Below are 96,352 nucleotides of genomic sequence, written 5' to 3'. Positions count from 1 at the left end.
TGAACACGAAAGTGTTCAAAATTAATTAGCAAAAGGTGTTCAATTTTACTTGACGGTTACAAGAAATTGCATTGACGGTCCCCTTGGGTAATCCCAGGGGGTATTTTCTTAACTGAAAGCTCTCTTCCTTCATTACAAAATTACCGATGTGTTAAACGACTGCCTTGGCCCAAGTCGCGAATGCTTGAATTGTGATTTCGCTTTCGTATCCCCTGGCACCGGACTTTCCTTCCGTGCACAAAAAGCGTACTAGAGTCTCTTCGCGACCTGTGTAGATGTAATGCCCTTGGTGAATCTTCAGCACCTTCCGAACCGTCCGATATTTGCTGCCTTCCGGATGGCCGTTCGACTATGTTTTTCCTACTTCGATCGCAGATTTTTTCATCCCTATTTCCTCCTAAACTATTAATAGCCGTTGAACTCACCCATTTGATCAAGCTGCCACTGCTGCATGGTCTTGATCTCGATCTGATAGTCCTCGAAAATCGTGTATGTCCCGTCGATCCAATCACCGATCCGAAGCGTATCAGTTATGAACTGCTCCATCATTTCGAGTTGGTCATTGCTTAGCATTCGTGTAGCAGATTGGTTTAAATCGGCCAAGATTTCTACTATTGCCTCTTCTACTTTGATGAATGTCGGTCCAGTACCCGCAGGAATGTGTGGCGTAAACGTCTTTACCTTTGTGCAATCCAGCATGTTATTTCCTCCTTAACTACTGTGTTAAAATGAAATTTGTTATCCTTAGATAAAAAAGGTTGTGCCACATTATGAAACTTTCCTACCAAATAAAAGAGGCGGTATTGGATAACGGAATAAAATGTCTACGCATAGAGCTTCCAGCTGGTTTTGAATCCCTCTCCGATCTTCTTTCCTCTGACATAAGTACATCTTCTGCGCATTGGTATCTGGATATTATAGATAAAGTTATCTCAGGTTTATCGAACTTTGAACAATGGAGAGGTAATGCTTGTCGCTTAGAAATTTACAGTGATACGACACATGTGATAAATTATCTGTTTGAGAATTTAGAAGATAATCATTTATATAGTTTTAAATGCAGCATTTCTACGATGTTTCTGAAAAAACTTATCCAAGAATGGGTAAAGGAACTTGAAATATTCGAATCAAAAAACAAGTAGCTAGACTTCCTACACATTGGCTAATAAATTCGAACAAAAAGGTGATTGAATGGCATTAACGCATGAGTTTTTTCTGATTAGAAAAGAGCATATGAATCAATATTCGCCCCCCTACGAAGCAATGGTTGAGATCCACGATGATGTAATTAATTACATCTATGATTCTTTAAAATGGTTGCCAGCATTTAACCCATCAACAAAGGAATCCCATACAGGTCTTAACTATCACGGTGAAACAATTATTCAAGGCGATGGTGCTATTTTATTAAAGAACATTTGCCTTTCATGGGCCGAATTGTTCTCGCTTGCTCCCCAGTCTTTTATACTTACAGGTCCGTTCACCTGGATAAATGGTGAGAACATTGAGACTGGGAAGTATGAGATGATACATTGTTATAGAGAGGAATTGACGTCTCTTTTTAAGGAATTAGCTATTCTTGCTGATAGGACATCAACAAACGGGTACTGTATTTTGCACCATGGCATTTAGCATATTGAGCATTTTGTTAAACAGTATTTGTTCAAATCGATTCTTTTGTTAAGCTCAGTTCGTTTATAACAGAGCCACCAAAAATTATAGCTTTAGTTAGCAGACAGTTACAGATAGAATGGCGTATGTTATATGTACCCGTTGTAAAACACGCTTTCTTATCTGTCGATGGAACGCCGTATGCGCTGCAAGGCGCCTGTACGGTGTAGGCTCGAACGAAATCTCACAAAAATAGAAGGGAATAAGTCGAGAATAGCATTGATGAAACGCCAGCAATTGGGACAATCACTCTTTTGAATGCGAGCATTTTACTGATTAGCTTCAATGAAGAGTTATCAGATGATACTTTAACGATCAATAATATCAATCAGCTAGTCACCCAAATTAACAATCAAAATGGAGCGAATCTCAGAAATCCTGCGATTAATCAAAGTATTGAATGGGATACTAGCAACCCCGAAAACCCTGTTCTTAAAATTCTCATGGGTTATAATCCTGAAACATGGCATACTGGATTTACCTATCAAGTCAAATTTGTTTCAGGGGCTGTAAAAGATAGGAATGGAAATATTACTTATGAAACGCCATTTAGTAGCACATTTTAGACAGCCATCAACTGCCCTCGGTATAATCCGGGGGTATTTTTTTAGAACTGAGATTGCCGTTTTACTCACCTTATATAATAAATCGTGTGTTTTGCAAAATTTGTATCTTTTGCTAAAATACCAATCATACAATCCGTCCCGGAGGGCTTATGAACACTGAAGAATTGAAGCAGTTTATTAAAACGCACCGAGTCATTGAACAAACCATTGATGGATTTTGGAATTACATTAACAATTGGAAAACTGATAACCCTGATTCATTTTTAAACGCCTTTAATGGAATATATCCTACCTCTTTAGAAGTCAGTGTGAAAAAGATATCACTTACCATCAACTTCCTTTTTGAGGATGAATACGTTCAGTCTTATGCCAGTATCCATCACAATAGCACTGAGGTAGCTGTATATCACTATCTGATTTCATTCAATGGAGAGTGCATTGATGACGTTCTAAGTTGGGAAGTCTTAGATTAGCTTTTTGCTTTTCAAAATTACCGTTTCGTAAATTCCATCACTTATCCGTCCATTTCATCTTGAAACATCCTCCATTGATAAGCATATATTTATAAAAGAAATGGAGGGATTAAAATGGATTTCTTCTTATGGACTTCACTCGCAACAGCTGTCGCCATCTCTCTTGGCTTTTTCAACTCTAACTGTAAGAAAAAACATAAATAATGGTTATTTAATAACTATTTTGATAAGCTCAACCGATGGACTCCAACCATGCCCTAGTCCCCCTCTCGAAGGTCATTGATCGTGTTAACCGAGTCATGGGAAAAACAAACATAGTTACAATTACGCTGGTCGACTGCCTGCTTCGTTGAAGCTCCTTTTCGTCTGAACAGTGTTATTAAAAACTTCATACCGTGCCCCTCCTCATCACTCTACACATTTTGATAAGTGACCCCCATCTTCTTCCAATCGTATTATTATTGATGATCATGTTAGGGGGATTTATTAATGGTCAATATGCTGATTCGCATTATTTTGGTAGTAACAGGAATTCTAATAGTCAGTCCATTTATAGAAAGTCGTATAATTACTTATGGACTTGGGATTGCCATAGCCGTGTTTATTTTTCAACCACTTGTTTCCAAGATCATCAAAAGAGATTTATCAAAGTGAGCATCTTGTTAAATCGACACTTGCCTCTGATCTCGCCGTGTCCTGATTCCCTTGTCGGTAGCCTTTTACTTTGGATTGCTCATGCTCCAACATGGCAGTCTGGCACCTATTGTAATGTTCGTAGTCCTCTATCAGACCACCCGACCAGGATCCTTGTGGTGTACTTCCAGCTCCTAGCTCCGTTAGTTACCGTCTCTCGGATTGCCTCTACAATGATTTCGCTTGATTCATCGAAATGCTTCCGTCCACAAAAAGAAAAACCCCTCGCACCAAGTGGCACAAGGGGTAAACGCTTATTAGTAAGTGCTCATGTACTGCTCGCGCTCCCAATCATGGACGCGTGTGCGGAACATATCCCACTCAATTTCTTTTGCTTCGATGAAGTGAATCAGAGCGTGTTCACCCAGAGCTTCGCAAATCACCGAGTCTCCCTTGAGGCATTCAATTGCTTCCTTCAAGGTAGCTGGCAAGCTGGAAATTCCGTTTTCTTCACGTTCTTCTTCGTTCATTACATAGATGTTGCGATCTATCGCAGGTGGTGCTGCCAATTTGTTTTTGATTCCGTCCAAACCTGCCTTCAGCATAACTGCCAAAGCGAGGTATGGGTTTGTAGCCGGGTCTGGGCTACGGACTTCAATACGCGTGCTTACACCGCGAGATGAAGGAATACGAATCAATGGAGAACGGTTTTTAGCAGACCAAGCTACGTAGCAAGGTGCTTCGTAACCAGGAACCAGACGCTTGTACGAGTTTACCAATGGATTCGTGATGGCAGTGAATCCACGAGCATGCAGCAAAATACCAGCCAGGTAGTGTTTCGCAGTCTCACTCAAGCCGAGTTCATCAGATTCGTCAAAGAATACATTTTGGTTACCACGGAAGAGAGATTGGTTTGCGTGCATTCCGGAGCCAGCAACACCATACAGTGGTTTTGGCATGAATGTCGCGTGCAAACCATGTTTATGAGCAATTGTTTTTACAACCAGCTTGAAAGTCAAGATCTGGTCAGCAGCATGCAAAGCATTAGCGTATTTGAAATCGATCTCGTGTTGACCTGGAGCTACCTCATGGTGGGAAGCTTCGATTTCAAAGCCCATTTTCTCCAGTGTCAAAACGATATCGCGACGGCAGTTTTCACCGAGGTCGAGTGGTGCGAAGTCGAAGTATCCACCTTGGTCATTCAGATCCAGAGTAGGTTCGCCTTTTTCATCGAGTTTGAACAGGAAGAATTCAGGCTCTGGACCTACGTTAAACGCTGTATAGCCCATTTCTTCTGCTTCTTTCAACGCACGCTTCAAAATATAACGAGGATCTCCCTCGAATGGTGTGCCGTCTGGATTGTAGATATCACAGATCAGGCGCGCAACTTTGCCATGCTCATTACCCCAAGGGAAGACAACCCACGTATCCAGATCCGGCACCAAATACATATCGGATTCCTCGATGCGCACGAAACCTTCAATAGAAGAACCGTCGAACATCATCTTGTTGTCGAGTGCTTTAGGCAGTTGGGAAGAAGGGATCTCAACGTTCTTAATGACACCGAGCAAATCGGTAAACTGAAGGCGGATGTACCTTACGTCCTCTTCTTGTGCCAAACGCATAATGTCTTCTCTTGTAAACTTGCTCAAATTTCTCTCCTCCTGTCTCTATAACGGCTTTATATCAGTGGAAAAAGCGGGAAAGCTCTCCACGTATCAATGCACCCTCGCCATGACGAGTAGCATTGCGATACATGATTTGTTGCCTTAGGAGCTGATGTAGGTCCTTATCAGACATCTCTTTTCGTTTGGTCTCAGACGTGGTTGTAATCTCTGTCTGTACCGGCGTAGGGTCGTTCAATTGCAGTACTTGTTTGATGCCCGCAATATTCAGTCCCTTTTCAATCAGTGCTTTAATCTCCAGCAAACGATCTACATCATTGAAGGAAAATAGCCTCTGCTTCCCTTCGGTGCGGGCTGGTTGAATGAGGTCGTTTTGTTCGTAGTAGCGTATCTGCCTCGCAGTTAGATCCGTCAATTTCATGACGATCCCAATGGGAAAGAGGGCCATATTACGGCGAGTATCATCACCCATGACTCGTCCCTCCTCTATCGTGTTCCTCATACTTTATTCTATTCAAAACACGAAACCCTGTCAACGGATGTTATAAAATATCACATGGAAATGTACCTTAAAACAAAAAACAGTGACTATCCCTCCTTCTACCTAGGATAATCACTGTTTATTTTGCTACGTTTAGGACTCATTAGGCAGCTGCAGTAATCCCTTTTCCAGCATGCCATTTAAAGCCGTGATGATTCCTACTTTTACATGCGAGTAGGTCAAACCACCTTGGACAAAGCCCAAGTATGGGGGACGGATAGGACCATCTGCAGAAAACTCGATACTTGCCCCTTGAATGAACGTTCCAGCAGCCATGATGACAGGGTCAGCATATCCTGGCATTTCGCTTGGGTACGGGGTTACGTGCGAGTCCACTGGTGCAGATTTTTGAATCCCTTGGCAAAAGGCAATCAGTCGCTCAGCCGAGCCAAATTCAACGGATTGAATTAAATCAGTCCGTGGCTCATGCCAGAGCGGATTTGTGCGGAACCCAAAACGCTCCAACAATGCTGAAGAGAACACTGCCCCTTTTAGAGCTTCGCCTACGACATGCGGAGCAAGGAAAAAGCCCTGATACATTTCCAGTAAAGAGTATAGCGAAGCTCCGCCCTCTGCACCAATCCCTGGAGCTGCCATCCGATAGGATGCCAGCTGAACCAAATCTTGTCGGCCCACGATATATCCACCGGTTTTGACCAGACCGCCTCCCGGGTTTTTGATCAACGAGCCAGCCATGATGTCAGCACCAACATGCAGCGGTTCGTACTCCTCAGTAAACTCGCCGTAGCAGTTATCGACAAACACGATTACTTCCGGCTTCATTTCTTTGACCAACCGAATCATTTCCTGGATTTTTTGAATGGTAAAGGATGGCCGATCCGCATAGCCGCGTGAACGCTGAATTCCGATTACCTTCGTTTTATCTGTAATGGCCTCCGCAACCGCTACAAAATCAATTTCGCCTTCTGCTGTAAGCGGCACGTAGCTGTACCCGATGCCATAATCCTTGAGTGATCCCTGTCCTTCACCACGTACACCCACAACTTCTTCCAATGTATCGTATGGTTTGCCTGTAATGTAGAGCAAATCGTCACCAGGACGCAGAATGCCAAACAAAGAAATAGCAATCGCATGGGTTCCGGAAATAATGTGTGGACGAACTAATGCAGCCTCTCCACCAAAGACATCTGCATAGATGGATTCCAGTGTGGAACGGCCGGAATCGTCATAGCCATACCCCGTAGACGGAGAAAAATGAAACTCATTGACTTCATGCTTTTGAAAGGAACGAAGCACTTTCAATTGATTCGTGTCCACCATCGCTGCAATCTGTCTATGTCGTTCTAAAATCGTTGCTTCCACTTCCATTACAAGTGGACGAAGCTTTTCACCATGAGAAAAAAAGGAAAACATCAGCTATCTTACCAACTCTCTTCAACAGTCTCTGGTTTATCCAGGAGGAAAGGAGCAATTCGTCCATAGATCGGATGATCCCGATTCACACGAACAGTGACTCGGTAGGATTCTTCCTCTTCATTAAATTGTTGATCCATCTCTACTCCTTCGCGATGTAGAAGCGACAAGATATCCCCTCGCTCTACAGGGACTCTCAGCGTCATTTCGTTAAAGGAAGCCAGAGCAAAAGACTCGATACGCTCCAGCAGCTTCTTCTGGTCTTCATGACGAAGGGCAGAAATTAAAATGGACTCGTCTGCCCGCGGCAAGTACGTGCCCTCAGGAAGCACATCCGCTTTGTTAAAAATGACGAGCTGCGGAATTTCCTCCGCCTTCAACTCACGTAAAATCTTTTCCACGACTTCCATGTGAACCTGCAAGTCAGGGTGGTGGCTATCAACGACATGTAGAATCAAGTCCGCTTCCTTTACGCCTTCCAATGTCGAACGAAAAGCTGCAACCAGACTTGTAGGCAAGTCTTGAATGAAGCCCACCGTATCCGTTAACAGCACTTCCAGACCACTTGGCAGAGAAAGCTGGCGTGTTGTAGGATCGAGGGTCGCAAACAATTTATCCTCCTGCAAGGTGTTTGCACCCGTTAGCTGATTTAAAATTGTTGATTTGCCAGCATTCGTATAGCCTACCAACGCAACCTGGAATACATTGTTTTTCTTCCGACGCTCGCGATGAAGCTGTCTCGTTCTCACTGTATCATTCAGTTGTTGCTTCAGCTCGCTGATTCTCTTGCGGATATGGCGACGATCGCTCTCCAGCTTTGATTCCCCTGGACCGCGCGTCCCAATCCCACCACCGAGACGGGAGAGCTGTTTACCTTGTCCAGCGAGTCGTGGCAGTAAATAGTTATACTGAGCGAGCTCAACCTGGATTTTCCCTTCGCGCGATTGCGCGCGCCCAGCGAAAATATCCAAAATGAGCTGCGTTCTGTCGATTACTTTGCAATCAAAAACCTTATCCAGATTGCGCGTCTGACTTGGGGATAGCTCGTCGTTAAAGATGATGACGTCCACGTCCAGTTCTTCTGCACGCTCTGCAATTTCATCGATTTTTCCTGTTCCTAAATACCACGCAGAGTCGACTCTGTCCCTGTTCTGTGTAATCACATCAAGAACCTCTACGCCGGCTGTAGCTGCCAATTCGTGCAGTTCTTCCATAGACAGACGTGTTCGCTCTTCATCCCGGTTATCTAAAAAACAACCGACCAATATCGCTGTTTCTGTCGTTTTGATCAGATCGTTCACCGATTCACGCCCTTTCTTTCCTTATCATACCACATTTTCCCCTTTTCGATATCGCTTCACTGTCTGTCAGACAATTCCGGCTTACATCCCTATTTGAGTATGGTACTCTTCCTTGAATACCCTTTTTTGCAAAAAAAGCAACCATGTCATTACGACAGGCTGCTTCCTTTCCTCCACGTATCCATCATCTCTTTGATAATGACATGTTTATACTTCCCGTTTCCGAGTCGCATAACCTCAAACGTAATATCCTCTACCTTGTATCTATATCTGCCACGTCCATCCACTCTACACATGCCTTCAGCGAGCTGCGAAATATAGTCGATGTCTTGAGAAGTACAAACTTCATGCCAGCTATACATCATGCCATCCATCAGAGGCTTATACTTAAATAATCTGTACATCGTGACCTCTACTCCTTATCGCCTGTTCTAAATCAACCATTCCTTTTTCCCTATATGTTCTATAGTAACACTCACCCTTGATAGAAAAGTCTCATTTTTGTCTCAATTTACACAAACGAAAAAGCCCTACTGGTCAGGGCCTTTGAAATATCAATGCCATTACGATTGGCGCAGTTCTTTATCAATGACGACTTGGACCTGTCCAACATTTTGCTCAATAAACCTCATCAGGTCAGGGATTCCACCTCCACTACCTTCCCCATGCTTCGTTGGTACCCCCAAATAAAATAGACGTTGTGTAGCACTATTATCGTCTTCCGGAATGATATTCTCCAGTGTCATCATTTCTTGTCCATCTCTTTGAATCAAGGAGATCTTGATGCCCTTCGCTTCTTGCTCAAACGATGCTCCAAGAAGCTCTTGTATTTTGGTTCGCAAGTAATTTGCTACCGCAGGATTCAGAGAAGAGCTTGTATTCCCTTGGCAAGGAGCTTCTTCCTGCACAGCTGCTTCTCTCTGAGCTTTCCCTTTGTCAGCTGTAGACTCTATTTTAAGGGCTTCTTTATGAATACATAGTACATATTTACATACCAATATAGCCATGATGAGAAAGAATAAGAGCATCAAAAAATTAACATTTCTCATCGTTCCTATCAAGTCAATATGAAACTTAATTTGTACAACACCAATGATCATGAAAATTAGTTCTATGATTGCTACTGCCCAAATAAGTATGAAATAAAATTGCGTAAGAGATTTCGGTATGAATTTCAATCTGTTCACTCATCTTTCTTCGCACCATTCAAACGTTACATGCAAGTGATTTCGAATGGCTATCATGCGATTAATAGAAAAACGAACTTACGAATGCCATTCCCACAATGAAGCCTAGGAACATACCCCTCCCCTCTATCATCCTGTACGTCCATCATAGCACCCCAAAGTTTTCCTTTCTTTACAAATTGAACATTTTTGATTTTTCTTGACAAACCTATATTTTTATGAATTAAAAACAAAAAGTAACATGCAGTGATACGTAGCATGTTACTTTTTTAATCGTTTTACATGATTTAGTTTTGAAATGTGGACACGCGCGACATCCGCAAACTTTGACTGCTTGGTCGGCGCTTCCTCAAAGTACACTTTTTGTGCTTTTTCATCAAACGATACGACTTTGTTCATATTCACGATGTTTCCCACATCTAACTTCTCAAAACCGTACGGCTTCAAGACTTTTTTCCAATCCTCGAGAGTGGTTAACATGTAATAAACATCGTCCTCCGTATGAATCTCAATTTTGTTTTTTGAATGAGAAAGGTATGTGATTTCTTGAGGTAAATCTACCCAGTAAATTCCATCTTCCTCAAATCCCTTACGGAATAGTGGAATTTTCATGGTTCCTCCACAATACAACCTAAAGTTTAATTTTTGTAGAGCTCCTCTGGAGCATCTGGTTGATGTGAAAGACCTGCTGAAAATGGAGTTACAATGATCGTTGCTAGTGCTGCCAGCGTCATGGACGAATAGTATGCCAATCTCGCTTTGTTAAAAGGCTTCTTCACGCTTATCACCTCCTTTCCATAGTAAAGGGAGCAGGCTCAGGGCCTGAACCAGAAATGTCAGTGTGATTTCCGGTAAGGCAATCCAATAATTCATCGTGATAATGAGAAGGGAAATTAGTTTTAGTAGTGGATAATGCTTTCTCGAAAATATGCGAGACTGATTTTTTCCTTTGGGGGCTAGAACCAACATAAGAATGAGCGAGACGGCAAGCAAAACATCACTTGCCAAATCCGTCAAGGGGATAAAGGGAATCACTACTGCTCCGATTATACTTACCCCCGTGCATATTTCTGCGGACTTAAAGTGAAAGCCTCCGGAAAATGCCCTCAAGGTCATAAAAGAAATCAGTACAATGATCGTTTTAACCGCTGTCCCGAATATGGCTGCAATGAAAATAGACAAGAATATTGCTGATCCTGTACCAATGATGGCAATCAAGGAGTATTGCATGACCGCAATGCTTGCTGTTTGCGTTGGATTCGCTCCTTTGATCGATTTCGCAATATGCAGGGCCATTTTCTCAATCATACTCTGCCTCATCCTTTTTCGTTGCGAGATAGAAGAGTGTAGCCAATATACAAGCTAATACAAAAAATGAAATGGTAAATGTCGTGTTGCCCCACATGTTGCCAATGAACAAAATGCTTCCGAATGCAATAAAAGCGATCAATGAGGCGATCAACAACTGCTGATTTTCCTTTTTCCCATATTCAATATCTTTTTCTCCATCTGGGACAAACGCCCATCCTCGATTTAAATATCGGATAATCACTATGAAGACTGTACACATACAAACCGTAACAAGCTGCAAGACATAACCCATATACGCTAGTCCAGTACCATCCGCTTCTTGTAATTGATCCAAGCGAATGAGACCAAGTGAGTTCATCAGAATAAAGGTGAGGACATTAATCGCTAAAAATGCACAATAAGAAATCACTGCCATCACAATCGAATAGAACCATTGTATATTCCATAAATATCGTAAACTAGCGACCATGGTAATGATTTGCACGATAATCGCAAATTCATTCAGCTGAAGCGTGTACCGGATAAAATGCGATACGAGACTAAGAAAAATACACAAAAATGCAATCTTCCCCAAATGAATCAGAATTTTCTGTCGAAAGAGAATAAGCATCATGATAAAGATCGATATGTACTCGAACGAGGAAAAAAGAAAAAATAGAAACAGTTTCATATGTGCTCTCCTGGTAGATGTTATTTATACAGCAATTGTAACATGTAAAAGAGCTTATTCAATCTTGAAATTTCATTAATTCGGGAACATAAGCACACTACTAAAGACCCGTACGCCATTACCCTCCATCCACACTTTCACCTGAACTCCATCGACTTCACTTCGAAAAGTTGGCAGGTTTTTATTATTGGGTGAGTCTACTTTTGTATGATGGTCAAGGCAGGTGACGCATGTGAAGCAAACAGGGATGAACTCCGCAGCCGATGTAAACAATAACCAGTCATTTGGCTGGTTATTTTGAAATCGATATGTAGTTTTAAACCATCTAATGTGGTAGATTTCACTTTTCCATTTATAGATTTAACCATGATAATTTTACCTAGTAAGCAAATAAAACTGCAATTTCATTCTATGTCATGATAATAAATCAAAAAGGCTGCCGAGAATCTCGACAACCTCCTGAACTGGGATATTATTTAAAACCCTCAACGAAAATTTAGAAATATAACTGTTTCGCCTCTTTCCCCTCTAACTTCTACGGGGTTTGATACGGCTAAGACATTATTGTTTTGATCCACAGCATAAGCATGTATTCTATATAGTTTTCCAACTCTTAAGCTATAAATTTTTGAGCTAGTAGAGTACGAAGTACCAGACGCATCCTCATATCCATCCGTGACATTGTAACGAACCCACTTATATCTATCTGCTCCTGAAACATAACCAAATCGCACCTCAATATCTTGAAACTCTTCATCATTAGAAGTTGTTGATGAATTGCTAAGTGATTTAGATTGAGTAGTTTGTCCCTCTTGTGCAAATGTAGGTGTTGCTGTAGTTAACAATGCCAGTGTTGCTAAAGCAGTAACAAACTTCTTCATTATAACCACTCCTCTATTTTCTTTGTGACCAATGCAAAGTTAGCACGATTGGACAATTCCAATATATACCAATTGATCATTTATGTAAATATCTGTATATATTACATTTTTATTACAATTCTTATTCCGAAATATTAATTTTAGTAATATACTGTAACAAATAGAAAAGGCTGCTTTCGGCAGCCCATTTACTTCTATATCCACCATCACCTTACCATCCCTTATTACTTTCGTGACTCGTTAATTTAATATGAAAATCGCAGTAAGTATAACAATAAAGATTACTGAAGCTACTTTAGCGTATAAAATAGCACCTTTAGATAATTCCGGTTCTTCTTTATACATCCACCTTTTGCCCCACAATATACTTTCCTTTGGGTCAAAATATGTCCATATTAATATTATCACCCCATTTGTTCTTTCGGAGACACTCGCAATTACTTTAATATTGCAATTGTACAACATGGTTATAAAAATTGTATTAGACTGACTCCTCTAAATCAAAAAGCTGGTTTCACTTTTTTTCTTATATCTACTGGATATTGATTATTTCTAGAAAGCTCACTCCACACAAATAAAACGCTCTCTTTTTCGGTTGTTTGTCCAATAATCCTCAAAGAAGTGTGTAACTGATACCAATCTAAATCATTATAAATTGTAAAACACTGCTACATTTTGTAAAATATTCTCATAATTTTCTAGACTTTTCATTATTTTANTTTCATTATTTTATTAATAATTTAAAGAAAATTTTGTAAAGTGAGGATATTGAATGAAATTGAAAACACGTTTAGTTGCTGGTCTCATGGTTGTAATGTCTCTAGCTGTAAGCTCTGTAGTCTCTGCTTCTACTCCATTGACGGGCGCAAGTGCCTTTTTTGCTGGAGGTGGTTTCAAGAACTTGTCAGTTGTAAATAACCTGAAATATTATGTAGATCCTTTGGCTAAAAGCACGTTTGGTTCAGACATTAATAAAGCTATTACAGCTTACTCTAACATACCGCAAGTGAATTTTAACTACACAGAGGTTAGTTGGATTGATGAAAAGCCCAATCTAATGATATATAGATCTGATAATAATCCTCAACTTGGTGGTCTTGCACTAACACTAATGTTTTTGTTAAATGGCAACCAAACATATAGCCACTCGCAACTAGACGAAGTTGCAACAAACTCCAAGCAGGAAAATACAAAAGACTGCTTCGTAGTTGATGAGTATGGAGATGAACTTAGACTAAATGACATCCGATATCTCCAAAATCCTAAAGCAGATAATAAAGGATTAGAAAAAGGAAAGAAAATTGGAGAGGTCATGTTTAAGGTCAACGGTAATGTTTGTCTTAGGTACAATATTAAGAATGGTGATGCAACTTGGGTTGAAATTGGCACTCCGATATATCAAGTACAAGGATACGCTGAAACATATCGTCTATATGCTGATGGAAGAATTTATGAGGCAATTGACAGTCCAAACGCAAAAAAGTTAGGTGATATTTTTGACGTAGCTGGAAAAGTGAAAAAGGTCACCTTGGAGTATTACAAGGATAATGCCAATACAAGTAATTATGACATATATTCCGCTGATTTTTCTGAGCAGGACAGTAAGCTATTCGCTGACAATTTTTTAATGTTAGAATATGTAAAGAAGAACGAGATTGCAGAAAGAAACGAATATGTGATACGGTTTCTTCTTCAAGACAACACAAGCTTCCACGTTCTTTATTGGCCTGAGCAAAATGTATTCTTTCGCAGCAATGGGAATGAAGCAATTAAAAACCTAGTTAAGAAGTATGTACCAAAGATGCAAAAGGTTCCCCTCCCTACTGGTCAATAGTGAACTTGTGTCAATAATAACTAGCAATTTACTTAACAAAAACCCTGATTAACTTGCTTAATTTGCAAATTGATCAGGGTTTTTGTTTAATAGACTTCTTTCTCATTGCAATTTTTGATGGGAAACGTTTGTTAGAGTCTGTAAAATATTCTGTGTAAATTCTCAACCTCTAAACTACAATTAGTCTTAGAAAGGTTGGGAGATTTTTATGATGTCAAAAGAGCAGATCAAGGAGAAAAACATGAAGTCTGTGGACGACGTTCAGTCAGCTTTGAAGGATTCGTTTGCTGAAACCATCCAAGAAATGCTAGAAGCTGAGATGGAGTCCTCACTTTGATATGCCAAGCATGACATGAAAAACAAGCGAACAATCAATAGCCGCAACGGTTATAGCAAAAAAACGGTTCGCTCCGAGTATGGCGAAGTCAATATTCAAATTCCTCGTGATCGTGAGGGAGAATTTGAGCCTGCCATCGTAAAGAAGCACCAGTCCAATGTAACAGGGATCGAAGATCAAATCCTCGCGCTGTATGCAAAAGGCGTATCCACACGTGATATTCAAGATCATCTACAGCAGCTCTATGGCATCGAAGTCTCACCAACACTCATTTCTAATGTCGCGAACAAAATCGTTCCACTGATTAAAGAGTGGCAAAATCGCCCCTTGCAATCGGTATATGCCGTTGTTTTCTTAGACGCTATTCACTTTAAAGTAAAACAGGACGGGGCTATCGTCAACAAGGCTGCCTATATGGTCATTGGCATTGACCTTGATATCTGGGTTGGCGAGAATGAATCGGCTAAATTCTGGCTACATGTACTCAATGAACTGAAAAACCGTGGAGTCCAGGATATTCTCATTACTAGCGTCGATAACCTCCGAGGCTTTACGGAGGCCATTTCAGCATGTTATCCAAAGACAGAGATTCAGAAGTGTGTCATCCATCAAATACGTAACTCTATTAAATATGTTTCCTATAAGGATTTAAAGAGAGTGACAACTGAATTAAAGCCTATTTACAAGGCTCCAACGGAGCAAGCTGCACGGGAAGAACTCGAGCAGTTTGAGCAAACTTGGGGGAGTAAATATCCCTTAATGGTACGCTCCTGGCATTCCAACTGGGAGGAGATTGCGGCCTTCTTTAAATATCCTCCGGAGATTCGAAAGCTGATCTATACAACTAATGTTATTGAAAGTTACCATCGTCAACTTCGAAAAGTAACGAAGGGAAAAGCTATATTTCCGACAGACGATGCCCTTCTAAAGATGTTATATCTCGTAACCATGGATGTCTTACGAAAATGGACGGGAAGGGTCCACAATTGGGGACAGATTCTCATGCAGCTATCTGTTTTCTTTGAGGATCGCGTACGGCCACACATCCGTTAACAAGTAAAGAAAGGCTTCATTCCCGAAGGAATTGTCTTTTTCTACACCCACGTGTCAAGGGTTCGCTTCGCCTTACGCCCTTGACCCTGTGGGCTTCGAAAAAGATGTCCTAATTAGGGGATGAAACCTTTTCATAAATCGGTTGATTGAGTTTACACAAAAATCTTGACAGACCCAAATTCTGCGAGTTGAACTAATCGTTTCGTCATCTCACCGCCTACAGATCCATTCTGACGTGCTGAATCAAATTAGTAGAGTAAATCTATCAATTGGTCTTTAAAATACTCCTATATACCTTTACGACCTATTATAGTGCAAAATCCTCTGCCTTAAGATGTATTAAGTCTTCTCTAGATAATTCATTACTTCTCAACAGACGAACTGCCTGCACTCTAATTGCCTTTTCAATACAATTTCTAATGTGTCTTGCATTGCTAAAATTCATTTGAAATGGATTGTTTACGATTGTCATAAGGCTGCGCCTAATCTTATCAGATGCTTCTACGGTTAACTCGAAATCTTTATTCTTTGTCATTATATGTGCAATTTGTAATAACTCATCAACATTATAGTCGCTAAAATCAATGTGGATTGGAAAACGAGAAGGAAGGCCGGGATTTAATTCTAAGAAGTTTTCCATCTCTTCGTTATATCCAGCTATTATGCATATGAAATCATTGTTTAAATCCTCAAGGGATTTTGTGAGACAGTCGACAGCCTCCTTACCGAAGTCTTTTTCCCCACCGCGAGCTAGTGAGTAAGCTTCATCAATGAACAAAATCCCGCCCATTGCCTTTTTGACCAGCTCGCGCGTTTTTTGTGCCGTGTGGCCGATAAATTCACCAACTAAATCTGCTCGTTCAACCTCGATTAAATGACCTTTTGTCAATATTCCCATCTCTCGAAAGATCTTCCCAAATAGCCTTGCCACCGTTGTTTTTCCTGTGCCTGGATTCCCCTTAAAAACCATATGAAAAACCTGTTTCTCAAGATGGAGACCATGTTTTTCACGTTCCTTGTTGATTTGATGAAGGGCATATATTTCATAGATGGTTTTCTTCGCTTCAGTTAATCCAACTAGTCCTTCGAGCTCATTAAACAGAATGGACAACTCTGAATGGACAATTGAATTGATACTCGCGGACAACGGCTCATTCGTTTTTTTGGGTGGATCTCGTTTAAAAACAACTTGAATGCGGTTTGGGTTACTTGCTGAAATACTCTCCGACTGTTGTTTCATCAAAGTATCACCCGTTTCTCACTCGTGAATGAGTTTTCTTAGACGCTACATTTCTATTCCTCATTTTTTGGAGGAATGATCCCATACTGATTACGCTTAATTGGCTCAAAACCATTCTCTCTAAAAATACGCCTCACATACTGTGGAGTATGCCCAAGTTTTTTGTGCAAATCTTTTATTGTTACACCTTGATTAAAATGAAGATATACAAAATCGGGAAATCCCTGTCTCTCCGTAATTTGTATATCTCCTCTTTAGAGTAAATTCTTATGTTGTTTTGATCGAATAAATTTCTAATAACCCACCAATCAACTCCAGTTGCCTGACCCATTTCAAAAAACGACATGAGTTTGTTCTGATACAAATCCAAAAACTCATCAAGACGATCTTCATACTGTTTCGACCTGCGTTCAAAGTCTTCTCCACCCCATTGTGATTCAGGAAGCATTGATTCATGAATAAAAAGATATTCCTTTGCTAAATCCCTTGAAGATCTGGGCAACGATTTCGTCTGCATTATCGCAGGATACAATGATGAAATGGACTCGTTTCTAGAACTGAATCCCGGAAGTGCCCTCCCGCTTCCCTGTGCACATCACGTTCACGAACAGTATTGAGAAAGCCATCCGCGTGCAAGCCGTTAGACTGCTGAGAATAACCAACCCAGGAAGATTTAGTCATGTTAAGACACGAAGACTTTGTACTTTAACAGAAAATGTGAACACAAAAAATCCCTCTCCATGGAGGGATTTTTGCATTTTCATCATTAACTTCCGCTTATTTTTTCAAAACGAATGAACTCATCCAGCAGCTCATAATAACTAGCCCAAGCAAACTCCCCGATAGAAATGGAACAATATGTACGAGGGGCTGGGTAAGCAGAAGCGACCCTTTGTTAATTAAGGAGTAAAGAGCGGCAACCAAAGAGCGAATGCAGCCTATACCGATCCAAAAGAACCATTTTATCTTTGTAGCCACAACTGGCTTTGTAAAAGACATCGATAGGAGACGCCCTTCTCTCCACAGCACATAGCCAATGGCAATGAACCCAAGACTTGTGCTGCCGTGTTGCAACAGCTTGAACACCGGAATGGCTATCGTCCCAATCGAGAGGGGCAGCTGTAGGAACCAAAGATGTTCTACAAAGTACGCACCCTGATGTGTAAAGGCATCCCAAACGATGTGGCTCAAGCTGCCGACAAGCCCTGAGTAACCAAAAACAATCACTGACTTCCATGACCGCAAGCTCCATCCCCCGGGGCATGCCACAGACAGTCCCTTCCCGATCCATTCTGGCGAGCAAGCTATCAACGACCTTTTCACGACGGCATGATAAAGCAGCGTCAACAACAAAACAAGGGGAACATCAAACCAAATCAATCCCCACAACGTATGGCTATATGCGCTGTAGGGCTGCATTCGGAAAAAATATTCAAAATCAGGTGCCATACTGCCAAAAACCAGTGCTGTGAAAGAAAACCACTTGCTCTTGCGCAAGGGAAGCACAATGGCAGGATGGGCAAATGTAAAGGGCATGCATTCACTCTCTTTTCATCTTTTTGCTTCAGACGTACCCTTCCGTTAAAAGGATACATCCATTGCCCGCAGTTTAAGAAATTCCCTTTCCTCAAGCAACCAAAAAGCTGACAGTGAAAAGGTTCTCCCTCACCCTTTCTTTGTCGGCTATACGTAATGGTATTCGCTAGTTCGGCAACAAAACAGCGATGACCTGCTTGCCGCTTACCTGAATACCTTTATCCTGCTTGGAACAATGGGACAAATCCCGTACAAGCTGTTCTACCAATTGCTTTGCTTCCTTACTTTCCTTTTTTTCCAACCGGACGATCAGCTGAACACAATCTCCTGAGGAAAGTATACGCTCTGCTTGTCGTTTTTTGGTATCATAATCATGATCCTCAATGAACGCACTAAGACGGATCTCTTTGACCTTCACACCTTTTTCTACTTTTTTATTCTTCGCGCTCTCTTTATTGACTTGCTGTTTATAATCAGAGCTACCCACCAATTGACACAAAGGAGGACTGCTAAGAAGCGAAATACAAACCAAATCAACCCGAAGCTCCTTTGCCATCTGCAATGCCTTCTTGGTCGGTACGATGCCTAGGTCTTCACCTTGGATACCCGTCAGCTGAACCTCTTCAGCTTTTATTTTTTCATTCATTATCATGGTAGCGATCACCTGGAACCTTTCATCCGAATCGTTCTTGTTAGATCCTCCTTTCTTCAACATAACCATGTGAATATCCTTCCGCGTCACACAATAGAGTACAATCCGAGTATTGACACTTTAGTGAGAATCATTTACATTTACGCTTAGTTAGCCAGCTAACAAACCGGAGGTAGAACTGTGGATTTTGATTACTCTCAAGCTTTGACACATGCGATGGGTCACGTCATGAAGCTTCATCGCGCTAATGTTGAATTTCTAATTCAAGAATACGATGTCTATCCTGGTCAGCCAATTCTACTCATGCGACTGGCTAATACTGATGGATTAATTCAAAAAGAGCTTGCCCGTCGTATCTCGGTAAAACCTGCGACGCTTACCGTAATGCTCAATCGCATGGAAAAGTCCGGTCTCGTCATTCGAAAGCCTGATGAGAGGGATCAGCGAATTTCTCGGGTATTTTTGACTGACAAAGGCCGTATTGCAAGTCAAGCAGTAAAAGAAGCGCTACGCATACTGGAAATTCAATGCTATGAAGGCTTCACCTCCGAGGAGAAACAGATTCTTGCCGGGATGCTTGAACGGATGCATACTAACATGCAGAACTTTTATTTGGAGAACAATCCGCAGCCTCCTGAAACTAAGAAATAGTCATTTTTTCTGCGTGATCGAAAGAATGTAAAGAAAGGATGGATTCAACACTTGAGTAATCTTGCCAGAGAATTAGATTCCACGTCGCTTACGGGGAATAAATCGAGAAGGCTCTGGATGGCGGTTATTTTGGGTTCGCTCTCTGCTTTTGGACCGCTCTCCCTTGATATGTACTTACCCGCTCTTCCAATGCTGGAGGGTGACCTGCAAACGACTACCTCAATGGCTCAGCTGAGTCTTACTGCCTGTCTAATCGGCTTATCAGTCGGACAATTGTTCGCAGGGCCACTCAGCGATGTTCGGGGTCGGCGCACGCCTCTTCTCATCGGCCTTATTTTGTACGCTATTTCCTCCTTTTTGTGTGCAGTCGCACCATCCATTTGGACGTTTGTTCTGCTTCGCTTTGTTCAAGGGATGGCTGGCTCAGCAGGAATCGTCATTGCCCGTGCAACCGTCAGGGACCTGTACTCAGGAACAGAGCTAACCAAGTTCTTTGCGCTTTTGATGCTGATTAACGGAATAGCGCCGATCGCAGCGCCAATTGCGGGAGGACAGCTTTTGCAAGTGACAACCTGGCATGGTGTGTTTGTCGTTCTGGGATTAATCGGTGTTATCATGTTTTTTACCGTCTTGCTTGGTCTTCCCGAGACTCTACCAACAGATCGGCGTTCCAAGGCAGGTATCGGCAACACACTTGCTACCTTCTCCAATTTGTTTAAAGACCGTGTGTTTATGGGCTATGCCCTCTCTCAAGGTCTCGTAACAGCTGCCATGTTCGCTTATATATCCGGTTCTCCATTTGTGTTTCAGCAAATTTTTGGCGTATCTCCACAGGGCTTCAGCTTAATTTTTGCCACCAATGGGGTCGGAATTATTCTGGCCAGCCAGATAACAGGCAAGCTGGCTGGGAAAGTAAAAGAAACGACTCTGTTTGTCTGCGGAATCTCCATCGCAGCGATCGGGGGCATTACGCTTCTTTCCATGATTCTTTTAGACGCTGGTCTTGTTGCTGTCCTGATCCCTCTCTTTTTTGTTGTATCGAGTGTCGGTATCGTCGGTGCGACTGGTTTTTCATTGGCGATGCAAAATCAAAGCAAGGCAGCGGGAAGCGCTTCTGCCCTGCAAGGCTTGCTCTCCTTCATCAGCGGAGGAATTGTTGCCCCACTCGTTGGTATTGCGGGTAATCAAACCGCTGTCCCTATGGGGATTATCATTACCGTAGCTACACTTGGATCTATCCTCTGCTATACATTTATGATTCGTGCGAAAAAGTCGATTTCATAAACCAGCTACCTTTTGTACGATTTGGGATAAGGACTTGCTCCTTATCCTTTTTCTTATCTTTCGTTAAAAAGAAAAAAGCCAGGATCACGAGTATCCTGGCTGGGTGCAGTGCACGTGCTACTGTTGGTTGTTTTCCTGTGACATCAAAGACACCGGACGTTGCGGAGTGAATGTAGAGATCGCGTGCTTGTATACTAACTGTTGCTTACCTTCGCTATCAATCACGATAGTGAAATTATCGAACGCTTTAATATACCCGCGCAATTGAAATCCGTTCACCAGATAAATGGTAACCGCGATATTTTCTTTCCGCAAATGGTTCAAGAACGTATCTTGAATATTGATCGTCTGTTTCATGTACACTACCCCCTAAAAGGACTTGTATGTTATATATTCGGCAATTGTTGAAACTTTCCTGCCAATATCTGCTTGATAGTTTGCACGTTATTCGGCTGATCTGCCGGATCTGTCATGTCAAACCATTGAATTTCGGGCATACGACGGAACCATGACAGCTGTCGTTTTGCAAAATTCCTTGTTCGCTTTTGGATATCATTGATCGCCTTCTCAAGCGTGATCTCCCCGTACAGGTAGGGAATCAGCTCCTTGTATCCCAGGCCTTGCATGGAGACGAGTGAAGGATCATATCCACGGTCCAGCAAGCCCCTTACTTCCTCAATCAATCCTGCCTCTATCATCAGTTCAACACGGTGATTGATCCGCTCGTACAGTTTGGCACGGTCCATGGTTAGACCGATAATGACCACCTCGTACGGGGAGTGCTGCGCTCGCAGTTGAAAGTCGGACATTTTATATCCGCTGCTCTCATAAATTTCGATCGCACGAATCACCCGTTTTACGTCGTTCGGATGAAGCCTTTCAGCTGTGATGGGATCGACGTCGGCTAGCCGGGCATGAAGCGCTTCTGCTCCTTCCGTATCTGCCATACGCTGTAGCCGTTCCCGCAGCTCTGGATCTTGTGAGGTCGATGAAAATTGGAAACGATGAGTTACCGATTCTATGTAGAGACCCGTTCCACCTACAATGAACGGAAGACGTGCACGCTGGTTCATATCCGTAATGAGGCGGGCAGCACTCTCCTGGAAAATAGCAACCGAGTACTCCTCATCTGGATCTTTGATATCAATGAGATGATGCGGCACCGTAGCCAGCTCGCTGGGACTCGCTTTTGCTGTCCCAATGTCCATTCCTCGGTAGACCTGCATAGAATCTCCGGAAATGATCTCACCCTCGAACTCACTTGCCAGCTCCAGGCTAAGATTGGTTTTACCAACGGCTGTTGGTCCAACGATGACGACAAGCTTTTCTCTCTTGTGCAAGGTCACTCCCCTCCACCTATCTCTTTGTAGCTGTACACGACCTGTTGGCCACCGGAGCGATATGGGATAAAACCAAAGCGCTCATACATCCTGCCAGTTTTTCCTTCTTTACATACCACGCGTTTTCTGGCAACTCGCAAAGCCTCCGATACAGCCTCGTCATGAAGTGGCTGTTGATTGGCAAACTCGCGGACTCCAGCGATTCCTGATGAGCTTTGCACCGTCATTTCAAACATGGGATCAAAATAAACGACATCAATGGAATGGTCAGGAAGTCTTTTCAGCTCCTCCAGATGGTTTGTGCACCGCACCTCAACGCGACGCATGGCTTCCACCAGAGCAGCGGAGTCAGATGACCAATGCTGCATTCCATCCTCTACCAGAACAGCAAGCACACGCTCAGATTCGATACCAACAACTTTTCCCTCAGTTCCAGTCGCGTGAGAAAAGACGATGGCGTCAGCCCCCAAACCCAATGTCGCATCCAAAACGGTGTCTCCTGGTTGAATTTGGCAAACAGCAAGCATAGTATCAGTATCGCCGCGCATAAGTCGCTTTATACGAAAGGCTGATGTATTCGGATGAAAAAAGAACGGCTTTTTTCCCGGCACTTCCAACCGTGCTCCCTGCGCAGAAACAACTAATACTTCCTGGTCATTTTGTCGCCTTCGTAGCTGACTCAGGGAAAGATCGCCGCGTTTTACTACCTGCAGTCCAAAGGTGTTCGCCAAATTTTCTGCATGGCGCAAGGTTTCTTGAGCAGGCTCAAGTCCTGTGGTAACAATCACGTATCTTACCCTTTCTTGCGTCTTCGTCCGTTTTGGACGGAAACTCTTTTATTGTAAGCAGGATTATTTTGGCGGTCAAATAGAATCTGCACCAAACTGTTTTCCTTCCACCTTTCCTACTATACCATGTTTTTATTCCCCCGCGTCGGGCGCAAGCATGATTTTCCATTGACGCCTTTTGTCCTATGTCAAAAAGACCCTCAAACGTTAAGGGTCTTTTTGCTCAGGTGGCCTCAAACCACGCTCATCTCGGCAATGGCTGTCCATTTCTCACGCTTTACGTCATATCTTTCACCTTAATCATTTTTGGCATGAACCGAAAAAATGAACGTTTCCCGGTTGTTGATGCGCGTTTCTTTTTCCAGTGACATTCCGATCCGTTTGGCTACCTGAATCGATGGTAGATTCGGTTTGTAAATCATAGAGATAAGTCTATTTCGTCCCATCGCCGTGAAACCATGCTGTTTGGCTGCCAAAGCGGCTTCTGTCGCAAGCCCTCTGCCCCAATAGGCTCGGACAAACAAATATCCGATCTCCATTTCAGGCTGCTCATCTACAAGCTGAGGAACGATTCCACACTGTCCAACGAATTCCCCGGTATCTTTCCATTCACAGATCCATAGTCCTACCCCATGCTCCTCATAATTGCGAGCATTCCATTGAATCCAGTTTTTTGCTTGCTCTCTGGTTTTCGTCGAGGTGTAGTATTGCATAGCGACTCTATCGGAAAAAATCTGCATAAGATTGTCTTCATCATCTTCCGTCATCTGCCTAAGCGTTAAACGTTCCGTCTCCATGATGAACACTCCTTTGTACCTCCTTAGCATTGTCCGATTACATCCCCCTTGAGAATGGCCAAGCATTGATCGAGCCAATGTTATGTGCCATATTGCCAACAGACCTCTCTATGGATTCGCATTTGTTTCTCCTCCAATTGTAAAATACGTGGCAAGTGTTAACTCCCTCCCTTTGAGGTAAAAGCTTTTGATAATTCGGTATTCCCCATTTGTCATGGGATAATCAAGCATTTTCAGATTCATTTCTTCATCACGTATATGATTCGGCTCTACAATGATCCCGATATCTACAAATGCCGTATTGGGCTGAAACGGAACCGCATACCAAGTGCCCTGCTCACGCTTTTCTACCTGATAGGCTAATCCATATAGTAACTGAACTGATCCATGATTTTTTACTTCAATACTCACCTTTTCTGTTCCAGCAGCATAATTCTTTTTTGGCATAGACATTTCGACCTGTAAATCTTGCTCCGTTCCTTTACTCGGAAGTTCTCCATAAGTAGACGGATTGGTTAACGCTGGTGGCTCTGGATTGGAGCAGCCCATTGTCAAAATAGTTGCTAACAGCATTGTTACAAGCATTTTTTCCATTTTCATTTGCTTCCCCCCTTTTAATGAGACGGAAGCTTTTGTAAACTGTTTCATTACGTGATTCGGGGATGGAGAATCGTGAAGAATCCAATAAAGTACATTCACAATAAAATTTACGCCAAGATTAGAAGAATGTATAAGTAAGATAAACAGAGACTGCTATTCAAAGCACTGAAAGCCTCTGAACGTGCGCTACTCTCTCGTATCGTATTCGCGCTTTCCATACTTGCACAGAGATCGTACAAATCGCGTCTGTCCGTATTACGCGAAAAAAGCAGGCTTTATGAATATGTAGACCGCTAATCCAGAATAAAGTGCTGAGCGTTAGAGATAGCATCAAGGCCAAAGCCTATGATGCTTCCACTGTCCTTCGCTCCAATCATATAGAATTCGCGTATGCTTCCTGTTCGTATCCCCTTGCCAGAACTCAGCCTCCTTCACGTTCATTGCATACAGCCTCCAATTGAGGATTGCTATATCTGGATTGTGGCTGATCCTCTCCCTCTGCTCAGCGAGTGAATTCTCCAATTCTTCCTCGCTTCCAAGATCTCGACTCTGGTTTCCGGTTAACGCCACGACTCGGGCTTCCACCGATCGTTCACGGAAATCGGCAGCCCCGGCCTCATCACCCATATCCTCCACTGTACCCCGCAAACGGATCTGCCTGCCAAGAGCAGGCCAGTAAAAGGTTAACGCCGTTTTCGGGTTACGTTTCAGTTGCTGACCTTTCCGACTCTCAAAACTGGAAGCGAAGTAAAATGTATCGTCGACTACATTTTTCAAGATCAATACACGCGCATCCGGGTAACCGTCAGCATCGACTGTAGAAAGTGTCATCGCATGAGGCTCTTTCACACCCTTCTCAATCGCCACGTTCAGCCATTGCAAGAACAATTCTCCCGGGTTTTCTGGCAGCAGGTTTAGATCGAATAATGGGAAAGGACCGGACAATGATTGTAAGCTTTTTAACAGTTGCTTCGCGTTGTCCATATTGATCATCCTCCCGTCTGTTTACATTTATACGCGTGTTCAGCTACATGAAAAGCTCTATTAAAACTGTCTGTTATCTATCCTTTATAACAACTTTGGGTCCAGCGGCGCACCATCCCAAAAATCATAATCCTAACATAGGAAGATGTTTTCGTGTATGGTATGTGAGCGTTGCCAAAATACATTGCTTTAATTCATCTACAACTAAAACGTCATCTTCATCGAACACAATCGCTCGGTTGCCTTCAAATTTGAAGCTATCCTGGTATATTTCCCTGAATGTCTCGACAAGCTTTGTGTTGCAGTTAAAATACAGGGCATACCGATTCGGTGCTGCATTTTTCCAACCGATTCGAATGGTGCTCCCTTTTTTCGTGACGTAACTAGGCTCGCCCCATTTTAATGTCTCTTCCACGGAATCAACTCCATCTGTTTCCGCTGCAGTATCCAAAATGAGTTTACGGAGAAAAAACAGCTTCTCCTGAATATGTAGTGGATACTGTTCGAATACAGCTGCTACCTTTGTGTTTTCAATCTCTCCCACTTGGATCATCCTAACTGTTAATGTGATGAAAGATAAAAGATGATTGAGACATTATAAACCTTCACATAGTGTCAACCTCAAGTATTATTGTCATAGTTAAAATCTAGAATAGGCCGAAATATAGACAGGACGCTTTCTTGTAATCGAGAGCGCCCTTTTAGTACCCGTTACCCGAATTGCCTGTTGTTCACCTGATGATGTACTTGAAACGATACTTTTGTTCCAATGCCTGGAGTACTCTCGAAATGAAGTCCTGTTCCGAAGTGCCGTTTTAACCGTTGATCCGTATTGATTAAACCTACTCCGGATCGACTGTCTGCTTTCCTCTCCAATATTCGTTGCAATTGAATATCATCCATTCCGATACCGTCATCTTCAACAGATATCTTTGCATAAGTATCAAAACAGGTAATCCGAATACATATTTTGCCCCCGCTTGGACGCTTCATAATCCCGTGCCTGATTGCATTTTCAACTAATGGCTGGATGGTAAGAAAGGGGATTTTTAAGTCCTTGCAATCATCGAGCTCCCAATCAACCTGTAGTCTTTCCTCATACCGAACCTTTTCAATGTATAGATAAGAGCGTACGAGGTTTAGCTCATCTTCAATCGGAACAAAATTATCCATATTTTGGAATTCAAACTTGTTCCGCAAATAATTGCTAAACTCATTTAGCAAAGTGCGCATCTTATTCAAATCAATATCACTCAAGGCAATAACGGCATGGAGGGCATTGAATAAAAAGTGTGGCTGGATTTGCGCTTGAAGCCATGCTGCTTCTAATTTTAATTGTTCCCGAACACTTTGCCTGATTGTGGTTAGCGCATCAATTCGCGATCTGATTTCGATCGCTTCCACTGGCTTGGTGACATAATCGTTTGCCCCTGCTAAAAAGCCGCTTTGGATATCTTTAGGCTGGCTTCTCGCGGTAAGGAGCAAAACAGGGAGCTCCGTGAGTGTAAATCGTTTACGAATCAAACGTGTCAGCTCATACCCGGACATCTGCGGCATCATAATATCAGAAATGACGAGATCCCATTCCTTTGTATCAAGTAGTGCCAACGCATCTTTGCCACTTGTAACCATTGCTACCTCATATTCATCAGGTGGAAGAATTGCTTCAAGCACTTGCAGGTTGACTGGGTCATCATCAACCATTAGAATACGTGGACGATACCGAATCCTATCGAAAAAGATAGTTTGTCTCTTGTCCGGTGGAACCTGCTTGTCAATAAAATCGTTCTGAATGGGCACAAATGGCAAGACAACCGGTTCGAATGGTTTCGAGGATTCATTTTCTTTCTCCGCTTTCAAATCAGCCAGCTGCAGCGAAAACGTAAACTGAGAGCCCTCTCCTAAGGCAGAGGTTACTTCCAGCATACCTCCATGTAGCTCAACGAGTTGTTTGCTTATGCTTAATCCTAGTCCAAAGCCACCTTCGATCATGTTCTCACTAGCGCTTGCTTGCTCATAAGGGCGGAATAGGCGCAGAAGCATCTCCTCGTTCATTCCGATGCCGGTATCGGTAATTACAATATAAGCTCTTCCATCCTTTGCAAATGCTTGGATCGAGATTTCACCTTCATTTATGTATTTCACTGCATTGTGAAGAAGATTGAAAACGATTTGCACAACCCGATTTTCATCTGCCATCACGGGTGGGAAATCTTCTGGAATGCGATTTACAATTTTTACTGGCTTTACTTCCACGTAAAATCGCAGCAAATCAAGTACTCCTGTCACGATTGGCTGTATGAAAATGACCTTTTGCTGTAAACGTGGATTCCCTTCCCGCAAGCTCATCACATCAATCAAATCATTCAAGATGAGTGACAGCCGACGTCCGACAGATAACACCGTTTCTAGCTCTTTGATGCTTCTTTCCTGCAGCAAATGCCGTTCCCTTTTTAATACGGATTGCGACATGTTCAGAATGCCATGAAGCGGATTTTTGAATTCATGGGAAGTATTCGCCAAGAATTGATCCTTATGATCATTCATTCGTTGCAAGGTAGCAGCAAGGTCCTTTGTGTTCACATGCATGCTAAAGTAATCATGAAACCATAAGGACGCAAAACAGCCCATCGCGATAATCAGATCAAATGGATAGTAGACAAGACTCAAACCATAATCACGCCAGATTAAATACCAAATTAAATGGTGAACCAGCGCAAGAATCGAAAAAAGCAGTAAAAGATGACTCTTTATATCCTTCATTACTTTTTTAAAAATAGCTATGATCGTAATCGATGTTGCGATTGTAACCAGTAGAGAATAGAGTGGGAAAAGCATGATGATCTGGGCGGGGGCTAAAAACAGAGTAATGCCCGCAGTCCCCAAATGCAAAGCAGAAAAATAGCGATGAATCCTCCTCCAATAAGGAAGCCCACGATGCTCCGTACACTCTAGCAAAGCATAAAACCCAATAACAAGAGCAACATTCGCTAGCCGATAGTCCCAATAATAGCCGATGTAAAATATTTGATGGAACAGCTTCTCATCATTACTCAATACATTCGTAAGTGTTACACATAGTGTTAGCAATGAGAAAAAGAGCAGCTTTTTTTCCCGATTTCCTAGTAAAAACAAGATAAGCGCATAGACCGAATGCATAAAAAATATGATCGCGGCCAGAAGCTGCATGGAAGAAGAAACTTTCATTTCCTTTGCAATGGCGTCTTCTAAACCGAATTTGATTGAGCGAACAATACCGCTGCTTCGACTATCCTCGTAATTGGAAGCCTGAATCACCAGTTCAATCACGCCGTTCTCGTCTGCTGTAAAGGTTGTAGAGTAAGGCAGATTTTTCGCCGTATACTCATCCTTCGTTTCCGCAACACTCCCGGATTTCGCCAGCAATCGGCCATTTACGTATACCTCTGAAGCTGTGCGCACACTGGGTACGCGAATACTATAATTCAGCTCTTTCGCCGGATTCACATACAGACGCACACGATAAGAACCAAAACCATAAGAGGTTGGCTTTTCAGCCCGCAAAGCTTCATTCCATCCACCAGGAACCTGAATAAGCTTTGGATGCTTTTCGCCTAATACTTTTTTATGTCTACCATCCATCAACCACTGTTGAGGATAAAACTCCCATTCTCCATCGAGTAAAAGTACGTCACTCTCTCCTGCATTCCAATCACGCAAATCAAGTTGACCACCCTTGATGTCCATGCGTTTTTGATCACTAAAAAACTCCATCCACAGAAGTCGCGAGCTGGATAAAATGACTAATAGTAACCCAAGTAGCAATAGAATATGGCTCTTTTTCATTTCGTTATTTGGCGAAATATTTTGCCAAGTACTGCTCCTTTCTCACTCATTTTTTGTGAATATTTCATCATTTCTAGTTCTTACACACCCAAGAGCACAGCCATCAGTTGATCTCATTACCTGAATGTCTAGGAAGATGATTGAAATCAGAAATAAAGGAGTGGACAAAGTGTAACCTTCGCCCAATCCTTTTCATCTTCCTGCATGATCTATTCTAACCCATGTTATGCCAAGCCAGCGCTTTTTTTTCAAGCTCTTGTACAAACGCATCTTTTCCATCCATGTACGATTCAATGTCTCTTGGGTACTGTCTGGCGAGGCTTTCCTTTACATTTCCGTAAAGAGCTGCTTCATCTGGATGCGCTCGGAGGTAATCTCTTACCGCCAAATGACGAGTAATATCTTTTTTGTTATCCTCCTGAAATACATGCACTTGATGCGTGCGATGATCCCCGCCTTTTCGGAAGTATCGTCTTCCTTTCATGCCAAGCTCGCCCATGCATTCATAGCCAAGACTCTTCATTTGCTCATTAAACGAATCAATTTTGCTGATCTCTTTTACTACTGGCATGATATCAATAATTGGTTTTGCTTTCAAACCTGGGACAGCAGTGCTACCGATGTGATAAATATGAACGAGCTCGTTCCCCAAAATTTCTTTTATTTTGTGAGACTCCTCTTCAAACTCTTGCTCCCAATCATCCTGGTACGCTGTCACTACAACATGCATCTTATTGACCTCCTCAAAAGAATTTTCTTTTCCGGACAGTTCAAGCCATTGGATCATCATATAAAAATGAGGATAGCAATGTCAAGGAGAAACATGTGAAAAAGCCCTCCCCCGTATCCCGGTAGAAGGGCTTCGATCAAAAGTCAAATGATACTTGTGACGTGCTTTTAAAGAGGTTGGCTCATAGATCTAATTCACTAAAGAATAGATGGCACTGATTTTTGCAGGCTCGGAGCGATTTCCAAAACGATCAACAGCGTAGACCGTTATATGAATTTCGTCTCCTTCTTTTACATCAAGTAGATCGAGAATCTTTCCAACACCCCGGACCAGATTATTTCCTCTGTAGTTACTTTCATACGTTTTCTTCACGCCATTATTTTCTGGCGTAGCTTCTGAACCATTATTAAAATATACTTCAAAATGATCCAAATCATCATCACTGGTTTGGTCGTTCCAGGAATACGTCATCGTATTCATACCTGGATTATCAACGAACGTAAGACCCGTCGGTTTACCAGGTCCTGCTTTATCCCAAACGATCATCGTGCTGTCATTTCCTTTTGGATTGGAAACATGATCAGCATCGTCGACTGCGACTACAGTAAAATAGACGTGATCTCCATCATCTGGTGTGAGATCACCATTTATTAACGACGACAGGTCAATATCACGTTTTCCTGCTGAAGCCACTATCTGATACTTATCACTGAATTGATTTGTTCCGGGTGCTACATTGAGACCCACAAACACAATGTAATGATCTACCCCTTCCGTGGCAGCATCATCGTCTACGAGAGTGATTGCAGCAACGGTTGTACTGTCCTCTTTTTGTTTTCCTGTCAACGGCGCGCTAAGTCCATTCGGAGGTGTTGAATCGCTATTCTCGTCTTATCCCTTATCGGCTTATAACGAGCCTACACCGTACATGCGACTTTCATCGCATACGGCGTTCCATCAGCAGAAGGAACATTCAAGCAATTGCTACTTACAATGGGCAGATAGATTGTATCATCCAACGATCAACAAAGAATAAACAAGCGCTGCAAGCTCATATGACGACCTGAATGAAAACAAAAAACGAAAAGACCCGTATCTGCAATACGCCGAAACGGGTTCTTTAATCCATACGGTGGATTGTATGTAGTTCTCGAAGATTTGCTTCCTGAACCAGTTCGGAGACGGTAACAAATCGGTACCCTCTCTTTTTTAGAATGGGAAGAATTCGTTTTAAAGCCCGTACTGTCTGTTTCCGATTGCCACCGTGATCATGAAACAAAACAATATTGCCTCTGCGTGCTCCATTGACAACCTTACTGACGATTTTTCCTACGCCCGGACGTTTCCAATCCTGGGTGTCCAGATGAAATGACCACAATACATAGGAATAACCGGCTTCTTTGACCACACTCACTACTGTTGGATCAATGTACCCGCTAGGTGGTCGAAACAATTTGGGCGGCTTCTGTCCCGTTGCTGAAATAATAGCCTCCTCTGTACCAGCTATCTCCTGTAAGATTTGTTCCTTTGTCATTTTCCATATTTTACCATGATTTGTTGTGTGATTTCCAAGCTCATGCCCTTCCCGCACCTGCCGTCTCACCAGTTCCGGAAATTTCTTCACCTGATTCCCATTGACAAAGAAGGTGGATTTGGCGCCATACTGTTTCAATACGTCGAGAATCTGTGGTGTATATAATTGATTTGGACCATCGTCAAAAGTCAGTGCAATCATTTTTTCCTTCGTGTGAACATCCCAAACGACCCCTAGAGCTTCATAATAGGTCCGGCTAAACTTTGATTTGGCAGTAGCTCCTTGCGTCAAAGTAACCATGAGAATGGAAGTGACAACGAAAGAAATTTGTAGGAAAAGTCTTTTCATGGCGCCTCCATTGTCATTTTTGATCATGCTCTCACATACGGCCCCACCAGATTTTCGGTCATATGATAATGGTGGGGTGCATTTAAATCTACTTCCTCCCTATGCGCTTAACGTATAGGTTTCTCAATAAAACCTAATTTATCCTGTGAAAATAATACACCTTAGTGTCATCGCGATGCTTGAAGCGCTTGTTATGGTACAATATGGATACACAGGCACTTATTCATCCTTTTCTTTGTGCTCTGGCGTAACTCGATTCGCGTTAAAAATCAATGAGGTGATACAAATGAAAGCAGTCCTCCTCATGCTGACGCTTTTACTCACAAGTTTTGCTTCTGTCCAACCTGACCAATCCAAACGCATTTTTGTTTCTGAAGGTGATAGCATGGTTCCTGCCTTAAACAACGAAGATCGCTTTTTCGTTGATAAAACTTACTATGACTCTCACCCTATCCAGCGTGGAGATATCGTTATTTTCCAAGCAGAAAAAAATCGGCAATTCGTGAAAAGGGTGATTGGGTTGCCAGGAGAGTCACTTGAGTATAGAAATGATATCCTCTACATAGATAGTAAAGTGACCGATGAACCATACTTGGCATCCGTTAAAAATGAAGCTCAAGAACAAAATCTCATGCTAACGGAAGATTTCGGACCAATAACGATTCCTGAAGATGCAATATTCGTATTAGGTGATAATCGTTTAAATAGTCTAGATAGCAGAATGATGGGTCCCATTCCATTCAATCAAATAATAGGCAAAATGACGATCAAGCTGCCCTCAAAATAAATCGGCTTTTTACTTCCACGCTCCGTACAAAGAGCGTGGATTTTTTGCTTTCGGCCCCCTTTTTATCACTCGTTTGTCGTAACCAATATCTAACGTAGCCGTACTTACTATCGGCATTGTTTAACAGGAAAGGGGATCTCAAATTGAAGCATTTCATAAAGTTAAATGTGATCAGCATACTCTATGCTCTTATGATATTTGTTCCTCTCGAACTTATGGTTAATGTTTATCGAATCAGTAGAATAACAGGTATAGATATTGGTGCCGTAACTATAGGAAGCGGTATAGCGACGATCGTTGGATTTATACTGGGCACAACACTTTTCTTTTTTCTGACAAACAAGTGGTTGAACGGGAGAAAAATGAATTACTGGACGATTATCCTCTGGGTTCCGTATTTTGTTCTCTTTGGATATTTATTTGCCTCTTACTTCCCAATAACCTATGGAGGGGATGACCCTAATCCAGCTACAGGTCTTGTTGCAATAGGTGCATTGCTTTCTTTTCCTTTTTATATCCTGATTATCAATCTGATCGGTTCCGTCAATTATGATAAAACCATTTAATAATCGGAACATAAATAGGGTGCCCTGAAAGCTGGGCTTCCTTTTATTTTGTCATGCGCAAATTACTAACTTTAGTTAGTAGCTGAATATATCTGCACCTTTCATACTATAAATTGCCCATTGTAAATGTTTACTTCTTCATCTGTTGGTGGAACGCCGTGTGCGATGAAAGTCGCTCGCACGGTGTAGGCTCGTTATAAACCAAAAGGGATAAGACGAGAATAGCCAAGGGAAAACGCTTGATTTTGACAGAATAGTTGATACCCGCATTAGCTTCGAGGATCCTGAGTATTACGACAAGATTACGAGTGTTAAATTGTATTCAGTCGTAGGAACTGTAAAAAATGAACTGAAGATCTTACATGAAGAATGGCCTGGTGGATACGATTACTATGATCCTGGAGTTGGAATGGAGAAAATACTGGCCTTTTCTCCGAACTTGTTCCCCCAATCCAAAATCTATCAAGTAGTTATCAAAGCAGATGGATATGTCGATGTGGTTCTTACGATTGAAGGACCTGTGCCGGGATAATACTGGTTCAAATTTTTACCATATCAGGAAACAGGAAACTCAAAAAGGCTGCCGTAAATGGCAGTCTCTTTTTTGGGGGTAGGATTGAAAAATTTTTTAAACAACACTAGTTCACTGACAGTTCTTGTCAGCTGATCACTATCACAATAAAAGAAAGAGTCATTCGCTTTCCAATAACAGCAATAAACTTACTAATAAAATAGTGAGGAGGAGTCAATTATGGGCATTACCACGACATTTCGTGGACTCAGCACGATTAGCTTCTGGGCTTCTGATCTGGCGGTAGCAAAACAGTGGTACACCGAACTTTTTGGAGTCGAGCCATACTTTGAACGCCCAGGATATTTTGAATTTCGTCTTGGTGACTTTCAGCATGAGCTGGGTGTCATTGATAGCCGATACGCACCCAATCGCCTCGCAACAAGCCCATCCGGCGCTATCGTGTACTGGCACGTTGATGATGTGACAGCGATTTTCGATAAGCTACTGACTATGGGAGCAACGAAATACGAGGAACCTATAGAACGCGGTCCGGGTTTTATCACTGCTTCCGTAGTTGATCCTTTTGGGAACATCCGCGGAATTATGTACAATGCGCACTTTTTGGAGGTTGTAGAATCAACCAAAAAACCATGAAGTGTTTCATTAAGCCTAAACACATAAATACGTGGGGTAGTTGAAAAAAGAAAAGTTATTCAACTAAACTACTGAAGAGAAGAATAAGTAATGAACCGAACATGGAATCAGAGGGATGATTGAATGACAATTAACATTGCACTATTAAGAGGTATCAACGTAGGTGGACACAATAAAATCAAGATGGCAGAATTAAAAAGTATGTTTCAATCGATGGGCTTCGAACGAGTACAAACATACATTCAAAGTGGGAATGTAGTGTTTACATCCACAGAAGATGCAGAATCACTGCGTAAACGAATAGAACACGAAATTGAGAAGGTTTTTTCTATTTCGGTCACCGTGGTAATAAGAACATCCGAAGAGCTAGAACAAATTATTGAAAACTGTCCATTTTCTGAGGAAGTACGAAAAGAAGCACAAGCATCGAAACAGGTAGAGACTTTTTACGTATCCATGCTGCTCCAATCACCTTCACAAGAAAGAATCGAACTGCTTAAAGAATTTGCGTCTGAAATGGATGAATATCATGTTCAAGATCGTGAAGTCTATTTATTGCTCCGTGAAGGGGTCCGTAATTCTAAGCTAGCGAATAATCTTTTTAAGTTGAATGTACCTTCTACTGTGCGTAATTGGAAAACGATAAACAAACTCTATACTTTAGTAAAATCTATGGAAGCATGAGCAAAGCAAGCGCCCCAAAAACGTATTCAACATTTGGGGCGCTCAAGTATTTAGATAATGTTAAACACTTACAGCCATATTACTGTCGATGTGCAATAGCTGCTCCTTTACACAATAAAGGCTGTCTACTTACATAACCCTTTTAAACATCTTCTCCAGATCATACCCGGAAAAATGAATCACGATCGGCCTGCCGTGCGGGCAAGTAAACGGACTGCTACTTACCCGAAGCTGATTCAACAGGCTTTCCATCTCTGCATGTGTCAAAAAACGGTTTGCTTTAATCGAGGCTTTGCAGGACATCATGATCGCCGCTTTTTCTCGCATTTGGACTACGTTCGCTTGGCTGCCCTCTCCAGCCTCCAGTACAAATTGGATCAATTCTTCAATGACCTCCAGCTCTGCCCCTTCTGGAAACCAATGTGGGTGCGCCCGCACGATAAAAGTCCGCCCCCCGAATGCTTCTATCTCCAAGCCAAAGGATTGCAGCTGAGGCAGTCTCTTTTCCAGCTTGGCTGCTTCTGCTGTCGTATACTCCACTGTATGAGGAAAGAGCATCATCTGGCTGGTCACATCTTCACTTTCCAGCTTCTTCATGAAAAACTCGTAGAAAATTCTCTCCTGCGCGGCGTGCTGATCGATCAGGTACATCCCGTCATCATTTTGAGCAACGATATACGTACCATGTACTTGTCCAACGGGATACATCACTGGGACGGCAGATTCATCCTCTTGTGCCTGAGGAGTATCTGCAGGCAAGTTATAAACCTCCTCCGCAGCAGATTCAGGTACAGCTACCTGAACTGTATCTTGCACAACCTGATTCTCGGTCTCTGCTACATGCGATTCTTGCGAACTGACCAGTTCCTCTACCTGTTGCCTATGCACGTTCTGCGTCGTTACCGCTTGCAAGCTGTCACTTTCGTACCAGACTGTAGCCTCCATGACCGCTGATTTTTCAACGGCTTGCTCCATTTCCAACTGAGTAGTTGTGACTTCCGGCTCTTTTCGCGAATACTCCTGCTTTGTCATCCATTCCAGCAAACGCGGACTCGCTCCGATTCCCGAAGAAATCGCAGGAGAAGCTGTAGGCGTCGGCAGCTGAAGATCAAATTGCGGCTGGACGATCTGGTTTACGACCTTTGCCTTGGAGGCACTCGCCATAGGGCGAACGATGCCCAGTCCTTCTCGTAACGTCTCTTTTACCGATTGCTCAATCGCACTACAAAGCTCATCCTCTTTACTGAATTTAGCCTCCAGCTTCGCAGGATGAACGTTTACATCCACAAGTGTGGGGTCCATTTCAATCTGCAGAGCTACAATCGGATAACGTCCGATCGGCAAAAGAGTATGGTAGCCTCTCATGATCGCATTATTCAACGAATAGCTGCGGACATATCTCCCGTTCACAAGCGTCGAGAGGTAGGACCGGTTTGCACGCGTTACTTCCGTTTTGGACAAAAAACCGCTCCAGCGAAAATCAAGGGTTTCACCTGCTATCGGCAAGAGGAGCTTGGCTACCTGGACCCCATAAATCGCTGCCATGACATGGAGCAGCTTGCCGTCACCTGATGTTTGCAGCAGCGACTTCCCATTATGAGTCAAAGTAAACGAAATTGATGGATGGGTAAGGGCAAGTCTGTTCACGTAATCCGAAATATGCCCTACTTCTGTGGCAATGGACTTCATGTATTTCAAACGTGCTGGAGTATTGAAGAACAGGCTGCGAACACAAATCTCTGTTCCCCTTACTGCAGCGACATCCTGTGCTTCGCCTAACATGCCGCCTTCAATTGAAATCCGTGTCCCGATTTGACTGCTTGATTGACTGCTCGTCAACTCCATGCGGGAAACGGCGGCTATACTTGGGAGAGCCTCGCCGCGAAAGCCAAGGGTACGAATCCGAAACAGGTCACGGGCATTTTTGATCTTGCTCGTCGCATGACGTTCGAAAGCCAGGGAGCAATCTTCTCTGTCCATCCCTTGTCCGTTATCCACGATGCGAATCAGTTCGAGTCCGCCTTCCTCGACATGAATCTCGATTGCCGTAGCAGAGGCATCAATCGCATTTTCCACCAACTCTTTCACTACCGATGCTGGTCTTTCTACCACTTCACCTGCGGCAATCATATTGGAGAGATGCTCATCCAGCAATTGAATTTTTCCCATAAGCTCCTCCTTTCCGGGCGAGTGCTAGTTCTTTTTCAGCTGCTGCTTCCATGCGAACAGCTTCATCATTGCATCCATCGGCGTTGTCGAATTCAGATCCAACTCCCGCAGATCAGCCAGAATCGCTTCTTCCTCTTCGGACAATAAGGAAACAGGCTCTTCGCGTACAGCAGCCACTGGTGCTGCCCATAGTGCTTCTAGTGACATTTGCGTATCCGTCGACATAGCTGTCCCAGCCTCCAAGCCAGACAAAATACTGCGCGCCCTGTCGATGACCCAAACTGGCATTTCCGCCAACTCAGCTACATGAATACCATAGCTTTTGTCCGCTCTGCCTTCTTCGATTTTGTGCAAAAATAACAGCTTGCCATCCCGTTCCTCGCAGCGAGCATTGACGTTCACCACACCACTCAGTGTGTCTGTAAGCCCAGTAAGCTCATGATAATGGGTGGAAAACAAAGTTTTTGCCCCGATTTTTTGGCAAATGTATTCAATAACAGCTTGTGCGAGAGCCATTCCATCGTACGTTGAGGTACCTCTTCCGATCTCATCGAGCAATATCAGGCTGCGCTCCGTCGCTTTTTGCAGGGCGTGCCTTGTTTCCAGCATCTCCACCATAAAGGTACTGTGTCCACCAACCAAATCATCTGCAGCGCCAATTCGCGTGAAAATTTGATCGACCAGCGAAAGCTTGGCTTCTTTTGCAGGAACAAAACAACCGATTTGCGCCATCACCGTGATCAGGGCAATTTGTCTCATATAGGTACTCTTACCAGCCATATTTGGCCCTGTAATGAGCAGTACGAGTCGGTTTGAATGATCCATCTGCACGTCGTTGGCTACATACTTCTCCCGATCAAGAACTGCTTCGACAACCGGATGTCTTCCCTCGGTAATGACATATTCACCTGCATTCGTGAATTGCGGACGAATAAAGCCACGTTCATCGCTAACAGTAGCAAAGGCTTGGAGAACGTCTACAGACGCAATCCGTTCTGCCAGACTTTGCAGACGTGGAATATGCAAAGCAATTTCGCTGCGTACAGCAACAAAAAGCTGATACTCCAGCTCTGTCATTTTTTCTTCGGCTTCCAAAATCAGTGCTTCCCGCTCTTTTAGCTCAGGTGTGATATAGCGCTCTGCATTGGTAAGTGTCTGTTTGCGCTCGTATCGTCCAGCAGGTACATTGGCGATATTGGCTTTGGACACCTCGATGTAATAGCCAAACACTTTATTAAATCCTACTTTTAGCGAGCGAATCCCCGAAGCCTCCCGCTCTCCTTGCTCAAGCTGGGCAATCCACGTCTTGCCATCTCTGCTAGCAGAATGAAGCTTGTCCAAATACTCATCGTAACCACTGCGAATCATCCCGCCTTCGCGGACAGAAATGGGAGGATCGTCTACGAGTGCAGTATGGAGCAAACTGACAAGGTCCGTACATTCATCCATTCCTTGAGCAATATCAGCCAAAACACGCGATTCGGTTTGTGTCAAAAGCCGTTTGAGCTCGGGTACTGCTTCTAATGAATGGCGAAGCTGGATCAAATCACGCGCATTTGCATTTCCATAGGAGATTCGTCCAGCGAGTCGCTCAAGATCATAGACACGGTCCAGACTTTCCCGAATATCTGCACGTAGCAGCAGATCGCTTTTCAACGCTTCCACCGCTTCCAAACGGGCATCCAGTTCTTCCTGTCTGAGCAGCGGACGTTCAATCCATCTTCGTAATAACCGTCCTCCCATTGCCGTCTGTGTACGATCCAGAAGCCATAGGAGCGATCCCTTTTTGGCCTTGTCGCGTATTGTCTCGGTCAACTCGAGGTTACGTCTGGAAAAACCGTCCATTTGCAAATATTGATTAGCCTCATACCTCTTTAGCAAACGCATGTGCGACAAGCTTCGTTTTTGCGTGGTTCCTATGTAGAACAAGAGTCCATTGACTGCTGCACGCATGGCAAGATCCAGGTCTTTTGCCTGTTCGCCGTATTGCTCATCGACAGCAAAAGCGTTCATATGGTTCCGATCCACAACTGTGAAAGGGAGTGCAGTCTTTGGCAAAGCGGAAAAACCGACGAACACCAATTCTTTCGGGCGATATTGAAGCGCCTCATCCAGGACACTATCTCCCTCGCCGATGACGGAAGTAATATACAGCTCACCTGTACTCATATCGCAGGCAGCGATCCCTGTCCGACCGTCCAGACTGGCAAGTGCAGCCATATAGTTATTTTCCTTGTCTGTAAGCCACTTGCCCTCCATCATGGTTCCTGGTGTAATGACGCGGGTTACTTCACGACGAACGACACCCTTGGCTTCCTTCGGGTCTTCCACCTGCTCGCAGACCGCTACTTTATGCCCTTTTTTCAACAACTCCGCAATGTATCCATCTGCCGCGTGGTGAGGAACTCCACACATCGGAATTTTCTCATCGCCTCCGCCACCGCGGCCAGTTAATGTAATTTCCAGCTCACGGGACGCCAGGATTGCGTCATCAAAAAACAATTCATAAAAATCGCCTAACCGAAAAAATAAGAAAGTATCCGGATAATCTTTTTTGATAGCCAGATACTGTTGAATCATTGGGGTATATTGCTCCATATTTTTCTTCTCCTAGACTAGAAATCTCGACGCTATTATACCATGATTGCTGCTATTGTTGAATGTCTATCAGACATTACGAGAGGCTCAGCCCAAGCTCCATGCCTTGCGCAAATCCTCGTCGGAAGCCCAACTATCACCTTTGAGTAAAATGGAAAAATAGCGATCCAGATGGATGCGAGACAGAACATAGCCTGGCAAGCCTCTTAGCTCCTCCCAAATCTGCTCGACATAGGGAACCAGTGCCGCTTTGTCACCACGATAGTATGCTTTGATCATCGACAGCTGTAAATGCGGAGCTGCACGCAATTGCGAATGACCTGTTGCAATAAGTCTGGCCAAGTGCAGTACTCCCCTTGCGATATCAGGATGCACGAGCCAACTTGGGAGCGTGCGATACTCAAATCCGTACGATTTTTCCCGAAAATCCCCTAGGAAGCCATATCGTTGTCTGCGTGTAACACAGCCGGAATCTTCGATGAGCACAAGCGGAAGAGCCAAATAAGCATCCAGCTTGCGCCGAAGGGAAAATGTCGCCGTCATCCCACTGAAATGAATATGTCCTCCGATCGGATATCCTGAAAATGGCATGCCTCCAGCTAACCACTCCAGCTTGCTGTTTCCAAGCTTTTTGTAGGCCAATTGAAGCGCCTCCTGAATATGAAAGAACAATTCGTCCGGGTCCTCCGAAGGATCAGGCCGGAGTTCTGCAATTGGGTGCTGGTGCATAGCCAGCTCTTCACGATATCTTGTCGTATCGCAACCGACCTTACCTCCAACCTTTAAAAAATCGGAGGCAAGCGCCATCTCACCAGTTTGCTTGCGCAGTGCAAATTCGGGGTCAGCCCCCAATTTCTCTAATTCTTGTGGATGCTGACGGATCCGCGCTTCCCACCAATCTTTTGCCGCTTGCATAAAACGGTCCTTGTCCTGTTGCGGCCATTCCGGCTCGACTTGAACCACCTTTTGGCGATGGGGTGAAGCAGCCATGATCGTTACCTCTCCAGCATCGATTCCGGCAGCATACAGACTGCGCGCAGCCAAGCCCTTCACTACCTGAACCTCTGGCTCAATAACAGACAGAGCTACCTGTTGATACTCAGGCTCCTCCAAGCGATGAAGAAGCCATTGTGGACTCTCCATACTTCTTTCCATATGCAAGACATGCTCCTGATACAGAGAGACTTTGTATGTCCGCCATCCTGGCTGGGCACTTTTCCCTGTGGTCACGGGTATCCCACTTTGTCTGAGCAGCCATCTACCGATCTCTGGCCGCTGTAAAAGAATTTGGGCCTCTTTCGCATTCGCCGTCATGGCTTCTGCCGTTCTCGCTCCTGACTGCAAGATAAGCCGCTTCCCTTTTACGCGCGCAAACATGGCTATCACGCTCCCTCTCTCTTCCTTTCCATATTCTATGTTTGCGCCCAAAAAAGAGTGAGGCGAGATAGCCCGCCCCACCTGCTTCGTTGATGATTCCATGCGAAAGGCAAAAGAAAAAGAGGAGATGGAAGTCTCCTCTTTAGTCAAGCTCGTCGAGCATTGTGGCTGAATCAAAGTCATCAAATTCGTCACTGTTATCTTCAAAGTCGCCTAACATATGAAGATCCTTTTCTTCGCAACTATTGCAGACAACAACGCATACTTTGGTTTCCCCAATGATTTCTACCGCAAATTCGCTTTCAACCTTGACTGTGATTGTGCCGCCTCCACTCAACTCGGCTTTGACGCACTTCGGCTGCTCCACGGCGCGAGCGACAATTTCAAGATCGCCTCTGCAGTTTCTGTCGAAGAACGTTAGCGGAACGAGTACGGAGAACTTGACAGTTTCCCGCTTGACTTCGGTTTGCGTGTTATTTGCAAACGAGAACCACAGGTTGACGTCATACGTACCAGATACTTCAACCGCGTCTCCGACTTTCTCTGCCTGGAAGTTCGTGTTTATAATCCAGCATCCGAGGATCGTCGAAGGAGTTTGCGACGGTATGATGGTGTGGGTGGTAGTAGAGAATTTATGGCCTTTACCGCAGACAGCTTTCGCGATGAGTTCCCGGCACTGTAGATCTTTGTCTGTACCCGACATTTCGTTACCTCCTCCATACAACGTTTCTGTACATTTGTATGCAGGGCATTCGGCTAGGGTGCAAACACCCACCTTATTTTGGGAAACTTGTTTGGGAGCTCATCGCGTCAGCTTTTTGTCACACTCTTCTATTGTATAGGCGTTTTTTAGGAGCAGCAGCCCCCATGATTTTTCTTCTCGGGTCCGCCACCGGTTTCACCTGTCAGCGGATTTCCACCTGTATCCAGAATGATTCGTTCTGACACCGTATTTGTAATTACATTCGTAACCATTTGCAAAAGATCGTTAACATCTACTTGAGATTGCTTGAATTCGTTTACGATCGGAATAGAATCCAGCTCTTCGTGGAGTTGATTATATTCGCCTTCCACCTTTTGTACCAGTTCAGTCTTGTTGATGGATTCAAACATGACCATTTGCTTCTGTTTTTGCTTCAGCTTATCAATTAAATCTTGGACGCGTTCGTTGTGCTTGATTTGCAGCTCAGCACGCTTGAAGAAATCTACTTCATTCGTGCGCGAGATCATCGCAGCCAATTCGCGTGCCTTTTCGAGAATTTCTTTTTGTGTGTACAGGTTTGTTTGTTCCATCTCAATTACACCTCAACTTTGGTAACAATTTCTCCGTGGAGTGTCCACGTTTTTGCATCATTAATTTTTACATGAACGTACTGTCCAATCAAAGACTTATCGCCAGTAAAATGGACCAGCTTGTTTGTGCGCGTACGCCCAGCAAGCACATCCGGATTGTTCTTCGATTCGCCTTCCACGAGTACCTCCAGCACTTGATCCTGAAGCTTTTTATTTTGCTCCAGGCTGATGCGTCCCAGCACCTCATTCAAACGATACAAGCGCTGTTTTTTCACTTCCATCGGTACGTTGTCCTCCATGACTGCTGCAGGTGTACCTTCGCGAGGAGAGTAAATGAAGGTGTAGGCAAAATCGTAGCGCACTTCCTCCACCATCGAAATCGTCTCTTCAAACTGTTCGTCCGTTTCGCCCGGGAAGCCAACAATAATATCGGAGGATAAGGAGGCATTCGGAATTGCCGCTTTAATTTTACGCACGAGCTCCAGGTAATGTTCACGCGTGTATTTGCGTGCCATACGCTTGAGTACCTCTGTAGATCCCGATTGTACAGGAAGATGAATTTGTTCTACCAGATTACCGCCATGAGCCAGAACCTCGATCAGATGATCGTCAAAGTCTCTTGGGTGGCTAGTCGTAAAGCGGATACGCGGAATGTCGATTTTGCGAATTTCATCCAGAAGATCACCAAAGCCATACTGAATATCTTCGAAATCTTTTCCATACGCATTGACATTTTGTCCGAGCAGCATAATTTCCTTAAACCCTTGGCGAGCAAGATCGCGCACCTCGGCAATCACATCTTCCGGACGTCGGCTGCGTTCTTTCCCACGCGTATAGGGCACGATACAGTACGTACAGAACTTGTCACAGCCATACATAATATTAACCCAGCCCTTTGTGTTTCCTTCACGCAATTTGGGCATATTTTCGACGATATCGCCTTCTTTGGACCATACCTCAATCACCATTTCCTTGCTGAACATCGCATCGCGCAGCAATTCAGGCAAGCGGTGAATGTTGTGTGTTCCAAAAATCAGGTCAACCTGTGTGTAGCTTTTGAGGATTTTATTAACGACCTTCTCCTCCTGCGACATACAGCCGCAAACGCCAAGGATCAGGTTTGGATTATTGTTTTTGAGGCGCTTCATATGTCCAAGCTCACCAAAAACCTTGTCTTCAGCGTTTTCACGGATCGCACAGGTATTAAACAAAATGACATCTGCATCCTCAACCTCATCGGTGGACGTATAGCCCATTTGCTGCAAAATGCCGGAGATTGTTTCAGAATCATGTTCATTCATCTGACAGCCGTACGTGCGAACATGATAACGCTTCCCTTTTCCGATGCCTTGCATATCCTCGGGAATCACGAAATCATAATGAACCTGGATTTCTTCCTTCCCGCGTTTTTTCGCATCCTTCAAGGAAGGCGGTTGAAAGTATTTTGCAAAGTCTGCCGTTGTTTTCGGAGACTTAGCGGATTTTAAGTCCGGAGTCGCCTCTTTTGTTTCCTTCATCATGTATCACCTCAGTAGAATTATCATCATTCATTACCAATAAATAATTATATCATTTTGGGTCATACAAAAGCTAATGCATAATGAGGCAAAATATGTACGGATGAACAAACAAAAGAGCACTGTAAGAAAGTGCCCTTTTCCAGTAACGAAAGCTATTTCACAAACGAGAAGCTGATCACCGTTTGAAATACAATATGCAAAATTGATGCGTCTTCCGTCTGAAGTGAGATCACTCCGGTTGTTACTCCTGTCAGCTTTCCTTTTATTTCACCGCCAATCGTTCGGACCTCGATAGCAGATCCGATGCCTTGTGACAGGAGTTGATACAAAGGCGTCCCAGGTAGTGGAATGTGGCTGTTAGGGGAAATGCTGGCCACTGTTATTCCCCCCTCATGAATCCAATTTATCCATCACAATGCCTATGGCAATTCTTCAATATAAAGAATATTTGCCATGGGGACTTTAAACGGTGCCAGATACAGATAGTCATTTCCTACACGATTAAGAGTCCCTGTAATGACATATCCGCCGACACCGATGTTCAAAGTAGTCCCGACTTGCAGATTGTAAATCAAATCACCTGACAAGGTTGACGATGCCATCCTGTTCCCTCCCTGCTGCTGTCATGAACCTTGCTTACACCGTTTCAATATTCGTTATTTTTTCCAAAGGAATTGTCATCGTTGAACCGACCAAGGTTGAAAATGTAACAATGCTCGTCCCTACACTGGCTACTGTTCCGGCTGTTCCCGTAGGCTGGCCTGCTGTCATAATAACGATGGTCGAATTCGCTACCAGATAAGAGGTGAGCAGGTTCCGAATCTCTGCGTAATCCATCCCTCCCCCACCTCCTCCTGTGTTTGCATACAATCCGATATCATCAATCAATACGGGCGAGCTGCGCTGTTGTGGTATTTTATGAACAAAAAGTACTATCAGGCTGATTCAGCGTCCGCATGCTCAGTGCAAAGCCTAAACTCACCGTGTTTTGAGCAGCATCTAGAAATAGGAGAAAAATAGACATCATAGGGGAGCGTAATTCGCCTGCTTTTGCGAGCGAAATAACAAACTGATAGGAAGAATTTGAATCGACAGGCACGATTTGCTGGATATAAGAATTGGCCATGCCCCCCTCTAGCTGGGCACTAAAAAAACCTGTCTGGACATATCGGCAGTTAATTGTTGCATTGAAGCTTTGCCAGGCTGCAAGCGTTCCTGTCTCAAAACCGGGATTAGCAATCAGATTCATTGGCTCCTGATTTCACCTCCTACAGTTCATGACAAGCAAATATACGATACAATATGCCAGACATATGCAGCTCGTCTGTACGTTTGCAGTTGGCTGTTTCACTATTTTCCGTTCAAAAATCCCTATCCTTCTGTTGTTTTACTTGACAAAATGGGCGAGCAAATCTGGAATGTGATCAATGATTCCGTCAGTCTCCGCAGGTACCGGCCAATATTCGTCTCGTTTCCAGATTCCTTTCATCCCGATCGCACGAGCTGCTTGCACATCGTTTACCGGGTGATCCCCTACATAGATCGCTTCTTCTGCCTTTACCTGGAGCAAGCTGAGCGCTTTTTCAAAAATTTCCTTTGCAGGCTTGGCCATTCCTTCCTGTTCGGAAATCAGTATCGTCTGAAAATAGGCTTCAATGCCAATCGCTCGCAAGTTTTTTAGCTGAAACTGCGTACGCCCATTCGTGATCATCCCGAGTGCTATCCCATTGCTGCGTAATTGCTGTAAGGTATCGACGACGCCGGTAAATGCTTGACAGTCCAAATGAAAATTCTCGACATAATCGTCCAGTAATGTTTCCGCATCGATATCGTTCACCTGAAAATGTTCGAGAAGCTGCTGGTACACGACATCCTTCCAAACATAGCCACGCTGGTCCAAATGGATGAACTGTTCCTTGTAAGAGTCAAAGGGGATATGTCCGAGATGTTCGTAAAAGCGTTCATGCTGCCTTTTTAAAAAGGCGGGTATGGAGCCGCTGCGGTCCAGCAAAGTGCCGTCCAAGTCAAAAATACAAGCCTTTCGCATCGTTTTTCTCTTCCTTTCTGCAACCCTGTCATGAGTACTTCTTCCTTAAAGTCGCTCTCAAATCCTGCATTCCGCCCATCTTCCTCCGACTTTTCTCCTATTTTTTACAAAATGAACTTGTCCCTTGCAACATTCCAATCCCACCCAGCGTCAAAATATCTGCGAGACACAAAAACACGAGCAAATATGAGGAGGTTAACATGAAAAGAGCACTAACCCTTTTTCTATCGGTGTTAATGTTCCTGACTGTAATCCCGTTCGCAAGTGCCGCTTCTCCTTCGTTCTCAGACGTTCCACGTAATCACTGGGCGTATAAAGAGATCACAGAAATGGCCGAAAAAGGGATTATCAAAGGATACGACAACAAAACTTTCCGTCCAAACAATGAAGTGACACGCGCAGAATTTGCCAAGATCATGATTGCTGCAGCTGACGTAGATATTGACAAAAAATCTGTCAGCCAAACGTTTAAAGATGTACCAAAGTCTCACTGGGCATTCTACTATGTGGAATACGCCAAGCCTTACTTGACTGGCTATAAGTCGGGTTCAACCTACACTTACAAGCCTGACAACTCTGCTGTACGTGAAGATATCGCTGTCGCTTTGGTCCGACTGCTCGGATATGATAACAAATACAAAGCGGATATGAATCAATTGAAGAAATTCCGTGATTCGGACAATATTTCTCCAGCATTGCGTTCCTATATCGCAATTGCTATCCAGACGGATTTGATGAAAGGAAATAACAACTACTTCCGACCACAAGATCCGATTACTCGTGCTGAAGCAGCATCGCTGCTCTATCGTGCTCTGATCAACCGGGATGGCGATGAAACGAAAGTGGTTTTCCCGAATCCGGAGCAACCAAAGCCACAACCAATCAGCATTAGCGATTCGTTCTCCGAAACCAACCTGAAAAATTGGGATACGAAAAATGCAGATGGAAATTGGGGAGTTATCAACAAACAAGTCACTGCGGTTTCCACGGATGAGGATTTGAATCATTTCTTCCTGCCACTGATTTGGAAAGAATCCGCTAACCCTGAGAACTACGAACTGTCTGTTGATGTGAACGTAGAGGGTACAAATGGTCAAGGCGGTCTTTTCTTTAATGGTAAGGATGGCAAAGCAAATGTCGTTTACATCAACAAAGATCGTGTTTACCTCGGCAAGGTAAATGATGTAGAAGATAAAGACATTGATGTGATCGCTTCCGGCTCTTACAAGCTCAAATCGTCTAACCGCCTGAAGGTAGTTGTAAAAGGAAGCACCGTCTCCATTTATATGAACGATCAATACTTGTTCGGTCAGCAGCAAGTGAAGCAAGAAGGAACAAAGCTTGGTCTGTACCTGCAAGCAGGTGCTACTGAAGATGCACCTCGCAAGATGACATACCTGGATAATTTCTCTTTCAAAGAAGTGAATTAACTCGGAAAAACAAACGCCCGACACACTCAAAAATGATGTGTCGGGCGTTCATTTTATACACAAACTACGAAGGCATGTTCTTCCATCCTGAAAAAAGGAACGCAAAAGCCTAGAAATGAAAACGGTTCAGTTGTATAATGGTACCTATTCTTGTCCTGTGAAGGAGCCTATTTATGTCATTTTCTGTCAATCAGCCTTTTCGTTGGATGGACTCGGGTACCTATCAGGAAAGTCCACTCGAGCCATTGATCCGAGATGAAGCCCTGACAGCAAGTATGCAGCACGCTTCCGCTTCACCTGTCATCCATCTGTGGGTCTATGATCAAGCCCTCTATCTCGGGCGCAGAGACGCCAAGCTGCCTTATTTGCAGCAGGCCCTGCACCAGTTTGGTGTAAACGGCTTTGGATGTGTCCTAAGATCGTCTGGAGGCGCCTGTGTACCACTGGATGCTGGTGTACTTAATCTGGCTTGTTTGTTGCCGGATACCACGATATCGATTGATTCGTTCTTCTCGTTTGTTGCTGACCTGCTTCGTGTCGGATTACGTGACTATGGCACCCTGCAGTTTGGCGAAGTAGCCGGTTCGTACTGTGCAGGAGAATATGATTTTTCCATTCACGGAAAAAAAATCGGAGGCATGGCACAGCGACGTACCCGCTTTGGTTCTATTCTGCAGCTCTGTATCAACGTAGAAGACCGACCGCGTGGGGAATGGATGGAACATTTTTATGAAATTGCTGGTCTTCACGAGATGGATAACCATAAGCCGATTCCACGTATTGATGGGTCCACGGATGGCAGCATCGCCAGCATGACAAATCAATCTGCTACAGTTACTGATGTAAAAGAGCGCTTACTTGCTTCTATTCGGACACAATGGCCCGTAACGCCAACACCGTTTACTACCGAGCAAATGCTCGTAGATGAGTCTCGTCACCACCTGGCACAGCGCTTGCGCCTGTTTGCCTACACGGCAAAAGAATTGGCAGCAACTGACTGGCGTTTGCCTGAATAAAGATCTCATCGGATCAAAAGCTAATCTAAGGGTGCAGCTAGCCCACGATTGGCAAAAATCTTGGAGGATATATGAATAGCGATCGAAAGGGGACGTTTCAGGATCTGAATGCCCTTTTTGTTTTTGGGGCATGTACGATTCTAGTGATTCATATTCTCGGTTTTTTTATTGCCAACCAAACAGACTATCCATGGAACGAAAATCTTGAAGCCGTATTGTTGATCTTGCTCCGCTTCGGACGGTCCTTGTTTATTTTCGCAACAGGATTACTTCTGTTTTACTGGTATCGAAACCGACAATTGGACTGGAAAACCTTCTGGACGAAGCGCTGGCGCAATATCGTGCTTCCTTATATCATCTGGACTGCGATCTTTACCGGTTTTAAATTTCAGAGTATAAATCCGGTTGAACTGGCTTATCCTTTTTTTCACAGCTTGTTTACTGGAAGCGCTTTTTATCACTTGTACTATATTCCGCTCTATTTACAGCTCAATTTACTGTTTTGTCTGGTTAAGCCTTTGTTTGAGCGTTTTCTGAGCTTTCGTGTCGTACTCTTGCTGTTCGCTGGTCAAATGGGTCTGTATGTGTTGTACCACTACCTGTTCATCAATCCGCTCTGGGACATTGATTGGACCGCTAATTCGCTCCTGTCACTGGTTCAGCACACCTATATTGCAGGACAAAATTATGTGTACATGTATGTGTTTACTTTCTCACTAGGTGCCTATGCGGGATTGAATCTGGAGAAATGGCGTACGTGGACACATAAAATGCGTTATTTCGCTCATTTTGTCATGATCGTATCAGCAGGATGGATTATGGCGAACTATCTGAGTGGCTCCAAAAGCTACCTGGAAAGCCTGAATATATTTGAACCGCTGTATTTGATCTATACGCTGAGTTTTCTCGTCAGCTTCTATTCCCTATCACGTTATCTGGGGAAACTGCCAACAATGGGTCCATGGCTCTCCAATATAGCGAAACAAAATATGGCCATCTATCTCGTCCATCCACTGATTTTGTTTTTGTTAGAGAGCTATGTGATTTACCGGTTGAATTGGGCGACACCGCTTCTGATGCTTGCCATGTTTATCGTAACACCGCCTCTGTGCATCTTTTTGTATAAGCATACACTCATCTCATACTGGACAAGCCGTGTACGACAAAAGCCAAAGCAGGTCCTGCAGACGGAGACCCAGAAAGCCTGACGGGATATGAGGTCTGTTTCCTTCAAAATCCTAATGTAAAAACCGGGGTCATCTTGCATACTAAAAGCAGGGACAACAATTGTTCCACACCTCGATTACTTGCCTGGCCTTGAGCCGGGCTTTTTTTCGCCCTCCAGAACTGTCATTTTTTCTCTTTACTTACATGGTTTTTTTATGTAGACCTATCGTTTACTCCCAGCATACGTTATCATAGAAGAGAACCACAGGCAGCCTGCGTGGCTTCCATAGATGACAGAAAAGGTGGTTGATCTAAAATGACTCAAAATCATCCATTGTTACATACGCCTATCAAAGAATTGATTATTAGCTCAACGAAAGTAGCTCATGTTCAATTAGGCAATTCGCTGGAACACGCTCTACTCGTCCTCATCAAATCCGGCTACTCCGCTATTCCCGTTTTAGACCATCAGTACCATTTACACGGGCTGATCAGCACCAATATGGTTATGAACAAGACGTTGGGTCTCGAACGATTCGAACTGGAGCAGATGTCTGAACATACCGTCGATGAAGTCATGGATACCAAGATGCCACGTCTGAAAGACTCTGACGATTTCATGAAGGCTCTTGAGGTTTCGATCAATCACCCATTCGTGTGCATCGTTGACGATGAGCAGTATTTCCAAGGGATTCTCACGCGAAAATCGATTTTGGCACTGGCCTACCGGCACTTTCGAAACCTGCCGTTTCCATCAGCAGACACCCATCAGACGTAAATGGATAAAGCGAGACAGACCCGAGACGGGGGCAAGATCAAGTGCCCACCGTCCTTTTCTTATTGACTACTCCTGCTGTTCCTCCAATGTTTTGCGATGCTTTAGATTCTGCTCTTGCAATCCCTGCTGCTTTCCTTCCTCAGTCAAACGATATCCAAACTGAATGACTTCATTGTGTGCAAAATAGACATACTCTACCTCAGGCTCATCGGTAAATACGACAATGGCACAAAACGCAGGCAGCTTCTTGCTCCATTCTCCTGTCACGGATTGGATTTGCTCAGGTAGGATTTTTTCTTTTTTCAGCAGATGCTCCATTACTCTGTCGGCATATATCATCTTGTTTGCCTGGACATAAACAAACGGTGTCAAAACGAGTGCAAGCAGGACGACTAGCCAAATATACCTCTTTGCCCCTCTCATCATTCCCTCTCTTTCTCCCCTGTTCAAGCTACTTCATCTGCGCAGACTCGAAACAGCGATACCTCGCCCTCCATTACAGGTAAGGTACAGCGATTTCTCCCAGTATATATTCTGTTTTGTTCTGATTCAATTCATCATTCAATTTCGTCTGCTTTATCAGTTAAACGAAAAAGCAGACATTCCATATGTCTGCTTTTCATGTGAATCTGCTATGATTTTATTAGGCGAGCTGCTTTTTCTTTCGTGCCTTTTGGTCATAGATCAAGGTGTGAGCATATTCCATCGGATGACGATAGGTCTGCTTAAACATCGCTTTTTCCCCTGCTTTGAAAAAAGAATATCGCTGATCGCGCACATTCACTTCAATTAAATACGGATTTCCTTTGTCATCAATCCCCATATCCATGCCAAGGTCCGCTAATGACTGAAAATGCTGGCTATACTGCTTCGCAATTTTTACTGCCGCCTGACTGATTTTTTCCATGATTTCCGGATGTGCTTCTGGAAGAAATCCTCCTTTGATTGCCTCTGATAAGGAAACAGCTCTGCCTCCACGAGACAAATTGCTTAGCTTGTTTTGCTGATTGGCAACTTTTGCTACCATGCCGCTTACCGTCCATTCCCGTTCAGCATTCTTCTGAACAGAGACGCGGATGTCAAACGTTTTTCCATGATAACGGGCAAGTGCGATTCCTTGTTGAATTAAAAATCGTTTATTGCCCACCCATTTGCGGACGACAGCAAGTAGTTGGTTCCGATTCAGGGTTCTTTGCTTTTTTGAGGAGATAAACCGGTATTCGTTTCCATTCCGTTCAATGCGTGCCACACCGATTCCTACTGATCCGATCGACGGCTTTACGTAGACAATCCGGTATTTATCCAGGAAATGTCGAAGCTGCTCAGAAGTATAAGGAACGGTGTGTGGCAGGTACTGACGAAGCTGCTGGTTTTTCCAAAGCATCTGATGCACTTTTCGTTTATCCCGCACTACCAATCCATTAAAAACTGTCTTTTTTCTACTTAGACGCTGGATCGTACTTCGTGATCTTCCATCGCCAGTCAGCACTCGATTGTGAATCACGCGCGGGATATGGACCAAACGTGGAACTAATCTGCTGCCGTTCCAAAAATAACCCTTTACCTTCTCCTCGCCAGGTAGCACATGGCTGGGGTGAAAGAACACTGGCTCTAGTCCTAGCTCTTTTCCAATTTCCACATAATAAGGTAGGCGCTCGTAAGACTTGTCTCCATTAATCCCTTTCTGCATAATGCCCCAATCTAACATAATGCCGATTCTGTCCACAAAGATCCCCCTTGCTCCGTTCCTCAACATAGGGTATGTGCCACAATCGACAAGGGATTGCCTATTTTTCGCAAGTGCTGTCGGAACCTGCGCTTGCCCGGGAAAGATTGATATTTTCTCTTCTTAGACTAATCGCCGCTCAATAGCAAGCAAAAAAGGAGCCTGGTTCTGCTGGTTGATATACTGGTATTTCAAAACGAGAAACTCCAATTGACTCAATTCGTGACAAAAGGATTCTACGGCGTCCTTCTCCACTTCTCCGGCGGCATGCCCCCAGTAAATCATGACTGTCATAATGCCACCTGGTCGAAGTGCATTGAGACCCGATTGGATCGCGCGAATGGTGCTAGTAGCTTGTGTGGTAATCTCTTTATCTCCTCCAGGAAGATAGCCAAGATTAAACATAATTGCTCCTGCTTTTACTTCCAGCTTCTCGATCTCTTCATGGCTCGCCAGCTTCATATCTACCCAATTTGCGACACCTTCCCGCTCCAAACGCTCTCTTGTTTTCTCTATCGCAAGCGGCTGGATGTCAAAAGCGACGACTTTCCCCTGCTCTTTGACCAATTGGGCGAGGAATAAGGTGTCATTTCCATTCCCCATCGTGGCATCAATGACCGTCTCTCCTTCGTTGACACGCTCGCGTATTAAGGTTCTTGCTACTTCCAATACATTCGGGAACATCTTGTATCTCCTCTCAGAGTAACTTTATTGCTTATGTACATCGATTTGAAGTCCGATACGGGCGATATAGCATGTGCCCGTCTGATAGGCTCCTGCTTGCGCTATTACGTCTTCCTCCGGATATCCATAGAATAGATGTGTAACGAGTAAGGAACTGCAGGAAAGCGATTCTGCCAGCTCCGCAGCATCACGCACAGACAAGTGTCCATTTGGCTTTTGTGGCTTGTTATGGTCAAGATAGGTACCCTCACATATGAATAGATCCGCACCCTCTGCAAACCCTCTCCAATTCGTTCCTGGACCGCTGTCCGCCCCGTATACAATGACACCATTCTTCGATTCCAGTCTCATCGCAAAGCAAGGATCGCCATCTCCGTGATCCGTCCGCAAAAAGGTCACCTTCACATCGCCGATGATCAGGCTGGTCTGTTCGTTTACCGGGTGAAAGCGAGTTGCGTCACGGTAGGTAAGTGCCTGTACATTTTCGATGGGTGCTTCCGGCGCATAAATAGGAAGAGGTCGGTCCGCCGGGCGTTGTCCAAATAATTGATGAACCATGAGACCGTATTGCAAGACCCCGATATCCGCGATGTGATCATGATGATAATGGGACAACAGTAAAGCGTCCAGCTCATAAATGGGAAAATGCTTCCCTGCCTGTGCGAGGACACCGCTCCCGCAATCAATCAGGAGGCGCACTTCGTCTGTTTCAAGCAAATATCCTGGAGTCGCTCCCCCAGGACCAGGATAAGGAGATTGATAGCCTAACACAGTAACGCGCATATTCGATTCACTCCTTCTCATAGGATGGAATAAGGTGGGACAGGAGGTTAGAGATGCAAGGATCATGGAGAGCCGCTTGGCAGATCGCTTTTACGTATATCGGAACAGTCGTTGGAGCCGGTTTTGCCTCTGGTAAAGAGATTGTTGAGTTTTTTGTTCAATACGGGACCCAGGGCTTGGTTGGAATTCTATTAGCTACAGCTCTTTTTGTATGGGCAGGAACACGAATCATGCTGATTTCCTATCGAATCCAGGCCAATTCCTATCAAGAAGTGAGTACTTATCTTTTTGGACATCCCTTTGGAACGGTATTCAATACGCTTTTACTCACGGTATTATTGGGTACTACGTCTGTCATGCTTGCAGCGACAGGCGCAATATTCATGGAGTCGTTTCAACTGTCTTCCCAACTTGGCATTTGGATCAGCATGATACTGATTTTTATCGTTACGAGAAAAGGTTTGTTTGCGATCCATCATGTAAACAGCATCTTTGTGCCAGCACTCATCGCCTTCACTTTCCTCGTCTTTTTGTACACAAAGCCCTGGGAAGATACATCTGTCACTGTTGAGTCTCTCCGTCCCTTGGCATGGTTGAGCTCTCCTTTCTACTATGTTGCCTTAAACGTGTCGCTTACACAAGCAGTTCTTATTCCAATCGGTAGGCAGAGCAAAAGTGAAACACCTTTAATTGCTGGCGGCATCATCGGTGGCTTGGGAATCGGCTTACTCTTGCTCCTCGCTTATTCCTCGTTGTCAGCCAACATGCCCGGTATCCAGCAGGCGGAAATGCCGATGATCGCTTTGCTTCAAGGAGCTGGACGGGGAATTCCCTTGTTCTTTTCCTTACTCGTTTACGCGGAAATCTTCTCGACTCTGGTTGCAAACGTGTTTGGTCTGTCCGAACAGATTCGTCAGCTAACGCGATTACGTGGTCCCACCATTCTTTTGGCTATCCTGGCAATCTGCTATTTTATTAGCTTTGTTGGCTTTGGCTCCTTGCTTCGTTTCTTGTACCCTCTTTTTGGACAGCTCGTCGTCTTTTTCCTCGTGATGCTGATGTATCGACAATGGCGTGGTAAGACCCTGTAAAAAAGCTCTATCGGGGATATCTTATGGAGACAGCACTGCATTTAGCAGCTAGAGCAGCAAAAAAATAAAAAAACCTCTCCACAAAGGGAGAGGTTTTTCTTCGAAACCTTACGCAAATTCTGCAACCAGTTTTGCGAAATCTTCTTCGGACAGGCGAACGTCTTGGTTAGCCAAGCCTTCTGCTTTAAATCCGTTAACGAGTGCTTCGTAAGGTTTTTGTTCTGTATTTTGATAGATCAGACCAGTGATCAGACCTTTATGTTGCATAGAAGTAGACATAGCCTTGATACGGTCATGTGGATCGTAGCCTTCGATTGTGTCGATAGGAACGATGTTCTCTTTGAACCAGTCGTAAGTGTTTACCTTGTTGTAGGTTACACAAGGGCTGAATACGTTGATCAGAGAGAAGCCTTCATGCTGGATACCTTTTTCAATCAGTTCAGTCAAGCCCTTCAGATCGCTGGAGAAAGATTGAGCAACGAATGTTGCACCAACAGACAGCGCCAATTCAACAGGTGAAATGGAGGACTCGATGGAACCTGCCGGTGTAGACTTGGTCACGAAACCAGTCGCGGAACGCGGAGAGGTTTGACCTTTTGTCAGACCGTAGATTTGGTTATCCATTACGATGTACGTTACGTTCATGTTACGACGGATTGCGTGTACAGTATGACCCATACCGATTGCGAATCCATCACCGTCTCCACCAGCAGCGATAACTGTCAGTTCGCGGTTAGCCATTTTCACACCTTGTGCGATTGGCAATGAACGACCATGGATACCGTGGAAACCATAGCAGTTGATGTAGCCGGAGATACGACCGGAACAACCGATACCGGAAATAACCGCCAGATTTTCAGGTTCCAGACCTACGTTAGCTGCAGCGCGTTGAATCGCCGCTTGGATGGAGAAGTCTCCACAGCCTGGGCACCAGTTTGGCTTAACGTTATTTCGAAACTCTTTCATAGTCGCCATGTTTAACCAGCTCCTTCACTTCAGCATAGATTTCCTTCGGCAGGAATGGGTTTCCGTCATATTTCAACACAGATTCGATCTTCTCTGCGTTTCCAATGTTTTGTTTGATCAAGTTCGTTACTTGAGCTTGAGCGTTGTGTTCTACCACAACTACTTTTTTCGCTTTATCCACGAGTGCTTTCATTTCTTCAGCAGGGAATGGATGCAGCAAACGGATTTGAGCATGGTTAACTTTCATGCCCTCTTTCTCCAAACGACCTTTTGCTTCTTGAATCGTACCGATTGTGGAGTTGATACCCACAACAAGAACATCCGCATCATCATGAGGAGCGTCTGCAGTTACAGCGTTCTTGAATGTTTTCAGCACGCCTTCCATTTTGCGCATACGTTTATCCATTTGTTGGACACGGTTTGCAGCATTCTCGGATGGACGACCAGTTTGATCATGCTCAACACCAGTTACATGGTGCAGACCATATTTTTGACCAGGAATTACACGAGGAGAAACGCCGTCTTCCGTTACTTCATAACGCTTGAACAGGTCGTTTTGCTCTTTTTCTGGCAATTCTTGTCCAGCAAGCAGTTTACCACGACGGATTTCTACTTGGCTGTAGTCAAAAGGAACAACTGTTTGTTTACCCAGAGACAAAGTCAAGTCTGTCATCAGGATTACTGGCAGTTGGTATTCTTCCGCAATGTTAAACGCTTCCACAGCATCATAGAAGCACTCTTCTACTGTACTAGGAGTGATTACTACTTTAGGAATGTCACCATGTGTACCATAAATCATAGCATTCACGTCGGATTGCTCGATTTTGGTTGGCATACCTGTAGAAGGACCACCACGCTGAGTGTTTACGATTACAACTGGTGTTTCAGTGATACCAGCCAGACCGATTGCTTCCATCATCAGGGACAGACCAGGACCTGCAGATGCAGTCAAGGAACGAGCACCAGCAAAGTTTGCACCGATTGCCATTGTGATCGCAGCGATCTCGTCTTCTGTTTGAATAACCGTACCGCCCAATTTAGGCAGCTTTTTGATCAGATATTCCATTACCTCAGATGCTGGGGTAATTGGGTAAGCTGGCATGAAGCGGCATCCTGCTGCTACAGCACCAAGAGCGATTGCATCGTTACCGATCAGGAACAATTGCTTTTGTGGATCAGCTTTGTCCAATTGGAACTCTGGCAATTGACCACCAGTCAGCTCGTTAACAAATTCAAAACCGCGGCGAATGGCATCCATGTTCTTTTCAACCACTTTTTCGCCTTTGCGGAGGAACATATCTTCAACAATGACTCGGTAGCTTTCCACTGGGATGCCGAGGATCGCGCTGGACGCACCGATCGACACCATGTTTTTCATCAGGGAAGTACCCAGTTCATCTGCAATTTCAGATAGCGGAACAGTGAAAAAGCGAACTGGCTTCAAGCCGTCCGGTAGCTTTGGATTAAATTTCGCATCGGCGATGATGATACCGCCTTCACGCAATTCATGCCCGTTAAAATCGATCGTCTCCTGATCGAACGCTACGAGAATGTCCAGATCGTCGGAGATTGCGCGCATCGGTTGTGTACTCACGCGAATTTTATTGTTTGTGTGTCCACCCTTAATACGGGAAGAGAAGTGACGATAGCTATACAGATGATATCCCATCCGGTTCATCGCCATCGAGAAAATCTCACCAGTACTCTCGATGCCCTCCCCTTGCTGTCCTCCAACTTTCCAAGAAAGTTGACTAATCATTCAGATTCCACCCTTTCAGTGACTGTGAGAAAAAGCGCTCATCTTATCTGAAAAAGACTGATAAGATGTGACAATTCTGTGCATAGACAGTAACAATTGTAGTCCTGTCCATGTGAAATTGCAAGTGCTTTTACTCAACTTACTTTTGACCTGAATTTTAATGTTGAACTTGGTACATTAATATCCTCATGTATTATTGTAGCACGTTTCCGAAAACACGCAACCAATTTCCGTGTACAAATTTCATTACTTCCGCTTGTTTGTAGCGCTTTAGCAAAGCCTCCAGTAATTGGGTGTAGCTTGCCGATGAGCTCAAGTCTCCAAACGTTCTTGGGATCCCGTCAAAATCAGAGCCAAAGGCAACGTGATCAGCTCCACCGAGTGCGCAGACATGATCTAAATGACGCAGGAGATCATCGATCCATACCGTTCTCTCCTCGTTAACTGTAAAGAAGTCTACAAATGTCAGCCCCATGACCCCGTTATTCGCGATCAGTGCGCGTATTTGCTCGTCGGTAAGATTGCGAGGATGATTGCATACTTCCCTCACATTGGAATGAGAGGCGATGATCGGTGCTTTTGATAGCTCAAGCACATCCCAAAAGCCGGGATCGGCTAAATGAGAAACGTCAATCATCATCCCCAGACGATTCATTTCTTCTATTACTGTGCGTCCGAATGACGTCAGCCCACCTGGATTCGGCTCACCGCTTCCATCTGCAATGGCATTTCCGTGATTCCAGGTCAATGTCATCCCGCGAACCCCCAGGCGATACCATGTACGCAGTTGAACCAAACTTTCTTCTAATGCATGCGCGCCTTCTACAAACAGAATAGCCCCTTTCTCCCCCTTTAATACGCAATGATCCAAATCAGACTTCGTATAGATCGGAAGAAATTGCTCGCTAGCTACCCTCTCATGAAAAATATCCAGCATCTCTAGAACTGTGTGAAATCTACGCCCAAAAGGCACATGGGTAGGAACAAAGCACGCGAGGACTTGTATATCTATATTCCCTTTTACGAGCTCAGGAAAACCTGCCTGCAGCCTCTCATCTTCCTTATAAAAATCCAGCTCAGGCTTGTCCCAGAGCTTGCACAGTACATCGCAATGCGCGTCAAAAATTTTCATGCTCCCCACTCCCTCTATGTTTTGCTTAGGTACGAGCTTATGTAAACAAACGAAAAAACCTGTTCATTCTTCGAACAAACAGGCAGACGAAACAACAATCATTTTATTATCTGGGCTCTACGATTAGCTTGATAGCGGTTCGCTCTTCTCCATCAATTACGATGTCGGTAAAGGCTGGAATACAAATTAGGTCAACTCCACTCGGCGCTACGAACCCTCGTGCGATAGCTACGGCCTTCACAGCTTGATTAAGCGCCCCGGCGCCTATGGCTTGAATCTCGGCAGCTCCGCGTTCACGTAGAACGCCAGCAAGGGCACCAGCAACGGAATTGGGGTTAGACTTTGCTGAAACTTTTAATACTTCCATCCTTTTGAACCTCCCGTCTGATAGGAATCCTGTCATCATTAGAATGATATTCGCATAACCCCTAAAAATTCCTGCTAACTCGCATGAAAGATTCAAAAAATTCTAATCTTATTATTCCATAAATGGATGGTCGACGTCAATTCTGATTCGTTCCAATTTTTTCGCATTCCCTGTATTCTTATCCAGCGTGATCAAAACAGCATTCAGCTGAGCAGGATCGGGAGCTACTTCAAATCGAACTGGCAACTGCGTCAAAAACTTTTTAATGACCGCCTCGCGCTCCATCCCTAAAATTCCGTTGCTCGGCCCACACATTCCGACATCACACAAAAATCCGGTTCCGCCAGGCAACACCCGCTCATCGGCTGTTTGTACATGCGTATGCGTGCCAACAACTGCGCTCACTTTTCCATCCAAATACCAAGCCATGGCCTGCTTCTCGGATGTTGCTTCCGCATGAAAATCAACAAAAATCAGCTTGGTTCGTTTTCGGGCTTGTTCTACGAGTTTGTCCGCCATTTGAAACGGGCAATCCAATGGAGGTAAAAACGTTCTGCCCATCAGATTGATTACGGCGAGTTCCCCTTCCGATTGTTTAATGTATGTAATCCCTTTTCCAGGTGCACCTTGCGGAAAATTGGCTGGACGAATCATTCGGGGCTCATCATCGATAAAATCAAAAATTTCTTTTTGGTCCCATGTGTGGTTACCGAGTGTGATGGCTTGAACCCCACCCTCGAATAGCTCCTTGGTAATTTTCTCTGTAATCCCTCTGCCATGAGCAGCATTTTCTCCATTGGCCACAATAAACGTAGGCTGGTACTTTCTTTTCAACAGGGGCAGATACGTTTTTACGATCTCCCTTCCTGGTGAGCCCATAATATCTCCGATAAACAAAAGCTTCATTTCACTATCACCTCATTGCTAGTATACACAACGAAACGGGCTGACAAAAACATTCGCAAGTCATTCTCCGATAACAGATGTGTTTTCAATCCTTTTATCGTAGAAAAAAAGTAAAGTGGCCAATAGCCACTTTACTTTGCATACTCAACTGCCCTTGTTTCACGGATAACCGTCACTTTAATGTGACCTGGGTAGTCAAGTTCATTTTCAATTCGTTTGGTGATCTCCCGTGCAAGACGGGTAGCTTCCGCATCGTCAATCTTTTCAGGTTGTACCATCACGCGAATTTCGCGTCCTGCTTGAATCGCATAAGACTTTTCTACGCCATCGAACGACTCAGAGATTTCTTCCAGTTTCTCCAAACGTCTGATATAAGTTTCCAATGTCTCACGGCGTGCACCTGGGCGTGCAGCAGACAATGCGTCCGCAGCTCCCACGAGCATGGCAATGACGGAGGTAGGTTCGGTATCACCGTGATGAGAAGCAATACTGTTGACTACAACTTGATGCTCATTGTACTTCTTAGCCAGTTCCACACCGATTTCTACGTGAGAACCTTCCACTTCATGGTCGATCGCTTTACCGATATCATGAAGAAGACCTGCTCGCTTAGCCAGCTTGACGTCTTCTTTCAGCTCGGCTGCCATCAATCCTGCCAGATGGGCAACCTCCATAGAGTGCTTCAAAACGTTTTGACCGTAGCTTGTACGATAGCGCAAACGTCCCAAAATCTTGATCAGGTCTGGATGCAGACCATGTACACCGGTTTCAAACGTAGCTTGTTCACCGTATTCACGGATTCGTTCATCTACTTCGCGACGTGCTTTTTCAACCATTTCCTCGATACGGGCTGGGTGAATGCGACCGTCAGCAACCAGTTTATCCAAAGCCGTTTTGGCGATTTCTCGACGAATCGGATCGAAGCCAGACAGGATGACAGCTTCAGGAGTATCGTCAATAATCAGATCGATACCAGTAAGCGTCTCCAGTGCACGAATGTTTCGTCCCTCACGTCCGATAATCCGGCCCTTCATCTCGTCGTTAGGCAGAGTGACAACAGAAACAGTCGTTTCTGCTACGTGATCTGCTGCACAGCGCTGGATGGAGGTCGTGATAATCTCGCGAGCACGCTTGTCCGCTTCTTCCTTGGCTTGTGTCTCGATCTCTTTGATCATCACAGCCATCTCATGGCGAACCGTGTTTTCCACGTCCGTCAGAATGATATTTTTCGCTTCATCCTGCGTCAAGCCAGAAATGCGTTCCAACTCGGATACTTGTTCTTTATATAAGTGCTCTACCTTGCTTTGCAATTCTGCGATGGAACGGTCACGCTCTGATAATTCTTCTTCTTTACGCTCCAACTGTTCCATCTTGCGGTCCAACGATTCTTCTTTTTGGAGGATTCGTCGTTCCTGACGCTGGATTTCGTTGCGTCTGTCGCGCAACTCGTTTTCCGCCTCAGAACGAAGCTTGAACACTTCATCCTTAGCTTCCAGCACCTTTTCCTTTTTAACGGCTTCGGCGTCCCGTTTCGCTTCTTCAACGATCTGGTGTGCAGCTTCTTCTGCACTAGAGATCTTCGCTTCCGCAATGGATCTGCGAATGAAGTAGCCAGCACCCAAACCGATAAGCAGAGCGACGAGCACAATAACTACTGTAAGTATAGGTTCCATAGGCTTTTTCGTTTCACCTCCTTATTGTAAGACATCTCCCCGCTTTCCAAGCATTTGTTTTTCATGGAGTGCCGCTGTCGTTTTGCTCTCACTTTCGAACATTCGACTAAAAAACAAGACCGACTATACTCGGTCCGCTGAATCCGCACATGTCATGCACGGTTTTTCAGTTGTTCTACAGGCAACGAGTGAGCAAATCGAAAAAAGTTATGATACACCAAGTAAATACAAACCTATTTTATTATTTGTGAACAAGAATTGTCAAGATCATGCAATTAGAGTTACCTCTGTTCACGCTCTCTCTGACGCAATTCTCCTCTAATTTGTTGAACAATAGAGTGAGAGAACCCTTTACGCATGAGCATAGACAGCAGCTTGCGCTCTTCGTCTGGGTTTGGAGGACCTTGCAGTCGCCGTGCTTTCTTCTCTATCAATGACCGTGCTGCTTCGAGTTCTGACTCTTTGGAAACGTGACTCACTGCTTCCTCAACAATTGATCTGTCCACACCTCTCTGCTGCAGCTCCATTCGCAGCATATACGAGCTGCGAGGCTTTATCCGCAGTCTTTCATCCACCCACTGCTTGGCGAATGCCTTATCATCTATGTAACCTTGCTCCTCACATCGCCGACAAATCTCCTCTGCTATTTTTGGTTCAAAACCTTTCTCTAGCAAATAGGCATGCAGCTGGCTGCTCGTCCTTGGACGAAAACCGAGATAGCGGAGGGCTCCCAAGTATGCCTTATGCTTTTCCTCAGCCACTAGCACTTCCCGATAAAAGGCTTCGTCTACTTCGGTTCCTTTGAAAAGGTTGTACTTTACCAGTATGTCTTCATGAACGGTAAACGCATACTCGTCATTTAATTCAATATGATATCTTTGCTTTTGCTTCATATCCCGGTGCACCGATGTAATCAGGCCACTCTTCATGTCTTCATCCTCCCTTCCGATCTATTAACGTGAACAAAACAGCCTGTCTCATCGACAGGCTGTTGCTTTGAATTTGCCATTCGTCTGGATTATTCCAGATCAAATGTCGGCTCTTCGTCTTGCTCAGGATCATTCACTGGCTCCGCTTCAGGAACTGAACCAGGATTGAGGCTGAAGTATTCGCGAACCCTCGTTTCAATTTGCGTCGCAATGTGAGGATTCTCTTTCAGGAACACTTTCGAATTCTCACGGCCCTGACCAAGACGCTCTTCATTAAAGGAATACCATGCACCGCTCTTTTGTACTACGTCGATTTCGGAACCGATATCGAGGATACTACCTTCTCTGGAGATTCCTTCACCGTACATGATGTCCACTTCTGCTACCTTGAACGGTGGAGCCACTTTATTTTTGACAACCTTGATTTTGGTCTTGCTACCCAAGATGTCATTTCCAACCTTGATAGACTCAGCCTTACGTACGTCGAGTCGAACACTCGCGTAGAACTTCAATGCGCGTCCACCAGGAGTAGTCTCAGGGTTACCGAACATAACGCCAACTTTTTCACGAAGCTGGTTAATGAAGATGGCGATTGTTTTGGACTTGTTGATCGCTCCAGAAAGTTTGCGCAGCGCTTGAGACATCAATCGAGCCTGCAAACCTACGTGAGAATCTCCCATCTCGCCCTCGATCTCGGCTTTCGGCACCAGTGCCGCTACCGAGTCAACTACGATAATATCTACTGCACCAGAGCGCACCAATGCCTCTGCAATTTCCAATGCTTGCTCACCTGTGTCAGGCTGAGACAGAAGCAATTCATCAATATTCACACCGAGCTTGGCAGCATAGACTGGGTCAAGTGCATGCTCCGCATCGATAAAGGCAGCTTGTCCACCTTGTCTTTGCACTTCTGCGATCGCGTGGAGCGCAACGGTTGTTTTACCCGAAGATTCTGGTCCGTAAATTTCAACGACACGTCCACGTGGGAATCCACCTACACCAAGTGCGATATCAAGAGCTAGCGCACCAGTGGAGACGGTTGAAATCGAAACGTTGGATACTTCCCCCAACTTCATAATGGAACCTTTACCGAATTGCTTTTCTATCTGACGCAATGCACTTTCCAAAGCTGCGCGACGATCTGACAAATGGTACACACCCTTTCAACATTCGCTTCTGTTTTTCTTGTCTTCATCATACATCGAGACAGAAGGGTTTGCCAAGTATTTTTTGCGAACAAATATTCGCATGGAAGAAAAACAGCCATTTGCTGGATTTTTCCCAGCGAAATGGCTGTAGCTGTCTTTTCTATGACGACCCGATTAAGAGCGCTTCGCCCCACGTGGCTTGGCTGGCTCCAAATTGATCCGTTTTCCATTGATGCGAGTCTGGCGCAGGGATTCGTAAACAAACGCTGCAACCTCTTCTGGAACCTCAACAAAAGTAAAGTTCTCGAAAATGTCGATACGGCCTACAGATTTCCCTGGAATTCCTACAGATTCAGAAATTTCCCGAACCAGATCTTGCGGCTTCATGTTTGCATTGCGGCCAACATTGAGGAAGAAACGAACCATGCCTTTTGCAGCACCAGTCTCTCCGAAGTTGTATGCTTCCGCTTCTTGCGCTTGACCCACTTCACTGTGGAATGCCAGGTGCAGGGCAGCTGCCGCTACTTTTTCTGCAGGATACTGACCTACGAGTGCATCCGCCACTTTTTGATACATATCCGCAATGGAATCACTCTCAAGCAAGCTCGTCAATTGCTCACGCAGCTGCTCTTGCTTCCGCTCTGCTACCTCTTCCAGAGAAGGTACGTTTCTGGACAGGACTTGCGCTTTGGTTTGCTTTTGGATGAACATCATTTGTCTTACTTCACGCGGAGTAACAAGTGTCATCGCAATCCCTTTGCGACCTGCACGACCTGTACGTCCAATGCGGTGAACATAGCTCTCGGAATCCTGTGGAATGTCGTAGTTGATAACGTGAGAAACATTCCCTACGTCGATTCCACGTGCCGCTACGTCTGTCGCAATCAAAAACTCGATAGAGCCTTCACGGAATGCATTCATTACCTTGTCACGCTGTGCCTGAGAGAGGTCACCGTGCAAGCCGTCAGCAAGATAACCGCGAGATTGCAATACCTCAGACAGCTCATCTACACCACGCTTAGTGCGGCAGAAAATGATACCCAATTCCACATCTTCACTATCCAGGATGCGGCAGAGGCTCTCCACTTTATTGCGGTCAAATACTTTGTAATATACCTGTTCAATCAATGGTGCCGTCACTTCTTCACGGCTCACTGCAACTGTTTGTGGCTGCTTCATATAGCGAACGGCCAAACGCTTGATCTCGGGAGGCATTGTTGCAGAGAAGAGCAAGGTTTGACGTTCTTCTGGCATATGCTGAATGATTGTTTCAATATCCTCAATGAAACCCATATCCAGCATTTCATCTGCTTCATCTAACACCAGCGTGTGCACATTCTCCAGCTTCAGTGTTTTACGGCGCAGGTGGTCCATAACGCGTCCTGGTGTACCTACTACGACCTGCACTCCTTGGCGAAGGGCACGGATTTGATGGCCGATCGACTGTCCACCGTATATCGGCAGAGTGCGGACCTTGTTGTATTTGGAAATACGCAATAGCTCACCGGCCACTTGAATAGCCAGCTCGCGGGTAGGTGTCAGAACAATGGCCTGCACGCGATTAGCTGGCGTTACTTTTTCAATCAGAGGAATACCGAATGCAGCCGTTTTACCCGTACCGGTTTGCGCTTGTCCAATCAGGTCTCCGCCGTCCAGTACTTTTGGAATGCAGGCAGCCTGAATCGGTGATGGTTCTTCAAAGCCCATATCGTGGATGGCTTGAAGAATAGATTTATGTAAAGGAAAATCAGAAAAAATCGTCATAAAATGTCACCTTTCTTTTTGCATTTGCAGCGCATAAAATAGCGCGAATTTAGCAGCACGCCCTACAATCGCATGCCTTCTTCCAGCTAGGCGTAATTCCTTCACGACTGTAGGCTTACCCTCTGCCGCAATTCCCACATAGACCAGACCGACCGGCTTTCCTTCGGATGGATCGGGTCCAGCCACACCTGTTACAGACACGCCATACGTCGTCCCTAGCTTTACTCTTACATTTTCTGCCAACAACTTTGCTGTCTCTTCGCTTATCGCACCAACCGTATGTAACACCTCTTCAGGTACACCTAACACCTGATGCTTTACTTCGTTTGTGTAACAAACAATCCCTCCGCCAAAAACGGCAGAGCTTCCCGATACAGAGGTAATGAGAGAAGCAAGCGTCCCGCCCGTACAGCTTTCTGCACAAGCAATCGTTTCCCCGCGTTGCCCCAGCTCAGTCACCAAAACATCATGCAACGACGAGTCTTCACCCATTCCATACACATACTGCCCCACGCGATCGCGAATTTCCTTTTCCACAGGCAAAATCAGGGCTTCTCCTTCTTCTGTCGACGAGGCTCGCGCGGTAATGCGCAGTGTTACTTCAAATTCTTTGGCATAAGGAGCAATCGTTGGATTGTCCTGCTTCTCGATCAGATCAAGCAGGTGCTCCTCCAGAGCTGATTCCCCAATACCGTAAAAGCGAAGCACGTGTGAATGAAATACTTGCTTTTGTGGCAACAGACCGATCAGGTACGGCATGACGTGACGTTCCACCATCGGATAGAGCTCACTTGGCGGCCCAGGCAAAAGCACGAACGTACTACTGTCATGACGGATCGCCATGCCAGGCGCCATCCCGAAATCATTGGAGAAGACATGACTGCCAGCAAGCACTAATGCCTGCTTCCGGTTGTTCTCCGTCATGACAATCCCACGTTGCAAAAAGAAATCTTCAATTCGCTTCATTGCCTCAAGGTTTGTTTCCAAGCCAACTCCAACATGCTGTGCTACCGATTCCTTCGTCAAATCATCTTGAGTTGGGCCGAGCCCGCCTGTAAATATGACGAGATCGGAACGACTTGCCGCCAGACGGATGACCTGAAGTAGACGCTCCATGTTATCCCCAACAACGGTATGAAAATACACTCCCACGCCAATATCCGCCAGCTTCTGGGAAAGAAACTGGGCGTTCGTATTAGCGATTTGACCCAGTAAAAGCTCGGTCCCCACCGCGATAATCTCCGCTCTCATCTTCCTCATCCATTCTCTTAGAGAGTAGAAAAGCCTCTAAACTAACAGTTTACCACCTACAACCGTTCTAGAGAAGCCTCTTGTGAAAAAAGAGACCAATACCCGCATTTACGAGTATTGGATAACGTTGCGGTTCTTCGCAAAATAGTCGTATCCGGAGTAAAGCGTGATGAGGACCATCGCCCAAATGGCAACCTCGTCAAACGGGATTCCGAAGAAGGCGAACGGAAAGTTGCGAATCATCACTGCTGTAACGGCAACAATCTGTACCCATGTCTTCAGTTTACCCAGTGCGCTGGCGGCAATAACCTGTCCTTCTGCCGCCGCAACCAACCGTAGACCTGTCACCGCAAACTCCCTGCTGATGATGACGATGGCAATCCATGCTTCCAAACGCTGCATTTCCACCAACGAAATCAGAGCCGCAGAAATTAATAGCTTATCCGCGAGCGGATCGAGAAACTTGCCCAAATTCGTTACGATTTTCCTTTTGCGCGCGATATAACCATCGAGTCCGTCCGTACTGGCTGCCAAGATAAAAACCAAAGCCGCAATCAGCTCGTTATAGGTCATCGTCAGACTGCCAATGGAAAACGTCCCGATGTTGTATTTTACCAGCAGGAAAAACATAACTACTGGCACCAGGAAAATCCTAGCGAGGGTAATACGGTTGGCGAGATTCACCTAGACTACCTCCCCAGCTAAATCGTACTCATAGGAGTGCGTAATCTTTACTTTCACAATGGAGCCCAATTCTCCTTTGAAACCGGAAACAAATACTTCCCCGTCAATTTCAGGAGCATCGTACTGCGTACGTCCAACGTAAATATCGTTACGTCCTTCATATCGCTCAATCAGTACATCCAATACTTGACCGACGAAGCGTCCATTGCGCTCATCTGCTACTTCGCGCTGAATTTCCATCAGGATATTCGCACGCTTCTCCTTCAATTCCTCGTCTACGTGATCTGGCAAACGAGATGCAGGAGTATCATCCTCATTAGAGTACGTAAAAACTCCCAAACGGTCAAAACGAATATCTTTGACAAACTCGGACAGACGAGCGAAATCTTCGTCGGTCTCACCAGGGAAGCCTACGATGAGGGATGTACGAAGTGCAACGTCAGGAACTTGTGCCCGAATTTTCGCCACCAGCTCGCGAATGTCTGTTTGGCGACCAGGACGGCGCATTCTTTTTAAAATTTGGTCCTCCGAGTGCTGCAGAGGCATATCCACGTATTTGCAGACTTTTGGATTCGTAGCAAATGTATGGATCAATTCGTCTGTAAAGAAGCCTGGATAAGCATAATGCAAACGAATCCATTGAATCCCCTCGACTTCAGCCAGGCGATTCAAAAGCTCAGGAAGCATCAGCTTGCCGTCGTAAATATCCGTGCCATAATTCGTCGAATCCTGCGCAATCAAACTGATTTCCACAATTCCTTGCTCAGATAAGTGACGCGCCTCTTCCACAATCGATTCGATCGTACGGCTACGAAATCCTCCACGCATCAGCGGAATACTGCAAAACGTACATGCATTATCGCAGCCCTCAGCAATTTTAATATACGCGGAATATGTTCCCGATTTTACTTTCCGTTTCACAACATCTTCATACGTAAAAATAGGATTGCCCACAAAAATGGGACGCTTGCCTTCTAGCGATTCTTCAATGATCCCTGTAATGGACATAAAATCGCCCGTTCCGACAATACCATCCACCTCAGGAATCTCGTTCAAGATATCCTCTTTGTAACGTTGGGTGAGACAGCCTGCCACCACTAGCGATTTCAGCTTTCCGGATTCTTTCAGTTCAGCCATATCGAGAATCTTGTTTACCGATTCTTCTTTAGCAGCGTCGATGAATCCACAGGTATTGACAATGACCACGGTTGCTTCGTCCGGATTATCAACCAGCTCATAGCCTTTTTCATCTATCAGATGGGCCATCATGTCAGAATCGACCAGATTCTTTTCACAGCCCAGCGTAACAATCGCTACTTTTTCTCGCGTGCCTACCTTCTCTGCCATCTTTTTTCCTCCAATTGGTCACACCAGCCCATATTACACCTACTCAGTATAATATAAGCCTAAAGGAAGTGTCAAAAGAGACAAAAGTATGAAAGGCAAGCTTAGCGCTTGCCTACTGTGTTACCGTTTCTTTTATTTTGAAGTTGATGTTGGACGGCTTGAATTTTAATTTCGTCATATCAACTGCCACACCATTTACTGTCATTTCCAAAACAGTAGGATTCCCAAGACGAACGTAAGCCGTTTTTCCGAGCTCAATCGTTTTTTCTTCCGTTGCTCCGGCCTTCAGCTCACCTTCTGCTACGTACTTCTTCCCTTTCCCTTCCGATACACCAAACCAGCTTCTATCCGACTTAACCTTCAGATGAACTGTCACTTTGTCGCCGCCTTGCACGGAATAATTGTAGATAGAGCCTTGCTGAGACTCAAAAGTGATAGCCGACTGAGGGGTTTCGGGTGTTGTTTCAGGGGGTGTAATTCCCGAATCTGGTGTTGTAGGTGTGCCTGTTGGCGGCGGAGTTTGGTCAGGCGGAGCTGGAGTCACACCACCGCCAGCTTGACCAGGCGTTGTGATCTCCGCTCCAGGATTCACAGTTCCACCTGGCACGGATGGTGCGGTCATTTCTCCATTGCTATTAACGACAGCGATGTAAATAACCCCAATAATGAGCGCAATAAAAAGCACGAGAAGCGTCTTGGTTACCCACCGGGCGCCCTGTAGCGGATTATTAGCCGAAGCGACTCGTCGTCTACGCAGTCTCTCCACTTGCTCCGTAGGTGGTTGGGACGGAAGATCTGACTGGAAGTGGCTCATAATGTGATTCGGATCGAGTCCTACCGCCTCCGCATAGCTTTTTATAAATGCACGCGCATAAAAGTGGCCAGGAAGTACGTGAAAATGCCCCCTTTCAATGGCTTCCAAATATCTCCGCTGTATCTTGGTGATTCGTTGGATGTCGTCGAGCGAGATTCCTTTTTCCTCGCGGGCTCTTTGTAGCACTTGGCCTAGCTCAGACACAGCTGCCCCTCCTTAGTTCATTTCAAAATTATCAAAGCCGCGATTGTTGATTAACTCGTATGTAATCTCTTCTTCTGGGTTTATACGCAGCTCGATAATGTAATGGAAATCAGATAGCTCATACTCTGACTCTCTTACAAAAATGTCGGGATGCTCAATAATTTTCGCGGCAGGAAAGTTCATGATCTCTCGAAGCAAGGTGTAATGCTTCTCGGTAGATCGCATAGTAGAAACAATTCCATCAATCAAATATACATGATCATCGGACAATTCATCAATGGCTAATGAACTGCGGACCGTCTGCCGTAATAAAGTAGACGAAATAAACGTCCACCGCTTATTCGCCGAAACGCTGGCAGCAATCATGGATTCAGTCTTGCCTACACGAGGCATACCACGAATTCCGATCAGCTGATGCCCTTCTTTTTTAAGAATTTCCGCCATAAAGTCAACAAGCAGGCCCAGCTCATCACGAACGAAGCGGAACGTTTTCTTGTCCTCGCTGTCGCGTTCGATATAACGACCATGGCGAACTGCCAGTCGATCGAGCATTGTGGGCGGACGCAGCCTCGTTATGGTTATGTTGTCCATTTTCTGCACAACGTTGCGCAAAACCTCAACTTTTTCATCATCATCAGTCAAAAGCAGCATGCCTCGACGCATCGTATCAACGCCATTAATGGTGACGATGTTAATGTTCAACATACCCAGAATAGAAGCTACGTCCCCTAAAAGACCAGGACGGTTACGGGCAATCTCGTACTCCATGTACCATTCTTTTTTTGCTTCCATATGCAATCCTCTCCGCCACCCAGAATTCTCTTCTTATGTAGTATAACATTTTCCGAACAATCGACAATCGCGAAAAGAAAAATCCCCAAAAGAAGGGGATTTCAAAGCCTAATTGCCACGGCTGACATTACCGGCGTCCTGAACAAGTTTCACCATGAGAGAAGCCAGCGCTTGCTTCTGCTGTTGATCTCCCGCGTCCCAAAGCTGCTTTAACAGACGCTCCTGATCGTTTTTCGGATCTACTTGCTCAGCCAGATAACCACCAATTTGGTAGGCAACGTTTTCTAACGTTTCACTTTCCATCCCTGCCTGTTTCGCTTGTTCTACTCGATCTCCGAGAAATTCTTTCCAGTCGCGGAAATTGTCAAGAATCGACATAGCGAAAATCCCTCCTTTTGTACGTTGCGAACAGGTTTGCTGCCCACACAAAAGGTAGATTTCCATCTTTTCACGGAAATTATGCATGTAATTGTACTTATGTATACCATCCGCCGTTGGGACTAATAATTTGGCCGGTTACATAGCTCGCCTCCCGAGTCAAAAGAAAGCGCACGACCGCCGCCACTTCTTCCGGTCGCCCGAGACGACTGGCAGGAATTTCTTCTGCAATCATAGCAAGTTCATCAGCTGAAAATTTTTGCATCATGCCACCCTCGATAGCCCCAGGTGCAACAGCGTTTACTGTGATGCCATTCGGTGCAAGCTCTTTTGCCAACGCTTTGGTGAACGTATTTATGGCTCCCTTGGACAAGGAATACAGTACTTCACACGAACCGCCTGTCATTCCCCAAATGGAAGAAACATTCACGATACGCCCATAGCGCTCACGAAGCATGGCGGGCACAGCTGCTTGACTCACCAAAAACGATGAACGCACATTGATATGCATCATTTCGTCAAACATTTCAACGGAGACATCGGAAAAAAGCCCGACGTGATCCACCGATGCATTGTTGACGATAAGCAGCGGTGCAATTGGCATCGCCTCAAACATGGCAGTAATTTGCGCCGGATCACGTAAATCTGCTTGCAGCTTGCCGGTTGACACCCCGAGTGTCTGACATTTTTGTACGAGAGCATCAATCTTTGACTCCGCTTGATGATAATGAAGATAGAGGGGAACTCCCACCTCAGCCAGGCAGACAGCTATCGCCTGCCCGATTTCGCCAGAAGACCCCGTAATCAACGCCCATGGCGTTCCTTGATGCATACTTGCTCACTACTCCTGTGGCGAAGCAGAACGGACAATCGAAACAGCCATTTGTTCAGGAAGAAAATGCTCTTTCAATCGCTGTTCAACATCTTCGCGGGTGATCGACTCGAGGGTCGGCACCACGGAAAACAGATCATTGCCATTGAACTTGAAGCTGGTAAATTGGTTAGCGATATATTCGACTGAATTCAGCGATCGTAAGAAGTTACCGATTTTCTTTCTCTTCGCCCGCTCGAAGTCATCCTGATCAATTCCGTTTTGCTTCAATTGCTCGATCTCGGCTTTGATCGTTTCAAACAGCTTATCCGGATCAGGTGTATCACCACCGATAATGGTGTAGGCGTAATCCTGCTCGCAGCTATAGTCAAAATCAAAGCTTTCCGTAATCAAGCCGCTGTCGTATAAGCGCTCATACACAGCAGAGCTCGTGCCAAACGCAAGGTCCAATATCAGTTTAGTGGTCAGATCACGTTTTAACAAGGCTTCTTTGGTAAGTCCATTTTCCCGTTCCTTGATCCCGATCATACACTTTGGCAGTCCAACGGCAAGAAACGCCTCGACCTTTGCCTCAGCGGGCTCAACCGGCTCTTCCGGAAAGACTCTCGTAATTTGCGGTGCAGGTGAAAATTCCTTGGCCGACTGGTTCTCACGAATCAATTTCATCATCGCTTCCGGCTCGAAGGACCCAACCACCAAAAGCAGCATATTGGCCGGGTGATAAAAAGTCTCGTAACATTGATAAAGGTATTCTTTGGTAATATGCGAAATGGTTTCGATCGTACCCGCAATCTCGATATTGATTGGATACTTTTGATACATCGCCTTGAGCAGGTTCATGTAAACTTTCCAATCCGGATTGTCATCGTACATCGTGATTTCCTGACCGATAATTCCCTTTTCCTTTTCTACGCTGGCATCCGTAAAGTACGGCTCTTGCACATAGTCGAGAAGAAGGTTCAAGTTGTCATTTAGATTATCTGTGCATGAAAATAGGTACGCTGTGCGGTTAAAGCTCGTAAATGCGTTGCAGGATGCACCGTTCTTACTAAATTCGTGCATAACGTCTCGATCTTTTTTCTCAAACATCTTGTGCTCAAGAAAATGCGCGATGCCGTCTGGTACGTTAATTTCTTCCCCACCTCGCGTACGAAAATGGCTGTCTATCGAACCATAGCGTGTAGTAAAGACGGCGTAGGTCTTGCTGAAGCCTTGCTTCGGGACCAAATATACCTGCAATCCGTTCCCCAGCGTTTCGTGATACAGGGTTTCGTTTACTTGTTCAAATACAGTGGTCTCCATTATTGCGCCTCTCCCTTCTTATCCCGCAGGAGATAGATGGTATCGATTTTCACTTTATCTGCGACCTGCTTAATCTCATCCAGCGTCACGCTGCTGATTGCTTTCAAGAGCTCATCCAGTTGGCGTTTTCGGCCGCTAATGACCCCATTGTAGGTAAAATCAATCATTCCACGGGCACTATCTAATAGCTCGCGGAACTGATTGCTAAGTGTAGCCCGAGTGAGTCCCAATTCTTCGTCCGAAATCGTACCCTTCTCCATCAATTCAAGCTGCTGCTTGATGATCTCGACAGCTCTTTGATACTTATTGACATCGATCCCGGACATGATCATCATGATGCCTTTGTGACTCTCCAGTCTGGAAACCGCATAATAAGCGAGACTTTCTTTTTCGCGCACATTGACGAATAGCTTCGAATGCGGAAAGCCACCGAGAATACCGTTATACAGCAACAAGGCAGGATAATCATCATCTTTGTACGTAATCTGTGTTCGGCAACCAATGTTAAGCTTCGCTTGGCCCACGTCTAGGCGATCAATCACTTCACGCTCTGTCGTTATCTGTTTTTGTTCCTGGTTTACCTGGAACCCTTTCACATCGCTTCGCTCCAAAGGAACCTGCGAGCGGATGATTTCAGAAACGTTTTGTTGCTCCACATCACCGACAACGAACATATTAATCGGGTTATTCGTCATGATTTCTTTATAATACGAGTAGAGGTCTTCACCGGTTATGCCCGGCAGGTCGTCCACTCTTCCTTGGACGAGCAGCGAGAACGGCTCATCTTTGCACATTTCTTCTGTCACACGTTGATTGGCATATTTCATTTTGTCATCGATCAAGCTCTCCATGCGCTTGCGGAGGGTCTCCTTCTCTTGATTCATGTACTTCTCAAGAAAGGCACCATTTTCTACAAGCGGTCTAGTCAGCATGTCACCTACAAACTGAATGGCAGCCTCCAATAGAGTCGCATCTTTGGAAAGATACTTCTCGTTCGGAACCTCCATATATATTTGCAGTATTTGCCGCTCCCCTTTTTTCATCACGTCTACGTCAAAGATCGCACCATAGAGATAATCCAGATGCGCACGCAATCGTTTGGTCTCAGGGAATCGAGCTGTAGCCCGTTTCATCACCATGGCAAGTAAAGCCGTTTTTGTCACGTTTTCCTCCGACAGTGCCTGTTCAATCATTGTCACAATGGTGGTTGTTTTGAACTTGGCGGTCGGCAGGATATGTACGTTCATCCCATTAATTTGGGAGCTTTGAAACGCAATTTCGGTTGTATGCCCACTCATATCCCATTCTCCCTTCTCCATCAGCTTACCCCTCTATTGTAACCAATTGGCAGGTCATCAAGCATCAGAATCTTCCAATGTCTTTTTCCTTTTATCAAGGTATGCATGCAATGCTCCTCCTACGCCTTCCCATACACATCTAAATCCTGACGAAAAAAGGAACAAACCGTGCTGATTATTGCCAGCATGGCTCGTTCCTCATCGATTACAAGTCCATATAGTCCCATTCTCTCGAGTCTTCTTGTATGACGCTTTCTTCGACGAAGCGCCCGCAATCCGCGCCCAGACAAAGCATACCGTCTAAATGCTCATCGTGAAATGGCAGACCGTGATTCCCGCCGCAATAAGGACATGTCCACATACGAAGCCTTCCTTTCTCAATCAGGATATTCTTCGTCTAGTTTGTCCCATTAGGAAAAAGGGGCTTGCAACTTTATTTTGCTCCCAATACCGCAAGTAATCATAAGCATCGATGGCACGATTGTTGTCGTTGAGATAAAGTCCAAAATGCAAATGGGGAGCAAACATACCAACCGTTCCCGCTCCTCCGTATCCAGTATCTCCTACAAAGCCAATCAATTGCCCTGCCTGTATGGTATCACCAATGCGCAACCCAGGTGTGTAGGCACTTAAATGGGCGTAATACATGCGATATTGTCCACTTTCATCCGTAATATTGATACGCCAGCCACCGTAGGTATTCCAACCAATCCGATTAATGGTCCCTGATGATACGGAATAAACAGGAGTGCCTTTGGGAGCCATGATATCAATGCCTTCATGACTGCGTACACTTCCATCACTGCTTTCCGTCCATTCACGATCAGAGCCAAAGCTGTCGCCATAAGGCTCGTACCAGCTGCGATTATTAAAGGGGAAATAGTAGGTCTTCTTCAACAAGCCGCTGTCACCGACTTTTTTTGAAAGTGGATTCGTTGCTGTCTTAGAATCATTGGGTAAAAATAAAATTTGATCAATCGTCAGGTTATCCGAAGACAAGTAGTTGTTTTTTTTGATGGCACTCATCGTCGTCCCGTGCTGAAGGGCAACTTTGGACAATGTGTCACCTGCTTGCACGACATAGGGATTCGATGCTTCTTTCACAATGGCCACGGAATCATCTGGCTCTTTTGACTCGATTTGCGCCACCTGTGCTCTCTCATCCCAATTTACGCGATATCCAAGTGCTTCACTAACAAAACGGATCGGGACCACCGTACGATCATTAACAATTTTCGGTGGTACATCGAGTGTGTAATGCCTACCGTTCACATAGGCAACATTACTCCCTACAATTAATGATACACGCCTGTCTTTTTGCTCCATGATGACCTGCTTCGTTGCCGCCTCATACGTGACCGAAGCCCCAGTAGATTCCCCAATATACCGAATCGGTACTAGCATTCGTCCGTTTTCAAGAAGTGGCTGCACATCGGAGAATACTGCTTTTCCGTTAATCACCAAGGACACAGTTGGTCCTGGCTCTTCTGCCAGTGCCGGTTTACTCATATCAATCACACCAATAAATAGACCCAGACAAACACAAAAAACGCCTAGAAGCCTGGGCCAATGAAGAATGCTGTTTCTATGTAAACAGCGGTTCATTCAATCCCCTCCCCGCACGAAATCACCATAAAAATTATCGCACAGGGAAAGAGTCAGGTTCTAGACGCTAAATTATGTCAACTAGCGAGAGCCGGTATCGTATGGTTTACCCAAGGCAGCCGGTGCACTTGAACGACCTACCAAACCAGCCATGACGAGAATCGTCAATACGTACGGTAGCATGAAAATAAACTCCGTAGGTACATATTGGGTCAAACCAAAGATTTGAACCAGCGATTTAATTGCTTGAGCGACACCAAAGAAGAGAGCAGCTCCCATCGCACCAGCTGGATGCCATTTTCCGAAAATCAAAGCTGCAATCGCAATGAAGCCTTGTCCAGAAACGGTATTATGCGAAAAGTTACTGGTTGTCGTCAAAGAAATGGTTGCTCCGCCCAAAGCAGCAAGCGCACCACTGATCATGACTGCCGTATAACGCATTTTCTTTACATTGATCCCTACAGTATCAGCTGCACGAGGATGTTCCCCAACAGCACGCAAACGCAAGCCAAACGGAGTCTTGAAAACGAGGAACCATGTCAAGAACACCATGATAAATGCGATGTAGCTCGTAGGATAAGCCTCGAAAATGGCGTGACCCAAGTACGGGATCTCATGCAAACCCGGGATGCTCCACTTTCCGAAAACTTGGCTCAAAGTCGTGGTTTGACCTGCACCATTGAAAATGATCTTGGTCAAGTAAACAGACAGACCCGCTGCCAAGAAGTTCAAAGCGACACCACTTACGGTTTGGTCTGCTTTAAAGGAAACCGATGCTACCGCGTGAGGCAAGGCGAAAATCGCTCCACCGATCCCGGCGGCGATAAACCCTATCCAAGGTGCCCAGGCTCCAAGAGAATCCTGAAAAGCATAGGTCATAACCGCACCGGTAAAGGCCCCAATGATCATCATACCCTCTAGTGCAATGTTGACTACACCAGAGCGCTCAGAAAAAAGTCCGCCCAATGACGCAAAAATCAAGGCAGTGGAAAACACGATGGTATCATGAACGAGGTTGCTTAGAATAATTCCCCAATCCATCAGTTCCCACCTTCCTTTTTCTTCTTCAAGATTGGTTTCACAAAAATCTTCACAATTCCGTGAGCTGCCACGAAGAAAATAACGGAAGCAATTACTACGCGAATCAACTCAACAGGAACACCCGCACCGAACTTCATCCCTGCGGAACCAAACGTCAATATACCGAACAATATCGCTGCAAGGACGACGCCCAGCGGAGTATTACCTCCGATCAGAGCAACCGCGATACCATCAAAACCGTAGCCCGGCTGAGCTGTCATGATTGCTTGGTAGTGGAATACGCCCAAAATCTCGCAAGCTCCACCAATCCCGGCAAACATACCACCAATAAACATCGCTTTTACTACGTTTCGGTTTACGTTCATTCCGGCATATTCAGACGCATGTGGGTTCAAACCAACTGCACGCAACTCATAACCGGACTTCGTCTTCCAAAGAATGACGTAAAAGAAAATAGCAGCAAGAATCGCAACCAAAGTCCCCCAGTGCAAACGCGCACTGTCAAACATAGCGGAAAGCCAGTCGATCGTGATTACAGCCGAGTCCTTGACCATTTCAGAACGCTGTTGGCCTGCTGGAATATAGAATGCATTCAAGACCCAGTTGGCAAAGTACAGCGCTACCCAGTTCAACATGATACTCGTTATGACTTCGTTTACACCTCTGGCTGCTTTCAAATAGCCAGCAATAGAACCCCACAGACCACCTGCTACTGCACCTGCAATGATTGCAAGTGGCGCATGAATATAAGCAGGCAAATCAAACGATACACCTACAGCAGTAGACGCAAGCATTCCAACGATAAATTGCCCTTCTGCACCGATGTTAAACAAGCCTGTCCGAAATGCAAAGGCTACAGCCAAGCCTGTAAAAATCAATGGTGTAATTTGCCGTATCGTTTCCCCAAAGTTATACGCGCTGCCAAATACTTTTTCCAAAAGAGCCACGTACGCTTTAACGGGATTGAAACCTCCTGCAAGCATGGCTACAGCCCCGGTCAAAAGGCCGAGAATGATTGCAACGAGAGGAACGAGGAACGATTCTTTGGTAAAGACGGCAATCACTTTATTCATCGCTTCTCTCCTCCATCTAGCCCTTTTCCGCCAGACATCATCAAGCCAAGTTCTTGCTCAGTTGTTGATTTGGCATCGACAATCCCAACAATTTGACCTTCGTAAATGACGGCAATCCGGTCGGAAACATTAATGACTTCATCCAGTTCAAGAGACAACAACAATACGGCTTTTCCATTGTCGCGTTGCTCAATCAAACGACGATGGATAAACTCGATCGCACCAACGTCCAGGCCACGAGTAGGTTGAGCTGCAATCAGCAGATCAGGATCTTTGTCCACTTCGCGTGCAATAATCGCTTTTTGCTGATTACCTCCGGAGAGGGCACGGGCCGGCGTATAAATGCTCGGTGTACGAACATCAAACTCTTCAATGAGCTTTGCCGCATGCTTGTCAATAGCGCCATAATCGAGAAAACCGTTTTTATTAAACGTTGGATGGAAATACGTTTCCAATACCATATTTTCACTCATGGTGAAATCAAGAATCAATCCGCGTTTATGTCTGTCTTCCGGAATATGAGACAATCCGGATTCAGAGATATGCCTTGGAGCATGATTCGTAATTTCTTTGCCATTAAGAAGGACACGACCGCTTGATGCTTTTCGCAACCCCGTCAATACTTCAATCAGCTCGCTCTGGCCGTTGCCATCAACACCAGCAATCCCTAAAATCTCGCCAGCGCGAACTTCCAAGCTCAAATTGTTTAATGCATTTACTCCGCGATTTCCCATTGCAGTAACATTTTCTACAGAGAGAATCGTTTGCTTTGGATTTGCTGCTATCTTGTCCACGTGGAAGTTAACTTCACGACCAACCATCTTCGCAGCCAACTCATCCGGATTGGTTTCTTTGACTAGCACCGAATCAATGACTTTTCCCCTACGAATAATCGTAACCGCATCACATACAGCCATGATTTCCTTGAGCTTGTGTGTAATCAGGATAATCGTCTTACCTTCTTTAACCAAATTATGCATGATTTCAATAAGTTCATGGATTTCCTGAGGAGTCAGAACAGCGGTTGGCTCGTCAAAAATCAGGATATCCGCCCCGCGATAAAGCGTTTTCAAAATCTCCACACGCTGCTGCATGCCAACTGAGATATCTTGAATCTTGGCTCGTGGATCTACTTTCAACCCGTATCGGTCAGAAAGCTTCTCTACTTCCTTCTCTGCGTGTCGAATATCTATCTGCAACCCGTTTTTCGGTTCATTTCCAAGAACAATATTTTCAGTTACACTAAAGGTTTCAACTAACATAAAATGCTGATGCACCATTCCAATGCCGAGCTCATTCGCTACATTGGGGCTTGTAATCTTAACAGGCTTTTCATTAATGAGAATTTCGCCTTCTTCAGGCTGATACAGTCCGAATAATACGTTCATTAAGGTAGATTTGCCAGCGCCGTTTTCACCGAGAAGGGCATGAATTTCCCCATGCTTTACTGACAAGGTAATATTATCGTTTGCAATGATCCCTGGGAAACGCTTGGTAATACCACGCATTTCTACAACATTCTTTACCGGATTCAACCATGTTCCCCCCGTTTTTGTGGGTCTAGTTTGAAGGTAAAGAACAAGGCTAGTTGCTCGAACTAGCCTTGTCCGTTTGCAGCTTCAATGTTTTTTTTACTTATCAGGTACAGTGATTTCGCCTTTAACGATTTTTTGCTTGTACTCATCAACCAGCTTCAAAACGTCTTCTGGAACGTTTTTCGTAGAAGTAGCAGCCAAGCCTACACCGTCTTCAGCCAGACCGAGCCATTTGATTTTTCCGCCATCAAATTTACCTTCAGTCAGGTCTTTGGAAACGAGGAATACTGCTTCGTCAACGCGTTTTACCATGGAAGTCAATGTGATGTCATCACCGAATGTCAGGGATTGGTCTTTGTCAACACCAATTACCCATACATCTTGACCTTTTGCTTTACGGTCTTTTGCTTCGTTAAATACGCCATCACCAGTTCCGCCGGAAGCGTGGAAGATGATATCAGCGCCTTGGCCGTAAATGGAGGAAGCAGTAGACTTACCAACATCTGGCTTGTCGAAAGCACCTGTGTATACTTTAATTACTTGAATGCTAGGATCTACCGCTTTTACACCAGCTTCAAAGCCGAGATCAAAACGCTTGATAACTGGGATTTCAACCCCACCTACGAAACCTACTTTTTTGGTTTTCGTCATTTTCGCAGCAACTACACCAGCGAGGAAAGAACCTTCGTGCTCTTTGAAGAGAACGGATTCAACGTTTGGTGCGTCAACTTCTGCGTCAATAATCGCGAGTTTGGAATCAGGATTTTCAGATGCCACTTTTTTCAGGTGGTCACCCATCAAGAAACCGATACCCCAAGTCAGATCCCATTTGTCTTTTACAAATTGAGTCAAGTTTGGTACGTACTCAGCATCACTTGTGGATTGCAGGTAGTTTACATTGTCTTTCGGGAGATTCAGTTCGGTTTGCAGTTTTTGCAGACCTTCCCAAGCGCTCTGGTTAAAGGAGTTGTCGTTTACCCCACCAACGTCAGTAACCATACCGACTTTAATGGTTGAAGCGGAACCAGTTGCTCCTCCATTTCCACCAGTTTGACCTTGAGGTTGTGCTTCTTTGCTACCGCAACCAGCCAGAACAAGAGACAGGCTGAGGGTTGCCACAGAAAGCACGGATAGAACTTTCTTCATCTGAGAATACCCCCTGTTTATTGTAGAATGAAATTGTTGAGTGGAGTTTCCTCCACAGTTACAACCGTCTTCGCATGACGTGGAAGTGAAATTTGTCAGCCCTGAAGTAATTGTGGGAGTAAAGCACCGGCCGTTCACTTTCGTCATAATGAATCTGCTTCAGCAAGAGCAGCGGGGTTGATTTATCACATTGCAGCAGAATGGAAACCTTTTCATTGTAGCCCATGGGTTCAATTTCTGCGATAGCATATGCGATTCTGACACCCGTCACACTCTCCAGCCATTTGAAGATGGACTCTCCACCTGCGGCATAGCCTTTAGGTACAAGATGAGCAGGGATTCGGTCAACGCAATAAACCACTGGCTCTCCATCTGCCGTACGAATGCGCTCGACAATCAATACGCCCTCGCCCGGATTTAAAGAAAGTCGTTTTCTCTCTTCTTCCGCAGATTCGCCAAAGGATGTCTTCAGGATCATCGTTCCTGCCGTATATCCTTGACGTTCAATTGCATCCGTCACACTAAAGAGTTCCCCAATTCCCCCGGAAAAAACAGGCTTAGAATTGATAAAGGTACCTACTCCGTGTTTTCGAATGACAATTTTCTCCTCTTCCAGCAAGCGAAGTGCCTCGCGGAGCGTTGCCCTGCTTACACCAAGCTGCTTGGACAGCTCTGCTTCGGAAGGGAGGCGTTCGCCTGAACGTAGCTGCCCCGATTCGATATCGCCTTTGATTTTATCCATAACCAAGAGGCAAAGCGATCGAGCATTCCCTTTGATGCTCATTGTCATTCACTCCTGCTGTCCTTCAGCCATCCCAACAGGTAGGACGTCAGACCTCTGATTCGTATGAGACGTGATAACAACAATTTCCTTCAATCTCTAAGAATTTTAACCTAGGGGCGAGTATCATGCAAGCCAAATATTTATGAATAAAAGTGCACATTCATAAAAAAGGGCATGACTACTCGCCTACTGGTAAAATTTTTTTAATAACGAATTTCTTTCCCTATGAGATGTTGCTTTCGATAGTCGGTCTTGGCAAGCGAACTTCCCGTGGTTTGCTGCCCTCATATGGGCCAACAACTCCTCTTGCTTCCATCATGTCGATCAATCTGGCTGCACGGGTATAACCTACGCGTAAGCGACGCTGCAGGAGCGACGCCGACGCCGTCTGTGCCTCGGATACAATTTGTACGGCCTGGTCATACAGCTCATCATCGACTGCTTGCGGCTGTTCTTCCTGTACTTCTCCTGGGATCATTTCTTCGTTGTAGCGTGCTTCCTGCTGCTCTTTTACAAAGCGCACTACTTCTTCAACTTCCTTGTCAGATACAAATGCCCCTTGGACACGAACCGGCTTCGACGCTCCCATCGGCAGTGAAAGCATATCGCCGCGGCCTAACAATTTTTCTGCTCCACCCATATCTAAAATGGTCCGGGAATCAGCCATCGACGATACGCCGAATGCGATACGGGATGGTATATTGGCTTTAATGACGCCAGTAATGACATCGACAGACGGGCGCTGCGTAGCAATAATCAAATGGATACCGGATGCGCGCGCCATTTGTGCGAGACGGCAGATCGCGTCTTCGACCTCGCCTGGCGCTACCATCATCAAGTCGGCAAGCTCATCGACGATGACTACGATATACGGCAATGGTGTACCTTCTACCTGTGAATTGTACATTTCAATATTGCGACTGCCGGTTTTGGCGAATAAATTATATCTGCGCTCCATTTCTGCCACTACCTTTTTCAGTGCGACAGAAGCTCGGCGTGGATCTGTTACGACTGGGGCAAGCAAATGCGGGATCCCGTTATAAACATTCAGCTCTACCATTTTGGGGTCAACCATCATCAGCTTGACTTCTTCTGGCTTGGCTTTGAACAAGATGCTCATGATCAGTCCGTTAATGCAGACAGATTTTCCGCTTCCTGTAGCCCCTGCAACCAATAGATGGGGCATTTTTGTCAAATCAGCGACAATCGGCTCGCCGGAGATGTCTCGCCCGAGAGCAACTGTCAGCTTTCCTGGTGCATCCTGATACTCGGATGCCTCCAATACTTCACGCAATGATACTACTGCAACCTCCGAATTCGGAACCTCAATCCCGATCGCTGACTTACCTGGAATCGGCGCCTCAATCCGAATATCTTTGGCTGCCAATGCCAGTGCCAAGTCATCTGTCAAGCTTACGATCCGGCTTACCTTCACACCAGTTGCAGGCTGTACCTCATAACGCGTCACAGCCGGTCCTCTATGAACCTCGGACACGGTCGCGTTCACGCCAAAGCTTTTTAACGTTTGAACGAGCTTGGCTGCGTTGGACGTATGATCAACATCTTTTCCAGTGTTGCCACCTCGCGGGCGTGAGAGCATTTGCAAGCTAGGAAGTTCATAAGGCACTGCTGGTATTCCAGAATCAGTCTCAAGAGTACCTAATATTTCCTCTTCGCCCTCCAGGGCAAATACGATTTCCTGATTTGCTTTCGGGGAAGCAGGTGTGGACTTCTGCTCATTTTCCATCGCTGGTTCTTCATCGTCAATCGAAATTCTGTCGGCAAAATCTTTGATGACCGGAATCACCGGAGCTTGAGCGGAATCGTCCTCGTCAGCACTCGAGTACTGTGGTGGCGTTTCTTTCAGCGCGGTGACTGGCACCGTCTGTTTTTCTTCTTGCTGTTTTTGTTTTCTAGCTACTTCCGCATCTTTTAATTCCTGCTTGCGCTTCTCACTTTCTTCTTGCAGCAGCTGGACAGAGTCTTTGACAGTATCTTTTGCCTTGCCGTACATTTGCGCTATTTTGTCTCTTAGGAACATTAGGATGTTCACATAGGACAGATTGAATAAAAACATCATCCCCACCAGAAACAAAAATACAATGATCAAGCCCGTTCCAATCGTCCCTACCAACCCATTGCATACGGCAAACACGAGAGCACCCACCATGCCGCCACCAACACCTGTCGTAGATACCTTTTGACTGTGATCGAGCCAAAGTCGATCCCATGTTACGCGCACAATACTTTGCTCTGCAAATTTTCCATCAGCAGTAATTTGCTTGAAAAGTATCATATGATCCCACGTGAAAATCCCGATGGCAATCAGGATAATCCCTAATACGCGATACGTAATTCGTGGAGATTTTCGCGTAAACATCATATGTACAGCCATTCCAATCAAGAGCATCGGAATGATAAAGTCCCACGAACCTGCGATAAAACGGAAGACAAAAGCCAGTACATTCTTGCCTAGCCATCCACTCTCCAAAAGTCCGATCAGGGATAAAACAATAATTAAGAGTCCCAGCAGCTCTATTTTGACAACCGAGGCCAATGCCGCTTGCGACCGCTCCCGTTTTCTCCTACTCAATGGCACGCCCCTCCTAGTATTTTACAAGCATATGTACTAAAAATGGTAAAAAGGCAGCCGTCTGCTGTTCGGCTGCTGTTCGTACATGTCTAGTATAACACAGGAAATTCATAGAAATACAGGACTTCTTAGACAAGCCACTCTGGCTGAAAATGAACTTTTTGTCCAGGGGCATAGTGCGGCTTCAAATAGTCTTGCGGGTCAGGACTAATAAGTCGTACGATCCGTCCCTCAAACGGTCCAGTCTGTTCGACAAGCATAGTGGCATGACCGTTAACGATCTCTTTTAGCTCCTGCTTTTCGACTTGCTCCATACCTTCAAAAACAGTCTCTGTGGGGATGATGGAATACAGGATCATTGCAAGACCTCCTCTTCCCCTTTTCTGGCTTTCTCGATCAAATCATTCAGCTTTTTCAGCGCTTTGCCCAAACCGCCAACTTCATCAATCAAGCCGTATTTTACCGCATCTACCCCGATAACATTCGTACCGATATCACGCGTTAATTCTCCCGTGCGTGTCATCAATTCACGGAATTTCTCCTCTGTAATATCGGAGTGGCGTGCGATAAAGCTGACTACTCGATCCTGCATCTTATCTAAATACTCAAATGTCTGTGGAACTCCAATGACAAGTCCTGTCAATCGTATCGGATGGATCGTCATCGTCGCTGTTTCTGCAATAAACGAATAATTTCCTGAGACTGCAATTGGAACGCCTATGCTATGTCCTCCGCCAAGTACCAAGGTAACTACCGGCTTTGATAGCGAAGCAACCATTTCAGCAATTGCCAAGCCTGCTTCTACATCCCCACCCACTGTATTGAGAATCACAAGAACCCCTTCAATTTTGTTATTTTGCTCAGCGGCTACGAGTTGAGGGATGAGATGCTCGTATTTGGTTGTTTTGTTCTGAGGCGGGAGTTGAATATGACCTTCTACTTGTCCAATAATGCTCATGCAATAAATGTTGCTTTCTAGCTGAGGTACATTCGTTTGCCCCAGTTGGGTAATCGAGTCTAACAGCTTTTTCTTTGGATCCTCAGATGCAGGTGGCTCAGCTGCCGGCTCTTGTTCATCTGCAGGGGACGCCTGCGGTGGAGAACCTTTACTATAATTCAAAAGCGCACTCGCAAATGGCGGCCGATTCAAAAAATCGGTAAATGGTTGCTTCGACATGGATAATCCTCCCTCGCTTTCCTCTGTAGTATGGTTAAGGAAAAGGGAAAAGATGCACCGATTCGCGATGCGAGTTGCGCGGACGGAGAATGAAGTCACCATCCTCAGTGAACTGCATTTTTACCTCATGTTGCTTTTCATTTCGACGCTAGGAAAAACTTTCCTCTCTGTTTTCACGGACAATCTATTTTCTTTTCGAACTCGTAATTGATTATTTACGTATAACAATATAATCTAAATATATCTAGTTATAACTAATTATAACTAAACATAACAGAGAAGATTTTTGCATGCGATGATATGTACTTCATCCGCTGTTTGATCTTTCCTGTTCGCATGAACCTGGACAAAAGATTGCTGCAATATTTTGGAGGAACGATGATGAAAACCGATAAACACGAAGGTCACTCACTTACGAAGGGCGAATTACTTGCCTTTATTGAAAAAACGATTCAAGAGCTTGAACAAAATTCCGACCCGAAAAATGAAAGCTTGTATGCACTTCTTCTATCCATGGCTTCTTGGCTTGAAGCTGCTAATTTACCAGATACTCCTTCTACTGAGGCTTTTGCCAAGATTCTTCATGCTTCTCCCTATTACAAATAAACCGTGTTAATCACTACCCAATACACAAAACGAGCATGCGTGTCTCAAATAAAAAATGAGTCGTCAGCCTTTTTCAGGCTAAACGACTCATTTTTATTTTCCTACCCTTACACTTCCATGATAATGGGGAGGATCATTGGGCGTCGACGAGTTTGTTCATACAAATAACGTCCAAGCGCCTCTTTTACATTGTTTTTCAGGGAGGACCATTCATTCACATTTTCTTCCATACATTTGACAAGTGTTTGGGTCACTATGCGATTCGCCTCGTCCAGGAGCTCCTCCGATTCGCGTACGTAGACGAAACCTCGGGAAATGATGTCTGGACCAGATAAAATCGTGCCATTTTGTTTGCTGAGTGTAACAACAACTACCAGAATTCCATCTTGAGATAGTAATTTACGATCTCTAAGCACAATATTTCCTACATCGCCAACACCCAAGCCATCGATCAACACATTGCCTGCATGAACTTTTGCACCGTAGCGGGCTTTTCCTCCTGCGATCTCCACCGTATCGCCGTTGTCCAGCAAAAAGATGTTCTCTTCAGGAATACCGACTTGTTCACCAAGCAGTGCATGCGTCTTCAGCATGCGATATTCGCCATGGATTGGAATAAAGTACTTAGGTTTTATTAAGTTCAGCATGAGACGCAATTCTTCCTGACTGCCATGACCGGAGACGTGGACGGTTCCGTTTGGTCCATGGCCGCCATAAATAACGTCGGCGCCAATTCGTGATAATTGGTCAATCGTGCGGGCTACGTATTTTTCATTCCCCGGAATAGGGGTAGCCGCAATAATAACTGTGTCGCCTGGAAGGATGTCAATTTTCCGATGGGCGGATCGGGCCATCCGAGTGAGCGCAGACATAGGCTCTCCTTGGCTTCCAGTAGACAGAATCACTACCTGTTCAGCAGGCAGCTTATTAATTTCATCGATTTCCACAATCAGCCCTTCTGGGACTAAAAGATAGCCAAGATCGCGGCTGATGTTGATGACGTTTTGCATACTTCTGCCGACCACAGTCAGTTTACGGTTAAACTGAGCTGCTGCATCGACTACCTGTTGAATCCGATGAACGTTGGATGCAAAGGTAGAGACGACGATTCGTCCTGTTGCCTTTGAGAAAACATCTTTAATGGCAATACCTACAGAACGCTCCGATCCTGTAAAACCAGGTCGCTCCGCATTCGTACTGTCCGAAAGCAAGCAGAGTACCCCGCGGTCACCAATCATAGCCATTTTCGCTAAATCAGCTACCTGATTGTTGACTGGTGTCTGATCAAATTTGAAGTCACCCGTGTGAACAACGTATCCTTCCGATGTTTCAACGCAGACCCCTACACAATCCGGGATGCTGTGGTTGACACGGAAAAAAGTCGCCTTCATCTTACCGAGAACGATCTCCGAATCACTGTTGATCAACACGCGCTTGGTATCGTTTAGGATGCCCGCTTCCTTCAATTTTGCATCAATCAAACCAAGGGTAAGTTTTGTTGCATAAACAGGAACGTTCAAGTGCTTCAGCACATAACTGAGGCCACCGATGTGGTCTTCATGTCCATGCGTAATAATAATACCCCGAACCTTGTCCCGATGCTCTTCCAGATAAGTAATATCTGGAATAACCATATCAATCCCCAGCATTTCCTCTTCCGGGAATTTTAATCCGGCGTCAATAACAACGATGTCATCGTCGCATTGCACCACGTACATATTCTTCCCAATTTCGCCAACTCCGCCCAGGGCAAAAATGAGAACAGAGTGATTCGATTTTGCCAAAACGTGTAACCTCCTATATTTAGTTGTCATGTCCACTCAAAAAAACCGCCCCAAATCACTTAGTATCATTATACCCGAAGTGAAAACCTTAACACAAGGAAAAAGAGCCATCCCCGCAGGAATGGCTCTTTTTCTTTCTATCCAGTTAAACAAGCAAGGAATGAACAAACGCTTTTTCTTCGTCGTTTAGCTCAACGAGCGGCAGGCGAACACCGCCTGTTTCGATGCCCAGCTTTTGCAAAGCGACTTTGGTAGGACCTGGACTTGGATAAGCGAAAAGTCCTTCAAATACAGGCATGAGCTTGCGATGCATGCTTGCTGCTTGAGTGTACTTTCCTGCCAAGAATGAATAAATCATTTCTGTCATCTCGCGTCCTACTACATGGCTGGCAACACTGACGATCCCTACTCCCCCAATAGCGAGGGTCGGTATAGTCAAGCTGTCATCCCCGCTATACAGCTCAAATCCCTCTGGCGCATGCTCGATAATCTGTGCCATTTGCGACAGGTTACCAGACGCTTCTTTAATACATACCACATTCGGCAACTCAGCAAGACGCAGCGTGGTTTGCGCTGTGATATTTACCGCAGTGCGACCTGGCACATTATACATCATTACAGGCAAGTCAGTCGCTTCTGCAAGGGCTTTAAAATGCGCGTAAAGACCTTCTTGCGATGGGCGGCTATAGTAAGGCGCAACAACCATGACAGCATCTACCCCGGTTGCCTGGGCCGCTTTTGTAAATTCAATGCTGGATGCTGTGTCATTACTGCCAGTGCCTGCGATAATGTGGCACTTTCCTTTTGCATATGACACTACATGCTTGAACAGGTCGAGCTTTTCAGCAGCTGAAAGGGTTGGCGATTCACCTGTTGTTCCAGAGACGACGATCCCTTCACTGCCTGTTGCCACCAAATGATCAATGATGCGCTCTGCTTTATCGTAATCAATCTGTAATTGGTCATTAAATGGCGTTACCATTGCAGTAACCAGCCGGCCAAATCGTGCCACTGCCTCTCCAACTCCTCTACTCGTGATCAGCAGGTATTATCTCTTGTATCTATTTGTCGCTCACATGTGGTGTACATGCAGATTAAATTGATGGTGCAGCGCTCGAACTGCCTTAACCATGTCCTTTTCATGCACAAGTACCCAAATGGTCGTATGGGAGTCAGCAGATTGAAGAATTTGTATGTCTTCTTGTGTCAAGGCCTCAACGATTTGTGCCATTACGCCTGGCACACCCGTCATCCCAGCTCCAATCACCGATACTTTTGCACAATGAGGCAACAACTGTGGCTCATAATCGAGCTCAGTGAGAAGCCCTGCTGCTTTGGAAGCCATCTCATCATGTACAGTATAGGCTACACCAAGTGGATTCACATTTATGAAATCAACACTGATGTTATTTGTTGCCATCGTTTTAAAAACTTGCAGCTGTGTATCGTAGTACCCTTCCTTATTGGCGACTTTAATCTGGGTGATATTAGGTACGTGGGCAATCCCCATAACGACGCGATCGTGAACCGAATACTCCAGCTTACCAATTTCATGCATATTGGTAACCAAAGTTCCGGGGTCGTCCGAAAACGTGGAACGGACTCGAATTGGCACGTTTGCCTGCATCGCAATTTCCACGGCTCGGGGGTGAATCACCTTCGCCCCCAGATGAGCCATGTTGCAAATCTCCGTGTAGGTAACCATGGAAAGAGGCTGTGCTTCCTCCACAATTCGCGGGTCAGCAGTCATAATGCCTTCGACATCGGTGAATATATCAACCATTTCAGCTTCCAAAGCAACCCCAAGAGCGGTAGCTGTTGTATCACTACCACCACGTCCCAGTGTCGTAATCTCCCATTCGGCTGTTCTGCCTTGAAAACCTGGGACGATTACGACATGGCCCGCTTTTAAGTCCTGCAGGATACGGCTCGGATCAATCGAGGTAATTTGAGCATTGGAAAAATCATCACTCGTGACAATGTTTGCCTGACCACCTGTTAAAATCGTTGCCTGAATCCCGTGCGCATGCAGCATACTGCACATGACTGTAGCTGAAATAATTTCACCGGTATGCATTAGCATATCCGTTTCTCGACTTGGCAGTTGATGTCCATTACTGCGAACTAACTGTAAAAGTGTATCGGTTGCATAGGGATCACCTTTTCGTCCCATTGCCGATACGACAACGACTAAGGCAAAGCCTTCATCGATCGCTTTTTCCATATGGTAGATTGCCCTCATCCGGCAATCTTCCGTCGTCAAGGAAGAACCACCGAACTTCTGGACGAGAATCTTCACAAACCTCTCCCCTATGCTCTTGCTTTGATGAGTTCTTCTGCGATTTGCACCGTATTCCATGCCGCACCTTTGAGAAGGTTGTCAGAAACGATCCACATATGCAGCCCGCGAGGATGATGGAGATCGCGTCGCACCCGGCCTACAAATATGTCGAGCTTGCCGGTTGCATCAGTAGCAAGCGGATAGCGTTGCTCTTCTGGCACGTCTACCAATACGACACCCGGAGCATTTTCCAGCAGAGCTTTTACTTCTGCCAAATCGTAGTCCTGTTTCAATTCAACATACACGGATTCGCTGTGTCCATAGACGACCGGAATGCGCACGCATGTAGCAGAAACCAATACTTGATCATCATTGAAGATTTTTTTCGTTTCGTTAATCATTTTCATTTCTTCATAAGTGAAACCATTTTCTGTAAATACGTCAATTTGCGGAATCGCGTTGAACGCAATCTGGTGATGAACAGGCTGTGAACCAACAGGAAGAATCTTACATTCTGCTTGCTTGCCATCCAAAACATCACGGCTTTGCGTCAACATCTCATTAATCGCAGATTGACCTGCGCCCGATACGGCTTGGTACGTAGAAACAATGATCCGGTCTATGCCAAAACGATCATACAAGGGTTTCAGAGCGGCTACCATCTGAATTGTCGAGCAATTCGGATTCGCAATGATTCCTTTATTCGCAAGCGCAGCATCCATGTTTACTTCTGGAACCACCAAAGGTACCTCAGGGTCCATCCGGAACGCACTGGTGTTGTCGATGACGACTGCACCATGACGTACAGCGTGGTGAGCAAGCTCTTTACTGATTGACCCACCCGCACTAAACAGGGCATAATCCACTCCGGCAAAGCTCTCAGGCGTTGCTTCCTCCAGAACAATTTCTTGTCCCTTGAACGTCACTGTCTTACCAGCAGATCGTGCAGATGCAAGCAGCTTGAGTTCTTTGATCGGAAAATTGCGCTCTTCAAGAATGCGAATCATTTGCTGTCCGACAGCGCCAGTCGCGCCTACTACAGCGACATTATAAGTCAGTTGGTTAGCCATCTCTTACTCTCCTCCTAATCGCGAAAAGCAGGTTAATTGTTTTTTTCTGTAGTGTTTTTAGTAGTTAAATCTCTCGATGAGCAAGGGTTGCAGTTGTCGACCTTCCATGGCAGCTGTGCATGTCTCCAGCAAGAGATCCATGCGTGCAACAAGCGAGTTTGGCTTTTTTTCAGGTGCGTCTTGCCCGAATGGCACAAAATAAATGTTTTTCGCTGCCAATAGCTTGGCAATATTCGCTGCATTTAGTCCCAGACCATCATTGGTAGAGATTGCGATTACGAGTGGTCGCAGATTACGCATCGTTGCTTTCGCAGCCATCAGTACGGCACTGTCCGTTATGGCATTCGCCAAACGGCTTGTCGTGCTGCCTGTGCAAGGCGCAATCAGCATGACATCCAACAATTTCGACGGACCCAGCGGCTCTGCTTGCGGAATCGTTGAGATCAGCTCTTCACCTGTCAGGTCTTTGATCTGCTGCTGCCAGCTTTGAGAAGTCCCAAACCGAGTATCTGTGGTCATAATCGTATTCGATACGATGGGAATCACGCGTGCTCCCGCATCCACAAAGCGCTTTATTTGTGGCATGGTTTCCTCAAATGTGCAATGCGAGCCTGATAATCCAAAACCAATGGTCTTTCCCTGAAGTGTACTCATGCCCTATCCCTCCTGGTTCTGCTTTGCTCCGCAATCAGACGAGACAAAGTTTTCGCCAAGATTTGTCCTGCGGATTTTGGTGCAACGATTCCAGGAAGTCCGGGAGCGAGAAGCGCTTTGATGCCTCGTCTTTCGGCATAACGAAAATCAGTGCCCCCCGGCTTGGATGCGAGGTCAAGGATAAACGCCGATTGTGGCATCTGAGCAATTACTTCTGCTGTGAGTATAAGCTCTGGGACGGTATTAAAAATGAAATCAGCATTCGTCACCTCTTGCCTTACTTCGCTTATATGGAAGGGAGTCAATCCCATCTCATAAATGCGTGCCAAGTGTTCTTGACGTCTAGCTCCTACCCTGACTTTTGCTCCCAGAGCATGCAACGCCCGGGCCATGGACAAACCAGTACGACCTAATCCCAAAACCATAGACTGAGATCCATGAATCGTAATATCCGTATTTTGAATCGCCATCATAAGGGCTCCCTCCACTGTCGGGATGGAGTTATAGATAGCTACGTCGTCACGATCCAGCAGTTCCACCAAAGGAATCTGATGTGGAGTCAATAGGTTTTTCAAGTACGGTTTTGCCATTCCGGTATATACGACACAATGCTTAGGCAAGCTGGCTACGTGGGCATCCTGCAATTGCAGCTGTTTGGAACAAAAGATGCTTTCCACGAAGCCTTGATCATCGGTCCCTACGATAGGAAGGATGAGGGCGTCAACGTCTTTCAACACATCGCATGTTAATGGTCTCTTCGTTGCCCCTGTAAAATTGCTTTCCAGGTTGTCGAAGCCAACTAACGTGACGCTGGCATCCAGTTGTATGCAGCGCTTGATTACTTCCAACTGGCGAGCGTCTCCGCCGATGAAGGCAACATGTATGCCCGTTAGCATGCTGCGTTCCCCTTTCCACACATTTTACTGCATTAAATGATCGAAACGCAAAGGTTTTCCATTTGAAAAAGTTGACTGGTATTCATGCGGTCTACCCCCATCCTATTCGCTTCCCAATCGTTAGGTGACAGTAGTGCCTACTTTTGCGAAGCTTGTGTCTCCTGTTGATTTAATTGGATGATGACCATATCTGGCCCTATTTTTACAATGGAATTCCAAGGAATCACCAGATCATCACGTTTCTTACCAAAGCCGAAAAAACTACCACCCGGTAAAATAATCGATTGAATGCTTCCATTCTCAGCGTGGATGACGAGATCAGAGTCACTAATGACCCCCATTCGTTCCCCTGTGTCCAAGCCGATGATTTCCTTTCCGCCGAGCTCGCTTAGGCGCATACAGCTACCCCCTTTGTCCTTCGTTTTACTGTTGATATACGCAAAAAAATCCGGCCTATGCCGGATTTTTAAGGTTGTCTTCTCACACCTACAAGAGGATATCGTTTTTCACGTTTTCAGGGAAGCCGTCCAGAGGGCTAACCATCGCCATAGCCAGCTTTGAGCGGAAAAGCTGCTTGGCAACAGCATGAACAGACTCATGTGTTACCTTGTCAATTTTAGCGATCATCTCGTCCAATGTGAGATGGCGTTCTACCAGCAGCTCATTTTTACCAAGACGGCTCATGCGGCTGTTTGTGCTTTCCAGACTGAGCATCAGGCTGCCTTTTAATTGCTCCTTGCCCTTGTTCAGCTCTTTGTCAGTAATTCCATGATCAGCAACATCACGGAGCACATGCGATACGATATCAAACACTTGGCCAACATGCTCTGATGCGGTGCCAGTGTAAATGGTAAAGGTTCCTGCCTCTTTGTAAGAAGAGTGATAGGAATAGACAGAGTACGCTAATCCTCTTTCTTCTCGAATTTCTTGGAAGAGACGAGAGCTCATGCTTCCACCTAACACATTGTTCAACAAAATAAGAGAGTACACATCAGGATGTCCAACCTGAAAGCCCGGAAGAGAAATGCACAAATGTGCTTGTTCGGTCGCCTTGTGCTGCGAAATCACATTCGCTGTAAAATCAGGCGTGCTTACCACAGCTTCACTAGACTTGCGGTTGAAAGATGAGAAGCGTTGTTTAATGTCTTCAATCAGACTCTCTTCAAAGTTTCCTGCAACCGTAATCACTGTATTGGATGGCAAATAGCGTTGATCGATATAGCCTAACAAGTCATCTCTCTTTAGGCTTCTCAAGACATCCTCTGTACCTAAAATGGAGTAGCCCAATGGATGCTTGCCATAGGAAGCCTGAGCAATCAGATCATGCACCAGGTCATCTGGTGTATCTTCGTACATGCTGATTTCTTCGATGACGACATTCTTTTCTTTTTCCAATTCTTCGGGATCAAACACAGAGTTGAAGTACATATCTGAAAGCACTTCTAATGCGATCGGCGCATGCTGATCAAGTACACGTGCGTAGTAGCAGGTATACTCTTTCGAAGTAAACGCATTTACATTGCCGCCGATCTCGTCAAAGCTCTCTGCAATTTCTTTAGCCGTACGGGTCTTTGTGCCCTTGAAAAACATATGCTCCAGGAAATGGGAAATCCCGTTATTCACATTGTTTTCATATTTCGAACCGGTCCCGACCCAGATGCCGAGTGCAACAGAACGAACAGATGGAATTCTCTCTGTTACGATTCTCAGACCGTTTTCACATGTATGACGTAGTATCACGCAAATCCTCCTCAGTCGATCATCTGTCTCTATCCAAACTTCAGGGAAATTGTAGGAAACACGTTTAACTATAGCAAACTTCCCTGGTCTCCACAACAAATGATGCGTTTTCGGGCTATGGAATACGATTGCTCGAGATGACTTCCGATACGGTCGTCGGTACAAGTCCTTTTTGCTTAGCGATCGTGAGCAACTGATCAAGACTTTTTTCGGAAGTAGAGGTTGGATGCATGAGGACCAAAACCCCGTTCCCCATCAAGCCCGAAATTTTCCTGATCACATAAACAGGCGGTGGTTTTTGCCAATCAACGGTGTCTGCTGTCCACATGATTGTGTTCATTTGAAAAGGGTCATGGGCAATTTGAACGACTCTTTGATTAAAGGAACCAGAAGGAGGGGCAAATAAGGTAGGTTTTATTCCCAATGTTTTGATGATAATCTCTTGCGTGCGGTTAATTTCTTGATGAATCCGTTGTGTACTGAGTGTTTTCATGTCTGGGTGTGAATAGGCGTGATTTCCGATCTCATGTCCCCGTGCGGCAATTTTTTTTGCTTCTTCCGGGTATCGCTTCACCCATGAGCCATCCAGAAAAAAGGTAGTTTTGACCTTATGCTTGTCTAATGTATCCAACATCGAATCAAGATACTCATTGCCCCACGCAACATTAATCATAAAGGAAATGGCTGGCTTTTTCGGATTGCCACGGTAGATCGGCTGTGCCCCCAGATCCTTTAGCGAAACGGCAGGAGGGACTTCTTTATACACCAGCATTTCCGGGCTTGCCGCACCTGCTGCCAGCATTTTGTTTATCGAGGCCTCCATATCTACGATACGCCCGTTGTAGCCAGGAATTGCTTTCCAGGTAGGGTCAACTACAGCATCGACGGGCTGCTCCTCCTTGCCTTCCTTCCACTGTTCAATCAGGCTCTGGAGTCGTGACTTCTCATCGAGAGCACTATCCGCAGTCACTACCTGTTTATTTTTTACGACACTTATATAGTGTTGGATAGGCTGGTAATTTAACAATAAGATAAGTAGTGCTGCACAGCTGATCGTAAACCATAAACGTCTTTTTTTTGGAGCTGTCATTGGAGCCTTCTCCACCTCCCGAACGTACAAGTCCTCTCTTTGTCCAATGTATGAGGAGGTGGGCTATCTTAGACGAAAAAAGAAAAAGCTTCCGTACGCGAATTTCTTCGAGTGACGAAGCCTTTTGCTCCTATCCTATTCAGCTTGTGTAGGCTCAGCATCAGCTTGAGCTGCAGCTGCTTGTTCTTTCAATACCGCTTTGCGCGAAAGATTAATGCGGCCCTGATCGTCGATTTCGGTAACTTTCACTTCTACCTTATCTCCAACCGCGACAACATCTTCTGTTTTCGCTACGCGCTCTTCAGCAAGTTGAGAAATATGGCACAGGCCCTCTTTTCCTGCGAACAGTTCAATGAATGCCCCATACTTCTCTACGCGTTTTACTGTACCCAAGTAAGTTTGGCCCACAGCAACTTCACGTACGAGGTCTTCAATAATTTGTTTTGCACGGAGGTTTGCTTCTTGGTTAATAGAAGCAATGAAGACACGGCCATCTTGCTCGATATCAATCTTAACGCCGGTTTCTTCGATAATTTTGTTAATCACGCGACCTTGTGGTCCAATGACATCACGGATCTTCTCCGGATTGATGGTCATGGTCATGATTTTTGGCGCATATGGCGAGAGGTCTTTACGCGGCTGCGAAATGGTGCTCATCATGTGCTTCAAGATGTGCAAGCGTCCTTCGCGTGCCTGCTCCAATGCGTTCTCCAAAATTTCTCGATTGATCCCGGAAATCTTGATGTCCATTTGGATTGCAGTTACGCCAGCTTCTGTACCTGCAACTTTAAAGTCCATGTCACCCAAGTGGTCTTCCATGCCTTGGATATCTGTCAGAATCGAGAAGGACTTCTCGTCTTTGCTCATAATTAATCCCATGGCAATACCGGCAACCGGGGCTTTAATCGGTACACCTGCATCCATCAATGCGAGTACGCTCGCACAAATCGACGCTTGTGAAGTAGAACCGTTGGATTCGATAACCTCAGAAACCAATCGGATTGTGTATGGGAACTCGATTTCAGAAGGAATGATCGGCTCAATCGCGCGCTCACCCAATGCTCCGTGCCCAATTTCACGA

General features: G+C 45.0%; 99 protein-coding genes and 2 pseudogenes (1 of these 101 only partly in view). 19 read left to right on the top strand and 82 right to left on the bottom strand.

Translation table 11 applies throughout. The annotated features are described in order from the left end of the window. Positions 1-405: 405 nt before the first annotated feature. Positions 406-699, bottom strand: coding sequence for a hypothetical protein (locus ADS79_RS13545; RefSeq protein ID WP_049738910.1), 294 nt, complete (start codon positions 697-699; stop codon positions 406-408). Positions 700-770: 71 nt separating this feature from the next. On the opposite strand from ADS79_RS13545, the gene ADS79_RS13540 reads away from it, so the two are divergent. The 4 genes from ADS79_RS13540 (at position 771) to ADS79_RS13525 (ending at position 2,710) form a co-directional block, all read left to right on the top strand. Continuing rightward, on the top strand, positions 771-1,142 hold the full coding sequence (locus ADS79_RS13540) for a hypothetical protein (RefSeq protein WP_049738909.1): 372 nt from the start codon (positions 771-773) through the stop codon (positions 1,140-1,142). Positions 1,143-1,191: 49 nt separating this feature from the next. Continuing rightward, positions 1,192-1,632 (top strand): hypothetical protein, encoded by a 441-nt coding sequence (locus ADS79_RS13535; protein WP_049738908.1) that lies wholly within the window; start codon positions 1,192-1,194, stop codon positions 1,630-1,632. A gap of 293 nt (positions 1,633-1,925) precedes the next feature. Beyond that, the gene (locus ADS79_RS13530; RefSeq protein WP_049738907.1) at positions 1,926-2,237 is read left to right on the top strand and encodes a hypothetical protein; all 312 of its coding nucleotides are present in this window, start codon (positions 1,926-1,928) and stop codon (positions 2,235-2,237) included. A 149-nt stretch (positions 2,238-2,386) separates the two neighbouring features. After that, positions 2,387-2,710: a hypothetical protein gene (locus ADS79_RS13525; RefSeq protein ID WP_049738906.1), complete on the top strand. Its 324-nt coding sequence runs from the start codon at positions 2,387-2,389 to the stop codon at positions 2,708-2,710. Positions 2,711-2,967: 257 nt separating this feature from the next. Here ADS79_RS13525 and ADS79_RS36410 read toward each other — a convergent pair whose 3' ends face one another. The 13 genes from ADS79_RS36410 to ADS79_RS13475 all read right to left on the bottom strand — a co-directional run bounded on the left by ADS79_RS36410 (position 2,968) and on the right by ADS79_RS13475 (position 12,233). After that, positions 2,968-3,102, bottom strand: coding sequence for a hypothetical protein (locus tag ADS79_RS36410; protein ID WP_255323467.1), 135 nt, complete (start codon positions 3,100-3,102; stop codon positions 2,968-2,970). A gap of 368 nt (positions 3,103-3,470) precedes the next feature. Then, complete coding sequence (locus ADS79_RS36650) at positions 3,471-3,644, bottom strand: DnaD domain-containing protein (protein ID WP_084765839.1); 174 nt, start codon at positions 3,642-3,644, stop codon at positions 3,471-3,473. A gap of 16 nt (positions 3,645-3,660) precedes the next feature. Continuing rightward, complete coding sequence (gene glnA, locus ADS79_RS13520; protein WP_049738905.1) at positions 3,661-4,995, bottom strand: type I glutamate--ammonia ligase; 1,335 nt, start codon at positions 4,993-4,995, stop codon at positions 3,661-3,663. Positions 4,996-5,029: 34 nt separating this feature from the next. After that, positions 5,030-5,440, bottom strand: a complete 411-nt coding sequence (locus ADS79_RS13515) for a MerR family transcriptional regulator (RefSeq protein ID WP_049738904.1) — start codon at positions 5,438-5,440, stop codon at positions 5,030-5,032. Between the two features lie 162 nt (positions 5,441-5,602). Next, positions 5,603-6,883, bottom strand: coding sequence for a methionine gamma-lyase family protein (locus tag ADS79_RS13510; protein WP_049738903.1), 1,281 nt, complete (start codon positions 6,881-6,883; stop codon positions 5,603-5,605). Between the two features lie 8 nt (positions 6,884-6,891). Continuing rightward, on the bottom strand, positions 6,892-8,184 hold the full coding sequence (hflX, locus tag ADS79_RS13505) for a GTPase HflX (protein WP_049738902.1): 1,293 nt from the start codon (positions 8,182-8,184) through the stop codon (positions 6,892-6,894). Positions 8,185-8,333: 149 nt separating this feature from the next. Beyond that, on the bottom strand, positions 8,334-8,588 hold the full coding sequence (locus tag ADS79_RS13500; RefSeq protein WP_049738901.1) for a hypothetical protein: 255 nt from the start codon (positions 8,586-8,588) through the stop codon (positions 8,334-8,336). 159 nt (positions 8,589-8,747) lie between these two features. Next, positions 8,748-9,371 carry a hypothetical protein gene (locus ADS79_RS13495; protein WP_141261004.1) on the bottom strand — a complete coding sequence of 208 codons (624 nt, stop codon included), beginning with the start codon at positions 9,369-9,371 and terminating at the stop codon, positions 8,748-8,750. Between the two features lie 261 nt (positions 9,372-9,632). Next, a complete protein-coding gene (locus ADS79_RS13490; RefSeq protein ID WP_049738899.1) occupies positions 9,633-9,983 on the bottom strand; it encodes a LytTR family transcriptional regulator DNA-binding domain-containing protein in 351 nt (116 codons plus the stop codon). Between the two features lie 26 nt (positions 9,984-10,009). Beyond that, positions 10,010-10,150 carry a hypothetical protein gene (locus ADS79_RS35275; protein WP_161807279.1) on the bottom strand — a complete coding sequence of 47 codons (141 nt, stop codon included), beginning with the start codon at positions 10,148-10,150 and terminating at the stop codon, positions 10,010-10,012. Continuing rightward, positions 10,134-10,679, bottom strand: a complete 546-nt coding sequence (locus ADS79_RS13485; protein ID WP_049738898.1) for an accessory gene regulator ArgB-like protein — start codon at positions 10,677-10,679, stop codon at positions 10,134-10,136. The genes ADS79_RS35275 and ADS79_RS13485 overlap by 17 nt, the downstream gene beginning before the upstream one ends. After that, the gene (locus tag ADS79_RS13480; RefSeq protein ID WP_049738897.1) at positions 10,672-11,352 is read right to left on the bottom strand and encodes a hypothetical protein; all 681 of its coding nucleotides are present in this window, start codon (positions 11,350-11,352) and stop codon (positions 10,672-10,674) included. The genes ADS79_RS13485 and ADS79_RS13480 overlap by 8 nt, the downstream gene beginning before the upstream one ends. A 485-nt stretch (positions 11,353-11,837) precedes the next feature. Beyond that, complete coding sequence (locus tag ADS79_RS13475; RefSeq protein WP_049738896.1) at positions 11,838-12,233, bottom strand: hypothetical protein; 396 nt, start codon at positions 12,231-12,233, stop codon at positions 11,838-11,840. A 772-nt stretch (positions 12,234-13,005) separates the two neighbouring features. Here ADS79_RS13475 and ADS79_RS13465 point away from each other — a divergent pair. Further along, positions 13,006-14,067 carry a hypothetical protein gene (locus ADS79_RS13465; protein ID WP_049738895.1) on the top strand — a complete coding sequence of 354 codons (1,062 nt, stop codon included), beginning with the start codon at positions 13,006-13,008 and terminating at the stop codon, positions 14,065-14,067. Between the two features lie 208 nt (positions 14,068-14,275). Further along, a pseudogene (locus ADS79_RS13460) lies at positions 14,276-15,457 on the top strand (IS256 family transposase). 152 nt (positions 15,458-15,609) lie between these two features. Here ADS79_RS13460 and ADS79_RS34355 read toward each other — a convergent pair. The 4 genes and pseudogenes from ADS79_RS34355 to infC form a co-directional block, all read right to left on the bottom strand. Further along, a pseudogene (locus ADS79_RS34355) lies at positions 15,610-15,696 on the bottom strand (small, acid-soluble spore protein, alpha/beta type); the annotation flags it as partial. A 68-nt stretch (positions 15,697-15,764) separates the two neighbouring features. Further along, positions 15,765-16,697, bottom strand: a complete 933-nt coding sequence (locus tag ADS79_RS13455; protein WP_049738894.1) for an AAA family ATPase — start codon at positions 16,695-16,697, stop codon at positions 15,765-15,767. A 777-nt stretch (positions 16,698-17,474) separates the two neighbouring features. Further along, positions 17,475-18,233: a DUF4184 family protein gene (locus ADS79_RS13445; RefSeq protein WP_049738892.1), complete on the bottom strand. Its 759-nt coding sequence runs from the start codon at positions 18,231-18,233 to the stop codon at positions 17,475-17,477. 166 nt (positions 18,234-18,399) lie between these two features. Next, positions 18,400-18,885 (bottom strand): translation initiation factor IF-3, encoded by a 486-nt coding sequence (gene infC, locus ADS79_RS13440; protein ID WP_049739090.1) that lies wholly within the window; start codon positions 18,883-18,885, stop codon positions 18,400-18,402. 180 nt (positions 18,886-19,065) lie between these two features. Here infC and ADS79_RS13435 point away from each other — a divergent pair, with 180 nt between their 5' ends. Then, a complete protein-coding gene (locus tag ADS79_RS13435; RefSeq protein ID WP_049738891.1) occupies positions 19,066-19,536 on the top strand; it encodes a MarR family winged helix-turn-helix transcriptional regulator in 471 nt (156 codons plus the stop codon). A gap of 117 nt (positions 19,537-19,653) precedes the next feature. Then, positions 19,654-20,820, top strand: coding sequence for a multidrug effflux MFS transporter (locus ADS79_RS13430; protein WP_409362423.1), 1,167 nt, complete (start codon positions 19,654-19,656; stop codon positions 20,818-20,820). 117 nt (positions 20,821-20,937) lie between these two features. Here the strand turns inward: ADS79_RS13430 and hfq are convergent, their stop codons facing one another. The 11 genes from hfq to ADS79_RS13375 form a co-directional block, all read right to left on the bottom strand. After that, positions 20,938-21,177 (bottom strand): RNA chaperone Hfq, encoded by a 240-nt coding sequence (gene hfq, locus ADS79_RS13425; protein ID WP_007719110.1) that lies wholly within the window; start codon positions 21,175-21,177, stop codon positions 20,938-20,940. Between the two features lie 29 nt (positions 21,178-21,206). Then, on the bottom strand, positions 21,207-22,166 hold the full coding sequence (gene miaA / locus ADS79_RS13420) for a tRNA (adenosine(37)-N6)-dimethylallyltransferase MiaA (protein ID WP_049738889.1): 960 nt from the start codon (positions 22,164-22,166) through the stop codon (positions 21,207-21,209). Next, positions 22,163-22,948 carry a class I SAM-dependent methyltransferase gene (locus ADS79_RS13415; RefSeq protein WP_049738888.1) on the bottom strand — a complete coding sequence of 262 codons (786 nt, stop codon included), beginning with the start codon at positions 22,946-22,948 and terminating at the stop codon, positions 22,163-22,165. Before ADS79_RS13415 ends, miaA begins: the two co-directional genes overlap by 4 nt. A gap of 296 nt (positions 22,949-23,244) precedes the next feature. After that, positions 23,245-23,745, bottom strand: coding sequence for a GNAT family N-acetyltransferase (locus ADS79_RS13410; RefSeq protein ID WP_236699971.1), 501 nt, complete (start codon positions 23,743-23,745; stop codon positions 23,245-23,247). Positions 23,746-23,853: 108 nt separating this feature from the next. Then, on the bottom strand, positions 23,854-24,345 hold the full coding sequence (locus tag ADS79_RS13405) for an immunoglobulin-like domain-containing protein (protein WP_049738886.1): 492 nt from the start codon (positions 24,343-24,345) through the stop codon (positions 23,854-23,856). A 330-nt stretch (positions 24,346-24,675) separates the two neighbouring features. Further along, positions 24,676-25,329: a pyridoxine/pyridoxamine 5'-phosphate oxidase gene (locus tag ADS79_RS13400; protein ID WP_049738885.1), complete on the bottom strand. Its 654-nt coding sequence runs from the start codon at positions 25,327-25,329 to the stop codon at positions 24,676-24,678. Between the two features lie 124 nt (positions 25,330-25,453). Beyond that, positions 25,454-25,873 (bottom strand): DUF1801 domain-containing protein, encoded by a 420-nt coding sequence (locus ADS79_RS13395; RefSeq protein ID WP_201783404.1) that lies wholly within the window; start codon positions 25,871-25,873, stop codon positions 25,454-25,456. Between the two features lie 167 nt (positions 25,874-26,040). Continuing rightward, complete coding sequence (locus ADS79_RS13390) at positions 26,041-29,154, bottom strand: ATP-binding response regulator (RefSeq protein ID WP_049738883.1); 3,114 nt, start codon at positions 29,152-29,154, stop codon at positions 26,041-26,043. A 214-nt stretch (positions 29,155-29,368) separates the two neighbouring features. Then, complete coding sequence (locus ADS79_RS13385; RefSeq protein ID WP_049738882.1) at positions 29,369-29,884, bottom strand: GrpB family protein; 516 nt, start codon at positions 29,882-29,884, stop codon at positions 29,369-29,371. 189 nt (positions 29,885-30,073) lie between these two features. Beyond that, positions 30,074-30,730 (bottom strand): hypothetical protein, encoded by a 657-nt coding sequence (locus tag ADS79_RS13380; protein WP_049738881.1) that lies wholly within the window; start codon positions 30,728-30,730, stop codon positions 30,074-30,076. Between the two features lie 274 nt (positions 30,731-31,004). Beyond that, positions 31,005-31,766, bottom strand: coding sequence for a polysaccharide deacetylase family protein (locus ADS79_RS13375; protein ID WP_049739089.1), 762 nt, complete (start codon positions 31,764-31,766; stop codon positions 31,005-31,007). 286 nt (positions 31,767-32,052) lie between these two features. On the opposite strand from ADS79_RS13375, the gene lepB reads away from it, so the two are divergent. From lepB to ADS79_RS13350, 5 genes are all read left to right on the top strand, one after another. Continuing rightward, positions 32,053-32,553 (top strand): signal peptidase I, encoded by a 501-nt coding sequence (lepB, locus tag ADS79_RS13370; protein ID WP_049738880.1) that lies wholly within the window; start codon positions 32,053-32,055, stop codon positions 32,551-32,553. Between the two features lie 143 nt (positions 32,554-32,696). Next, positions 32,697-33,119: a hypothetical protein gene (locus tag ADS79_RS13365; protein WP_049738879.1), complete on the top strand. Its 423-nt coding sequence runs from the start codon at positions 32,697-32,699 to the stop codon at positions 33,117-33,119. A gap of 253 nt (positions 33,120-33,372) precedes the next feature. Continuing rightward, the gene (locus tag ADS79_RS13360) at positions 33,373-33,651 is read left to right on the top strand and encodes a hemoblobin-interacting domain-containing protein (RefSeq protein WP_420835285.1); all 279 of its coding nucleotides are present in this window, start codon (positions 33,373-33,375) and stop codon (positions 33,649-33,651) included. A 219-nt stretch (positions 33,652-33,870) separates the two neighbouring features. Continuing rightward, the gene (locus tag ADS79_RS13355) at positions 33,871-34,287 is read left to right on the top strand and encodes a VOC family protein (protein WP_049738877.1); all 417 of its coding nucleotides are present in this window, start codon (positions 33,871-33,873) and stop codon (positions 34,285-34,287) included. A gap of 123 nt (positions 34,288-34,410) precedes the next feature. Next, positions 34,411-34,971 (top strand): DUF1697 domain-containing protein, encoded by a 561-nt coding sequence (locus ADS79_RS13350; protein WP_049738876.1) that lies wholly within the window; start codon positions 34,411-34,413, stop codon positions 34,969-34,971. Between the two features lie 129 nt (positions 34,972-35,100). Here ADS79_RS13350 and mutL read toward each other — a convergent pair whose 3' ends face one another. The 11 genes from mutL to ADS79_RS13295 all read right to left on the bottom strand — a co-directional run bounded on the left by mutL (position 35,101) and on the right by ADS79_RS13295 (position 45,975). Continuing rightward, entirely contained in the window at positions 35,101-37,140 is a 2,040-nt protein-coding gene (mutL, locus tag ADS79_RS13345; RefSeq protein ID WP_049738875.1) for a DNA mismatch repair endonuclease MutL, read from the bottom strand. 24 nt (positions 37,141-37,164) lie between these two features. Next, a complete protein-coding gene (gene mutS / locus ADS79_RS13340) occupies positions 37,165-39,738 on the bottom strand; it encodes a DNA mismatch repair protein MutS (protein WP_049738874.1) in 2,574 nt (857 codons plus the stop codon). Between the two features lie 87 nt (positions 39,739-39,825). Then, the gene (locus ADS79_RS13335; protein ID WP_049739088.1) at positions 39,826-41,115 is read right to left on the bottom strand and encodes a putative amidoligase domain-containing protein; all 1,290 of its coding nucleotides are present in this window, start codon (positions 41,113-41,115) and stop codon (positions 39,826-39,828) included. A 142-nt stretch (positions 41,116-41,257) separates the two neighbouring features. Continuing rightward, positions 41,258-41,818, bottom strand: coding sequence for an outer spore coat protein CotE (gene cotE / locus ADS79_RS13330; RefSeq protein ID WP_049738873.1), 561 nt, complete (start codon positions 41,816-41,818; stop codon positions 41,258-41,260). A gap of 146 nt (positions 41,819-41,964) precedes the next feature. Continuing rightward, positions 41,965-42,408 carry a YlbF/YmcA family competence regulator gene (locus ADS79_RS13325; protein WP_049738872.1) on the bottom strand — a complete coding sequence of 148 codons (444 nt, stop codon included), beginning with the start codon at positions 42,406-42,408 and terminating at the stop codon, positions 41,965-41,967. 5 nt (positions 42,409-42,413) lie between these two features. Continuing rightward, positions 42,414-43,925 (bottom strand): tRNA (N6-isopentenyl adenosine(37)-C2)-methylthiotransferase MiaB, encoded by a 1,512-nt coding sequence (miaB, locus tag ADS79_RS13320; RefSeq protein WP_049738871.1) that lies wholly within the window; start codon positions 43,923-43,925, stop codon positions 42,414-42,416. 155 nt (positions 43,926-44,080) lie between these two features. After that, positions 44,081-44,305: a DUF2642 domain-containing protein gene (locus ADS79_RS13315; RefSeq protein WP_049738870.1), complete on the bottom strand. Its 225-nt coding sequence runs from the start codon at positions 44,303-44,305 to the stop codon at positions 44,081-44,083. A gap of 42 nt (positions 44,306-44,347) precedes the next feature. Next, the gene (locus ADS79_RS13310; RefSeq protein WP_049738869.1) at positions 44,348-44,530 is read right to left on the bottom strand and encodes a hypothetical protein; all 183 of its coding nucleotides are present in this window, start codon (positions 44,528-44,530) and stop codon (positions 44,348-44,350) included. Between the two features lie 34 nt (positions 44,531-44,564). Beyond that, complete coding sequence (locus ADS79_RS13305) at positions 44,565-44,765, bottom strand: hypothetical protein (protein WP_049738868.1); 201 nt, start codon at positions 44,763-44,765, stop codon at positions 44,565-44,567. Between the two features lie 79 nt (positions 44,766-44,844). Beyond that, positions 44,845-45,177 carry an NTTRR-F1 domain gene (locus ADS79_RS13300; RefSeq protein WP_049738867.1) on the bottom strand — a complete coding sequence of 111 codons (333 nt, stop codon included), beginning with the start codon at positions 45,175-45,177 and terminating at the stop codon, positions 44,845-44,847. A gap of 138 nt (positions 45,178-45,315) precedes the next feature. Further along, a complete protein-coding gene (locus ADS79_RS13295; protein ID WP_049738866.1) occupies positions 45,316-45,975 on the bottom strand; it encodes an HAD family hydrolase in 660 nt (219 codons plus the stop codon). A 200-nt stretch (positions 45,976-46,175) separates the two neighbouring features. Here ADS79_RS13295 and ADS79_RS13290 point away from each other — a divergent pair, with 200 nt between their 5' ends. The 4 genes from ADS79_RS13290 to cbpB all read left to right on the top strand — a co-directional run bounded on the left by ADS79_RS13290 (position 46,176) and on the right by cbpB (position 50,366). After that, entirely contained in the window at positions 46,176-47,405 is a 1,230-nt protein-coding gene (locus ADS79_RS13290) for an S-layer homology domain-containing protein (protein WP_049738865.1), read from the top strand. A 173-nt stretch (positions 47,406-47,578) separates the two neighbouring features. Next, the gene (locus tag ADS79_RS13285) at positions 47,579-48,421 is read left to right on the top strand and encodes a lipoyl protein ligase domain-containing protein (protein ID WP_049738864.1); all 843 of its coding nucleotides are present in this window, start codon (positions 47,579-47,581) and stop codon (positions 48,419-48,421) included. A 71-nt stretch (positions 48,422-48,492) separates the two neighbouring features. Further along, positions 48,493-49,629, top strand: coding sequence for an acyltransferase (locus tag ADS79_RS13280; protein ID WP_049738863.1), 1,137 nt, complete (start codon positions 48,493-48,495; stop codon positions 49,627-49,629). A gap of 275 nt (positions 49,630-49,904) precedes the next feature. Continuing rightward, the gene (cbpB, locus tag ADS79_RS13275; RefSeq protein WP_049738862.1) at positions 49,905-50,366 is read left to right on the top strand and encodes a cyclic-di-AMP-binding protein CbpB; all 462 of its coding nucleotides are present in this window, start codon (positions 49,905-49,907) and stop codon (positions 50,364-50,366) included. A 66-nt stretch (positions 50,367-50,432) separates the two neighbouring features. Here the strand turns inward: cbpB and ADS79_RS13270 are convergent, their stop codons facing one another. From ADS79_RS13270 to ADS79_RS13255, 4 genes are all read right to left on the bottom strand, one after another. Then, positions 50,433-50,792, bottom strand: a complete 360-nt coding sequence (locus tag ADS79_RS13270) for a DUF3139 domain-containing protein (protein ID WP_236699970.1) — start codon at positions 50,790-50,792, stop codon at positions 50,433-50,435. A gap of 217 nt (positions 50,793-51,009) precedes the next feature. After that, on the bottom strand, positions 51,010-52,092 hold the full coding sequence (locus ADS79_RS13265; RefSeq protein WP_049738861.1) for a YheC/YheD family endospore coat-associated protein: 1,083 nt from the start codon (positions 52,090-52,092) through the stop codon (positions 51,010-51,012). Between the two features lie 123 nt (positions 52,093-52,215). Continuing rightward, entirely contained in the window at positions 52,216-52,776 is a 561-nt protein-coding gene (gene mnmM, locus ADS79_RS13260) for a tRNA 5-(aminomethyl)-2-thiouridylate-methyltransferase MnmM (protein WP_049738860.1), read from the bottom strand. Positions 52,777-52,800: 24 nt separating this feature from the next. Then, positions 52,801-53,559 (bottom strand): MBL fold metallo-hydrolase, encoded by a 759-nt coding sequence (locus tag ADS79_RS13255; protein WP_049738859.1) that lies wholly within the window; start codon positions 53,557-53,559, stop codon positions 52,801-52,803. Positions 53,560-53,612: 53 nt separating this feature from the next. Between ADS79_RS13255 and ADS79_RS13250 the strand changes: the two genes are divergently transcribed. Further along, entirely contained in the window at positions 53,613-54,650 is a 1,038-nt protein-coding gene (locus tag ADS79_RS13250) for a YkvI family membrane protein (RefSeq protein WP_049738858.1), read from the top strand. A 108-nt stretch (positions 54,651-54,758) separates the two neighbouring features. Here the strand turns inward: ADS79_RS13250 and ADS79_RS13245 are convergent, their stop codons facing one another. The 28 genes from ADS79_RS13245 to ADS79_RS13115 all read right to left on the bottom strand — a co-directional run bounded on the left by ADS79_RS13245 (position 54,759) and on the right by ADS79_RS13115 (position 85,150). Beyond that, entirely contained in the window at positions 54,759-55,625 is an 867-nt protein-coding gene (locus ADS79_RS13245) for a 2-oxoacid:ferredoxin oxidoreductase subunit beta (RefSeq protein WP_049738857.1), read from the bottom strand. After that, complete coding sequence (locus ADS79_RS13240; protein WP_049738856.1) at positions 55,597-57,375, bottom strand: 2-oxoacid:acceptor oxidoreductase subunit alpha; 1,779 nt, start codon at positions 57,373-57,375, stop codon at positions 55,597-55,599. The genes ADS79_RS13245 and ADS79_RS13240 overlap by 29 nt, the downstream gene beginning before the upstream one ends. A gap of 193 nt (positions 57,376-57,568) precedes the next feature. Then, the gene (locus ADS79_RS13235) at positions 57,569-58,507 is read right to left on the bottom strand and encodes a dipeptidase (protein WP_049738855.1); all 939 of its coding nucleotides are present in this window, start codon (positions 58,505-58,507) and stop codon (positions 57,569-57,571) included. A gap of 106 nt (positions 58,508-58,613) precedes the next feature. After that, positions 58,614-58,874: a stage V sporulation protein SpoVS gene (spoVS, locus tag ADS79_RS13230; RefSeq protein ID WP_003385776.1), complete on the bottom strand. Its 261-nt coding sequence runs from the start codon at positions 58,872-58,874 to the stop codon at positions 58,614-58,616. Positions 58,875-58,985: 111 nt separating this feature from the next. Continuing rightward, positions 58,986-59,780 (bottom strand): TIGR00282 family metallophosphoesterase, encoded by a 795-nt coding sequence (locus ADS79_RS13225; RefSeq protein WP_049738854.1) that lies wholly within the window; start codon positions 59,778-59,780, stop codon positions 58,986-58,988. 131 nt (positions 59,781-59,911) lie between these two features. Further along, positions 59,912-61,453, bottom strand: a complete 1,542-nt coding sequence (rny, locus tag ADS79_RS13220; protein ID WP_049738853.1) for a ribonuclease Y — start codon at positions 61,451-61,453, stop codon at positions 59,912-59,914. Positions 61,454-61,734: 281 nt separating this feature from the next. Continuing rightward, positions 61,735-62,382, bottom strand: coding sequence for a RecX family transcriptional regulator (locus ADS79_RS13215; RefSeq protein WP_049738852.1), 648 nt, complete (start codon positions 62,380-62,382; stop codon positions 61,735-61,737). A gap of 89 nt (positions 62,383-62,471) precedes the next feature. Continuing rightward, entirely contained in the window at positions 62,472-63,530 is a 1,059-nt protein-coding gene (gene recA, locus ADS79_RS13210; RefSeq protein WP_049738851.1) for a recombinase RecA, read from the bottom strand. Between the two features lie 174 nt (positions 63,531-63,704). Then, positions 63,705-65,294, bottom strand: a complete 1,590-nt coding sequence (locus ADS79_RS13205; protein WP_049738850.1) for a DEAD/DEAH box helicase — start codon at positions 65,292-65,294, stop codon at positions 63,705-63,707. Between the two features lie 6 nt (positions 65,295-65,300). After that, the gene (locus ADS79_RS13200) at positions 65,301-66,545 is read right to left on the bottom strand and encodes a competence/damage-inducible protein A (RefSeq protein ID WP_049738849.1); all 1,245 of its coding nucleotides are present in this window, start codon (positions 66,543-66,545) and stop codon (positions 65,301-65,303) included. Positions 66,546-66,653: 108 nt separating this feature from the next. Next, complete coding sequence (gene pgsA / locus ADS79_RS13195; RefSeq protein ID WP_049738848.1) at positions 66,654-67,229, bottom strand: CDP-diacylglycerol--glycerol-3-phosphate 3-phosphatidyltransferase; 576 nt, start codon at positions 67,227-67,229, stop codon at positions 66,654-66,656. After that, positions 67,230-68,576, bottom strand: a complete 1,347-nt coding sequence (gene rimO / locus ADS79_RS13190) for a 30S ribosomal protein S12 methylthiotransferase RimO (RefSeq protein ID WP_049738847.1) — start codon at positions 68,574-68,576, stop codon at positions 67,230-67,232. Between the two features lie 112 nt (positions 68,577-68,688). Beyond that, a complete protein-coding gene (locus ADS79_RS13185) occupies positions 68,689-69,594 on the bottom strand; it encodes a helix-turn-helix domain-containing protein (protein ID WP_049738846.1) in 906 nt (301 codons plus the stop codon). A 12-nt stretch (positions 69,595-69,606) separates the two neighbouring features. Further along, positions 69,607-70,386, bottom strand: a complete 780-nt coding sequence (locus tag ADS79_RS13180; protein ID WP_049738845.1) for a YmfK family protein — start codon at positions 70,384-70,386, stop codon at positions 69,607-69,609. Between the two features lie 108 nt (positions 70,387-70,494). Further along, positions 70,495-70,764 (bottom strand): DUF3243 domain-containing protein, encoded by a 270-nt coding sequence (locus ADS79_RS13175; protein ID WP_049738844.1) that lies wholly within the window; start codon positions 70,762-70,764, stop codon positions 70,495-70,497. Between the two features lie 97 nt (positions 70,765-70,861). Continuing rightward, positions 70,862-71,596: an elongation factor P 5-aminopentanone reductase gene (ymfI, locus tag ADS79_RS13170; protein WP_049738843.1), complete on the bottom strand. Its 735-nt coding sequence runs from the start codon at positions 71,594-71,596 to the stop codon at positions 70,862-70,864. A gap of 9 nt (positions 71,597-71,605) precedes the next feature. Further along, the gene (yfmH, locus tag ADS79_RS13165) at positions 71,606-72,898 is read right to left on the bottom strand and encodes an EF-P 5-aminopentanol modification-associated protein YfmH (protein WP_049738842.1); all 1,293 of its coding nucleotides are present in this window, start codon (positions 72,896-72,898) and stop codon (positions 71,606-71,608) included. Continuing rightward, the gene (yfmF, locus tag ADS79_RS13160) at positions 72,898-74,196 is read right to left on the bottom strand and encodes an EF-P 5-aminopentanol modification-associated protein YfmF (protein WP_049739086.1); all 1,299 of its coding nucleotides are present in this window, start codon (positions 74,194-74,196) and stop codon (positions 72,898-72,900) included. Before yfmF ends, yfmH begins: the two co-directional genes overlap by 1 nt. A 205-nt stretch (positions 74,197-74,401) precedes the next feature. Continuing rightward, positions 74,402-74,557, bottom strand: coding sequence for a hypothetical protein (locus ADS79_RS35670; protein WP_162839532.1), 156 nt, complete (start codon positions 74,555-74,557; stop codon positions 74,402-74,404). Positions 74,558-74,577: 20 nt separating this feature from the next. Next, positions 74,578-75,705, bottom strand: a complete 1,128-nt coding sequence (locus ADS79_RS13155) for a stalk domain-containing protein (RefSeq protein ID WP_236699969.1) — start codon at positions 75,703-75,705, stop codon at positions 74,578-74,580. Between the two features lie 177 nt (positions 75,706-75,882). Continuing rightward, positions 75,883-76,842 (bottom strand): ABC transporter permease, encoded by a 960-nt coding sequence (locus ADS79_RS13150; protein WP_049738840.1) that lies wholly within the window; start codon positions 76,840-76,842, stop codon positions 75,883-75,885. After that, complete coding sequence (locus ADS79_RS13145; RefSeq protein ID WP_049738839.1) at positions 76,842-77,915, bottom strand: ABC transporter permease; 1,074 nt, start codon at positions 77,913-77,915, stop codon at positions 76,842-76,844. Before ADS79_RS13145 ends, ADS79_RS13150 begins: the two co-directional genes overlap by 1 nt. Continuing rightward, a complete protein-coding gene (locus ADS79_RS13140) occupies positions 77,912-79,423 on the bottom strand; it encodes an ABC transporter ATP-binding protein (protein ID WP_174769624.1) in 1,512 nt (503 codons plus the stop codon). Before ADS79_RS13140 ends, ADS79_RS13145 begins: the two co-directional genes overlap by 4 nt. Positions 79,424-79,546: 123 nt before the next feature. Beyond that, a complete protein-coding gene (locus ADS79_RS13135; protein WP_049738837.1) occupies positions 79,547-80,596 on the bottom strand; it encodes a BMP family lipoprotein in 1,050 nt (349 codons plus the stop codon). Between the two features lie 58 nt (positions 80,597-80,654). After that, on the bottom strand, positions 80,655-81,380 hold the full coding sequence (locus ADS79_RS13130; protein ID WP_049738836.1) for a GntR family transcriptional regulator: 726 nt from the start codon (positions 81,378-81,380) through the stop codon (positions 80,655-80,657). 223 nt (positions 81,381-81,603) lie between these two features. Further along, complete coding sequence (locus ADS79_RS13125) at positions 81,604-83,979, bottom strand: DNA translocase FtsK (RefSeq protein ID WP_049738835.1); 2,376 nt, start codon at positions 83,977-83,979, stop codon at positions 81,604-81,606. A 122-nt stretch (positions 83,980-84,101) separates the two neighbouring features. Then, positions 84,102-84,332 (bottom strand): YlzJ-like family protein, encoded by a 231-nt coding sequence (locus ADS79_RS13120; RefSeq protein ID WP_049738834.1) that lies wholly within the window; start codon positions 84,330-84,332, stop codon positions 84,102-84,104. Further along, positions 84,329-85,150: a ClpP family protease gene (locus ADS79_RS13115; RefSeq protein ID WP_049738833.1), complete on the bottom strand. Its 822-nt coding sequence runs from the start codon at positions 85,148-85,150 to the stop codon at positions 84,329-84,331. Before ADS79_RS13115 ends, ADS79_RS13120 begins: the two co-directional genes overlap by 4 nt. 381 nt (positions 85,151-85,531) lie before the next feature. Between ADS79_RS13115 and ADS79_RS13110 the strand changes: the two genes are divergently transcribed. Next, the gene (locus tag ADS79_RS13110; RefSeq protein ID WP_141261019.1) at positions 85,532-85,756 is read left to right on the top strand and encodes a hypothetical protein; all 225 of its coding nucleotides are present in this window, start codon (positions 85,532-85,534) and stop codon (positions 85,754-85,756) included. A gap of 107 nt (positions 85,757-85,863) precedes the next feature. Here ADS79_RS13110 and ADS79_RS13105 read toward each other — a convergent pair whose 3' ends face one another. The 10 genes from ADS79_RS13105 to pnp form a co-directional block, all read right to left on the bottom strand. After that, positions 85,864-87,570: a ribonuclease J gene (locus ADS79_RS13105; RefSeq protein WP_218033833.1), complete on the bottom strand. Its 1,707-nt coding sequence runs from the start codon at positions 87,568-87,570 to the stop codon at positions 85,864-85,866. 115 nt (positions 87,571-87,685) lie between these two features. Continuing rightward, positions 87,686-88,552: a 4-hydroxy-tetrahydrodipicolinate synthase gene (gene dapA, locus ADS79_RS13100; protein ID WP_049738830.1), complete on the bottom strand. Its 867-nt coding sequence runs from the start codon at positions 88,550-88,552 to the stop codon at positions 87,686-87,688. Between the two features lie 60 nt (positions 88,553-88,612). Then, positions 88,613-89,839 carry an aspartate kinase gene (dapG, locus tag ADS79_RS13095; RefSeq protein WP_049738829.1) on the bottom strand — a complete coding sequence of 409 codons (1,227 nt, stop codon included), beginning with the start codon at positions 89,837-89,839 and terminating at the stop codon, positions 88,613-88,615. 11 nt (positions 89,840-89,850) lie between these two features. Then, a complete protein-coding gene (locus tag ADS79_RS13090) occupies positions 89,851-90,891 on the bottom strand; it encodes an aspartate-semialdehyde dehydrogenase (protein ID WP_049738828.1) in 1,041 nt (346 codons plus the stop codon). Between the two features lie 57 nt (positions 90,892-90,948). Then, the gene (locus tag ADS79_RS13085) at positions 90,949-91,545 is read right to left on the bottom strand and encodes a dipicolinate synthase subunit B (protein WP_049738827.1); all 597 of its coding nucleotides are present in this window, start codon (positions 91,543-91,545) and stop codon (positions 90,949-90,951) included. Next, on the bottom strand, positions 91,542-92,441 hold the full coding sequence (gene dpsA, locus ADS79_RS13080; protein WP_049738826.1) for a dipicolinate synthase subunit DpsA: 900 nt from the start codon (positions 92,439-92,441) through the stop codon (positions 91,542-91,544). The genes ADS79_RS13085 and dpsA overlap by 4 nt, the downstream gene beginning before the upstream one ends. A gap of 137 nt (positions 92,442-92,578) precedes the next feature. Continuing rightward, positions 92,579-92,839, bottom strand: a complete 261-nt coding sequence (locus ADS79_RS13075) for a YlmC/YmxH family sporulation protein (RefSeq protein ID WP_049738825.1) — start codon at positions 92,837-92,839, stop codon at positions 92,579-92,581. An 88-nt stretch (positions 92,840-92,927) separates the two neighbouring features. Next, positions 92,928-94,181, bottom strand: a complete 1,254-nt coding sequence (locus tag ADS79_RS13070) for a M16 family metallopeptidase (protein ID WP_049738824.1) — start codon at positions 94,179-94,181, stop codon at positions 92,928-92,930. A 115-nt stretch (positions 94,182-94,296) separates the two neighbouring features. Beyond that, positions 94,297-95,271 (bottom strand): polysaccharide deacetylase family protein, encoded by a 975-nt coding sequence (locus ADS79_RS13065; RefSeq protein WP_049738823.1) that lies wholly within the window; start codon positions 95,269-95,271, stop codon positions 94,297-94,299. Positions 95,272-95,406: 135 nt separating this feature from the next. Continuing rightward, on the bottom strand, positions 95,407-96,352 hold the final stretch of the coding sequence (gene pnp, locus ADS79_RS13060; protein ID WP_049738822.1) for a polyribonucleotide nucleotidyltransferase. The gene runs 1,202 nt beyond the window's last position; the window shows 946 of its 2,148 coding nt (coding positions 1,203-2,148); the start codon falls outside the window, past its right edge; its stop codon occupies positions 95,407-95,409.

Source organism: Brevibacillus reuszeri (assembly GCF_001187725.1).
Taxonomy (GTDB): Bacteria; Bacillota; Bacilli; order Brevibacillales; family Brevibacillaceae; genus Brevibacillus; species Brevibacillus reuszeri.
The sequence above is the reverse complement of the archived record's forward strand: the minus strand, read 5'-3'. Positions and strand labels throughout refer to the sequence as shown.

Excerpts from the sequence above, each read along its gene's own strand:
- ADS79_RS13390 (WP_049738883.1), bottom strand. The coding sequence starts at position 29,154 with ATGAAAAAGAGCCATATTCTATTGCTACTTGGGTTACTATTAGTCATT.
- ADS79_RS13350 (WP_049738876.1), top strand. The coding sequence starts at position 34,411 with ATGACAATTAACATTGCACTATTAAGAGGTATCAACGTAGGTGGACAC.
- ADS79_RS13155 (WP_236699969.1), bottom strand. The coding sequence starts at position 75,705 with ATGAGTAAACCGGCACTGGCAGAAGAGCCAGGACCAACTGTGTCCTTG.
- ADS79_RS13290 (WP_049738865.1), top strand. The coding sequence starts at position 46,176 with ATGAAAAGAGCACTAACCCTTTTTCTATCGGTGTTAATGTTCCTGACT.
- cbpB (WP_049738862.1), top strand. The coding sequence starts at position 49,905 with ATGACTCAAAATCATCCATTGTTACATACGCCTATCAAAGAATTGATT.
- mutS (WP_049738874.1), bottom strand. The coding sequence starts at position 39,738 with ATGGAGCAATATACCCCAATGATTCAACAGTATCTGGCTATCAAAAAA.
- ADS79_RS36410 (WP_255323467.1), bottom strand. The coding sequence starts at position 3,102 with ATGAAGTTTTTAATAACACTGTTCAGACGAAAAGGAGCTTCAACGAAG.
- ymfI (WP_049738843.1), bottom strand. The coding sequence starts at position 71,596 with ATGCATCAAGGAACGCCATGGGCGTTGATTACGGGGTCTTCTGGCGAA.
- ADS79_RS13500 (WP_049738901.1), bottom strand. The coding sequence starts at position 8,588 with ATGTACAGATTATTTAAGTATAAGCCTCTGATGGATGGCATGATGTAT.
- ADS79_RS13405 (WP_049738886.1), bottom strand. The coding sequence starts at position 24,345 with ATGAAAATGGAAAAAATGCTTGTAACAATGCTGTTAGCAACTATTTTG.
- ADS79_RS13305 (WP_049738868.1), bottom strand. The coding sequence starts at position 44,765 with ATGGATTACGCAGAGATTCGGAACCTGCTCACCTCTTATCTGGTAGCG.
- ADS79_RS13255 (WP_049738859.1), bottom strand. The coding sequence starts at position 53,559 with ATGCGCGTTACTGTGTTAGGCTATCAATCTCCTTATCCTGGTCCTGGG.
- ADS79_RS13280 (WP_049738863.1), top strand. The coding sequence starts at position 48,493 with ATGAATAGCGATCGAAAGGGGACGTTTCAGGATCTGAATGCCCTTTTT.
- ADS79_RS13480 (WP_049738897.1), bottom strand. The coding sequence starts at position 11,352 with ATGAAACTGTTTCTATTTTTTCTTTTTTCCTCGTTCGAGTACATATCG.
- ADS79_RS13075 (WP_049738825.1), bottom strand. The coding sequence starts at position 92,839 with ATGCGCCTAAGCGAGCTCGGCGGAAAGGAAATCATCGGCTTGGACACA.
- miaB (WP_049738871.1), bottom strand. The coding sequence starts at position 43,925 with ATGAAGGAAACAAAAGAGGCGACTCCGGACTTAAAATCCGCTAAGTCT.
- hfq (WP_007719110.1), bottom strand. The coding sequence starts at position 21,177 with ATGAAACAGACGATCAATATTCAAGATACGTTCTTGAACCATTTGCGG.
- ADS79_RS13335 (WP_049739088.1), bottom strand. The coding sequence starts at position 41,115 with ATGTTTGCGCGCGTAAAAGGGAAGCGGCTTATCTTGCAGTCAGGAGCG.
- ADS79_RS13205 (WP_049738850.1), bottom strand. The coding sequence starts at position 65,294 with ATGACGATTTTTTCTGATTTTCCTTTACATAAATCTATTCTTCAAGCC.
- ADS79_RS13065 (WP_049738823.1), bottom strand. The coding sequence starts at position 95,271 with ATGACAGCTCCAAAAAAAAGACGTTTATGGTTTACGATCAGCTGTGCA.
- ADS79_RS13525 (WP_049738906.1), top strand. The coding sequence starts at position 2,387 with ATGAACACTGAAGAATTGAAGCAGTTTATTAAAACGCACCGAGTCATT.
- lepB (WP_049738880.1), top strand. The coding sequence starts at position 32,053 with ATGAAAGCAGTCCTCCTCATGCTGACGCTTTTACTCACAAGTTTTGCT.
- ADS79_RS13140 (WP_174769624.1), bottom strand. The coding sequence starts at position 79,423 with ATGCGTGGTATTACCAAGCGTTTCCCAGGGATCATTGCAAACGATAAT.
- yfmF (WP_049739086.1), bottom strand. The coding sequence starts at position 74,196 with ATGAGTGGGCATACAACCGAAATTGCGTTTCAAAGCTCCCAAATTAAT.
- ADS79_RS13120 (WP_049738834.1), bottom strand. The coding sequence starts at position 84,332 with ATGATCCTGTATTCCATCATCCCCACAGAGACTGTTTTTGAAGGTATG.
- ADS79_RS13150 (WP_049738840.1), bottom strand. The coding sequence starts at position 76,842 with ATGGATTGGGGAATTATTCTAAGCAACCTCGTTCATGATACCATCGTG.
- ADS79_RS13215 (WP_049738852.1), bottom strand. The coding sequence starts at position 62,382 with ATGAAGAGTGGCCTGATTACATCGGTGCACCGGGATATGAAGCAAAAG.
- spoVS (WP_003385776.1), bottom strand. The coding sequence starts at position 58,874 with ATGGAAGTATTAAAAGTTTCAGCAAAGTCTAACCCCAATTCCGTTGCT.
- ADS79_RS13325 (WP_049738872.1), bottom strand. The coding sequence starts at position 42,408 with ATGGAACAAACAAACCTGTACACACAAAAAGAAATTCTCGAAAAGGCA.
- ADS79_RS13540 (WP_049738909.1), top strand. The coding sequence starts at position 771 with ATGAAACTTTCCTACCAAATAAAAGAGGCGGTATTGGATAACGGAATA.
- ADS79_RS13175 (WP_049738844.1), bottom strand. The coding sequence starts at position 70,764 with ATGTCGATTCTTGACAATTTCCGCGACTGGAAAGAATTTCTCGGAGAT.
- mnmM (WP_049738860.1), bottom strand. The coding sequence starts at position 52,776 with ATGTTCCCGAATGTATTGGAAGTAGCAAGAACCTTAATACGCGAGCGT.
- rny (WP_049738853.1), bottom strand. The coding sequence starts at position 61,453 with ATGGAACCTATACTTACAGTAGTTATTGTGCTCGTCGCTCTGCTTATC.
- ADS79_RS13445 (WP_049738892.1), bottom strand. The coding sequence starts at position 18,233 with ATGCCCTTTACATTTGCCCATCCTGCCATTGTGCTTCCCTTGCGCAAG.
- ADS79_RS13455 (WP_049738894.1), bottom strand. The coding sequence starts at position 16,697 with ATGAAACAACAGTCGGAGAGTATTTCAGCAAGTAACCCAAACCGCATT.
- ADS79_RS13485 (WP_049738898.1), bottom strand. The coding sequence starts at position 10,679 with ATGATTGAGAAAATGGCCCTGCATATTGCGAAATCGATCAAAGGAGCG.
- rimO (WP_049738847.1), bottom strand. The coding sequence starts at position 68,576 with ATGGCAGAGAAGGTAGGCACGCGAGAAAAAGTAGCGATTGTTACGCTG.
- ADS79_RS13250 (WP_049738858.1), top strand. The coding sequence starts at position 53,613 with ATGCAAGGATCATGGAGAGCCGCTTGGCAGATCGCTTTTACGTATATC.
- ADS79_RS13225 (WP_049738854.1), bottom strand. The coding sequence starts at position 59,780 with ATGAAGCTTTTGTTTATCGGAGATATTATGGGCTCACCAGGAAGGGAG.
- ADS79_RS13110 (WP_141261019.1), top strand. The coding sequence starts at position 85,532 with ATGAAAACCGATAAACACGAAGGTCACTCACTTACGAAGGGCGAATTA.
- ADS79_RS35670 (WP_162839532.1), bottom strand. The coding sequence starts at position 74,557 with ATGTGGACATGTCCTTATTGCGGCGGGAATCACGGTCTGCCATTTCAC.
- ADS79_RS13135 (WP_049738837.1), bottom strand. The coding sequence starts at position 80,596 with ATGAAGAAAGTTCTATCCGTGCTTTCTGTGGCAACCCTCAGCCTGTCT.
- ADS79_RS13475 (WP_049738896.1), bottom strand. The coding sequence starts at position 12,233 with ATGAAGAAGTTTGTTACTGCTTTAGCAACACTGGCATTGTTAACTACA.
- ADS79_RS13465 (WP_049738895.1), top strand. The coding sequence starts at position 13,006 with ATGAAATTGAAAACACGTTTAGTTGCTGGTCTCATGGTTGTAATGTCT.
- ADS79_RS13375 (WP_049739089.1), bottom strand. The coding sequence starts at position 31,766 with ATGAAAAGACTTTTCCTACAAATTTCTTTCGTTGTCACTTCCATTCTC.
- ADS79_RS13200 (WP_049738849.1), bottom strand. The coding sequence starts at position 66,545 with ATGAGAGCGGAGATTATCGCGGTGGGGACCGAGCTTTTACTGGGTCAA.
- infC (WP_049739090.1), bottom strand. The coding sequence starts at position 18,885 with ATGATAATGAATGAAAAAATAAAAGCTGAAGAGGTTCAGCTGACGGGT.
- ADS79_RS13430 (WP_409362423.1), top strand. The coding sequence starts at position 19,654 with ATGGCGGTTATTTTGGGTTCGCTCTCTGCTTTTGGACCGCTCTCCCTT.
- ADS79_RS13245 (WP_049738857.1), bottom strand. The coding sequence starts at position 55,625 with ATGGCGACTATGAAAGAGTTTCGAAATAACGTTAAGCCAAACTGGTGC.
- ADS79_RS13085 (WP_049738827.1), bottom strand. The coding sequence starts at position 91,545 with ATGAGTACACTTCAGGGAAAGACCATTGGTTTTGGATTATCAGGCTCG.
- ADS79_RS13295 (WP_049738866.1), bottom strand. The coding sequence starts at position 45,975 with ATGCGAAAGGCTTGTATTTTTGACTTGGACGGCACTTTGCTGGACCGC.
- ADS79_RS13490 (WP_049738899.1), bottom strand. The coding sequence starts at position 9,983 with ATGAAAATTCCACTATTCCGTAAGGGATTTGAGGAAGATGGAATTTAC.
- ADS79_RS13270 (WP_236699970.1), bottom strand. The coding sequence starts at position 50,792 with ATGATGAGAGGGGCAAAGAGGTATATTTGGCTAGTCGTCCTGCTTGCA.
- yfmH (WP_049738842.1), bottom strand. The coding sequence starts at position 72,898 with ATGGAGACCACTGTATTTGAACAAGTAAACGAAACCCTGTATCACGAA.
- ADS79_RS13180 (WP_049738845.1), bottom strand. The coding sequence starts at position 70,386 with ATGGAAGCAAAAAAAGAATGGTACATGGAGTACGAGATTGCCCGTAAC.
- ADS79_RS13310 (WP_049738869.1), bottom strand. The coding sequence starts at position 44,530 with ATGGCATCGTCAACCTTGTCAGGTGATTTGATTTACAATCTGCAAGTC.
- ADS79_RS13105 (WP_218033833.1), bottom strand. The coding sequence starts at position 87,570 with ATGACAACTAAATATAGGAGGTTACACGTTTTGGCAAAATCGAATCAC.
- ADS79_RS13355 (WP_049738877.1), top strand. The coding sequence starts at position 33,871 with ATGGGCATTACCACGACATTTCGTGGACTCAGCACGATTAGCTTCTGG.
- ADS79_RS13285 (WP_049738864.1), top strand. The coding sequence starts at position 47,579 with ATGTCATTTTCTGTCAATCAGCCTTTTCGTTGGATGGACTCGGGTACC.
- ADS79_RS13535 (WP_049738908.1), top strand. The coding sequence starts at position 1,192 with ATGGCATTAACGCATGAGTTTTTTCTGATTAGAAAAGAGCATATGAAT.
- dpsA (WP_049738826.1), bottom strand. The coding sequence starts at position 92,441 with ATGCTAACGGGCATACATGTTGCCTTCATCGGCGGAGACGCTCGCCAG.
- ADS79_RS13130 (WP_049738836.1), bottom strand. The coding sequence starts at position 81,380 with ATGAGCATCAAAGGGAATGCTCGATCGCTTTGCCTCTTGGTTATGGAT.
- ADS79_RS13090 (WP_049738828.1), bottom strand. The coding sequence starts at position 90,891 with ATGGCTAACCAACTGACTTATAATGTCGCTGTAGTAGGCGCGACTGGC.
- ADS79_RS13145 (WP_049738839.1), bottom strand. The coding sequence starts at position 77,915 with ATGAATAAAGTGATTGCCGTCTTTACCAAAGAATCGTTCCTCGTTCCT.
- ADS79_RS13300 (WP_049738867.1), bottom strand. The coding sequence starts at position 45,177 with ATGAATCTGATTGCTAATCCCGGTTTTGAGACAGGAACGCTTGCAGCC.
- ADS79_RS13115 (WP_049738833.1), bottom strand. The coding sequence starts at position 85,150 with ATGTCGAAGCAACCATTTACCGATTTTTTGAATCGGCCGCCATTTGCG.
- ADS79_RS13385 (WP_049738882.1), bottom strand. The coding sequence starts at position 29,884 with ATGCATGTTGTAGTGACAGCGTACCAGGATGATTGGGAGCAAGAGTTT.
- mutL (WP_049738875.1), bottom strand. The coding sequence starts at position 37,140 with ATGGGAAAAATTCAATTGCTGGATGAGCATCTCTCCAATATGATTGCC.
- ADS79_RS13400 (WP_049738885.1), bottom strand. The coding sequence starts at position 25,329 with ATGGACAACGCGAAGCAACTGTTAAAAAGCTTACAATCATTGTCCGGT.
- ADS79_RS13240 (WP_049738856.1), bottom strand. The coding sequence starts at position 57,375 with ATGATTAGTCAACTTTCTTGGAAAGTTGGAGGACAGCAAGGGGAGGGC.
- ADS79_RS13545 (WP_049738910.1), bottom strand. The coding sequence starts at position 699 with ATGCTGGATTGCACAAAGGTAAAGACGTTTACGCCACACATTCCTGCG.
- ADS79_RS13235 (WP_049738855.1), bottom strand. The coding sequence starts at position 58,507 with ATGAAAATTTTTGACGCGCATTGCGATGTACTGTGCAAGCTCTGGGAC.
- ADS79_RS13510 (WP_049738903.1), bottom strand. The coding sequence starts at position 6,883 with ATGTTTTCCTTTTTTTCTCATGGTGAAAAGCTTCGTCCACTTGTAATG.
- ADS79_RS13410 (WP_236699971.1), bottom strand. The coding sequence starts at position 23,745 with ATGGAGACGGAACGTTTAACGCTTAGGCAGATGACGGAAGATGATGAA.
- cotE (WP_049738873.1), bottom strand. The coding sequence starts at position 41,818 with ATGTCGGGTACAGACAAAGATCTACAGTGCCGGGAACTCATCGCGAAA.
- ADS79_RS13515 (WP_049738904.1), bottom strand. The coding sequence starts at position 5,440 with ATGGGTGATGATACTCGCCGTAATATGGCCCTCTTTCCCATTGGGATC.